Consider the following 115,343-nt stretch of genomic DNA (forward strand, 5'->3'; position numbering starts at 1 on the left):
ACAGGCTACCGCGCGTTTAGTGCTGAGATTTTTAAGAAAATTGATATTGAGGCCAACAGCGATGATTTTGTGTACGATAACCAAATGACGGCTCAGATTTTTATGGCCGGGTTTGATATTGCCGAGGTTACCTGCCCTACTAAGTATTTTGATGAAGCCTCTTCGATAAACTTCCGTCGCAGTTCTATTTACGGATTAGGAGTACTGCTTACCTCTATACAATACCGCTTGCAAAAAATGGGTATTGCTAAGTTTAAGTACCTAACGGTAAAATAAGCTCTTCTTTGTTCCTCTGAGTGATAACGAAGAACCTTATATTATTCCGTTATTAGTAAGCATTTCAGCGAAGATGTTTCGCTATGCTCAACATGATACGACCAACTGTCCTTCTGAACGATAGTGAAGAATCTTTGTTCGCTTTGTTCAGTTACAAATTGGGATAAGATGTTTCGCTACGCTCAACATGACAGCGAACTACTTCTTAGTAAACGTAAGGTATTCGAAGCCTTGTCCGTTTAAGCTGTTTTTAAGCTTCAATTCTTTATCGGTAAGAGTTACCACCTCATACACAGGCTTGTTAATTTCTTGCGGGCCTTGCATTTTAGTAAACTCAAGGGTGAGTTTTTTATCGTTGGCGTTATAGTACCATTTACCCGTGCTTTCATACGTAAACCGTATTTCGGTAAATGTGCTGTCGTCTTTAAAAATGTAACGGGTATTCTTGTTCATTTCCTTGCCGCCCTGTTCGTACATGGCAGGCACATCCTTTAAATCATGGCTGTAATCTGTACCTTGCCATATACCCACCAGTTTGCTTTGGGCAGGTTGCTTATCGCCGCAGGCATTTACCAAGATTATACATCCCGCTGCAAGCAGCAGAAACAGTTGCTTTACACTTGTCCTCATTCAATCGTTATCTTACTGTCGCTATCAATATTGGTTCGTTTGTCAAAAATAAAGTCGTAGTAACCCGCATCCCCTTTCTTTGCTTTCACGGCCAGCTTGCTGCGACCCATTTCAAGCCCTTTGGCATCCGTTATTTTTATCACTACTTCGCTTTCAAAATCCTTATCAAACGTCATATACACCGATAGTTTGTTATCGTGTCCTTGGTTAGCAGTGGCTGTGTCGCTGCTTAACAGTACTTTACCAATACCAAGTCCTTTTTCTTTTAGCTGTGCAGATGGCTGTACCACAATATCAAAAGCGGTTTCAGCACCTTTGCCCACACCTTCGGTAAATTCACCCAAGGTTTCGCCTACTTTTTGTCCAGCCTTATTACTGCAACTGTTGCAGGATGAAACCAACAACGAAACGATTACAAAAACGGTTGTTATATGCTTGTTCATAAAGGTAGTTTGTTATTCAACTCTTTCGTAAGCTCCTACATCGGGTGCTCCATCGTTGCGAAGATTACCTTCTAAATCATCCAAAATCCCAAGTGAAGGTGCTTTATCTTTTGCGGGTGATAGTGTATCAAGACTAAAATCAAGGTCGGCAATGTTCTTAAACTTAGGGTCTTTGTTCAATGTATTGCTTGCATCCCATCCCAACAACTCAGTTTTTATAAAGTTATCAAAGAAAGTGGCTGTTACATTGCCTTGCCCTTCTCGCACAAATAAAAACTCTTCACGCAAGCTGCCGTAAATAATACTGTTACGTATGTTTACCGTTAGCGGATTAATGCTGATAACATTACCTGCTTGGTTTTTATAATCAGCATTGCTGATGGCAAACGATTCTTCTTTACGGCTAAATGTCCCTCCGTAGTTGGCAAACGTACAGTGTAACATTTCGTAGTTTCCGCCCAAATCGCCTGCAAAAGTGTATTGACCGCAGTTAACTACGCAAGTGTTTACCATTTTTAACCTTGAAGTAAACGCAAGCACTCCAACGGCACTCATGTTTTTTATCAATGTATTTTCGATGGTTACCTTCGGGTTGGCATTGTTTGAAAGTGAATCGCTGCGCACCCCGACTGTTCCGTTAACAATGTCGGTGTACTTAATGGTGCTGTTTCTACTGGTAGTGATAAAATGTAACCCATACCATTGACCGGGAATATCCGTAAAGTCCTTACCCAAACGGGCACCCTGCATCACTACACGGTTTTGTTTGGTTCCGTTCACCTCAAGTGTCCCTTCGATAATAAAACCTGCCCCCACATCAGAGTATATCTTTACACCCGGCCCTATAGTGAGCTTGCGGTTTTGGGGTATCCAAAAATATCCGTAAATCACGTAGGGTTTGGTAGCATCCATCCAAGCGGTATCGTTGGTACTGGTTACTTTATTAAAGTAGTAGGCATCTACCCCAAAGGCACGTAGTTGGGTGTATTGGGTATTGCCGTTGGTAATAAATTCTATCGAGTCGCGTACAATAGGGTCGCCACCGTTGCGGGGGTCAATACTCGCTTCTACAAAAATGTAGATGCTATCCCCGCCCAAAATTTCATAATCGTTCAGTTGGGTAGTGCGTTCCCCATCAATATTAATACGGTAGGGCGATGCATTACCGCCTGCCAACCGTATGGTTGTTTTAATAGCGTTTTTACTGGGATTATAAACTATCAGTCGCTTGTTTACCGAACGGGGAAAAGGGCCGCCACCCAAAATGGTGAACACGGTATCAAACATTACCGTATCGGTAGAAAATTTGAGTTTGGTGGACGGGTTGTTATCAAACTGCTCGCGCTTACACGAAGGAGTAAGCACTCCCACGCCGAAAAACAGCAATACTAATATCCATCCGCTATGTTGTTTTAATAGTTGCAAAACAGGCCAAAATTATGCTTTATGAACTAATTTTTAAGGGTTTTTATTGCCTAACGATAAAATAGCCGAAGGGTTTAAAAGGGTTGTGCGTTGCCTGCATGCACTTCTTGTGCATTCAATACTTTGTATTTATGCAGTCTCATTGCGTCGCCTTGCCCGTGAATAAATGCCACTACCTTTAAATGTGGCTTGCGGTAGGCTGAAATATCAATGCTGAAAGTAGCGGAGTATTGGGTGTTTGCAAGTGTATTGCCTGCCGGAATTGCTTGCCCCCAAAACGGACTAATCGCTGCACGGTACACATCGTTATGTACATAGTTTTTTATGGGATGACCGCGACCAAACAGTTGGGGCACGGTAGCATCGGTGTTGTAATAGTTGGCTTGCCAGTAGCCTTCATCGCCTGTTACACTGTCTTCAAGCAGCAACACCGTAAGCGATAACGGCTCGATAATAGTTTGGCTAAACTTCACCCCTACTTTAACATCCATCATCGAGTTGTTGATGGTAGAAGCATCAACACTAATACCACAAGCGGGTTGCAATGCCACATTACCCGCAATGGGTGTGCCCCAGTTACCGCCTGCAAACAACAACTTTGTAGTATCACCGGGTAAATGGTTTCTGTTGATGGCTGCAAAAGGAGTACCCAGTAACCCAAACATCGCGGCTATGTTTTGCCCCTCCAGCGTAGCCATGCTATCCCCGCCAAACTGTCCTGTGGGCAGGTGGTAATGCACCGATATAACTTTGCCATTGTATTGCTTCTTAAATGCTTCAATGTCCAAATCGGCACGCCCGCAATTACCGCAACTGGTGGTGGTAAATTTTTCAACCAGCACCTTTTGGCTAAACCCTTCGGGCTTTTGTGCAGCCGCGGGAGGATTGTCTTTTTTGCACGAATAAAGCAATGCTGTAACAGCGCATAACAGTATAGCCCCTTTTTTAACCATATTTCCTTTATGAATAAATACCTCTGATATAATGACGACAAAAAAACCCGACGGGTTGTTGCGCAGGTATAAACGAACTATGTTTGGTTTATTGTGTAAATGCCATGGTAGCAATGCTGATGCTTTTGGGGTTTGCCTGCAACAGCATTTGGGCACAAGCCTCAAGAGTGGCACCTGTAGTAAGGGTATCATCTACCAGCAATACTTTTTTACCACTGATGTGTTGCGGATTTATTAGGGTGTATTTTTCGTCGGCATTTACCCAACGTTGCCAACGGCTCTTCTTGGTTTGACTTTCGGTAGCCGTGGTCTTTAGCAATACATCCGTCAAGGTTGGGGCTTCTGTAATAGATGAAAGTCCTTTGGCAAACCACTCGCTTTGGTTAAAACCCCGCTTGCGTTGTTTGGCTGCGTGCATGGGCACAGGTATTACCACCTCAATCCCGTTAAACCTGTTTGATGCTTGTAGCTCTTGCCCCATCAAGCGCCCCATATATTCGGCAAGCTCCTTTTCGCCCTTATATTTTATGCGGTGCATTATCTTTTGGGTAGCATTGCCTTTTCGAAAATATAAAAACGATGAGCCCGCTTCAATTTCCACTCGTCCCCAAAAGGCTTGTTCGGCAGGATTAGGCGTTTGCCTTGAAAACCCCGTATAGGGCAACGATAGCAAACAGTTGATGCAAACAAACTCCTCGCCTTGCAGCAATTCGCCGTTGCAACCCGCGCATACTTGGGGGTAAAACAAGGCCAAAAAATCTGCAAACAAGGGCATGGTGCAATATGTTGATTTGTTGTTGTTTTTGCAATTACTGTTCAATGGCACGGGGTTGAAACCCCATGCTGTTACGATTAGCTACGGACTTAAGTCCGTAGCTAATAGGTAATTTCATAAGCGGCAGGTTGAAACCTGCCGCACAACGTTAATTTTCAACGAACATTTCGACGGGTATAAAACCCGCCGTTGTTGAGAAAGCTCGTCCCGAATGGTTTAAAACCATTCGGGACGCTCGCAGATAAAAGACCCGAATTTTATATTCGGGTTAATGTAACGAAAATTTCCATACCACGAAGTCATCAAGATGCATAAACCGTTGTCTTCCAACATGGCGTCTTAGTGGCAAAAACATCTTATTGAATGGGAAACCGTTTTGGAAAGCGGACATAAAACCCGTCGTTTTTGAGGGCTAACTCATATCACAAACTTTTCAAAATCACTTCCATCAACTTATCAATTCCCTTCTCTTTGATAGATTGGCGTTCGCTATAATAATTGCAAGTAAGTTTAAGTAGTTTGGCCTCGTTGTCTTCATAAAATGTTTCAATCGTAACATTTCCATACAAACGGTCAAGTTTGCTTATGTCCGTTGTTTCAAAAATAGTAGCGGGCTTCAGGTAATGTCGGTCAATGGTTTGCTTTACCCCGCCGTCCAGCGTTTGTTGCTTTTGGTCGCTCATGTAATTAAAGTAACCCTCGGCAATCAACGTTTCCTGCATCAAATCCATTAAGTAAGTAAAGTCACCATCAAAAAAATCATCACCATAATGCAGTACCATCATGCTATACTGCGGTTGACGGATAATATCACACCGCGCATCTCCCTGGCCAAAAAACGACGATTCGTATATCTCTTTAAATACATTTAGCAATTGTTTGCGCCGGTCTCCGGCCTTCCATTCGGCATAAGCAGCTTTGTATTCTTCAGTACGCTTTAAAACAGAAGGTTGCATGTGTATTGTATAAATTTAATTGACAAAACAATGTTACAACTTTAAGATTAACAATTTTGGTATAAATATGGTTAATATAAGGGGTAAACTATGCACAGACAAAGGCCTGAACACTTTTTTACCCTTTAGCATCAACACTTAAGAGTGAAAAATTTTCCGAAAGCATGACATTCTGTCGCGATTATCTTAATTTTGAAATCTAACCTGAGTAATGGACATACAATCCGTAAAACAGCGGTTTGAAATCATAGGCAACTCGCCTATGCTTAATATCGCCTTAGAAACTGCCGTAAAAGTGTCTCCCACTGATATTACCGTGCTGATAAACGGTGAAAGCGGTGTGGGTAAAGAGGCTTTTTCGAAAATTATACACCACCTTAGCAACCGTAAACACGGGCCTTTTATTGCCGTAAACTGCGGTGCAATACCCGAAGGAACCATCGATAGTGAACTTTTCGGTCACGAAAAAGGAGCCTTTACAGGCGCGCACGATACCCGCAAGGGCTACTTTGAAACCGTAAACGGCGGCACTATATTTTTGGACGAGGTAGGAGAACTGCCTCTTGAAACCCAAGCCCGCTTGCTGCGCGTTTTAGAAAGCGGTGAGTTTATTAAAGTAGGCTCATCCAAAGTACAAAAAACCGACGTCCGTGTGGTGGCTGCAACCAACCGCGATTTGCAAGAAGGTACCCAACGCGGACGTTTCCGTGAAGATTTGTACTATCGTCTTTCTACGGTACCTATTAAGGTGCCCCCTTTGCGCGACCGCAAAGAAGATATTTACCTGTTGTTTTTAAAGTTTGCCGATGTATTTGCCGATAAATACCGCACCGAGCCCTTAAGGCTTGACGCAGAAGGTCGCCAAATGCTGATGAGTTACCGCTGGCCGGGCAATATCCGCCAAATGCGTAACCTTATAGAACAGCTTAGTGTGTTAGAAGCTGGTAATGTTATTGACGGAAACACGCTGATGCGCTACTTACCCCGCGAAAGCACAGTCCCTATGCTCTCGGGAAGTGAAAGCGGTAACAATAACTTTAGCGAACGCGATATTTTTTATAAAGTGCTGTTTGATTTGCGCAAGGACGTGATGGATTTGAAAAAAGTAGTGCTGGGTTTGGTTGAAAACGTGGGCAACGGCAATGATTTTGTGGCTACCAACAGCGAACTGATTAAAAACGTACTGGAGGTTGACGATATTAATGTACACCATCACAGCAGCCCTTCACAGCCTGTACTGATAAGCAACCCCGCCCCTGCATTGCACAACGAGGTGTTTATTGAAGCTACCGATGCAAGCCGCGATGATGAAAGCCTTTCATTGGAGCAGAAAGAGAAGGAAATGATTAGCAAAGCCCTTACAAAATATAAAGGTCGCCGTAAAAAAGCCGCCAACGAATTAGGCATTTCGGAACGAACATTGTACAGAAAGATAAAGCAATATGATATTGAGTAAATACCGCCGTTTGCGCATACCTGCTTTGTTTTTTGTGCTTCTTTTCACGCTTACTGCATTTCAATCGTGCGGAGTGTACACCTTTAGCGGTGCTAACATAGGCACCGCCAAAACCATCAGCATTGATTTTATACAAAACAAAGCGTCGCTGGTTTCGCCTTCACTTAGCCAAGTGTTTACAGAAAAACTGAAAGACAAGTTTTTACGTGAAACTACATTGAAACTGGTAGATGCCGGCGGCGATATGCACCTTAGCGGTACTATTATAGATTATGCCATTGCTCCTGTGGCCTTGCAGGGTACTACCCAAGCAGCACAAAACAGGCTGACGGTGAAATCAAACATAAAATTTACCAACAAAACCGAGGAAAAATTTAATTTTGAGCAGGTGTTTCAAAACTTCACCGATTTTGATGCATCCATCAACTTCTCGTCCCGCGAACGTACTTTGAACGAAACGGTAATTGATATGATGGTGCAAGATGTATTTAACAAAGCTGTAATAAATTGGTAAGCCCTCAAAAAATCTCCTCGTACCTGCGTAAGCCGTTTGAATTGGATGCAAATGCTGAAACCGAACTGCGCGGACTGATAAAAGAATATCCCTATTTCAACAACGCTTGGTTATTGTTGGCTCGTAGCCTGCACAACCAAAAAAGCGACCGCTTTGCCGAGGTATTGCCACAAGCTGCCATGCAAGCCGGCGACCGCAGCTTGTTGTATAAACTAGTGAATATTGACGAGGCCGATGCTGCTGATTTAATAAAACAAGTTGAACAAACAGCACCCCAACAACCACAAGTAGTTGAGACGGTTGCTGCAGTTGAATCATTACCCCAAACAGAACCTGTTGTGGTAGCAGAAGAGCCTATAGCGATGGCTGTTGAAGCTGAACCGGCTATTCAAGCTATTGAAATAGAACCCGAGCCACAAAACGAAGAGGCCGAAAAAATGGCATCAGCATACGATGAGTTTTTGGGTGCTGCTTCTGAAGAAAACAAGAATGCCGATTTTGAACACTTTGAAATAACACCCACTGTTGCTGCCGAACCTGTAAGCATAACAACATGGGGAGATGATACTGCCGAAGAAGAGTTTGAATTACAGGTAGCCGACCACTTGGATAATGACGGCGACGGTGTAATTGTTCCTTCGCCATCTGTAGATACCTCAGAAGAGAGTTTTGAACTTACTATGCTGGATACCATTGCTACCCAGCATGACGAGGTGGTAGCCGAGGCTGATTTATACAATACGGAAGAAGATTTTGTTTTAGACATTGCTGAAAAGGTAGCCGAGTTGGAAAGTGAAACCTACACAGCTGCTTTTGAGCCTGAAATAACCGCCCAACCGGAACCTGAAGAAGAACTACAAGCTCCTGTGGAAGAAATGCAACCCATTGCATTTAAACTATCACCCCCTATCAGCGAAACTCCCGCTCCGGTTGAAATCCCTGAAGCTGAAGAAACTCAAGAGGCCAGTGTGTTGATAACACAGGGTACTTTTTTTGAGTGGCTTGAACAACTTAAAAAACACACTCCTGAAAAGCAGGCGAAAGAAACAAGCGTCCCAGTTGTAAATGATGTAATACCTGCACCAACTGTACCTGTGGAGGCACCTGTTACCACACCACCGGTAATCCTTGCCGTTGAGACGCCTGCCCCTACTCCTGCTGAACCCGTAAAAAAATCTAACGTTGATGACATCATCAGCCGTTTTATAGCCATCAACCCAACAATATCCCGCCCAAAAACTGAGTTCTTCAACCCGCTTATCAAATCAAAAGAAAGCGATACCATGAACGATGATTTGGCAACTGAAACATTGGCAAAAATATACCGCAGCCAAAACCTTGTGGAGCGCGCTATGGATGTGTATGTGCGCCTAATGGCTAAATACCCCGAAAAGGCTGCCGAATATCAAAAGGCGATTGATGAAATGATTGACGAAGAAGGCTAAGCCTTATTTGTACAACCATTTTGCCATTAGCTTTTGCAGCAAGGGTATCGCCACAAAAACCATCAACGGTACTACTATAGCAGTTATCAGCAGTGTACGCAACGGCAACGGGTTAATTTGCATAAAAACAGGACCTAAAAAGGTAAACATCAGGGTGATGATAGGGTAAATGGCAATCCATATTAATATGGCCATTTTCCATTTCTTGGGAGGCTTCATCTATATCTCTTAAAATTTATGGGCAAATTGTCGCAATGCTTATGCCATAATAAGGCAGCGTGTTAGTTTATTCCTAATTTCACAATGTGTTAACATAAATTGCAATTATTTTGCACGCAGATTATGAGCCCCAAACCCACCGAAACCAATATACATCACGGTAAAAACCCGCTAAGTAAGTATCAAGGCTACTTGGGCGAGTTTGTTTATGGCGGTATCGACGGTTGTGTCACAACCTTTGCCGTTGTGGCAGGTGCTGCCGGTGCCGGTTTGGGCAGTGATGTGATTTTGATTTTGGGTTTTGCCAACCTGTTTGCCGACGGTTTTGCAATGAGTGTGGGTAGTTACCTAAGTGCGAAGGCCGAGCAGGATAACTACGAAAAGCACAAACGCCACGAGTATTGGGAAATTGAAAACTACCGCGAAAAGGAGATTGAAGAAATACGTGAGATATACATTGCCAAAGGATTTGAAGGCGAGTTGCTTGAAAAAGCTATTGAGGTAATTACTGCCGATAAAGACCGCTGGGTGGATGTGATGATGAAAGAGGAGCTGGAAATGTTTGAAAGCAGTAAAGCCCCTATTCAATCAGGGTTAATGACCTTTATTTCGTTTGTAATAGTGGGGTTTGTCCCCATTATGGTATATGTACTGGACTATTTGTTGATGCTTGATTTAGGCCAAAAAGCTTTCATTTGGTCGGCAGGGTTAACCGCTTTCGGGTTTATCAGTGTAGGGTACTTAAAGTCCATTGTAAACCATACCAGCAAAAAGAAAGGTATCATAGAAACCCTTGTGTTGGGCACTATCGCCGCCCTTGTAGCCTACTTCCTCGGCGATTTCTTAGAAGGCTTCCTAAAGTAAGATTTGCATTTATTGCAAATTTAAAAATACCTGTAAGCAGTAATTGCCATAACTACTCCTTATAACTGCCATAGGTTTGTGTTGTTAATCATCATAACCTATGGAAAAATTAAAATTCAGTAAAGACGAAGGTTCTTTATTTTACAGTGCTCTTACGCAACGGATAAATACTTATTTTGAAGCCAACGGTTTATCACACAGGGGTGGTTCATTAATGGCTTTCAAAATTTGTTTATATTTTGGATTAGTAGCACTGTTTTACATTCTAACCTTAGCATCCCCTTCGCTCGCAGCATTCTACATATTCTATTTATTAATGGGAGTATTTGTGCTGCTCACCGCATTTAATGTATCACACGACGCTGCACACGGGGTTGCCGTAAAAAATAAAAAACTAAACGATTTCTTATTTGAGCTTAGTTTTAACCTGCAAGGAAACAATGCTTATATCTGGAAAAAATACCACAATGAATCGCACCACCTATATACCAATATTGAAGGCAGCGACATAGATGTGCTCAATAATCCGCTTATAAGGATGACGGATACACAACCTTTAAAAGGGTATCATAAATACCAGCATTTATACGCTCCGTTCTTATATTTATTGTATTCGCTTAATTGGTTCTTATTCCGCGAAACCCTTATGGCTATTGGTTACAGTAGTCGCACAATTACCATCAAAATTCCCCGGAAAGAAATTATTAAGCTCTTCACCTTCAAACTTGTTTATTTATTTTTCATGATTGCCCTTCCGATATGGGTAGTGCCGTTTACATGGGTACATATTTTATGGGCGTTTTTGCTAAACCACCTTATCGTATCTGTAATCTTTACCTCGGTACTAGGTGTATCGCACCTGTCCGACCACGTTGAACACCCTCAACCCGATGAAAACGGACGTTTAAATATGAGTTGGCCTAAGTTGCAAATGATAACCAGTGCCGATTATAACTCATCAAGTGTTTTTCTTAATTGGACATTGGGAGGCTTTAATGCGCACGCCATACACCATCTATTGCCAAACATTTGCCATGTTCATTACCTTAAAATTGTTCCTATTTTCAGGGAAACAGCCAAGGAATTCGGTGTTGAATACATCGAAATGCCTTACTACAAAGCATTACAATCTCACTTCAGGTTTTTAAAGAAAATGGGAAATGGAACTACAAATAAATAAACCCCGTTTTGCCAAAAACCCGCATGAAGATAAAATCTTCAGGGCGATTACTGCAGAAGTTAGTTTGTTTATGGCTAACACAACTAAAAGTAATGCCCCGATAATGATTGTAAAAGCTCTTTTGTATGTCGGGCTGTTTATAATCGGTTATGCCGGGATTATAACCGCTGAAACCACCTCCACCCTATTTATCTCTTATGCAGTAACAGGAATTTCATTGGTTTTATTGGGCTTAAACTTTGCACACGATTGCGCCCACGGTGCACTATTAAAATCAAAAACAGCTAATAACGCTGTTTACGAATCTCTGTTTACGCTAGTGGGTATTAACGGATACTTATGGAAAAAACGCCACACACATTCTCATCATAATTACCCTAACACTGAGGGGTACGATGTTGATATTGAACTAGGTAGTATTGTGCACCTGTCGGTTGCAGAGTCACCAAAAAATCACCATTCGGTTCAACATATTTACGCTCCGTTATTGTATGGAATCTATACCCTGTACTGGGTATTTTATAAAGATTTTGTGTTGTTCTTCAAAAAGCACCATGCAAATCTTACTTTCAAAAAACACAGCACTAAAGAGTATGTAAAACTGTTCGGAGGTAAGCTACTATACCTGACTTATATTTTTATCATACCATTACTGGTTACACCCTTCACAGTAGGCCAAATTACACTTGCCTTCCTGTTATTCCACTTTGCCGCCTCTTGGTTATTGCTGTTTACGTTCCTTATCACCCACCATGTTGAAAATACCCAATACTTTTCTGAACACGAAAAAGTACTCACCAGTTCATCATGGTTAATGCACCAAGTTCAAAGCTCAAATGATTTTCACGCTTGTAATACGGTAGCAAATTTTGTTTTTGGCGGATTTAACTGCCATGTTGCCCATCACTTGTTTCCTAACGTATCACACGTTCATTACCCCGAAATAAGTAGGATAATATACAGGCACTTATACTCCAATGGCATTACCCCCAACAAAACCACTTTCTTGGGCGGAGTACTATCACATATAAAACTGTTGAAAAAACTTGGCCGCCAGCATAATGCTACCTCAATCAGCTACGTAAAAATCTGAGGTGAGGTATGTTTGAGGTACAGTTTGGGTGATTTTATCAAAAATCGGTTCGCTGTTATTTTTTACCAAAAAGCTGTAAAACTCATCGCGCAATTTGTCTTCAGGCTTGGCGGGAGTGGTTACGTAAAAATCAGTACCAAACAATATTTTATTGCCGATGGCGGGGTCGTTCAAATCAGCCAACAGCTTTTTGTACAAAGCAAAATCATCGTCGGTATTGTATAACGTGTACGAAATATCAGTGTACACATTGGGAAACTCAGCCATTAATTGTTTAATTTCAGGATACCAGCCGTTGTTCTTTTTAGACCTCCCCAGCATACTATCGGCACCGCCGTAGTGAGCCAAGTTTATCTTAAGGTTTCTGAATCCCAACGTATCCAATACATAGCGGTAATTACGAGGGTCGGTAAAATTGCGTTGAAAATCATCGTTATCCTTAGATTTCAAGTCCAGATAATCAGGCCTGAAACGAGGATTACGTTTATTATCCAAATTACCGCGATAATAAGTAGGTCCTTGGGTACAATGGGTTAAAATGGGAATTTGGTGCTGCTCGGCATAGCCGTACATTTTATCCAGTTTTTCATCAAACGGATAATAACCCACCGCAGGGTATAGCTTTATCCCCACAAAACCGTGCACTTCAATATAATCCCTCACAAAATTTAACACCGCATCACCGTTGCTAAATCTATTAGGGTCTACAAACAAAAAGGGTAGTAAAATATCAGCATACCCGCTGTTGTTTTTACGTATATCAATAATCTCCTTCAATTGGTCGCGGTATATTTTGTTGGGTAAGCCGGCTCCCATTTGCTCCATGTCCATTGGCAACACTACAAACTTTACCGTACCCCATTCTTTATATACGCTCAGCAAATCATCAAATACATTTTTTTGAGTGGCCGACAAACCAATCTCAGCAAAGGTGAGGTAACGTCCTAATGACCGCTTAGGAGAATTTGGAGTTACCCAATTTGCAAATTTTGCGATAGCTCTGCCCACTCGGTCGCCGCTAATCCAGTTGGCTAATGGCACACCCATAGCGCGGTTGGGTACACAAGCTAATGTAAAAATATGTGTATGACAGTTATATATGCCCATGATAGGTTAGTTATTGTTTATGGTATTATTTGCGGGATTCTTTAAGTGTTTTTTTGGTATCGATTAGTTTTTTAAGGGCGTTGTACCAGAAATCGGCCCCGAATGAAATTGCAAACCCTGTACAGAGCCAGCCTAAAAGCGCAAACAACCCAAATTTCAGATAACCCCAAAACGATTCGTTGGCCTTATTTTTAACTTCAAAAAACGATTCTTTGTAATCGTAAAAGCTTTCCCAGCCCAAGGGTAAATTTAACTCTTCAATTATTTTACCGGCTTCTTTTGCGGCCACTAAATGCTTTTTAACCAATGAATCCTGACTAATATTTGATGCTGTATCCAGTGCTTGTATTTTGTTGAGACTGTCTGTCGTCTCTACATAATTCATAGCTGTTTGCACAATTATCTCACGTTGTGCATCTTCCTTCCACAAATACTCCACTAAAATTATACTGTTCACATTAAACACCACCGATACCACTGTGCCTAATACTATCATACGGGTTCTAAGGTCTCTCTTAAACCATCCGCCTGTGCGCTCCATGTAGGTATTAAACCACCCCTCAATATTTGCAATTGCCTTTTCAATGGCCAAATTTTTATCCAGCCCTTCGCTAATATCAAATATCCATGTTTCGGCAATCCGCTTAAAAGGCCCATCATTCAGCGTTTCAATACCGTTTTTAAGCTTCTCAAAAGGTGAAAGGGTATCGTATATGGCATCCTCCAATACATCGTATTTCTTCGTTTCATGGTTGAACCGCAACGATTTATTTCGCGAACGGTATTGAAGGATATCGGTAATGGCCACAGCAAAGTGATTTGAGCTAAGACCTGAGGGAAACACTTTGCGGGTTTCTTTTACACTATCTACCAACGGGTGTCGGTATAGTTCATCTGCAAAGTTGTTGTTGTGCGGGTCGTTCAGTACATCGGTAAGTACCTTTTTTAAGAATCTTCCCCTGCGATTGTACAAAGATTGGTAAAGCTCATAAATACCTGAAACTGCTATGCTGAACAGCATGTAGATAAAGGCCAATGAAAGCAATACATCAATAGCTTTTGCTTGTAGCATTGTATAGTTATTGGTTAATAGGTTTTTTGTAAAACTCACCCAAAATTATTGTTTATCTGTTAAATTATAAACAAGTGTTTTTTGGTAATTTGTTCTACATGATAATTGGGCTTATTTGCCCATGGCCTTATAAATTTCGGCAACGCTGTTTTCCCACGTATGCGATAGCGCATAGGTTATCCGTTTTTGTTTCAGCAAGGTATCCGTTTCGTTTAGTGCCTGCTCAATCATGGTAAGATAATCGGCTTCGCTTTCTGCCAAATACACATAACCTTCAAAAATCTCCATTGCCTCTGTTTTGGTAGCCACCGTGGGTTTGCCCATTGCAAGGTATTCATCAATTTTGCGGGGATAGTTACCAATAGTTACTTCGTTAAGTATTTGCGGGTTCAAAGCCACATCAAAACTCGAAAGGTAGGCAGGCAGTTCGTCGGGCTTTTTAGGGCCTGTGAAAAATACGTTGGCTAATTGGTGTAATGCACTGTTTTTAAATGCATCATCCTCTGGCCCTACTAGCACCAGATTCCATTGCGGACGCTGGCGGGCAATGTTTTCAAGCAATTTTACATCCAGCCTAAGGCCGTACAATGCCCCTATATATCCAACGCGGGGACGGTTGATGTGTTGAATGTCTTGAGGCTCTGCGTGAGTTATCTCTGCGCTGAATTGTTCAGTCTCACACCCTTGTCCAACATAATAGCTTTTGGGGTTGTGCTTTTGTGCCACACGTGCCAAATACACGGAGTTTGCAGTTACCAAATCGGCTTTTTGCATTAAGGCGGGCTCAATGCGCAAACCGTGGCGTTTCCAATAATCTACGGCCAGCAAATTATCGCGCGTGTAGTAAATATATTGCGTGGGTTGTAGCAGTTCTTTGAGGTAAAAACTGCGAAACATATCGCTATCATTAAACAGTGCAAAGTCTTTAAAATCAAGCTCTGCTATGGCTTTCTTAATTTCACCGGCAAACCTGCGGTTATTGCGTTTGTTAAAAAAATCGAACAAAAAACCATCTGGCAAACGGTTAATAGATTCTAACCTGCAATTGGGAAAAAACTGCCAGATATTATCCCCCACCTTTTGCAGTTGCGGTTCATGCCCCGCCATCACAGCAAGTCGTTTTTTTACCTGAGGGTCGTCCTTTCTGTTCAGTAAAGTGTTTCTGTCAAGCGGTGAGTTCACATAAATAACCCTATTATTTTTACTCACCTCCAAGGCAATGTTTTTGCAATTGCTTCCAATCGGCAAATCCCACGGTTGTAAGCCTACAAACACAAAATCCCTGTCCTTTACATTATACGCACTCCCCATAGTACTAATAATTTGTTAATATGTTCAGCGACTAAATTAGTTATTTCGGGCTTCGCTACTACTTGTTAACAGGTTAATTTTTAAAAAAATGTCGCACGGCAACATTTCTAATCGCACACAAAACATTTATAAATCACTGCTAGCCTTAGCATTAGCAATAACAGTGATAATTAACCTAAAAGCACAGTCATCCCTTAACGAAACGGGGTTCTTGCTGAACGATCCCATCGATACGATAAAAAGAGACACGCTTATCTTCAATTTGGATGTTGATATTAGCCAGCAATTGTTGCCGTTAGATACTATATTGCAGATTGCTTACTCAAACTCGCCCAATATTAAGTATGAATCGTCGATGATAAAATCCAAAGTGCACGATTACAGGTATAACCGTATGCTGTTCTTTCAGGGTTTCAGCGGCTTCTACAACTATGCGGTGGGTAACCAAACCATGATAATCACGGGCTCTACTCCGGTAGATAACTCGCAGTTATCAAACGGTTACAGGGCGGGGATAAACATATCGTTGCCTTTTTCAACCTTGTTTGGGCAAAACCAAAAAAATAAAACGTTGCGCGCCCTTATTGAAGCCGCCACACACCGTAGAGACCAAATTGAGTTAGAACTTCGCAGGGAGATTTTGAGGGTGTATGTGAACATGATTGAAGCCCAACGTAAACTTACTGTTCGTAACGAGGATGCCCAATCATCGTTTTTATCAGCACAGGTAGCAGAGATTGAGTTGGCTGAAGGAAAAATAAACACCACGGAATATGCCCGTGTAAAGAATATTTATGCCATTGCGCAAAACAACGTTGAGCAGGAAAGAGCCAACTTTTTACGCGCATTTTTTGATTTTGAAACCTTGGTGGGAGTGGAAATGAAATACCTTAAAAAGAAACCTGCAACTACTACCCCTACCCCAACTACGCCCAACAAAAATTAGAAGATGACGCTGCTCGGATTTGTAAGATTAGTGATAAAGAGGCTCCCGTGGCTCATCATATTCCCGGGATTATTAGCAGGTTTGGTGTTTTACCTAACAAAAAACCTTAGCAAAGAATACATTTCATCCACCATACTTTATACGGGTATCGCTTCAGGTGTTAACATCACCGATGGTGGCGAAAACCGTATGGATTACTTTGCGGTAAATACGGCCTTTGATAACCTTATCACCACCATAAAATCAAGAGAAACTCTTGAAGAGGTGGGCATGAAAATGTTGGCGCTGCACTTGTTGCAAAACAAGCCTGATGTAACCATTATTAACGAAAAGAGTTTTAAAAAGCTGCAAGAGTTAGTATCGGATTCGCTTCGGAAGGTACTTGTAGTGCCTGGTAATATTGATTCTACGTTTGCACGCATTGAACGTATTCGCTCATCTGCCAGCCGTAACCCAATAGCTGATATCATCAACTCAGGTACTTCGCATTATTCGGTACACAGTATTCTTGGTCGTTTGACGGTAATGCGCAAAATGAACAGCGATATGCTTGAAATGGCCTTTAGGGCTGATGACCAAGCTGTGTGTATGTATACATTACGTTTTTTAACCATAGTTGCCAAGCACCGCTATCGCTCTGTAAAAGGTTCTGAAAACCAAAACGTAATACGCTATTTTGAAGAACAGTTGCGCCGCGCTTTGGTTGATTTGCGTGCTGCCGAAGACCGTTTGAAAAACTTCGGGGTGCAAAACCGTATTATCAACTACCACGAACAATCAAAATATATTGCTGAAAGTAAGGAGCACATGACTACTGATTACTACAAAGAAGTCATGCATTTTGGTGCATCAAAAGCGGCATTGGAGCGTTTAGAGAAAAAGCTTGACGACCGTGAGATTGTGGTAGGTAATTACAAAGACTTATTGACTAAACGGCAAGAATTGGCAATTGCCAACCGTAAACTGGCCAATGCTAAAGTATATGGCGAAGCTCCTGAACTTATTGAGGAGCTTGAGTACGAGGTAGAGACTCTACAAGAAGAGATGCGCCAGCTTGCCAAACAGTATTACAAACTGAACAATACAGTAGAAAGCGTACCTCAACAAGAGTTATTGGGCGAATGGCTGAACAAAGTAATCGAGTACGAAGAATCTTCGGCAAGGATTACGGTGTTTGAAAAACGCTTGAAAGAATACGACCAGATTTATGACGAGTTTGCACCTTTAGGCTCAGAAGTTACCCGTCTTGAGCGTAATGTGGATGTAACTGAAAAAGAATACCTGTCAATCCTGCACGGTTTAAACCTTGCCAACCTGCGCCAGCAAAACCTTGAAATGGCTAACTCGCTTACCATTATGGACGAGCCGTTTTATCCGCTTACTCCCCAAGCGTCTAAACGTATGATAATGATTATCGCATCGTTTATTGCGGGTGCGGTATTGTTATTGGCGTTGTTTGTGGCTCAGGAAATTTTAGACCAAGCTGTACGAACTCCTGAAAAAGCGGTTAAATCATCAGGGCTTACTCTTGCAGGGGCATTGCCTGCCTTGCGTAAGGTAAAGTCGAAAGTAATAGTAGAGCAGGTAGAGCAATCGCTTACCGAGCAACTGATTACCAGTATCACCATTGCTTTAAAAGAAGCCGAAAAGAAAAGTACCTATTACCAAATAAATACATTTAGTGCCCGCCAAGGCGATGGAAAAACATGGCTGAATCAGCGTATTGCCAACCGCTTTGCCCAAATAGGAAATAAGGTGTTGTATTTGTACCCTGAAACTTCTCCGTTAGGCTCGATAGAACTTGATGAACGCGTTGTGGCCATACCTTACGAGGTTAACGGCGGCTTTTTTGCAACCGATGGCATACAGGCATTACTTGCAGGAAAAGGCTATAACAGTTTTGAGTTTGGGTATGTGTTTTTAGAAATTCCCTTCCTCTCTCACAACACCGTACCGTATGATTTAGTGGCACAAGCCCACGTTTCATTATTGGTGATGAATGCCGAACGCTCATGGACAACTGCCCACGAACGCGTAGTAGGCTTATATGAAAAGGCTGCAAAAAATAAAGTGATGCTGGTGCTAAACCGCGTTACTCCTGAAATGCTTGAAAGTGTTTATGGCGAGATACCCAAACACCGCTCACCACTTAGACGCATTATTAAACGGATTTTAAGCAGAGGGGCTATATAATCCCAAACAAATACCCATGTGGCAACGGCTAAAACATATTATGCAAAGCAATGCATTTGCATCGCTGGCAGGCAATGGAATGGGTGCTGTATTGGGAATTGGTACACTTGCTATACAAGCCCGCACGCTTAGCAAGAATGACTTGGGAAGCTGGCTGGTTTTTATCACCACCTTTACTCTTTTTGATGTAATCCGTTCGGGACTAATTCTAAATCCCGTTATCCGTAACATGGCCGGTGCCAAAACACAAGGCGAGCAGCAAACCATAGCCGGTGCGGCTTGGCAATTGTGTGTATTGTTTACCGCAATTGCCGTTGCAGTGTTCACGTTACCGGGGGTTGCCTTTTACGGTTGGTTTGCAAGTCTTGATATGGGCTTTTTTGTACAGTGGTTCTGGCTATTGGCCGTTATCACCTTGCCCCACAACCTTGCTACCTGGTTTTTAAATGCTTCGCAGCAATTTAAAAAAGTACAATGGGTACGTATTCTTAACCAAGCTTTGTTTTTAGGTTTCAACATTGCCAATTTCAGCCTCAATTTGGGGATTGATTATATTTTTTGGGGCTTTGTCATCAGCCAGTTAGCTACATCGTTACTTACACTTATTCTTGGCTGGAGCCGCATTACTGATTTTAGTAAAGGAGATAAACCTACCCGCCAAAAACTATTCAGTTTTGGCAAGTATAGCATGCTTACCCTACTGGTTTCAAACCTGTTACGCAGCAGCGATACTTACATTTTAGGGCTGCTGCTGGGGCCTGTGGCGGTGAGTATTTATAATATTCCCCAGCGTTTGTTGCAAATTTTTGAAATGCCGATAAGTGCCATCAGTATTACGCGACTGCCCATACTGGCAGGATTGCACAGCCATGGCAAGGAAGAGGAACTGACCAATGAGTTTCACAAAAGTGCAGGCGTATTGTGGTTGGGCATAATACCCGTAGCATTGTTATGCTTTATTTTTGCTGAACCTTTAGTGATTTTGCTGGGTGGAGAAGGCTTTCGCGAGTCGTCCTCGGTACTGCGTTTTTTTGCTGTTTATGCTGCTTTCCTTCCGCTTGAAAGGTATAGCGGTATTGGTTTAGATGTGGTGAATCAACCCCGTTTAAATCTGATAAAAGTGATACTTATGCTTGCTGTAAACATAGCAGGCGATTTTGCCGCCATCTACCTGTTTCCTAATGCCCCTGTGGCTGCGGTAGCGGGCATTTCGGTAATTACATTTGGCAGCGGAGTATTGCTGGGTTACAGCTTTTTGGGTAAACACATGAAGTTTTCATTTTCAGGCATTATAAGCAGCGGGTGGCAACAAATCGCCTCGCTGGCAGGCAAATTAAAGAGATAAACACCGTGGGAGAAAAAAACAGCTTATTCCGTGTATTGTGGCTGGCCCTTATTTTGGGTTTAGCGGCAGCCGGTTTGGCTTTTCTCATCACATCGGGCGGATTGGAAACCGCGGGCATATTTATTGTGCTGCCCATTGCTATTGGATTTGCAGCTATATGTATTGCAAAGCCCAAAACCGGACTTTTAATTTACCTGCATACCAGTTTCTTCAACAACGGACTTTTCAGGTTCTTCCCGCCTTCTATCCCCTACGGGTTGATGATTGATGCCATACTGGGGGTATGCGTGCTGGGTACTTTCTTTAGTGTTGACAAAAAAGACTTAAAACGAGCCAACAATCCACTGGTTTGGATAGTTGTAGTTTGGTTTTTATATACCCTTTTTCAGCTTGTAAACCCCGAAGCACGAAGCAAAGAAGCATGGTTTTATGCTGTGCGGGGGGTATCAATGTACTGGGTACAAACCCTGCCCCTTTTATTTATATGGATGCACAAGCGCGAAGACATGGAGAAGTTCATCCGCATTTGGCTGGGCTGGTCGTTTGTGGCTGCTTTGTGGGGTTTTAAACAACAATACATCGGCCTTGCAGGGGGCGAAGTAAAATGGCTTGAAGAAGGCGCAAAAGACACCCACATACTGATGGGTAAACTCCGTAGTTTCTCCTTTTACTCCGATGCGGGACAGTTTGGTGCAGCAATGGCGCATTGTGCATTGTACTGCATCATATTAGGCATGGGTGTAAAAGATACCCGACGGCGACTTATATACGGCGGGTTGGGCTTTATTTACTTTTGGGGATTTGCAGTGGCAGGAAGTCGGGGACCGTTATTTGTTATCGCCGCAGGATTTTTGATGTACCTGTTTTTGGTGCGGAATTTCAGGGTACTTGCAGTTGGTTTGGTGGCAGGGGCTTGCGCCTTTATCGTGCTTAAATACACCACTGTAGGGCAAGGTAACTACCAAATACAACGGATGCGTACCGCGCTCGACCCTCAGGATGCTTCGTTTCAGGTGCGTCTTGAAAACCAAGCAAAACTTAGGGTATATTTAGCTTCACGACCTATAGGAGGGGGTATTGGTGCCGGTGGTAACTGGGGTAAACGATTCACCCCCGGAACATTCCTTGCTGAAACTGCATTGGATAGCTGGTATGTGAAAATTTGGGTTGAAACAGGCGTAATAGGCCTTTGGATGCACATTTTGCAAATAGTAATTATACTTTACTACGGTTTCCGAAAAGTCTTTTTCTTAAACGATAACGAGCTGCGGCTCAAAACCATTGCCCTGCTCTGCGGGTTCTTTGGGGTTGCGGTAGCCAGCTACGGAAACCAAGTATTCGGGCAATTACCTACTTCAACCGTTTTATATTTCAGCATGGTATTCTTTTATTTGTGTGACGAATGGGATATACCCGACGATGAAGTAAAAAAGCCCGAACCTGAACGCAATTTAATGTGGTAACCTCTACACCTTTAGTAAGCATCATTACCGTAAACTATAACGGGGCCGAACACACCCTTGCTTTGTTGGATAGTTTACAAAAAATATCCTATCCTGCTATTGAGGTATGGGTGGTGGATAATGGCAGCCACGAAAACCCTGACGTTATCACCCAAAAACACCCTTGGGTGCATTTGGTAAAAAGTACCCAAAACTTAGGTTTTGCGGGGGGTAATAACTTAGCATTAAAACAAGCCACGGGTAAATATTGCCTGCTGATAAACAACGATACCGAAGTACCTGCCGGATTTTTAGAACCGTTGGTAGAGAAACTTGAAACCGACGCAAAGTGCGGTTGTGTAAGCCCAAAACTGGTATACAGTTATGCCCCCGACACTATGCAATATGCAGGCAGTTTTGGGTTTAATGTATATACAGGACGTGCATTTGCAAGGGGCAGCAAAGAAAAAGACGAAGGCCAATACAACGGTACCGAGAAAACCGAGATTGCACACGGTGCAGCAATGATGTTTCCTACACGTTTGCTTAAAGAAATCGGTTTGATGGCTGAGTTGTACTTTTTGTACTACGAGGAGATTGATTACTGCGAACGTATAAAGCGCGCAGGGTATGAGATTTGGTATGTGGGCAGCTCTACCGTGTATCACAAAGAGAGCATGAGTACGGGCAAAAAAAGCCCCCTCAAAACTTATTACCTGACCCGAAACCGCCTGCTTTTTGTGCGCAGAAACTTTAGCGGTTTGGCTAAATTATCCAGCGTATTGTTTTTTTATTTCGCCGCTATTCCTAAAAATTTAGTAACATTGGTAGTAAGAAAGGAGTGGAAATTAATTGTTCCTTTGCTGAGAGCTGCGTTTTGGAACTTAACGCACCACAACATACATACAAACGAGATTCTTAAATGATTATATTACAAATACTTGCATTGATCTTATTGCTATATGTCGGCTTCAACGTAGTTTATATGCTGATATATGCCCTTGCAGGTTTGTTTTACCGAAGGCCCCATTTCCCCGAGCGCGAACCGCAAGTTACCTTTTGCGTGATGGTGCCTGCATACAAAGGCGACAATGTGATTATAAACACTGTAACCGAAAACCTAAAACAAAGCTACCCCAATCACTTATACGACATTTATGTAATTGCCGACAGTTTTAAGCCTGAAACACTGGAAGAGCTTAAAAAATACAATGTGCGGGTAATTGAAGTACAATTTGAAAACAGTACCAAAGCCAAAGCCATCAACAAGGCGTTTGAAATAATTGAAGAGAAATACGATTACGTGGTATTGCTTGACGTTGACAACATTATGGAGCCTGCATTTTTGCAAAAACTGAACGACCGTTTGGTAAACAACGTGCAAATATTGCAAGCCCACCGTACTGCGCTTAATACTAATACCTCGTACGCATTGTTGGATGCCATCAGCGAGGAAATAAGCAACCATATTTTCCGCAAAGGGCACGCTGCATTAGGGTTTTCTAGTGCATTAATCGGCTCAGGCAAGGCAGCCGGGTTCAGGTTTTTTAAAGACATTATGAGCACTATTGATGCTGTAGGTGGCTTTGATAAAGAACTGGAACTGAAAATATTAAAACAACGCATCAAAATGTATTACTTAGAAGATGCGTATGTATATGACGAGAAAGTAGAAAAGGCCGATGTGTTCCAAAACCAACGTCGCCGTTGGCTTTCGGCACAGGTGTACTACCTGCGTAAAAACTTCTTTTCAGGCATTACCCAACTGTTTTACGGCAATTTTGATTACGCCGATAAAATTATGCAGTACATGCTGTTTCCAAAACTGCTGTTGTTGGGTTCATTGTTCATCATCACCCCTGTAGTTTACTTTTCAGGTCTTCCCTTGTATAGCAGTGCGTGGATAGTGTTGTTGGTGTTAAACATCATTACCCTTGCCATATCTGTACCCTCTCGCTTTTATACTGCACAAACTGCACAAGCAGTGCTTACCCTGCCTAAGGCGTTTTTCTTGTTCTTTAGCAACTTGTTTAAACTAAAAGGGGCCAATAAAAAATTCATTCACACCCCGCACGGGCAGAAAGAGGCAAAACCATGAGGATAGGGATTGAAGCACAACGCCTTTTTCGGAAGAAAAAACACGGTATGGATATCGTGGCGCTTGAACTGATAAAAGCGTTGCAAAAGATAGATACCGGCCATGAGTTTGTTGTGTTTGTAAGACCCGATACGGATGATAAAGTAATAACCCCCGGTGCTAATTTTGAAATAGTTAGGGTAGAAGGTTCCCCCTACCCCGTTTGGGAACAGTTTAAACTACCTCCTGCTGTAAAAAAATACGGTATTGATGTGCTGCATTGCACCGCCAATACTGCACCGCTAAACAGTTCAGCCCCAATAATTACTACCCTGCACGATATCATCTACCTTGAAAAACTGAATCTTACACAAGGCAGTATGTATCAGCGTATTGGAAACTTATACCGCCGCTGGAATGTGCCCCGTACAGTAAAAAAGAGTAAAATTATCACCACTGTATCTAACTTTGAACGTAAACGCATTTTAGACCATTTCAACCTGCCCGAAGAAAAGGTAGTAACGGTGTACAATGCGGTTGGGTCTCACTTTAAAAAGATTACCGACCCAACTGAATTGGAACGGGTGAAAAAGAAGTATAACCTGCCCGACGAATACTTGTTTTTTTTAGGAAATACCGACCCAAAAAAGAATGTTCGCGGGGTGCTGGCTGCGCTGGCAATACTGAAACAACAAGGCAAGTTACGTTTGCCCGTTGTGATGCCCGACCTTGACAGTTTGTATCTAACCCAAATCTTAAACGACATAAAAGCCCCCGATTTGGCAAACGATATTGTACTGTGCGGCTACATACCCAATGTAGAAATACCTGCTGTGTATAGCCGTGCCGTATTGTTCTTATACCCTTCGCTGCGCGAAAGTTTCGGGATACCTTTGCTGGAAGCAATGGCTTGCGGAGTGCCCGTGGTTACCTCAAACTCATCGCCAATGACTGAGGTGGCCGGCAATGCAGCACTTTACGCCGAAGCCGCCGAACCCGAATCGATAGCCGATAATATTGATATGTTGTTGAACAACGAGCAATACAGGCAACAGTTAATTGAGTTTGGTATGGAGCGGATTAAGTTGTTTTCTTGGGAAAACACAGCACGCCAAATGTTAAGCCTCTACGAAAAAATAGTATAACAAGATAGTAAACTACCTATGAAGGATTATTACAAATACACCGGATACACTTACGTTGAAGAGTTTAAACGCCTAGATTTTATTGTAGGACAAGTGCAAAAAAACGTAACACCTCCTGCCAAAATATTAGATATCGGTTGCGGTAATGGTAACCTATCGATGGTACTTGGCAGTTTGGGATATGAAGTAAAAGGTATTGATGTGGATGATACCTCGATAGAAACTGCTAAAAAAAATAATACGTTTACTAACGTGAGTTTTGATGTAGCCGATGCAAACAAATTCACCATGAATGATGAGTTTGATTTGATTGTGTGTACTGAAGTTTTGGAACACTTAACCGTGCCCGATGAGTTGGTACAATCGGCATACAGGATATTAAAACCGGGCGGTACTATGATTGTTACCGTACCCAACGGTTTTGGCCCCCGCGAAGCCTTGATGACCAAACCCATGCAATGGATGATGCGCAACGGCCACACCGATACATTGCTTAAAATTAAACGCTTTTTTGGCTATAAACATGCTACCCACCAAAGCAGCAACCCCGATTTGACGCACATACAGTTTTTTACCCGCAAATCGTTGTATAAGATGATGCAAAATGCAGGGTTTAAATTTATGGCCTTTGGTAAATCTAATTTCTTAGACCAAGTATTCCCCTTTTCGTTGGTGGCTAAACGTGTAAAAGCCCTACAGAAAATTGACAGTAAAGTGGCCGACATTTTGCCTCCTGCCTGTACCAACGGTTTTTATACCTCGTGGAAAAAGTAGCTGCCCCTTATGACATTGATTGAACTACTGTTTTGGGTGTTTTTTGCCATTGTGTTCTATACCTTTTTCGGGTATGGCATTCTGGTGTTTCTTTTAGTGAAGGTGAAAAATGTACTGTGGCCTAAAAAGAAACAGTTTGATGATACTTTTTTACCCGAAATTACCCTGATAGTACCCAGCTACAACGAGGCCGACTTTATACTGCAAAAGGTTGAAAACAGCAAAAGCCTTGATTACCCTAAGGATAAACTGAAGATAATTTTTGTAACCGACGGCAGCGACGACGGCACTTACGAAAAGATAAAAGACATTGACGGTATTATGGCCATGCACGTGCCCGAACGGGGTGGAAAATCAGGGGCGATGAACCGTGCAATGGGCTTTGTAACTACTGAATATGTGGTATTTTGTGATGCCAATACGATACTGAATAAAGAATCGCTGCGCGAGATTGTGAAGCACTACCAAAACCCAAGAAACGGCGCGGTAGCTTGTGAAAAACGCATCATACAAAAGGATAAGGAAAACGCCAGCAGTGCCGGCGAGGGTTTGTACTGGAAGTACGAATCGTTTTTGAAGAAATACGACAGCGATTTATATACCACAGCAGGTGCAGCAGGTGAGTTGATGAGCTGCCGCACTGCCCTTTACCAACATTTAGAACCCGACACATTACTGGATGATTTTATGCTTACCATGCGCATTGCTGAAAAGGGCTACCGTATTGTGTACGAACCCAAAGCATACGCTATGGAAACGGCTTCAATGTCGGTAAAAGAAGAGTTGAAACGTAAGGTGCGTATTTGTGCAGGCGGTTGGCAAAGCATTATGCGTCTGGGCAATTTGCTCAACCCGTTCTATAATTTTCCCTTGTGGTTTATTTATGTGTCGCGTAAAGTGTTAAGATGGTCGCTTACCCCACTGTGCATGCTGCTATTATTACCGCTAAACATCCTTTTAGCTCTTGATGGTACTATATTTTATATCCTGCTGTTAATAGGCCAAATTGCGTTTTACAGTGCTGCTCTATTGGGCTGGTACTTTGAGAACCGCAAAATAAAGTTCAAAGCGTTTTTTGTGCCCTATTACTTCTTCATCATGAACTACTCAGTGTTTGCGGGTTTTGTTCGCTTTATCCGTAAACGCCAGTCGGTTAGGTGGGAACGTGCAAAAAGGGCTTAAGACACTCTCCTACTCAACGATTTTTAACTTCCCATTTCAATCAGTTTCACTACTGTTTTAAGGTTGCGCGTGGTGGCTGCCACTTTCAGCTTACCCTCAAAAAAGGTATTAGTCAGCTTAGTGTTTCCATACCCGTTTGGGCAATACACGTACACGGCCTTGCCCTCAATAATAAACTCATCGGGCAAATAAGAATATGTGTTGGCAGTAGCTATGTTTTGTGCCAACGGTTCATCACCCAAAAAGGTAATGTGCAGTTTTTCAGTATCTACATCTTCACGTTTAAAAAAGGGATTGGATTCATGCACCTGTTTCATGTAATCAACCGTGCGCACCAACACCGGAACATCGTACCCAAACGTGCTTTTTATCAAGGCGGTTAATTTAGCCGCCTGCTCATTTTCCGAAGTCCCTGAATGTTCAAATACCACATTACCGCTTTGTATGTAAGTAGCTACATTGCTAAAGCCCGCCTTTTCCATAGCTGCTTTCAGTTCCTTCATGGGCATTATATTGTGTCCGCTCACATTTACGCCGCGTAGTATTGCAATGTATTTTTTCATTCTATTGGGTTTGCTCCACAAGTTTATGCTTTCTATAACAAAAAATCCCCGCCTGTTTGGACGGGGATTAAAGCATCACAATAACTGTGTACTTAAATTATAGGTTAGGTTTTAGATACACTTTAAAGATCCTTTTGCTTGAAACTGTTGAATTAGGATCAGAGGTACTTTGAGAGGCCTTCGACTCGATACCGCCATACATGTAGCCCAACATAATACCTTTGCTATCGGTTGATTTTGGCAACTTGGCCATATCAATTGTTTTTTGCCTTCCTTGACTCAAAACAATGCTTACATGGGGTACAAAAATAGCTTCAGAACCCAAGTAGCCGGGCAAAGTAGGGCTTTGCTGAGGATACTCAACGGCTGTGCTGCTTCCGGTACGTACAATGGTAGTAGCATAGTTACTAAACGGCATAGGGTCTTGTGTGTTGTTGCTGTTCACCAAATTACCCTTGTCATCATAATAATACTGGGTGATACCGCCCAATATAGTAGTATAAGTGGTTTTGCTTGCCGCATCATAAAATGCAATATTTGGGGCAGCATATTGGTTAAACTGTTGCAAGAAATTGTTATCGGTAGTAATGGTTGTGGCACCGGTAGTAGCATCCGCCTGTGAAATGTAAATAGGCGTTTGATAATCAATATTTGCTTGCGGAGTAAACACACCACCGTACACAGTAATGTTAGGATTACCGTTTACATCGTAGCTTTCAAGTACCACAAGGTCGCGACGGTGGAACGATGAATCATCCCAAGTACAAGTATCGGCAGCATACCCTGTAATTTTTGGTGTAGTGCCGCTGTTATCAATTTGGAACCTGCGAACCTCATTAGTATAAATCCCTGTAGAATTTGGGTTATAGATTGTGTTAAAGTTTTGGCCGAACACCAAATAATACCAGTTGCCGATTTTGTGCAATTCGCCACCGGTTACCCTTAGCCTATCGTCAGCCGCACTTGAAGTAATGGCTGAAGCCAAAGCGGCTGAGTTTTGGTTTTGGATAGCAGTAATAGCTGCGGGCACATTTATAGCCGTTAAATAGGGGAAAGTTTGGTAGCACGATGCCGGAGGGCTGTCCACATCGCATCCTTTGCCCGAAACTCCATAACCGCCAATGCAATACAGCGTGTTACCTTCATGGTAATACTCCATATTGGTAGCACTCAACCTGTCAAGAAATGCGGCAGGAATTGATAGTGAATCGGTTTTAGACGAATCTAAGTCTACCACATAAAAGTAGGTGTTCCTTCTTTTTGGAGTAAACACAGATGAAGTACCTGAAAAGTTGTGGAAACCGTTGGTACGTCCACCTAAAATCAGTAGTTCGCCTCCGGCTTGTGCCCAAGCAAACGATTGCAAAGCAGGGGCAAAATCGCTGTTTACTTCTTCCAAAGTAACTGTGTAAGGTGCTTTAGTAGCCGTTGCTGCATCATCAACCTTTTGTTCAGCGGGTTTGTTTTTGCAACTGCTAATTGATACTACACCCGCAACAATTGCAAGTAAGTAGTACAAATAATGTTTTTTCATGGTAATTGTTTATAGTTAGTGTATGGTGATTGTGCTTAATGACAGTGATAATTATTGCTATCAGACAGTATTAATAACATGATTTTTAATAGGAACTTCAATCTCAAGCAGGTGCAATATACTTATAGTATGTAAAGTAACAAAAAAAACTTAACCCTATTTACCATTTTTAAATACAGGTTGTTATAACCCACTTATTTAGTAATTAAACGCTTTTTGAAAAAACTTGTAACCAAACGGTTACTTTTATAAATTTGTAACCTAACAGTTACAAATAATATGCGTAGAGACGTTTTCCAGGCAATTGCCGACCCGACAAGGCGACAAATTATCGGGCTGCTGGCAAAAAATCCGATGACCCTTAATACGGTTGCCGAGAAGTTTGAGATTAGCCGGCCGGCAATTTCTAAGCACGTGCGAATACTTACAGAATGTGGTTTGATAACTGTGAAAAAACAGGGCAGGGAACGATTTTGCAGTGCCCGACCTGAAAAGATAAAAGAAGTGGCCGACTGGACCGAACAGTACCGGATTTTTTGGACGGCTAAGCTGGATGCACTTGAAGACTTTTTAAAATCAGAATAGGACATTAATTACTTAATACACACAATGGATACAACACCTTTTGTTATTGAAAGAACATTTGACGCACCGATAAACAAAGTATGGCAAGCCCTTACCGATAGGGAAAAAATGGCTAAATGGTATTTTACCCTTGACAGTTTTGAGGCTGTTGTTGGGTTTGAGTTTAGCTTTAGCGGGGGCAGTGAACAGCAAACCTATTTGCACTTGTGCCAAGTAACTGCTGTTGAGTTTGAGAAAAAACTAAGCTACACATGGCGATACGATGGCTACCCGGGCAATTCGGAAGTGACATTTGAGTTATTTGCCGATGGAGATAAAACCCATTTAAAACTTACACACGAAGGGTTGCACACCTTTGCAGGTAACGGACCTGATTTTGTGAGAGCTTGCTTTGCAGAAGGCTGGACCGAAATTGTAGGCAACCTTTTAAAACGCTACGTTGAGGCAAATTAAGGGTATAAAATAAAAAAGCCTGTTAGCATCCCTGCTCACAGGCTGTGTGGAAATTTAAACTACCCTATTCCACTATTGTTTTGCCAATGAATTCTTTCTATTTAATATGGTGCTAAAATGGGCTTGCGCCGCATTGTAGCATTTAGTTGATAGACTGCTTTTTGTATAAAAACGTTGCCTGACACTAAAGGGTTGGAAAAGGAATTGCCTGTTTTTACATTACTATGACGAAACCTTAGTTAATTAGCCTCTTCCCTATTTATGCACAGATTATTTTACGATTGCAATTTTAACTGTAGTGTTATGAAAATTAACGAAATACAACCCTGCGGGCATCTCGCTTATATTTATTGGAGTCCTGCCACTATTTAGTGTTGCAGCCTCCATTGAATGAACAGTGCGGCCCTGAATATCTGTAATAGTTAACCGGCCACATGACTCACCGGTAAATATTACCTCAAAAATACCGTTGCTTGGGTTGGGATAAACACCCAAAGAGGTTTTTTGAACTTCAGCAACTCCGGTTGTTTGGGTACAGTCGACTACTGAAATAGTGCGCACTAAAACATTTGTGTTTCCCGATGCATCTGTTGCAGTGTATGTAATCGGATATTGACCCACTACAGTAATATCAAAACTACCGGTGCGTGTTAAGTTTACAGTAGGATAATAATTATCGGTGACTGATACTGTAGGTTCTGTAAAGCTAAAATCATTTAAGCAAACTACTATAGTTGCCGGGCCGTTTATAACAGGTGCTATCCTGTCACTTACCAAAACCATGCGGATAGCATTGGCAGTATTACCCAATCCGTCAGTTACAGAATACTTCACTTGATAAACACCGGGTATATCCACCCTCACTCCAATCTGTACCGTAATTAATGAGGTTATATCATTGTTGTTGCCGTCAACCGCTGTTGCTCCCAAATCTGTGTAAGTAGTATTTACATCGTGGGTTAGCGGATTATCCCCTATTATAGTAATTACGGGAGTTGCGAGTAGTGGCATTGATGCCACAAAAAAGAATAACAGACAGCTAAAAATAATTTTGCCCGAAAGGTTTAAAGGTTGTGATAGATTTTTCATACGCTTAACAGAATTTTTTACTTCTTAAATTGGAAAACAAAGTTCCAAAATAAGCTCTAAAAACGCTATTAATTATGGTAATATTAATGCCATAATAATCTGACTATCAAATTACAGGACTCCACCCAACCCTTTGATAAAACTATACGTATTAGGAATTAATTTTATATAAAATGTAATTAATATTGTTGCTGTTGATAATCAAGCACATCTTGAGGAATATCTTTGATATTATCACCGCGCAAGCGGCGGAAACGTTTACGGGCTTCAACGGTATGTAAGCTTCCGGGGTAATCAATCACCAGTTTTTCGTACAATTCTTTGGCCTTCTCTTTATCTCCCAATTGCCTTTCATACAACTCGGCTGCTTCAAAAAGAGCATTATCAGCTAAAATATCGTAGCTAAAGTTGGTGTACACATCGGTATAATAGGCGATAGCCTCTTTGTACATTTTCTTTTTGGCAAACACACGGGCTTTGCTCAACAGCACTTCATCGTTTAGCGAGTGGGTAGGATATTTAATTTTAATACTGTCTAATTTTAGCAAAGCCAAATCGGGGTCATTGCGCAGCAGCAGCAGGTTGGCTTCGGCATACAGCATTAATGCACTGTCATCACCGTCTTCAAACCCGTAATTATCCTGTATCACCATGCTTAATTCTATGGCGTTGTTAGAAATCAAATGGCTGGTTGCCGATTTCAGCACATCCAACTGCGCCTGTGCCCACTCAAACTCGCCTTTATAGAATGACAATCGAGCATTGCGAAATTTAGCTTCTTGCCCCAACGGTTCATCTTTAAAGTCTTTATCTACCTGCCCGTATAGCAACTGTGCTTCCCAAATATCGCCCCATACTAAGTATGCATCGCCAAGCTCCAGCTTGCATTCAGCCGTAAACGATTTATTCATGCGGGGTATTTCAATCGCCCGTTTTAATAACTCAATGGCTTCCTTCGGTCTGTCAAAATAATAATTATACAAGTGCGCCAGTTGACGCATCGCGGGTGCTGAGATATAATTCTCACCAACTTCGGCAATAAACTCTTTGTAGTTCTTTTCAGTTTCGGTGATAAAGGCAGCATCGTACTCCCCTGTTTCGGTTATCTTTTTGTAACTGACCGTAAGCAAGCCGTTGCGGGCATCCAAGTAAAAAATCTTGTCAATACCTAAACCAATAATGTATTTGTAGCAATCCACAGCCACGTCAAGCGCATCGTTGGTAATAGCCAACTCAGCCAGTTCAATCATACGCCTGCCGTCTTCTTTATTACGTTTATCCAACGCCCTGAACTGAAGAAAAGCCCCGTAAAAATCTTTTTGCTGCACCAGCAACCACAATAACATTTCGGTGTACACCCCATCAGGAGCTTTTTGTATGCGGGTGAGAATCTCCTTTTTCAGCAGTTTCCAATCTTCATCGTTGGTGAAACGGTCTAAGAAATTGTTTTGTACTGAGGTAATCTCTTCGGGAAATATTGACAGGTGATTCAGGTATTCAGTAATCATCCGTTCTTTGTTACCGGTCTTCAAATACAACGAGCCTAAATCCAAGGCCATAATGTTGTTGTCGTTATACAGCTTGCGGGCTTTCTCTATTGTTTTTATTGCCCAAGAATAAAGATCGCGTTTCACAAACGCATTAGTAAGTGCTGCTATCTCTTCTTGTGCGGGGGCTTTGCCCATTTTTTTCAAACAGTCTTCGTATTCTTCCTCGGCATCCTTTTGCTCCCCTTTCTTCTCATACACAAAACCTAAATCTACCCTGTAATACGTATTATCGGGAAAACGCTTTTTCTGCTTTTTTACCGTCTTTTCTGCTTTGTCAAACTCTTTCAGTTTAAAATAGCAGGTAAGTAAATTATCGTAATAGTAGGGCGATTGCGTGGTTTTATCCAACAGCTTCTCATACAAAACGGCGGCTTTGTCAAACTCACCGTTGGCAAAGTATTGGGCTGCCAATGCCTCATCGGCATTGTCTTGGGCATATAGGCCGGTACAGCCTAAGGCCAATAGCAGCAAAAAGGATATTTTTTTTAGCAAGTGCATGTATTGCTCAATACTTTTAGTAAACGCAAAGTAAAACCAAGATATTTTAAATTATCGGTTTGTAGTTTAACTGTGTGAAACTTTTGACGAACATTTATTCCAAACACTTCAAACTTTGGGACACAATTTGCAAGTAAGTGCAACGGTGCTTCATCCAAACCGTATAATATCACTATTTTCGCAGGCTAAAACTGTGCCCGTTTGAGCGTTTTAAAGAAATTAGCCGGAGAAACTGCCATCTATGGAATACCCACAATTGCGGGTAGACTGATTAGTTTTTTCTTGGTGCCAATGTACACTAATCTCTTTGGTCCTTCCGAGTACGGGGTTGTAACCAGCATGTTTGCCTATGCCAGTTTTTTTAATGTGTTGTTTACGTACGGTATGGAAACTACGTTTTTCCGCTTTGCCAATGCACACCCCGAAAACGATAAGGTATATTCAACTGCCTATAATTCTATAATTATCAGCACGCTCTTTTTTCTGTTTATTGCTATCCTGTTTAAACAGCCTATTGCCGATTGGATGGAGATAGGTGAACACCCCGAATATTTTTTGTGGTTTGCTATTATTTCAGGCATGGATGCTTTGGTGGCGCTACCGTTTGTGAAGTTGAGGCAAATGGGCAAAGCCAAACGATATGCGTTGGTAAAATCCATCAATATGTTTACCAACATTGGGCTAAACTTTTTCTTTTTGTTATTGTGTCCGTATTTGATAAAAGAAGGTTGGACGTGGATTGAGGTGATTTACAAACCCGAAGTTGGAATAGGGTACATATTTATTTCGAACCTGATTGCCAGCATTATTACTTGGCCGTTGGTGTATCCTGAAAATCTGCAATTTAATTTTGGGTTTGATACCGAGCTTTGGAAACGGATGATAATTTATGCCCTCCCCCTACTATTTGTAGGATTTGCAGGGATGATAAACGAAACACTTGACCGTATTTTGCTGACAAAATTGTTGCCTGAGGACAGAGCTGATTATGAATCAGGCATTTACGGAGCTTGTTATAAACTGAGCATTTTAATGACCATTTTTATACAAGCGTACCGCATGGCAGCAGAACCCTTTTTGTTTGCCCGCTCTAAAGGCGAGGGAGCTGAAACAATGTATGCCAAGCTGATGAATTATTTTGTGATTGTTTGTGCCTTAATCTTCCTGTTGGTATCATTCAATTTACAGCTTTTTGCTGATTTATTTCTTCGTAATAAAGAGTACCACGCGGGACTTCACATTGTGCCTATACTACTGTTGGCCAATATGTTTTTGGGCATTTATTTCAACCTTTCTATCTGGTATAAATTGGCCGATAAAACCCTTATCGGTTCCTACATCGCAGTGGCAGCTGCAGGGCTTACTATTCTACTGAATATCACCCTTATACCCACCATCGGTTACGAAGGTTCTGCGTGGGCTACGCTTATTGCCTATTTATTTATGATGGTGTTGTGCTACACAACGGGCAAAAAATACTTCCCCATCCCCTACCAGCTCACCAAAATATATGCGCTACTACTGTGTATGGCTGTGTTTTACATTTTTCACGAGATACTTAAATATCAATACCAACAAGTAAACATAGTGGTAGGTATTGTGCTAATGCTTGCCTATGCTGCGTTGGCGTTAGGCATTGAACGTTACGGCCTGCTTACTAAAATTGGGTTGAAGGAATAGTACTTCGGCAGGCTCAGGACACTTCGGCAAGCTCAGTATTTTTAGGCAGGCTCAATGTACTTCGATAAACTCAGTAATAACTTTTTTACATAAGTTTGCCTTGATGCTGCTGCAAATCAATAATCTTTCACTGTCGCTCACCACTGATAACGGTATTTTTGATGCCCTTAAAGGCATTAGTCTTGCTGTTGATGCCCAACAATGCACGGCAGTGGTAGGCGAAAGCGGTAGTGGTAAAACGCTTACTTCGCTGGCGGTGATGGGCTTATTGCCCAAGCAAGCAGTGCATACCATCAGCGGCGAATTACTTTTTTCATCGCCCACAAAAGGCACTATTGATTTGCTAAAACTGCAACCGCACGAATGGCGCGAATTGCGAGGCAAAGAAATTGCCATGATTTTTCAGGAGCCGATGACGGCTTTGAACCCTGTTTATACTTGCGGCAAACAACTGTTTGAAAACATAGCTGTAGGTAATAAGCTGGGTAAAAAGGCAATTAAACAAATTGCTTTTGATTTGCTGGACGAGGTAAAACTACACGAACGTGAACGCATATTATCATCGTACCCGCACCAGTTATCGGGCGGACAACGCCAACGGGTGATGATAGCCATGGCATTGGCGCAAAACCCAGCCTTGTTGATAGCCGATGAACCCACAACAGCGTTGGATGTTACGGTGCAAGCATCTATTATCCAACTGCTGAAAGAGCTACAACAAAAACGCGGGTTGGGTATTTTATTCATCTCCCACGATTTGGGATTGGTGAAATCCATTGCCCACCAAGTAACGGTAATGTACAAGGGCAAGGTGATGGAAAATAACTCGGCACAGGAGATTTTTGCCTCACCCCAAAATATTTATACCCAAGCACTGCTAAAATGCAGCCCCGCAGCCAATCCCAACGCAAGCGTACTGCCTGTTTTAAAAGACTTTTTTGATGATACCCCGCAAGGGTTGGTGAAAAAGGAGTTTATAGCTCCCGCACCCGTAACCAAAAAAATGCTATCCAAAGAGCCTGCCATCCGTATTAGTAATTTATGTGTGGAGTATGGTAACGATGGGGGCTTTAGTTTCTTTAAAAAGAAGACCGGCAAAAAGGTGCTGGATAACGTTTCGCTGGAAATATACAAAGGTGAAACGCTAGCCGTTGTGGGTGAAAGCGGTAGCGGAAAAACCACGCTGGGCATGAGCATTTTGCAAACTACCCGCATTACCGCAGGTACTATTGAGTACGATGGTTTAAGTGTATCGCTAAAGAACTATAAAGCCCGCAAAGCATTTAGAAAACATTTTCAGTTGGTGTTTCAAGACCCGTATTCGTCATTAAATCCGCGCATCAGCATTGGGAAACAGATTGAGGAAGCCGTACGGAATTTTAACCCCGATAAAAACAGCCGAACCCGCACTATTGAGTTACTGCAAATGGTGGGCATGGATGAGGCTGCGTATAACAAATATCCGCATGAGTTTTCAGGCGGGCAACGCCAGCGCATTTGCATAGCCCGCGCACTTGCTCCCCAACCGCAGTTTTTGGTGCTTGACGAAGCAGTATCAGCACTGGATGTATCGGTACAGGCGCAAGTTTTGAACCTTTTGAAAAAACTGCAACAAGAACTTGGTCTGACGTATTTTTTTATCACCCACGATTTAAATGTAGCCCGTTTTAGTGCCGACCGCATTGTGGTGGTGCAACACGGCAAACTGGTAGAATTACAAACCACCCAAGAGTTATTCAATTCTCCCCAATCGGATTATACCAAACAATTATTAGGAGCGATGCATTAATGCATACAAATCTTGATTAGTATGGTACTATTTTGATTTTTATTGCCCTTGGTCTGCATTTTGGACGCAAGCAAACATACCTTTACACAAATTTGTTTTACCATTATGGAATCTCACACTAAAACACCCATCACCCGCGCACACGTTAAAGACGGTTTTTCGTACGAAGAATACAGGCTGATGGGTAAGGATTTGTTAAGTCAGAATAAAACCACCGGCCCCGACCAAAGCGAAAAATTCTTAAACTACAGCAAGTTGAATGACCAACGCATGGACAGGCTGGATAAAACGGTGGTGATTAATGATGAATTGAAGGCGTTGATTAAAAACATAAAACGCCCGATGGTGTGGGTAGTACTTACTGAGTTGTGGTGCGGCGATGCGGCACAAAACTTACCTGCCTTTGCTAAAATGGCTGCGGTGAAAAACGGCAGAATATGGTTGTCGTTATCGCTAAGGGATGAAAACCCTGAGTTGATGGACGCCTACCTTACAAATGGCAGCAGGTCGATACCAAAACTAATAGCACTGGACTCAGAAACGATGGAAGAGTTGTTTGTGTGGGGACCACGCCCCAAAAGTGCACAGCAAATAATGCTGGATTACAAAGCAGCAGGCTCACCCGCTGATGTAGATTATAAAAAAGACATACAGGTATGGTACATTAAAAACCATACTGAGGAGCTGCAACAAGAGTTTGCCGCGCTGCTAAAACCTTATACCGAATAATTTGAAATACCCCCTAAGGTACAAAGCCATTTCTAATGCCTTTGCACCTTAAGGTTAACAGGTTTTTAAGAATTTACAGTAATTACTGTTTGCCCATCCATATCACCCCAGTTAACATTTACTATGGGGTGGGTGTAATCTACTTTTTTCATAATAAATACACCATTCAGATTCGCCGATGCCCTAAGCGCGGTAGTGTTTAACGGCCTGCTGATTCGGTAAGCAGCTTTGTGATTCTGAACAAGGTAATTCCAAATAGGGTCGGTTACGGCGTTCTCGGCATTATTACCAAAGTTTATTAAAATAGCTTGGGTGATGCGGGCCTTGTTGTCGCACAACCAATTTCCGGAAATATTCCATTGGTCTTTTAAATACTTTGAGGGTGTACTGTGAATAATGTACACCTCTGTAGGTGTTTTTACCACCATACCGCCGCAAGCAGTATAAGCCCCCCACTGTGTACCGCTGGCCCCATGCGTTTCGGTAGTGACGGGGTCGCTTCCCATTTGGGCGTTTAGTGCCGTGCTGTCGCCGGCCATTTTTTTGTCGTAGCCTGAGCGAAGAGTATCGTCGGCTTCATTAGTAAGCTGATTGGTGTTAGTTCCAATGTACCTGTTAGGCATAATAGTGCAATTAATAGGGATGCAATTTGTTAGCACATCAAAATAAGGCAATACAAATCGCAATATTTCAGGTACTTATACCTGATTTTAAAAACAAGAAAATTGAGACTGTTTAAAGAATACTCTACAGTCTCAATTTATAAATACGCGCTGCACTTACACGGTTTCAAGCACGGTGCGGAAAGCCATTAGCTTTTCGCCGTACTTCTGCATGGTTTTTAATTGCAAAGCCGGAGCATGGTCGCGTTGGTAGGTATTGTAATCCTCCATGTTTTTTGCAAAATATTGTATGCTGTACGTTACACCGCTTTCATCGGGTTGGCGGGTAAGTATCTTGTACATTTTCCAACCGGCAAATTTACCTGTAGCCATTACCTCGGGTATGTGTATTTGTTTCATCCACGAAAACCATTCGGCGTGTACGCTGTCTTCTACGTTTACTGTAACATTATATAGTATCATAACTCACTTATAAAAATTTTTTCAGGTTGTTCAATTTGTTTTCCGTTTCGGCAAGCTCCATTTCAGGCACAGAGTCTTTGGTAATACCGGCTCCGGCATAGGCCACCATACCTGCATTGGTAATTTGCATACAACGCAGGTTTACAAACAAGTTGGTTTCATCACCGCAATTTACCGGGCCTAAAAAGCCTGCATAGTAACTGCGTTGGTAGTTTTCGTTAGCCAATATATATTGCATGGCCTTTTGCTTGGGCAACCCGCACACGGCAGGTGTTGGGTGCAGTCGGGGTAATAAATGAGCCGCTAACGCAGCATTATTAACTCCCTCTTTTTTAAAACTGATTTCGGTATACAAATGCTCCAACGGTCCGTTTTGTATTTTGCGCCGTGCAGCAACATCAACTTGGGTAGCTTGGTATTCGTTAAGTATTTCTTCAATATAACGCACCACCCAAAGCTGCTCTTCACTCTCTTTCTCGCTCCATTGTGCTTGGTCTTTCAGTTGTGTACCAGCCAACGCCACTGTGGTTAGTTTATCAGGGGTAACTTTTAGCAACCGCTCAGGCGTTGCTCCTATCCAAGTACCAATACCTTTAATACTCACCAACGACACAAACGCTTCGGGGTATTGACTGCAAAGGGTATTGAAAAACTGCAAGGGGCAAAATCCTTGCGGTGTAGCAAGCATGGTATTGCGTCCCAACACCACTTTATCCATTGCTCCTTGGCGGATTGACGCTACCCCATTGGCAACGTTGGTTACATATCCGACCTCTGTTTCAAGCGGCAATTGCCCGTCGGCCAAGTAATAATCACTTATGCTTGTTTGGGTAGATGTATCCACATCACTTATCTCTTCACCCGAAAGAAAAACAGCTTCCCCAGTCTCAAACGGTACAAAGGCAAAACCCGTTTGTCCTTGCTCAACTTGGAGGTATGAAAACGTTGATGGTTGAGCACACACTATCCCTTGTACCACCGCTGATGCGGGTAGTTTATACAAGGCAAAACTGTGTCCCTGTTGTTTATATCCAGCAGGATTAAATTTCAACTTTGCGGGCATATTTAGCCTCTCCGTTAATCTTCACGTTTGACATGGTAAGTCTGCTGATACACGTTAAGTTGCCCTCCTCATCCTCTATACGTATTTCCCACACTTGGGTGCTTTTGCCCACGTGGTACGGGCGGGCGGTGCCATATACATATCCTGTCATTGCGGCCTTTAGATGGTTGGCATTAATATCCAATCCTAATGCCACGTACTCGTTGCGGTCAATCACAAGATTGGCGGCCATACTGCCCACTGTTTCAGCAAGGGCAAGGCTGGCTCCGCCGTTCAGCATCTTTAGGGGCTGCCAAGTGCGATGGTCAACCGGCATACGGGCTTTCAGGTAATCTTCGGTCAGTTCAACGTATTCAATCCCAATATGTTCAGCCATTGTACCCTTGTTCAAAGCGTTTAGTTGCTCAAGCGGTGTGGTGGCGTCTAGTTTATACTTTGTTGTCATCAGGTTTTATTTTCAATTAAAATTCAAGGTGTTATTTTTACCGCCGTAAGAGAAAAAGTAGGCAAAAATCACTAATGGCTGATAAAAAAACAATTTACATTACCCGACACGGAGAAACAGAGTTTAACAGGTTAGGAATTATACAAGGCAGCGGGGTTGACAGCGAGTTAAACGAAACAGGCCGCCTGCAAGCACAGTTGTTTTATAACCACTACAAAGATACTGCTTTTGATAAGGTGTACACCTCAGCATTGCAGCGCACGTATCAAAGTGTGCAACAGTTTATTGAGGAGTTGCGCATACCCTATGAACAACTGCCCGAGTTGAATGAGATACGCTGGGGAGATTATGAGGGCAAGGCTGGAAACCCGTATTGGAGGGAAGAATATTTGAAGATGATTGGTGAATGGGAACGCGGTAATCTTGAACACCGTGTACCCAACGGCGAAAACCCATTGGAGCTGCAACAAAGGCAACGCAAGGCTTTGAACCACATTATGCAATACGAAAGCGAACAAACGGTGTTGATTTGTATGCACGGACGTGCGCTGAAAAGTTTTTTGTGCCTGCTTACCGAAACACCGTTGGAACAAATGGAACGGTTTAGCCACAGAAACCTTGGTTTATACATACTTGAGTACGAAAACGGACGTTATACTATTGTGAAGGAAAATTGTGGTAATCACCTACAAAGTGCCTGATTTTTAAGTCTATTTAAGTATTCTTGTAGTACAAAGCGAATGAAATTTACTTACTTTATAAGTGCTGTTTTTTTGCTGGCTACTGCTCCTTTATTCGGGCAAATGTCGGCTGAGGCAGATACGTTTGCGGTAGTAAAAGACTCTACCGCCACTGAAGCAGATACCATTACCCGGTATTACTTTAAAGAAGAGGATTATAAAGACAGCTTGACTGTGTATATGGAATTGTTCGGTAAGAACAAGTTTATACCCGATACCTTGCGACTACCCTTTTTTGTAGCTCTTTCATACTACCCTGAGTTGTATGCCGACAAGATTGAGATTGAGGGCAGCATTATGTCGCATACTATGCAGGCAAGGCCCACAAAGGCCAGCGTTTTTAAACGCAAAAGCAAACGCACCTACAAAATCTTTATCAATAACCGTATGGGCGTGTATAAAGGAATACACCTTGCCAAGTTGAATTTTAATATGCGTGTGGGCTTTTTCGGGCATGAACTGGCACACCTGCTCAGCTATAAAATGCGCAATGGAATGCAGTTGATTGGCATGGGCTTTAAATACATTTTCTCAAAAAAATATAAACGCCAGCTTGAACGTGAAACGGATATGGAAACGGTAAAACGTGGTTTAGGTTATCCTTTGCACGAAACTAAAAAGCTGATTTTGCACAACGAGGATGTTGAAATACCGCTGGCCTACCGTCTCAATTCTAAAAAGAATTATATGACGGATGAAGAGGTATTGGATGCTATCCGCCACATGAGTTTTGAAAACACCGCCACTCACACTGAACTAAAGAAATATTAATTGGGTAAATCTCCCTTATTATACGCAGCACGGGTAATTGCCCGTGCTGTTTTTTTATACCCTTTTGGGGGCATTCCCCTCCCCTCGTCCGAAGATTATCACCAATTCGTACCCATTCACATAAAATAAGCCCCGCTGGTGTAAAACCACTTCGGCAACAGGGTGGGTACCCATACCTTCGTATTGGATTTAGGAACATTCCTGGGGGCCTTTACAAGGGCTAACTAACTATATTGGAATTTTGGCTATTTAGGAATATTACTGAGGAATTTGTTATTGATGGAACCGAAAGAGATTTTTGAAATACTGGCTGTTTTTTTAACAGTGATATACAGCATTCCGCAGGTGGCCAAGGTTTACTTGTCTAACTTTCCCAAAGCGGTTTCGGGTATTACCACTGTGCTAATGGTATTCAGCAGCCTTTCTATGTTGCTGTTTGGTTATTTTACTACCAACATTACCGTACAATCGGCTTATTTGTTCCTGTTTTTGTTCAACCTGATTGTTTTGTTGCTCATTTTGCAAAAAGCAGGTGTAAACAAACTACGTATAGCAATCACCTCAATAGTATTTGCAGTAGCCTTGGCTTGCACTGCCATCTTTTTACCAAAAGATACATTCGGATATTTCGGCGGATTAGTTTCGAGCTTTATGGTGATACCTCAAGGCTTTAAAATGATACGTCAACGTGAAGCCACGGGAGTATCGGGACTTAGTTACCTACTAATGGCCTTTGCAAGTTTAAGCTGGCTGGCATACGGCCACCTAACTGAAAATATGTTATTGGTACTGCCCAATTTGGTGGTGTTTCCTACCGCAGCACTGGTATACATCAACGTGCTTAAGTACCGTTCTGCCAATTACTTTTACCAAAGTGTAAAGGCAGCACGCTAATTATAAAAATTCCTATTTAACAGAGCATAATCTTAAAACCCGCATCATTGCGGGTTTTTTGTTTACTACCGGTCGTATTAAACCAAAATACCCTTTTGCCCTTTTAGTGCTACTTGATATACCTGTAAACAACGTTCACGTGCAGCCTTGTGGTCAACAATCGGGCGGGGATATAACGGTGTGCCGAATTCAGGCACCCAGCGACGCACATACACCCCTTGCGGGTCAAATCTTTGCAGTTGCAATTCAGGGTTAAACACACGGAAATACGGCGCAGCATCTACGCCGCAGCCTGCCGCCCACTGCCAGCCGCCGTTGTTACTTGCCAGTTCAAAATCAAGCAGCTTTTGTGCAAAGTAGGCCTCGCCCCAGCGCCAGTCTATCAATAAATGTTTGGTTAAAAAGCTGGCCACCACCATACGCACACGGTTGTGCATATATCCCGTTTCATTCAGCTCACGCATCCCTGCATCTACCAACGGATACCCTGTTTTCCCCTCGCACCAGCGTTTAAACAGCTCTTCATCATTGCTCCATTGTATCGCATCAAACTCACGCTTAAACGAGTTACCGATTACGTGTAGGTAATGGTGCAAAATGCTCATGTAAAACTCGCGCCATATAAGCTCGTTAAAGTACTTTTCGCTTAAAAGGTGTGCCTTGGCAGCCTTCTCTCTAATGCTTACTGTTCCGAACCTGTAATGCACACTTAGTCTTGAAGTGCCGTGAATGCCCGGTATATCGCGGGTGTTAGCATAGTTTTTAATCAACTCTTGAGAAACTACCGTTGGCGGAAACGAAGCGTCAGTTGGCAAAAACCCAAGCTCTTCTATCGGCATTAGCCGTGCAGGTGGTGTTTTTATAAAATTTTCGAAGTAACGTTCAGTTGGGTAGGCTTTCAGGTAAAAATCGTTCAGTTTATTTTTCCAAACCTTACTGTACGGGGTAAACACTGTATAGGGAGTGCCGTTGGGTTTTAGCACTTCATCCCTCTCAAAAATTACTTGGTCTTTGTAGGTATGAAACGAAACCCCTGTTGTTTCCAGAAAGTCGCCTACCTGCTTATCCCGCTCGTTGGCATAAGGCTCGTAATCGTGGTTGGTGAATACTTTTTTAATACTATAAGTGCGGGTCAAGTCCTTCCAAACATCTTGCGGAGTACCGTAAAACACTTGCAGGGTGCTGCCCATTTCTTCTAACTCCGCTTTTATATGCTGTAAGGCTTGATGAATAAACATCAACCGCTTATCCGCTTTGTCTTCCAGCTTGTCTAGTATATTTCTGTCGAAAATAAAAACAGGCAATACCGGCAACCCCGATTTTAAGGCATGATACAACCCTGCGTTATCTGCCAATCGTAAATCACGCCGAAACCAAAACACACTTATTTCTGTTCCCATATCAACTGTTGGTTAATGCTGCCTTTAGCGCCGTTTCAAAATCAGTATATATAAATTTATAACCCGCATCTGCTACTTTTTTTGCCGATACATTGTGATTTACCAGCAGTTCGTAACTCATGCCGCCTAAAATAATTTTTAGTGCAAATGCAGGTGCATTGGGTAGCCACAAAGGTTTGCCAAGCAACTTTGCAAATAGTTTGGTGGCTTGGGCATTGGTGGTAGGGTTGGGTGTTACACAGTTGTACGGCCCTGTAAATCCTTCTTCAGTAATGGCTTTTAACACAATACCACACAAATCGTCGATGTGTATCCAGCTTATTTGCTGTTTACCGTTACCCAACACAGTACCGAAACCCATTTTTATAGGCTTTGCCATTTCAGGTACAAATCCTCCGTTGGGCGACAATACAATCCCTATTCTCAAAATAGTAAGGGATGTGCCAAGACTTTCTATTTTTTGAGCTTCGTTTTCCCAATCAGCACACACTTGCGATAAAAAATCTTTTGACGGTGGGGTGCTTTCATCCACCAATGAAAGGCTATCACCATAATATCCCGTAGCCGATGCTGATATTACTTTTTTTACCGCCAACTTGTTGTTTTTTATGGTTTCATACAACAAACGGGTAGAGAGTACACGGCTGTCGTAAATCTCTTTTTTGTAGGCACTTGTCCACCTGCCGCCTGCCACACTGGCACCGGCAAGGTTTATAACAACATCTACCCCATCAAACGCTCTTACATCAATTTCATCTGTCTTATAATCCCAACGGTATGTTTTAACAGGCCCGTTCAGGTTTTCCCTGCGCCCTAAGTGTGATACGGTGTACCCTTTCTGAGTTAAAAAAGATGTAAGGGCACTGCCCACCAATCCTGAGCCGCCGGTTATAAGTATGTGTTTCATCAGGTGTTAATAAAATGTAAATTATATCTTTTCAAAAAACCTACGCCGTATGTGCGTTTGGCTGTAATTTGCCTTTGAACAAATGTAATTTTTTACAACAACTATAAACAAACATGCCCGTTAAGTGTTTGTGCTATATACATTAGCAACAGCTGCACAATGTCAAGGTTCGCAATTAAAGATATAGAATGCATAACAGGCATCAAAGCCCACACCCTGCGCATTTGGGAGCAGCGGTACAATCTTGTGGTGCCCAAACGTACGGATACCAACATACGGTACTACGATGATGATGATCTGCGCTTTATTCTAAATGTTTCTATACTTAACAACTACGGCATAAAGATTTCTGAAATCGCAAAAATGTCTCGCGATAAAATACGCGAGATGGTACTGTTGGTTTCAGAAAAAGATTCACCGCACTCCGCACAGATTAAATCCCTTATCTCAGCTATGTTCAGTTTGGATGAGCAAGGGTTTAATAACATACTGTCGTCAAACATTTTAAAGCTGGGACTAGAAGATACCATTACCCAAGTGGTGTTTCCGTTTCTGCACCAGATTGGTGTGTTGTGGATGACTGAGGCAGTGCACCCCGCCCACGAGCATTTTATTACCAACCTTATCCGTCAAAAATTGTACGTGGCCATTGATGCCCAAACGGGGAAGCAAAATCCCGACGGAAAGAAATTTCTTTTGTTTTTGCCTGAGGGTGAAACCCACGAGATAGGTTTGCTGTTTGCCAATTACTTTTTGCGCGCCAGAGGACACAAAGTGGTGTACTTAGGCCAAAATTTACCTTACGGTGATTTGGGCAGGTTGTTTGATTTTTACGGGCCGGATTACGTATTGTCGTCTATCACCTCTTCGTTGGCTGAGCAAGGAGTGCAGGAGTTTGTAAACAAACTTTCTAAGTGCTGGCCCGATACAACCATATTACTTACTGGCTATATGGTGCTTAACAACGATGACCTTTGTTTCCCCTCTAATGTGCAGGTGCTAAAAGACATTACCCACCTTGGTGAATTGGTGGATGCCATCCCTGTGCGCTAACCCCGTTTCTTATCCCGCATAATTCTTATATTTTTGGGCCTTGGCAAACGGTTGCCGCATTTGTTTGTGAAGGATACTAAAAAAATTCAATCGTGGCTCATTAATGGAGCGTTTGCAGTATTGGCTGCCGTATCGCTGTACTATGCCTTTGCAGGCAAAGACTTGCAAGCTTTAGGGGCTGAACTTAAAAACGCTGATTACATTTGGGTGATTCCTGTGCTATGCTCTAGCCTGTTGGGCAGTTCAGCACGTGCTTTGCGCTGGCAGTTGTTGCTTGAGCCTGTGGCGCACAAACCCTCGTTTGGTCAATCGTTTTTTGCACTTATGTACGGTTATTTTGTAAACATAGGCACCCCGCGTGTGGGCGAATTAAGCCGTTGTATATCGTTGCAAGAAACTGCCAAAATACCTTTTGCCAAGAGCTTTGGCACTGTGTTTACCGAACGTGCCGTTGATTTGGTGTGCTTATTACTTTGCGTAGCCCTTGCCTTCGGTCTTCAAGCTGCCTTTTTGGGTGATTTTTTTAATATCCACATTTTTACCCCCATAAATGATAAAACAGGCGGTAAAGCGGTTTATATCTTTACAGGATTGGTAGTAGCCGGTATCATAGGCTTAGTGACTTTGCTTTTTATTGCCCGCAGGCTTAAGAAGCTAAATGCTGCCAACAAATTAGTGCTGTTTATCAGGGGAATTATTGAGGGACTGGTGAGTATTTTCAGCCTTAAAAAGCCGTTGTTGTTTTTGCTTTATACAGCATTGATATGGTTCAGCTATTTCTTAACCAGTTATTTGTGGTTTTTTGCCTTTGATGCTACCCAAAACCTTACCGTTGCTGCTGCATTTACAGTAATGGCTGTGGGGGCTATTGCCAAATCATTGCCCATACAGGCAGGCGGTGCAGGCTTATATCACTTTTTGGTGGGGCAGTTATTGATAATGTACAGCATAAACGGGGTAAACACACTTGCCTACGCCACGCTTAACCACGGTACTCAATTAGTGTATAATACGGTATTGGGCATTATTGCCCTTATATGGTTGTTTACGTCTAAACGCAGCGGAATTAAAAGCTGATTATTTTCACATGCTCGTTGTAGGCGCCAAAGCAGCCTAAGCCTCCTTGCACGTTGCTAAATACCAGTGTTGGTTCAGAAAACGGGTCGCCACCGTTATTCACAGCTGTTTTGTGGTACTTGTAGTAGTTTTCGTCACACGATAGTAAATACACTCTTATACCTATCGGCCTGAATGAAAAACCCATAACCGTTCCGCCTATTTGTTCATACACCTCAGCCGATAAATCATTCATCGCTATTTTTTGCCCGTCTTTGTTTTTATCCGTTTGCAAATCGCTGTACGAAGGGCCATACATAGTTTGTAAGGTTTCTTCAGGTGTTCCGTTGGTTTCAACCATACGTACAAACGACCCTGCTCTGTAATAATTAACTCCTCCGGCTATATCATTCCAACTCATATTCAACTTCACTGTTCGTGTTATTTGCCCAACATTATCGTCCCTGTTTGCAGTGGTATCCCATTTATAAGTTAACGACGCAGTATCGGCAGGATAAGGCACAGTGCAGGTAGCTTTTGCACTGCGGCCGTCTTTTGTATTAACCATCAGGGTATAGGTTTTACCCGCCACAATAGACATTTGCGAGGTATGAAGCGTGTACTTGGTACCCGATAGCCCGTCAAACAAAAGTTGCTTGGTAGTTAAGCCGTCCGAAATTTTTACATCGGCGTCTGTAATCCAACCGTTGTTATTTATGTTGCCGTTATATACAGGCCTTGTAAGGCTAACAAATACTTTTATCAATGTATCTTGGGGTGATATAAAGCTTTGCACCACCAATTTAGGCTCAATTACGGGTATATCCACATTGGTTGCATCTTGTTCGCAGGCTGCAAAACTTAGGCAAACCAATAGTGCGGTAATATTAGCTACAACTACTTTTAATTTAATCATGGTGTTTAGAATTTATAGCTTAATGAAATTGAAGGAATGATGGGGAACAACGAAATCTGTTTCAGCTTTGTAACCCCGTTTTCAGTAGACGTGTAATAGAAGAATGGATTTTTGCGGTTATACACGTTATAAAAGCTAAACTCAATGGTACGGGTGTATTTTTCGCGCACTTTATCTGCTCGTATACCTAAATCCATGCGGTGGTAGGGAGCCATGCGGAAGTTGTTCTTCTCACCATAATCTACCAAATCAATGGATGAAACTACATTGCTGGCTCCGTAAGTTGGGTCGTGCATTACACCTGTATAGTTTGCACGGGGCAATGTAATCGCCTGCCCTGTTCCGTACACCCAAGTAGCTGATAGTGATACGTTTTTGGTGATTTTATAGATACCCACTACTGATATATCGTGGCGACGGTCATAACGTGCCCAGAACTTTCTGCCGAAATTCAGTTCATCAAACTGCAATTGTGTCCAGCTAAGCGTGTAGCCTATCCAACCGCTAAATCTTCCCTTTTTCTTTTGAATCAAGAACTCAGCACCGTAACTCCAGCCCTGTCCTGTTGTAACGTTTTCTTCCCACGAATAACTATCGGCACTGGTAGGGTCGTCAAACACCAAAAAGGTAGCTCCCTCTTTATACCCCAATATGTTATTCATTTTCTTATAGTAACCTTCAACAGTTATGGCAAAGTTTTGCTTGGTAAAGTCTTTTACAAAACCCGCTGCGGCTTGCATACTGCGCTGCGGAGGGATGTTTGATGTTGCAGGCACCCACAAATCGGTTGGCAACCCTATCCCAGTATTACTCACCAAGTGCATGTATTGATTCATCACAGCAAACGATGCCTTTATGGCCATATCTTTACCAACTTGGTAAGCTGTGGCAATACGCGGTTCAGGGTTAAAGTAGTGTTTGTTGCGATTGCTAAAGTGGCTCAAACGCATACCGGCGTTTACCTTAAAGCGTTTGCCCAACCTCATATCATCTTCTATATACAAACCGTTTTCAAATCCGTTGATGCTCTTTTTAGAGTTTAGGCTTTCGTTTGCAAAAGTGTTTTTATATACCACCGCACTTGGGGTAAACGTGTGCAGGGTTGAAGTAACCCCCATTTTTACATGGTGGCCGTTAACGGGGTAATAATCAAAATCGTACTTAATGCCGTAATCACGGATTTGCGAATAAAAGCGCAACTCAAATTGGTTGTTGCTTGATTTTTCAACTGTTGTAGCTCCTACTAAAAACCTGTAATTACTAAAGATGGCCGATGCATTACCAAATAGTTTGTTTGAAAACTCGTGGTTCCATCTGGCTGTAGCAGTGGCATTTCCCCACTCAAACCTAAAGGTATTTCTGGTTGAGGTGTTATTGGTGCTGGCGTAAAATTTATCCTTACCAAAATAACCGCTTAGGTACACTTTGTCTTTTTTGCCTAAGTCGTAGTTTATTTTAGCGTTCAAATCGTAAAAGTAGTACCCGCCTTTCTCGTTACCGGTCATAAACGGCTGCATAAGCGCATCAATGTATGTTCTGCGGCCTGATACAATAAACGATGATTTGTTTTTCTTTAACGGGCCTTCAATAGTAAACCTTGATGATATAAGGCCAATACCTACTTCGCCGCTGTATTTTTCTTTGTGTCCTTCTTTCATGTGCAAATCAAGCACTGATGAAAGCCTTCCGCCGTAACGGGCAGGAAATCCCCCCTTTATCAATTCAACACTTTTCAAGGCATCGCCGTTAAACAACGAAAAGAACCCGAAAAGGTGAAAGGCATTGTACACGGGAGCACCATCAAGTATAATAAGGTTTTGGTCGGGACCGCCACCGCGTACATAAAAGCCGCTTTGTCCTTCGCTGCCCTTTTGTACACCGGGCATTAGTTGTATTACTTTAAGCACATCTTTTTCTCCCAGCAATGCAGGTATTTCTTTTATCTGCTCCACCGGAATATCAATGCTGCTCATTTGTGTTTTGCTGCTCTCCTTCACCACACTTTCAGCCACAACTTCTACAGCAGTTACTTCTTTTATCCCGTCTAGGGCAACGTTTATTTCTTTGTCCGAGGTAAGTTCAACATCTATCAGTTGGGTTTCGTAGCTGATGTATGAATAGGCCAGTTTGTAGGTTCCTTTGGGTAACGACAGCGAATAGAAACCATAGGCATTGGTAGTGGTTCCCAGCGAGGTACCGGGTATGTATATATTTACACCTAACAGCAATTCGCCGCTGCCTTTTTCAGTCACATAACCACTGATGGTAAGCGTGGGCTTGCCCGCATTTTTCTTGCGCATCAACACCACTTGCCCGTTCAGTTCTTTGTAGGTAACTGTGTTGTGCAGTATGGCATCCAGTACTTGCGAAAGAGGCTTGTTTTGCACGTTAATGCTCACAAGATTACTTACGGGCACCATGCTTTCGCTGTATGAGAATTTTATGTCGTGTTTAGCCCCAATTTCTGCAAGGGCTTTCTTCAGGGAAATTTGTTTGGCCTTGTAGGTTATTTGTTTGTTTAGCAAAACTATCTCAGTAGCCTTGCTGCTTACTGTTACCAGTAATAAAATAACAAGCGGAAGAAGGCGCAGCAGTGTTGTTTTGTTTGTTTTCACTTGTTTGTAGGGGAATTGGGCCGCTATTCGCAAGTTTCTCCCTTAATGTGGTATGCGCCATCCTTCTCTTCTATCTCAATAGGTAATACTGATGATAGAATTTCAATCACTTCTCCAAGGGTTGGGTTATTAAAACTGGCTGTAATACGGCAGGTTTCTAATTTTTTATCGTCGATAACCACATTGGCATTAAACCAGCGGTTAACGGTTGCTGTAGCTTGTGAAAGTGTGATGTTGTTAAAATCCATCACGTTTTTGCGCCACTCGTTATGCTTATCGGGCATAGGCATTGATTGCAAGCGATGCGATGTTTTGCCGTAAATGGCCATATTACCGGGCAACAGCTCTACAAGGTTACTATCGCTGTACACAGCTACTTTACCCTCATCCAAAGCAACGGCTATTTCATCATTATCAGGGTAGGCCATCACGTTAAACGATGTACCCAGTACTTTGGTAACTAACTCACCTGTATGTACCATAAATGGTTTGGTTTCGTCACGCTTCACTTCAAAGTAAGCTTCACCGTCAACGTAAACTTCGCGGGTACTGCCGCTAAAATCCTCGGGATACTTAATGGTACTTTCAGCATTCAGCCACACGGTGCTTCCGTCAGCAAGCGCTAATTGACGTTTTTCGCCCTTTTTGGTTGAAATTTCAACCATCTTCACTACGGTTTCGCTACCGCTGTTGTAGTTAAGTACATAAAATGATACCACGCCTAAAATAATTACTGCAGCTGCGGCTGCACGGGTTAATATGTATGAAAGTGATTTACGTTTGGGTTGGGTTGTTGTTGCTTGTTGCAACCTGCCCTTAACTTTTTGCCATGCGGCTTCGGTTTCCTGTACTTCGGCTAAAGGGCGTACCTGTCCGGTTTCGTCCCACATATTTTTAAGCCTCACAAAAAGGCCTTTGTTCTCGGTACTCTCGCCAATCCACGACTCTATCATCCTTGCTTCTTCGGGAGTGCACTGGTGCGAAAGGTATTTGCCAATTAGTACAGGTGTTATCATATCGTCAAAATTAATATGGGGAAAGGTACATTGCACCTTTCCCCTAAGTTTTTATTTCACAGTTATAAAAGTCATGTTCGCAGTTTCGCGTTTACCCTCATCAGTCTCAAACTTGGTTTCAACTCGCAATGTATCCGCAGTTAGTTTAAGGATTTTTAAAGTATCGGTTGATTCTGACACTATCGCTGTTTCATTGTTAATGAATGACCATGCTGAAGTTTCGACTTGTGGGTCTGAGGGGTCACATTTTGTAGCACCTTCATCATCAATTACGGTGAAGTTGGTTTTAAAGGTCATAAAATCGTCTTTTTGGCAAGCTGGCAAAAAGCCAATGTAATCCATAGTACCTACTTTCATCGAGGTCATTCTCCAACTTTTTGCAGTTAAAAGTTGTGTTTTTGTGGGAGCCGGAGCCGGTGAAGGGGTTGGGTTTTCATCGGCATCTTTCTTACATGATGTTGCTGTTAAGGCAAGGGCAGCTACGGCTACCAACATTAGTTTGATTTGATTTTTCATAGTTTTAGTTTGTAAGCAGATTAATTGTTGTTTTCTAATAGTTTGTTTGGTGTTTGAAATTAGTTGTTTGTTCCTTGTTCGGTTGGTTGAACTTCGTCGCAGTCGCCACCGGTGCATGAGCTAAACATTGTGATTGCAAATGCGGCAATTAGAGCGGCTAACATAACTTTGGTTTTCATAGTTTTCATTTGTTTATTGTTTTTATAGTTTGTGTTTACATAAGCATATACACAAACACCCCCACCTACCCCCAAGGCTGGTAAGAAAAAAATTTAAGAAATTTTATAATTAATTGATTATCAATTAAAAAAGATAAGAAACAAAGGAAAGTATTCTTTCAATTCCACTTTTAGCACTTTAAGGGCACGACCAATTTGATTCTCTACAGTTTTTGGTGCAATATCCAGTGCTTCGGCAATTTCTTTATAGCTCAACCCCTCGTGGCGGCTAAGCTGAAAGATAATTCGGCATTGCTCCGGCAATTTATCAATGGCTTGTTCAATAGCGCGGTGCATCTCTTTAAAGTTAACCGCAGCCTCGGTGCGGCTATCAGCAACTAATTGCTCCTGCCAAATCTCATCATCGTCGATAGAGTGGGTTTTCTTTTTGGCCTTGATATGATTAAGGCATCGGTTGCGTACCGCCGTTATCAGATAGTTTTTAAAAGACGCATCGGGATTAACATTGCTACGCTTTTCCCAAATGTTTACAAAGGCATCCTGAACCAGCTCTTCGGCTTGTTCCAAGTCATCCAACATGTATTGGGCTACCTTGCGCAGCATTTGGTAATACCGCTTAAAAAGGGTTTCAAAGGCCTTCTCGTTGCCATTTATAAACTGCTCTACTAAAGCCTTATCGTTTACTTGCGCGGTTAATGTTGATGCACTTGCCTCTTGCATGAAATGCAAATATCACTTATTTGTTACTGACTACAAAGTATTTGAAAACGCTGCTGTATGCACATTTATTATTTTTTGGCTTTGTCTTTTCCTTCCTTGGTCATGGCAAAACTGCGTGTCATGGTTTTAATGTGTTGCACTTTACGAAACCTGAGTGCCGACCAATCTTCATCTACAGCCACCATCCTAACCCCTTCAAAGCCTTGTTTCCCAACCAACTGCCAACCGTTATCGCGGTTAAACTCACACTTATACCGTTTTGAAGTACCCTTGGGGTACACAAACCACACTACCCCATCACCTTCTATTTTGGGTAATATCGTTTGGGCAACTTCGTCTACTTCACTCTGTTTGGTACAAAAGGCCATCAAAAACTGCACTGACTTTGCCTTAGCTGCATCAGTAATTACGTCGGCTGTAATCCCGAAATCGGTAATCAGGTATTGCAAATCTTCGGGCAGGCTTATTATTACTACCTCGCTTTGAGCCTTATAATTCAGCTTTTTCAGTAAGGGTGTCATAGGTTGTAATTTTGTAACATTACAAAGCTAATTAGTCAGGTTTCTTTTCCCGCATTGGGCGCCAAAAAATACCACCTACATTGCGCGCCCACATTTCCAAGATCTTATTCATTTTTACACATTCGCTAAATTGAGGAAGAGCTGAAGGAGAATGATAATAGTAAAACCTGTACTTGCTAGGGGTAGCATATTCAACTGAGTATATTGTTCCGTCTGATATGCCCACATTTTCCATGCCTTTAATCTCGTCATTAGAAGGGAGGGTCAGTAAGCCTTCTTTATTCATACTATCCAGCAACATATTCCAATCACATTTAGGTTTCACCGAGTATAGCTGTACACTGTCAACTATATACCGGTAAAATTTAAAATTATTTAATGACTCATCATGCCCCCAGATATTGTACTGCATACACTGCCAGTTATTCTCCGCTTTTTTTAAGGTATATAATATGGCTGGCTGAGCAATTGTAATTTCACTCCACAACCTCAACTCAAAACTATCAACCCCGTCCTCCAACCTTGTAAGGGATAATTGTTCGCTTACCATATTTTTATAGCGGTAGTAAAAATGGAGACTGTCCGCGCCTCTTGGTTTGGGAAGTTCATAGATAAATGTTTTTTCTTCTTTAGATTTTGCTGGATCACAAGCCCAAAAACTAAGGAGTAGAGTGAAAAGTACAAGATGTACATTTTTGTTCATCAGATAAAACGGCTTTTATCTAATACGTATCGGCTATGGTAAAAAGTACTACGATAATGAATATTAAAAAGATATTGAACAGCGTAAGTACGAAGAAAAACAACTTATTGTGGGTTTCCTTCAGCATAATGCACAGTACTAGGGGAGCAATTGTAAATATCAGTGTTACCAACCCTATTTGGTACAGAAAGGCTACTTCGGGCTCATACATGTTATCGCTTTCGCTAAATGCATTAAACCCCAAGTGTGAAAACAATATCCATGTGGTAATAAGTAGAACGCACAAAACAAGGTTCACCAGTTTCAGAAACACGTATAAACTTTTACCCATATAATGAAGCGAATTTATTGCACCCGACGCATGCCACCAAATAAAAACATTACGCACATTGTGTAATTGAATGCACGATGCTAAGTATTTGAAACAGTTGTTTAAGCATTATGGGTAGGTGAGAATGTCTTATACTTCTTTGGCCGGAACTCCTATTAGTGTTACATTATCGCCACAATTTTTTACAACCAATGCCATTGCGCCAATCTTTACATTACTTCCAATTGTTATTGGCCCCAAAACCACTGCATTGGCTCCCATTGAGCAATTATCTCCCAAAACTATTTGCCGGGGTTTAACTTCAGTTTTTGCACCAATTACATTTCCACCAGTGAGAGTAAGGTTTTTACCAATTAGCGATTTGCCTGATACAACTACCCCCATCGAGCAGTGAAGAATATTAATACCGGGGCCTATTTCTGCCTCATAATGTATATCAATATTTGAGTAAGCCTGCCAAATATTGAACAATGGTATCAGAGGTATACGGATTATACGGTACGTTTTCCCAAAAAACAAAAATAGACTTCTATCCAACCGATATGAGAAGATACCACAAAAACTACGGTTAAGCCATATAAAAGCAACGCGTAATTTTTTTTTACCTGCCATTCTTTTAACATCACCTGCAAAAAAACGTAGTTGAGTTAACATATAAAATTTGACTTTACCAGAGTTAGAGGACGAAAATAGTCACAAAAGAACCATAATAAAAACACCCCCTTTACTGATAAACAACAAAGAGGGTGCGTGTATAGTTTGCTAAAAGTAATTAGGCAGTTTGTGAGCCTAATACTTCATCAACATTATTCATAGGAAGGTTAAAGGCGTCAGCCACACCTTGGTAAACCACTTTACCGTTTACCACGTTCAAACCAAGTTTCAATTCTTCGTTATCACGGCAGGCAGCAACCCATCCTTTGTTTGCCAACTGTATTGCGTATGGCAAGGTAGCGTTGGTAAGTGCAAGTGTGCTGGTATAAGGCACAGCACCGGGCATATTTGCTACACAGTAGTGTACGATATCATCAATGATATAAGTAGGATCTTCGTGTGTAGTTGGCTTACAAGTTTCGATACAACCACCTTGGTCTACAGCAACGTCAACCAACACAGTACCCGGCTTCATCATTTTCAACATATCACGGGTGATAAGGTGTGGAGCTTTAGCACCGGGTATCAATACAGCACCGATGATAAGGTCGGCACGTTGAATCATAGCACGGATGTTATACTCGTTGCTCATCATGGTATCCACGTTAGCAGGCATAATATCATCCAACTGACGAAGGCGTGGCAACGATACATCCATAATGGTTACGTGTGCGCCCAAACCGGCAGCCATTTTAGCAGCTTGTGTACCTACAATACCACCGCCAAGTACAAGTACTTCAGCAGGTTTAACACCGGGAACACCGCCCAACAAAATACCACGACCTTTCAAAGGTTTTTCAAGGTATTTAGCTCCTTCTTGGATTGACATACGACCGGCTACTTCGCTCATAGGAACTAGCAAAGGCAAGCTACGGTCTTTTTTCTCAACTGTTTCATACGCCAAACAAACCGCACCGCTTTCAATCATTGCGTGGGTTAGAGGCTCGTATGAAGCAAAGTGGAAGTATGTGAATACCAGTTGGTTTTTCTTTATAAGTTTATATTCTGATTGGATAGGTTCTTTTACCTTGATAATCATTTCAGCAATGCCGTACACTTCTTCAATAGTAGGAAGCATTTTAGCACCGGCACTTGAGTAATCCTCATCAGCAAAGCCGCTGCCAACACCGGCAGTTGATTGCACATACACGGTGTGGCCGTGTTTCATAAGTTCTTTAACGCCCGCGGGGGTAACTGCCACACGGTTTTCGTTGTTTTTTATCTCTTTAGGAACTCCTATTATCATGATATGAATTTTTGGTGCGCAAAAATAGGCTTTTATTTGAGTTGAAAAGCTAAAGTTTTACGCTAAAATTTTTGGTATAAGCAGGTTGACTTCTAACAATCCTTAACGCAATCCAACAGCGTGTTTATCATTAAGAACTATATAATTGTAACTTCGGTTTTGAACCTTCTACTTTTTGGTGTGTACAGCCTTTTGAAATGAAATTTTTTGCAATACTTATTCTGGCGCTTTTGGCAACAACGCAAGTGCTTTGGGGCCAAAGCGGGGGTCGTGAATCGCTTGAGCAAACCTACAATGCCCAACGTGCCGCAACCTTGATGGCTACCCATTACAATGCTGCTACGTTGCAAACCCTGCAAAAACAGGTGGATGTTTGGGCTAAATTATGTCTGTTAGAAAGCCACAATGCGGAAAACTGGTTTAACTACTACATGATTGTACGCCAATACCAACTGCAAAGCAATAAAGGCATTATTAGCAACGAAGGAGATAAATCACTTACCACCATTGCTGCTAAAATGGATAGTGCCATCACGCAGAAGAGTTTTGAAACTTACATGGTAAACTATTTTGAAGCCCCTACCTATGAAAAAGCCACTCAGTATCTTACCGATGCTGAAAAGATAAGCCCTCAACACCCCATTATTTTACCTGAATTGGTAAAATATTACCACCACACGGGCAATTACACCCAACGCAACTTACTGCTGCAAAAACTACCGCAAATAGCCCCAAAAACAGGTTTGTATGCTTTGAGCAAAGCAATGGCTGACAACTTGCCTGACAGCAGTTGTGTAATAACGAACGGGGAATACGACACGTATGCTTTGTGGTTGGCTGCCTTAAATGCAGGCAAGCACATCACTGTGTATAGCTTGAAGTTTGAAGGCACTGAAAAAGGTCATTCAAACAACACAACTCCCAACGCCTCGGCATTACAAAAAGTTCTTACCACGATACCCAAAAATAAGAGCGTGTATATTTCCCTCACTGTTAATCCAGATTATTACAGCACAATACTGCCCCAACTGTACAACATGGGTGTGTGTTATCAATATTCAGCATCAGCGGTGGATAATATCCCGTTCTTAAACAATACTCTCGTTGAAAAACAACCCGTAAGCCCCTACCCTTCAACGGGTACAGAAGTACTTAAAAACCTGATGCCGGGTTACATTGTTTTGTACCGCCATTATAAAACTACTGATACCACCAAAGCAGCGCAAACAAAACAAGCAGCAAAGGATTTTGCCCAACAACTGGGCTTTTGGAACAACTATCAATCTTACTTTAACTAAACGGATGCAGTTGTTCAAAGCTTCGCTTGCAAAAAATACCGATGAAGAACTGATGCAAAAAGCAACGGCGGGCAACTCGCGTGCTTTTGAAGAATTGTATAACCGCTATGCAACAAAACTGCTGGGCTATTTTACCCGAATGCTTTGGAAGGATAAGGAACTGGCAGAGGATTGCCTGCACAAACTGTTTTTAAACATTATTGAAAAACCTGAACTGTTTAACCCCTCGCGAAGCTTTAAAACGTGGTTGTACAGTTCGGCACACAACCTATGCAAAAATGAATACCGGCGTATGAAACACCAATCGCCCGATGATGGCATTATACAGCAACCTGCGGCAAACGAGCCTGCTTTACCCGCAATACAGGAACATTTATTTGATAACAAGCAGTTTTTAGTCGCCCTTGAAACGGAACTAGAACAACTGGGCGAAAACCACCGCCAAACCTTTCAACTAAGGTATTTTGACCATTTAAGTTTGAAAGAAATAGCAGTGGTAATGGAATGCTCGGAAGGAACGGTGAAATCAAGACTGTTTTATGCCCTAAAAGCTTTGTCGCAAAAATTAACCCCTTTTAAAAACCTCTTACAGCAATGAAATATCCTGACTTTATAGAGCAATTAATCCTTGAAAAAAGCTATGCCCAACTATCGGCTGAGGAGAAGGCACAAGTGGCTGAATGGATAGCTACGGAGGCTGAGTACACCAACATTCGCAGCTTGTTAACTACCCTTGAAGGAGCGGTGGAATCAGCGATGGAAAACCCTGTGCCCAACCGTGTGAAACAGCAATTAACTCAGGCATTTGAACAAAAGCACAACAAGCAGTCCCAGAAGGGGTTGATTATATTTAAAAAGTATGCCGTGCCTTTATCCATCGCTGCCTCGTTACTAATCATAGCAACGGTAGCAGGCGTGTTGCTCACCTCTGCCCCGCCTACTGTAGTGGCTGAAAATAAGACTACTCCAACACCATCGACTGAAACACCTGTTACGCCCCCAACGGTTAACGAGAATCCTATTCAGAAAATAGAAGAAGTAACGCCAACAAACATTATCCCTGATAATACTGAAACACCACATACTATTGAGCATACTCCTGAACCCCAATCTCAAACGGTAACAGCAGCCAACAACCCTGATTTGGTGAATATGACAGTGATTGTTTTTTAATCCCTGATTGAACCAAAGTGCTTTGTCGGTGTACAGCCATAAAAACAAAGCACCATGAAAAAAGTAATTTCGGTTTTTACATTTATCATTCTTGCGCTGTCAGGCCAAGCCCAACACGCGGGTAACTCATTGTACAACGGCAGTAATAGTTCGCCGCAACTTATCCCCTATAATCACCCTACAGGCGTTAACTTAAACATAAGCAATCACGGCCAAAGCTATGGCAACATGGTTTCGTTAAAGGCCGATGTGATGGTAAACGTACTTCCTTCGGCTTACATTATTATTTTGAGTGCTGAGCAAGTAAACGAGTCGTTTGAAATGGCTGACTCTATGCTAAATACCCGTTTTAGAAAACTCAAACAAGGCTTACGTCGTTTGGGAGTTACCGAAGAGGATGTTCATATTGATTTCATCTCGTTAGTACCCCAATACGAAATTGAATTTTCTAAAAAAAAGCACAGCATTACAGGCAATGAAATTGCTACAGGATATGAATTGAGAAAGAACATCCACGTACGTGTGGAAAATACCGCACTGGTTGACGGTATCATTGTTGCAGCGGCTGAAGCCGAGATATACGACCTTGTGAAGGTGGATTACGTGATTGAGAACATGGAGCAGATATACCAACAGTTACGGTTAAAGGCCATAGAGATAGTGAAAATGAAAATGCAGCCTTATGCCGAAACGGGTATAAAACTAAAACAACTGGATTTGGGCGAAACCCGCGGCAGTGTTTATCCTGCTGAACGCTATGCAAGCTATACCGCCTATAAATCAGGTACGCCCGCACACTTTACCCGCACGGATAAAAAAGATGTGGTGCAGGTGAATTACGCGGATAAAAAGAGTACGGTATATTATGAAAAAGTACCCTTTGGGCAATTTGACCATGTGATAAACCCCACCACCAATGAGCCTGCCGTTCAGTTTTATTTTAGCTTGCAGGTAAACTATAAAATAGTTGACGAGGAGGCTGAGCAACGCCAGAAAGAAGACCGTGATTTTGAACTACGCCGCCGCGAAATTGATTTGATTAATCTCAAAAATCCGCCTTGCGAAGACAAAACTCCGATAAAAAAGAAGTAAGACCTATCATTTTGCTACGACAGGTATAAAACCTGTCGCATTTGAAAACAACGTCCCGAATGGTTTAAAACCATTCGGGACGAGCCATTGCACAAGCGGCGGGCTTTATGCCCGTCGGCAAAATGGAACAACACTCATAAACCCCAACGATTTCGGTACAAATCCTCAAAAAACACGAGCCGCAAGGGAACTCAAATCCCTTGCGGCTCGTAATTGTATAAACAGGTTTACCCTGCAAAGAGGTTATTTAATCTCTTTTGAGGTAATAGTAATCAAACCTTTCATTTTCATTGGTATTTCCATACCCATTGCATTGGTAGTGGTATTAATATCTTGGGTAATGTTGCTTTGTAAAGGAAAACCGGTTTCGGTATCAACGGTGATAGTGCCGGTTTGTGTACCGTTCATTTTCATTTCACCGCCCTGCAATTCAGCCCCCGATTTTACTACATCAAACGCAGAAGAAAGAGTAACCACTGCATTTTTCCCGTTCATCTCTTTAAGGGTATAAGTGCTTTTGGTTTTAATACCCATATTCATCATGTTCTTTTCAGTTTCAATGTCCCAGCTTTCGCCTATGTTTATTGATTTACCGGGCAATATCCTTAACATTTCGTCAAATGTTTTCTTAAACTGGTCGTCAGAAAACTGCGGCTTTAATTGCGCAAGTATTTTATCGGCTTCAGGAAGTGAATCAAGTCCCATGCTCTTAATCATATCGGCAAAAATCGCTTCCATACCGCTAAGGGCTACTACCTCGCCTTTATCGTTCACCATCAGCGTGATGCTTTTGTTCACTAAAGAACCAAATGCTTTTGCCATTATCCCCATCATTGGGTTGTTATTTGTATCAATATTATCAGAGTCGTATGCCATATTACCCATCGGACTTTCGCTTGTAAATGCAATTCTCTTAAAGGTGGTGACCACAGTAGTATTGTTATCCTTGTCCTTCTCCCCTACTGCCATCAAATAGGTAAACCCGATATTGGTTTTACTGTTGATTTTTTGCCCCATCTGCTCCATTTCAACATCTTGTACGGTATTCATCACATACTCATACTTTTTCCCTTTTTTGGGAGCAAACGACAACATGGCTTTTTGCTCTGATTTACAACCTGATAAAACGATAGCTACTACTGCAATAGCAGCTACAACCGAAACAGTTAAGCGATTAAATTTCATTTGATAATTGTTTATGCTACGAAGGTAGCCTGATTTTTTAAGCCACAGAACCGCATCGGGAAAAGAAGATGGGAGAAACGACGGGGAATTCCTAAAATCGGACGAAGGTTTACGCCAAGCGGTGTTTCAACATAGTATCTACCGAATCGTACAGCTGGTAAGGCGAAAACTTACGCCAGTTCATGTCGTCCATTTCACCTCCAAAATTTACGTAATAATCAATGTTGGCCGATTTAAATTCATCCAGCACGTGCTCGCGGAAATTGATAAAAGCCACCCAGCCGTTTTCTACATCACTAAACCATTCCTCGTAATACGAGTCGTCGCTTGAGTGAAAGTTCAATACGTTTTCGCCAATCATAATAAACTTGTCAATGCCTTCCTGCATCAGCAACTCCAGCACTTCGCGTTTCAAAAACATAATGTCGTTATTAATGGCATCGTTCCACTCGCCAATCATTTCAATAACGGCAAAACCGGTTTCGTAATCCGCATAAATAATTTTAATGTATAACGTGGGCGAGCCAAACTCGTCCCATTGCGGGTGTATCAGGTGGTTGTATATCTGGTGGGTAAACTCAAACTCGCTGTACTCGCGTTCATAAAACGGAGAGCGGTTATCGTCCTCAGCCCTGTACAATTCGCGCCATAAAAAAAATGGCTCCAGTGTGTGCATCAGTTGTCCTTACTTCTTAAATTTTATTACAAAGTTAGGGCTTAGATTTCATTAAAAAATTACCCCCAAAGGCTAAAATAGCATTAGGTTTGCAGGCTGCATTTAGTATGTTACAGATAGATTTAAGAAACAAACGCGCCGTAGTTTGCGGCAGCACACAGGGCATAGGCAAAGCCACCGCTATGCTGATGGCTGAGGCCGGAGCCACTGTGATATTAATAGCCCGCAACCCTGAGAAATTGGCCGCGGTTAAAGCCGCTTTGCCAACTCCTTACGGGCAACCCCACGAATCGATTGTGGCTGATTTTGCCAACCCCAATATTTTGAAAGTGAAGCTGGATAATTACCTGCAAAAAACCAGCCCCGTACATATTTTGGTAAACAACACCGGAGGCCCTCCGGCAGGTAAAGCCATTGATGCGGGTGTTGAGCAATTTTTGGCGGCCTTCCAAGCCCATTTGGTGTGCAACCACATATTGGTGCAAACCGTAGCTGATGGCATGAAACGCGAAGGCTACGGCCGGATAATCAATATTATTTCTACCTCGGTAAAGCAACCTATACCCGGTTTGGGCGTATCAAACACCATACGCGGCGCGGTGGGCAACTGGGCAAAAACTCTTGCAGGTGAACTGGCCCCGTTTGGCATTACCGTTAATAATATTTTGCCCGGTGCCACCAGTACCGAGCGTTTGAGTGCCATTATTGAAAATAAATCAGAGAAAACAAATAAAGACAAAGGCACGGTTGAAGGTGAAATGCTGCACGAAATTCCCGCAGGGCGTTTTGCCGACCCAAAAGAAATTGGCTATGCAGCTACGTTTCTTGCTTCGCCAATGGCAGCCTATATCAACGGAACCAATGTGGTGGTTGACGGCGGGCGTACGGCCAGCTTATAAACCGTAATACTATTTACCCAAAAGCGTTTTATCGGATGAAACCGTATGAAACGCTTTTTTTGTTGCCTTCTTATCAGTGTAGCCGTTATGAGTGCTGCTTCTGCCCAGCGTACTTTTGATAGTGCCAAAGCAGATTCAGCCGAACTGGCAAAGGGACTAATACCTCTTGAGTTTAAGATGCTGCTGCCCCGTAAACGCTTTTGTTTTAACGTGCCTTGGCTGATTGATAACGACAGTACATTGCTGTTATTAAAAGAGAAGTGCCCGCCTGCGGGTATCGACAGCTTTAATCTCAGTACCCATATTTTATTGAATGAGTATTTTGGCGGCGATTGCCACGTGCGTTTCGTTCATCGTTTATATTTGGATACCACGCACAAAGCAATGATTTGGAGGGTATATAATATTTGGGGAGGGTGTCGTGCGGGTGGAGGGGAACGCTTTGTTCTAATGGCTCCTAAACCGCCTGCAGGGTACACTGTAAAGATAGATGAGGTGATGGTGGATGATTACAGTACCGATTAAATGAGAATGATTGAATCAAAGTAAAATTTGATTGAAAAAATCAGGTTTTATTTTTTACCTTTGCCGTCCTTTAAAATTTTTACGCCATGGCAGTTACACGTTTAAAAAGAAAAGAAAGAAAAAACAAAGTGGTTTCAGTGCTTAAAAAACAAAACCGTAAGCTGCAAACCAAATTAACCACCATTGCTTCTCCAAACAAAGAGCAATCGGGCATCATCATCGAAGAATAATATTTTTACTGAATATCAGTAAAATACATCTTCTCCACTATTAAAACATGTGGTTTGGTGTAATATTTGCTGCATATACGGTAGAGCAATACTTTCTTTCATTTTACCTTATAGATAAAATGAAATTACCGCAGGCCATCCCTGCGGTTTTTTTGTTTATAGCTGTTACAGTGTTTATTCTACACTTGCTTATGCAACAAATCATAGCACCCGGCAAGCATCTGAAGTTCTTTACTTCGCCACAAAGAAGATTTTAAGTCATAATACACGTCGATACAAACGGATATCAAACTCGTTGCTTTAAAATAAAACGGGGGTTCGGGCTTTAAACCCGACCCCCCGTTCTACTTAACGAAAGTTTTTATTTCACCACCTTTACCGCATACTTTTCGGTACCGGCCTCAATCACCACCTGATAGAATCCTTGTGGTAATTGCTCGGTGTTTGCAGTGGTTGTAAATGTATCTATCGGCATCTTATCGTTGTAAATATCCAACACTTTACGTCCCAATACATCGGTTATATAAACGCTAACCGCCTGCTTTGAACTCAACACAAACGATACGTCAATACTATTGCTAAACGGGTTGGGCAGTACTTGTACCCCTTTTATGTTTTGGGGCAAATTAATCCCTACACCTATAATGTTTACCGTATCAGAGTTAGTGTTTCGGCATCCTTGGTTGTCTTCTACCTCCAACAATACAGTGTATGTGCCGCCGTTTGCATATTGATGCGTAGGCGAAAATCCTGTTTGGGTACCGGTGTTATCTCCAAAATTCCAACGGTAAGTAGGATAGCCCGAAATGTTTGGGGTAAAGGTTACTTTTTTATCTGCCAAATAGGTTTTGTTAAACGTGGCCGTTGGTTTATCAAGCACCATAATGGTTTTGGCAGTATCGTCCTTACAACCTTTATTGGTAGTGACTGTTAGTTTTATTGCATAAAGTCCGCCTGTTGCAAAGGTTTTTGAAAGTTGTGCTTTGGTAGAAGTATCCCCTTGCCCTAACTCCCATAGATAGCTTAATGTACCGCCCGAAACAGAACTGCTGTTGTTCAGTTGTATTTGCATGGGAGCACATCCCGCGAGAAAAGGGTTCATGCTGAAATCGGCCACAGGTTGCGGATGCACTTGAACTGATTTTAGCACACTATCCGAGCATCCTGCTGTGCTTGCGGCTTTCAGTTTTACAATATAAGTTCCTTCGGTTTTATAGCTGTGCTGTACGCTTCCGGTCGGAACGGTTGTGGCACCATCGCCCCAATTTAGTTCATACGTAACCAATGTACCCGATGATGGCGACGAAGTATTAGTAACTGTAAACGCATTACCCTTTAAGCACAACGAAGGCGTATCAATGGTAAATGCAGTGTTTAATGAACTGTTAGAAGGATTAACCACTTTTGAAGCGGAGTCCGTACAACCCAAAGCAGTTTTGGCAATCAGCCACACCGTATAATTTCCCGCAGTAGCGTATGTTTTATAGGGGTGTATTGTGGTGGCGGTGGTATTATCACCAAACTTCCACGTGTAGGTTAGCGGACTTGCACCGATGGAGTTGTTGGTGAAGTTAAACGCCCTGCTCACCGAACACGAAAGCGTATCTCGAACCACAAAACCTGCTACGGGTTTGGCTGCGATCCATACCAGCGAGTCTTTTTGATAGGCGGTGCTGCCATTAATGGCGGCGGTAACTTTTTTAAACCCTGCATTGCTGTACACTACTTTATAAGTACCGTTTCCGTTGGCGGTTTGGGGGGTAGCACCCACCCCGAAATCCCACAAAAGGGTATTTATTTTTCCGGTAGATGATGTAGTAAACACCACCGTATCACCAAAACAAAGGGTGTCGTTAGCTACAGTCAGGCTTGCTGTGGGTGCATCAAAATACACGTTATAATCTTCGGATTGACCGTAGCCCAACGTGGGGCAATCGGGTGAGCCTATAGTACCGTAATCAGATATTACCCGCATACGCAACAGTTTATTGGCTACTGCTGTTTTGGGTGTAGTAAAGTTGGTGCTGTGGTTGGTGCGTTGCGAAGGGCCTGCAAATATTTGCTCGCCAAAATCTTTAAAGTCCCCGTCGTTGTTATAATCTATAAATACTTTTACCGACTCGTCGTTGTATGAACCTGTAGTAACATTCAGTGTGTAGGTGCTATCGTGCTTCAGTTGGATGATTTGCTGGCAAGTGTAGTCTTCATAACTGCCGTTTTGGTCAAATCCGTTGCTGCTGTTATCAACGTTGGCAAGTTTCACTTTGTGTACCCCAATACCAAACCCGGTAGTGCCCGTGGTATTGGTAATACAAGTACGTTTGGCCGTATCGTACACATAAATATAATTTTGGCGGATGGCGGTATCGCTGCCGTTCGCGTTTTGGGCAATTAATGTAACTGATATATTACCGCTTACATTTAAACGCACTGTGATGTTTTCAGAAGTATCGGTAGTGCCGTTTAGATAAGTTACGTTGGCAGGCGAAAATTGCCACTTTAATTTGGTGGGTATATAGCCTGTGTTGTCTTCTAAAGTAACTACTGAGTTCACGCACATTTCCGTGCGGTTGATACTAAAATCGGCCACCGGTTTTTTAGTACCGTCGGTATACAAATCGGTTTCCCACATCCCGCGTCCGTAGGTAGATGCACGTAGTTTTGCGTTGGTTGGGTTGGGTATGTTGTAGTATATCTCAAGTTCGGTTACGTTGGTTGATAGGGGGAGTCCTTTAAAAAAGTACAACCAGTTAGCCATCGTGGTAAAGTTTCGGTAGTAAACCCCTGCATCGGTACCTACATACACTTCTTCCTGATTTTTTGAGGTATCTACCACAATAGTGTTGATGGTAAGATTGGGAATGTTACCTGTAACATCTGTCCATGTATCGCCTTTATTGTCTGAGCGGTAAATTACTTTGCCCATCCCTATGTACACCCTGTTGTTGCTGTATTTTCCGGTTTCAATGCAGCGAGGGGTGAGTCCGCCCACCGGCAATTTTGAGGTTAGGTTTGTCCAAGTTGGGGTAGTAGCATTGGGGTTATCACACCTGAAAAATTTATTATCGCTGCGCGACATATACAAAATATCGGGATTGGTGCTGTGTTGCTCTAATGCGGTGATGTTTTCGGTATTGCTACCGGCAAGGTTGTCCGAAATTTTAGTCCATGTAATATTGGCTACATCATCCTTACCGTTGGTGGTGTGCCACACGTTTTTGTATCCTGCAAAAAAGGTAGCAGGGGTTGTGTTGTGCTGTATCAGTGGGGTTACCCATCCACCCTCTTCGGTAATTCCCAGTTTATCTTTGGCGGCAAATGTGCCTTCTGATTTTCCGTCATTATAACGCACAAAATCACCGTAATACAACGAGCCTATCATAATATCCTCGTCAGAATAATCCACTACGCAATCCATACCGTCACCGCCGCGTATAGTGTGCCATTGGCCGTCAAAATAAGCGGTTCCGTTATCCTGATACCCATGAATATATTTTTTGCGGCTTTGAGTGCTTTGACCGTGGCGATATATTTGGGCTATCGCCATCCCGCTTGAGATGTCGCGCCAGTCTTTAGCTCCGTTGCGATTGTAATACAAACCGCCGTCGTTGCCTACATACAAGCGACCGTTTACAGGAGAATATTCAAACACGTGTTGGTCGGCGTGAACATCATCACCACCGCCGCTGCCCGTCCAATGGGCGTTTATGACCCAGTTGGCACCTCCATCGGTTGATTTAAATACATTCACACCCCCCGCATACACAATGTCTTTGTTGTTAGGTTCAACAGCAATGCACAGGTCATACCATCCCTGCCCTGTAGTTCCGCTGCCATCGGCAGCATAGCCCATAATATTAGGTGTAGTAGAACGGGTACTGAAATTTACCCCGCTATTGGTAGAACGGTATAATCCTTTAAATACACTGTTTTCCGTCAATAAGAAGTACACGTAACTCGGGTCGTTATCACTTACACCAATTACCCCGCGATGCCCTGTTGGCAACCCGCTGGTAATTTTTGTCCATGAATCGCCCCCATCGGCAGAGCGGTAAAAGTTTCCTGCTTCGGTAGCATACACTATTGTGTAATCACCGGGTTTAAAGGCGGCATCTTTAAAATTTGCCGTTAATGAGGTTTTAGTCCACGTATTGCCGCCGTTGGTGGTTTTATACATCCCGTTATTGGTGGCAGCTATCAACGTATTGGGCGAGCTTGGGTAAATCAGTAGTTTACCCACCGTACGACTCCCCATTCCTGTATTAGCAAGAAACCAGCTTTCGCCTCCGTCGTTGCTTTTCAATACACCGTATCCATAAGAGTCTCCGCCGTCCCTATCGCCCGTGCCAATATAGATTGTGTTTGGATTTGAGGGGTTTACCGCAATGGCCGATACCCCCAACGAGGGTAAACTATCGGTTGTAGTACGCCATGTTTGCCCGTAGTTTCTGGTAATCCAAAAGCCTCCGGCAGGTGCACCTGCGTAAATAATGTTGCTGTCAGTAGGGTGAAAAGCAATGGCGTTTACCCTGCCCAATCCGTTGGGTTGACCGCTTACGTTGTTGGGTAGTAAAATAGGGCCAAGGGGTTTCCAGTTGCCCTCGTTGCCTTTGTATTGTATATCGCTTTCGCCTTTTTGCTCAAAAGGGTTGGTATTAATCTCTTCTTTTAGTCCGTAAAAGCTATTCCACACATCGTTTGCAGCAGGAATATTTCCGTTGCTGTCCAATCGGTATTGCCAATAATACTCCCAGCGTTTAAAAGGTTTCCAGCCGCTGCCTTTGGTTACTTTCCGATGTTGCCAGTATAAATTAAACGCACGTTGGGTAGCGGCAAAATTTACACCGGGACGTTGCATCATTTCCACCCAATAAGGGTAGTTGGCAGTGTCGTTAGTGATGTTTTGGGCCCTTAAGCCAAGGCACAAACCGGTTAAGAACAGTGTGAGTGCTAAAAATAAATAACGCATAGGTAAGATGATACCGCAAGGTACTCAGAAAATCTGAGTTTTGTTGCTCCGATACGGAGCTTACAGCCCATCCATCCCTAAGTTTACAAACGGATATTGCTGTTTAAATGCTTGTATTTTTGATTGACGGGCGGCCACAAATTTTTGATACTGCGTAGTATCTGTATGAAACGGGCGATGGGAGGCATCGGCCAATAATTGTTTCACCTGCGGGTAAATCAACTGCGCCTCACTATCAAAAGCAGCTTTTACAAAAGCATCCCATACGTATTCAATAGCTTGGGCATTGGGATGCACCATGTCAGCCTCAAAAAAACGGTAATCGCGCAAATCGTCCATTACCAATTCATAAGCAGGGAAATAATGAACGTTCCCATAGTTTTCACAAAGTGTATGAACGGCCTCAATCAGGCGGGCCTTACTGCGGTTGTTCTCTACCAAACCATCACGCACATAACGCACGGGGCTAACGGTAAGCAGAATGTTTAACCGGGGATTAACTGTTTGCAATAATTCAATAAACTTCCTCCATTCGGTAATAATTTCAGCGGTGCTTAGCAGTTCCTTGTCAAACTCTTTGTTGGGGTATTTGTGGCAGTTGGCTACTAATTGGCCGCTGCTTTTTAGGCGGTAGGCAAACGCTGAACCAAAGGTTACTACCAACCAGTGTCCGCTTTGTAAAAATCCCTTAGCGGCTTGCTGTTGCTCATTTATCCCTTTAATACAAGTGTCTTTATCGGGATGTGAAAACCGTCCGTGGTGTTGCCAGCTTGCCCATAAATCGTTGTGATAAAAAAGCTCTTCGGGCTCATACATCTTGCCTTCTAACGCTCTTTGCAAGGTTTGGGCAATACTTACGGGATTGTATAAAATGCCGTTGGGGTTTTGCAACACATTGAGGCGATAGTGGTGCAGCAGGTTGCCTATGTTCTCAGCAAAGCAACTGCCCGCCAGCAACACTTGTTGCCGGTAGTTTATTTTTTGGGGCAGCCCTTCGGGCTGAAATGCAAGCCTGAAATCCACGCGGCAAAGGTAGTGTACTTTTAATTTTTTACAGGCCGCCAAGCATTATCTTAGTAGTATGAAACTTTTTTACGCCTTATTGCTTGTTGTTTTTACCTCGCCCCTATTTGCCCAAAACACTCAAAATACGGATACGATACAATGTCCTGCGGGAGTTGAAAATGTATATAGCCGTCCGTTGTACAGTGACAGTTTGTGCAGCAGCTTTGTAATTTTTATTAAAAAGGAAGTGAAACTACACAAGCACCTGCACCATACTGAACACGTTACGGTGCTTGATGGTGAAGCAATTATGACGCTGGGCGACAAAGTTTTTACAGTAAAAAAGGGTGATTTTATTTTTATCCCGAAAAATACGCCGCACAGGGTGGTTACTACCTCAAAAACACCGTTGAAGGTGGTATCGCTGCAAGCACCTTATTTTGATGGCACTGACCGTGTTTTGCTGGAGTAGCTACAAACGCATCCCTATTTTGGCATCTACCGACAAGGACGGGAACCCCGTGTAAGGACGCTTTTGTGATACTTTGATATTGTTATAATTGGTTAAACCCATGCTAAGTACCGCACCTCTTTTTGTATACGTAAATTCTACGCCAAGCAACACATAATGTTCGGTGTGACTTTGGGTTGATGTTAATTTTCTATTGAACGCCTGATTGATTTGATACTCATATTTTACTTCACTACTCAGGTGTAGATATGGCATATATCCAAGTTTGCCATACAAGCCAAACGGTTGGTTTTTATGCTCGTGCAGGGCATTGAAAGCAAAGTGAACGGGCATTGCAAAATACTTTGAGTTTCCGCTATAGGTAATGAAGCCCTGCGTATCAGGAAGATTTGTATAGGTATGACTAAAGGTACTGTAGCAATAGTTCATCTCTACTCCCAACCGGACACCGTTTGCAAAATTCCGCTCAAAAAAAACACCCGTCATTGGGCCTCTATTATCCATTACCTTGCAGGCTTACTGGTAACGGGTAAAATATAGGCCAACTTAACCCCTGCAACATTATCCACCGATTGGCTTTTGCACATAACCGATGCTGCCATTGCTATTAATATTACAACTAAATATCTCACCCGATAAAAATACACCCCTGAGTTTAAATTTTATACGTTCAGGTAAATAAAAAACCCCGATAGCAATCGCCACCGGGGTTCATTGGTTTATAGGTAGGTTAGGTTTATTCAAATACTACTTTACCGTAGGCAGTACCGTTTTCAAGCACGGCACGTACCATGTAAACACCGGCAGGCAAATCATTGCGACCAATAGTTACGCGGCTATCGTTAAAGTTGGTTTCGGTGGCTACCAATTGTCCGCTTAGGTTATACACCTCAACAGTTTTAATAGTACCAGCACCAAAGAATAATGTAACTGATGATGAAGCAGGGTTAGGATATACCTCAACTTTTTTGCTAACATCAACACCTTTTACGCTGTTGGTTTTTTTAGCAGGGCAGCCCGGTAAACCCAAAGCACACACCATACGTGGGTTGATAAATCCTATTACGGTATCCATATAAGCTTTGCCTTTGGCATAGCTCATATCAGGGTTGGTAAGCATTGAGTTTTTGTGAGCATTAACACCCATAGGACCGAACATCTTAATGGTTGTGCTATCCCACCATTCCCAAGGTGAACCTTGGTTCAAGAATTGTTGTGATGCTTGAGGCAAAACCAAAGGATACAAAGCTTGGAAGCCTTCGTTCATTGATTCTGCACGGGTGGTAAATACGTCGTTGTATTGACGGTCGTTGATGATATCGTTATTGCCCAATTTTTGGCTGATACGAATTGTTTCGCGGCTACCGCAAGCATTGTTTATAACAGTTGCACCGGTTGTAGGTACAATTACGTTGCTAAATCCGTAAGGAGCATAAGGATCTAACTTACAGTGTACTGAAGCGATGGGTACTTCACCTGCTTCAATCCAAGATGAATCGCCCATTGCACCACCGTAGTTAAATACAAAGTCAACATCGGTTGATACGTTTGCATCGCCGGGGATGTTTAGCTGCGGAATACCGCCCAAACCTAACCAATCGCCCATCATGGCTGTATTAACCATTGGAGAAGTGTTAGGCCAGCTGAATTTTTCTAATTCAACTTCGCTTTGTTTAGTAAGTGCTGCGTATGCAAGAGATACATATCCGCCTGTTCCTTGTCCGCCAATTGCTATACGGTCAGTATCAATTTTATAAGTAGACGCGTTTGAGCGGAAGAAACGTACTGCATTACGGGTATCTTGTATGGCACGGTAAGTAGCTTGCAACAATAACGATGTAGCAGTATCGCTGTTTGTGGTGGTTGGGTTCCAACCTAAGCGGTAGCTAACAGCCACTGCTACATAACCACGTTGTGCAAGACGGGTACAATAATGTACTATAGCGCTATCAGAGCGTCCGCCTGTGGTTTGCTGGTTGATTAGTGCAGGTAAAAAACTACCTGTGTGCAACAATATAACCAAAGGACGTGCAGTAGCGGTATCGCCTGTGGGTTCATAAATATCACATTGCAACCCGATTTTCACCAACGGTGGAGGAACTGCAGGAAGTGAAGGCCAAGACATGTTTGAATCGTACACCACATTTTTGGTTACGGTTACGTTGGCATACACTTCTGAAAGGTAGCGCTGTGCATTGGCCGAAATGGCGCTGCAAAGGCAAATACAAAGTGTGAGAACAGGGAGTAAAATTTTCTTCATAGCAAGCTAAATGTTTACAGTATAATGTATCTGCAAAATACAAAAAGGTATCTGTAAAAAAAGCTATTTTTTTACATTACCGTTTTATTATCAACGCGCTTGATAGTATTGCCCAACTCCGTTTAAACACAAAAGCACAAAAGCGCAATTGTTCGTTGCGCTTTTGTGCTTTTGCTATCAATCAAAAGAACTTAAAAACAGTTCTCTTAATGGTTATTAATTCTACTGAATTAATAGGTAAGGCGGTTCATGCTGTATTCTTTCGCTGCTTTAACAAAGCGGATGAAAAGCGGGTGTGGGTTGGCTACCGTACTCTTTAACTCAGGGTGAAACTGCACTCCGATAAAGTGCGGGTGGTCTTTCAATTCAAAAATTTCAACCAAATCACCATCAGGGTTTCTGCCGCTTGCCATCATTCCGTGCGCTTCATACTCAGTCAAAAACTTGTTATTAAACTCGTAGCGGTGACGGTGGCGTTCAGAAATTTTTGTTTTTCCGTATGCTAATGATGCCAGCGAACCTTTTTGTAACTCACAGTTATAAGAGCCTAAACGCATAGTACCTCCTTTTTGAGTTACTTTTTTCTGCTCATTCATTAAGCTGATAACCGGATATTTTGTTTTAGCATTCATCTCGGTAGAGTCGGCACCGCTCCAGTTAAGCACGTTGCGGGCAAACTCAACCACTGCACATTGCATACCCAAGCATATACCAAAGAATGGTATTTTGTTTTCGCGGGCAAAACGAATGGCTTCAATCTTTCCTGCAAAACCACGCTCACCAAAGCCGGGAGCTACCAAAACACCGTCTAAGTGTCCTAGTTTTTGTTTAATGGTTTCTTCGTGCAAGGTTTCAGAGTGTATGTACTCCAAATGAACTTTGCACTCTTTTTCTGCACCTGCGTGAATAAAAGCTTCGGCTATTGATTTGTATGCATCGGGCAACTCGATGTATTTACCCACCAACCCGATTTTAACTTCGGTTTTAGGGTGTTTAAGCTTAAACAAAAAGTTTTTCCAGCTTTCTAAATCGGGCTCGTTTTTAGCAGGTAGTTTCAGTTTGGCAAGGGTCACCTTATCTAACTTTTCTTTTTGCATCATCAAAGGCACTTCGTAAATAGTTTCAACATCTATTGACTCTATCACCGCGTTGGCCTTTACGTTGCAAAACAATGCCATTTTCTTCCTGATTTCAGCATTTAGCGGATGCTCGGTGCGGCACACCAATATATCAGGCTGTATACCATACTCAAGCAGCATTTTCACGCTGTGTTGGGTAGGTTTTGTTTTAAGTTCTTTTGAAGCTGAAAGATAAGGAACCAGTGTTAGGTGTATCACCACACAATCGTCTTCGGGCAGTTCCCAATTCATTTGACGTACTGCCTCAATGTATGGCAACGATTCAATATCGCCCACAGTACCGCCTATTTCAGTAATTATAATATCGTAATCGCCCGTTTCTCCTAGTAATTTAAAACGGTTTTTTATTTCATCAGTAATGTGCGGGATTACCTGCACGGTTTTGCCTAAATAATCGCCGTTACGCTCTTTTTGAATAACGTTTTGGTAGATTTTTCCGGTGGTAACGTTGTTGGCCTGCGAGGTAGGTATATTTAAAAAACGCTCGTAGTGACCCAAATCCAAATCGGTTTCAGCACCGTCATCAGTCACATAGCATTCGCCATGCTCGTAGGGGTTCATGGTTCCGGGATCCACATTTATATAGGGATCAAATTTTTGGATGGTTACTGAATAGCCTCTGGCCTGCAATAATTTAGCAAGTGATGCTGATACAATGCCCTTTCCTAAGGACGAAGTTACCCCGCCCGTTACAAAAACGTATTTAACTTTTTTCATGACAAAACTCTGTGTGGAAGCTGCTTATAGTTTTACGAACGAACCCGAAAACTATCTCCCTGAACGGGATGCAAAGGTATCACATTTTAACGGAACGTTAACTAAACTGTGGAAACTGTTGTAAAAAATTTTCAGCCCTGTGCAAATCTTCGGGTACATCAACCGCTACACTGTGGAAGTCTGTAAGGCTTACCGATATTGTATAACCGTTCTCCAACCACCTAAGTTGCTCTAGCATTTCAAGGCTTTCTAATGTGGATAACGGAAGTTTTACAATTTCACCCAACACTTCTTTTCGGTAACCATAAACACCCACGTGCAAATAATGAATGCGGCGGGCAGCCCATTCATCGTGGGGCACTCCGCGCAAGTGCGGTATGGGTTGACGGCTAAAATAAAGGGCTTTAAAATCTTCGTTATAAACCACCTTTGCAGTGTTAGGGCTAAACAATGCTTCGGTATTATCGGTTTGTTTTATCAGCGTAGCTATATCGGTGGCCTCATCTTCAAAGCATTTGGCCAATAAGTCAACCTGTTCAGGCAATATAAAAGGCTCGTCGCCTTGTATGTTCAATACCACATCAAACTCGTTGTACAGTTTTTCAATCACCTCGGCGCAGCGCTCAGTACCGTTTTGGTGTTGCTCGGCAGTCATCATCACATTACCGCCAAAATCCTGCACGTGGTCGTATATCCTGCCATCATCAGTAGCCACCACCACTTTATCAATGCGGGTAGCTTTTTCTACCTGAGTGTAAACACGCTGTATCATGCTTTTACCACCAATTTGTGCCAACGGCTTGCCGGGAAAACGGGTTGATGCATAACGTGAGGGAATTACTGCCAGTACTTTCATAACTCTTTGGTTTGTGGGTGTGCAAATATACTATCAATTGTACCAACGGGTTTTATTGTGTAAAAGATGCAGCCTATAAACAAAAAAGGTAGCCGTTTTGCGGCTACCGGTGCATTGTTTCAATTATTGTTACTTATTTAATTAATAATAAAATATTGTTTGACAGGTTGGTGCCTGTAACTTTTACCGTGTACATACCTGCTGCCATGTTTGTGGCGCTGATATCCAAGGGTAAGCTATTGCTGCCTTTTACCAGTTCAAAACTGCTGTTGTAATAGCAGCGGCCCAGCATATCGTATATGGCTACTTGTGCGGTAACCGGTGCATCGGTTTTAACCTCTACAGCAATTGCTTGTGTGCCTTGCTGCATTGGGTTGGGTACAACCAATGCCTCTTTATCGCCTTTAGGTTCATCAGGCTGCATACGAGCGTTGCTGCCTCCGGGTATCCACCATGCAAAACAGGTATTTTTATCATTAATTGGAGCATTTGCAACCCATAGTGTATTAAAATTAAACCACGAAGGCATATTTACTGAAACATTGCCCATTTGTCCAGGAGCCGACATGGTTGGAGAGACACTAAGTGCCTGATTACACGCCGACTCTCCATTGAAATATACTTTGCGGATGTACATTTCTGAGCCTACGCCGGGCATTGCTGAAAAATCACCCATACCAAAAATACTAAGCCCGTCATTGCCCGTACCGTCCAGTTGGTCTATTTTGAAACATAGCTGAAAATTCGCATCACCGTAACTAAACTCCCCAACAGAGGCACCGGCGTCATCCGTTTTAACAATCAATGCATCTGATGAACCCATAACCCCGTTATAGGCAGTGCCCCCATATAATATTCATATTTTCCCGATGTATTGAACCTTTCTATCACATCGTAACAACGTTCATCACCGCCGGGATTAAAACTATAATCGTACTGGTTTGCCCAAATACTGTTACCGGCAGCATCAACCAGATTCAACCAAAAATCGAACGGAGGCGATACTGAAGAAGAAATATACCCCCCTATCACAAAGCCGCCTACTTGGTTTGCTACACTTATAGAAGAAAAATAGTCCCAAGTACTTGATGTGCCATAAGTAACCGCCGTACCCGCAGCTCCTGAATTAGCATCTACGGGAAGGAAGAATGCATCTTGGGTAAGTCCGGGGCTATATACCGTACCTACTACCATCACTTCAGGAGAAAACGGGCTTTCGATTATGTCTTCAGCCAACGCAAACGCCGGTGCTGATGGGGTTACAAAATCATACAAATTGCCCCATATTATGCCACCTGAAGCAATATCAATTTTCAGCACAAAGACATAAGCATCAGTCCATGCATTTTGGGCACTGCCTGTAATATACGCTTCATTACCCGAGGCAGACAATGCTACTGATGTAACAGTGTACACTTCCCAAGTCATCCCTCCAATAGGTTGTATCCTGTATTCGTAGGCATTAATGGGGTTTCCGGCAGCATCAACCGTAAAATAATAAATACCTGAGTAAGGTGCACCCATACTTGGGTCGTAAAACCTGCCTACCACCCCAAACGCTGCACTGCTGTTGGGATACTCAAACACTTTTGTTCCACCCGGAGAAACAGTAACACCGGTAGAGCTGTATAGCTCATACTCATGATTAAAATACGGCACTCCAGTTATGTCGGTATGGGTTAGCGTGATAATACTTAGTGGCATGGCAACTGCCCCTCCTTCGCCTGCTATTACAAAGCCGGGAGTGTTAACGGTGTTTTTACCGTCAGAAAGGGCGTCATCAAACTGACGGCCGTAAAGGTGTTCAAAATACTGCGCCTGAACAGAAGAGAAACCACATAGCGCAATGGCAATAATAAATAGTTTTTTCATGTGTTAATGACCTTTATTGGTTTGATAGAAAACAATGCATCAGCAAGTTCATCAAAAAAAACCAGTTACACATAAATATTATAGCAAGTGGGTGACCGTAAAAAAACAAAGCCGTACACTAGTGCACGGCTTGTTATACCTAACCTATCTATACCTTATTATTAATGATTAACCGGCGGTGTTGGTTTTGGCACAGGCTTCACCTCAGCAGGTCGGGGAGCGGGAGTATTGGGAGTTAAATTAATTCTGTTATTGTTTGGGGTGTAATGTGTGCTTTGGCTGCGTTGCACATTATCCAGTTTTATTAATATACCTATGCGGTACGTAAGCATATCCGATACGGGAGTACGCACAGTGCGGTATGTGATGCCGCTGGCAAGATCGGGATCTTTAGCCGGTGATTTTAAATCAACAAAGTTTATAGCACTGCCTGTTGAGTAACTCACCCTTGCATCAAAAGCTATTCGGCTGCCCAAGTTATAAATAAGCCCTACAGAACCACCGTAATGGGCGGCAGCGTTTTGTACCACCGGCTTATTGCTGGTACGCTCATACCCTTGTACTTCTTTATTAAAACGGTTTACCTGATAACTGTTAAATATGCGGGCGTTTGCAAACACATCAACATAAGGACTGAAACGGCCTACGTTGAATATGAATTTAGGAGCTACAAAAAAACCGAACATTTGGTTTTGCAATTTGCTGCTGCCCAAATCGTTGTTGGGAGTGTTAAACACTAAATCTTCTACTTTTTTGCTGCTGCCGTGATGAAAAAACTCGATGCCGGCTCCTACCCTTACTTCAAACGGGCTGCGGGTATTGGGTGCAAATAATGAAGGGCTAAGGTACTCTGCCGAAAAGCCGATACCGTTGCGATATCCTGAATCGTTTAATTGATTAAACGGTGTAGCTCCGTTCAGGTAAAAACCTATATGATGCTGGGCACCTGCAAAGGATACAATGCCCAACATCAAAAAGGCAAGCATGTATAATTTTTTCATAGTGTGTTGTTTTGTTTTCATAGTTTCAATCTTAATGCCAATATTCTCTATACAATAAAAGTTACCCCTACCCCCAAAGTAATTTTAAAATTTTACCCCTAAATCCCCTGTAAGGGGACTTTCACCCAACGACAAACTAATATTGATTTAAGGTATGACTTTGTGTTACTCCCCCGCCTTTAGGAGAGGGCAAAGTATGGAAAATCAATGAGCGGTGAAAAGTCGGGTGAGGTTGACCCCTAAATCCCCTAAAGGGGACTTTCACCCAACGACTAACTAATTTTGATTATAAGGTATGACTTTGTGTTACTCCCCCGCCTTTAGGAAAGGGCAAGAGCGGTATAATCAATGCTCTGTGGGAAGTCGGGTGAGGTTCGTTTGATAATTCAGCAAACAAACTTTAGGTTTGCCCGTTTTATACACCGTAATGCAGGAAGCCATTAACCACATAGCCGCCGCGTGCGCAGCCGCCGATGTACGTTATGCAATAATTTGTCCCGGCAGCCGCAATGCACCGCTTACCATGGCTTTTGCCCGCCACCCAGGTATTAAATGCCAAAGTGTAATTGATGAGCGGAGTGCGGGGTTTATTGCATTGGGCATGGCACAACGGTGCTCACTTCCGATAGTTGTAATTTGTACATCGGGCAGTGCTGTGGTAAATCTGTATCCTGCCGTTGTTGAGGCATATTACCAACGCTTACAGCTTATAGTAATAACGGCAGACAGGCCTCCTGAGATGATAGACCAATGGGACGGCCAAACCATGCACCAACACGAGGTGTTTGGTAAGCACGTAAAAGCAAGTTATACCCTACCCGACCGTTACGATAATCCTGAAGAATTTAGTGCTACAGTTTTTGAGGCTGTGAAGCTATCATTAACGGGGAATAGAGGTCCGGTGCATATTAATGTGCCTTTGCGCGAACCATTATATACTGCAATAAACGACACGTTTGAATACCCTCAGCTGGCTCAGCTAACTAGTGATTTTTATTTTGGTAATAAGGGTGAGGCATCAGATATTTCTGAGTTAAAAAATGCCATTAATCAATATCAAAAAATATTGGTAGTTATAGGAACACAAAAACATACTGAAATGGGGCTTTTGATTGCTTATCAAAAAGTTAAAGACAAAATACCGTTTGTTTGCGATGTTTTAAGTAACCAACTTAACTCGAGCCGAGCCCTTTACCACAGTGATATGCTGCTCTCTATACCCAACCCGCAACTGAAAGCACAACTACAACCCGAAGTATTATTAACTTTTGGCACCAGCGTAGTATCAAAAAACCTGAAACAATTTTTACGCCAATACAAACCCAAAAAGCATTTTCATATTTCAAGGTTTGGAGAAACTGCCGACCCGTTTGATACCTCGCCCATACAGATTATAGGAAGTGACAGAGATGTTTTTGAACAATTGGATTTTAGCCATTTAACCACTGATTATAACAATCTTTGGCAAAAACACGACGACCAAATTGCCTCCTTCACAGAAGAATTTCTCTCTCAGCCAACATTTCATGAACTGGCCGTTGCAGACAGAATATTAAAACACTTGCCTGATAAAAGCCAATTGCAATTAGCCAACAGTATGGCGGTGCGGTGGGTAAATATATTAGGCGGAAATAAATACAGTAACATAGCAATATGCGGCAATCGTGGAGTATCAGGCATTGATGGGTGCACATCAACCGCAGTAGGTATGGCCTACATGGATGATGAAGCAATGAACCATTGGGGTGTGGTGTTAGGTGCAAATACTGTAACTCTGCTAACAGGCGATGTGGCATTTTTTTATGATAGTAACGCCCTTTGGAATAAATTTGCGCCCGCAAACTTGCGCATTATTATACTGAACAATGGCGGTGGGGCTATTTTCAGGTTGATTGACGGGCCGGGGCAAATGCCCGAACGCGAGGAGTTTTTAGAAACCCGCCACCAACGTACCGCAAAGCTTTTGTGCGAGGATATGAAGGTGGGCTATGCGCAGGCAAGCAATTTTGAGGAACTGGAAAGGGAACTTGAGCTTTTATACCAAGCTTCTGACCGCCCGAAGGTGCTGGAGGTGTTTACCGATGCTGAAACCAATACTAAATTTTTTAACGAGTATAAACAATTGATACATGGACTGGAATAGATATGACTGGCAACCGATAAAAGAATACGAAGAGATTCTTTTTCATCAATACAACGGCATAGCCCGTATAAGCATTAACCGCCCGAAGGTACACAATGCTTTTACCCCGCTTACGGTAAAAGAAATGATTGACGCAATGAACATTTGCCGCGAACGCGAAGACATTGGCGTGATTGTTTTGACAGGAGAAGGCGGTAAGGCTTTTTGCAGCGGCGGCGACCAAACCGTGCGCGGTGATGGCGGCTATGTAGGTAATGACGGTGTACCCCGCCTAAACGTGTTGGATTTGCAAATGCAAATACGCCGCATACCCAAGCCTGTAATTGCTGCGGTAGCCGGCTGGGCAATTGGTGGCGGACACGTGTTGCACGTGATTTGCGACCTTAGTATTGCTGCAGAAAACGCCCGTTTTGGCCAAACTGGTCCTAAGGTGGGTAGTTTTGACGGTGGTTTTGGTGCTTCGTACCTTGCCCGCATTGTAGGCCAGAAAAAAGCCCGCGAAATTTGGTATTTGTGCGACCAATACGATGCCAACGACGCGCTGCAAATGGGATTGGTGAACAAGGTGGTGCCTTTGGAAATGTTGGAGCAAACCACTGTAGAGTGGTGCAATAAAATCCTTGAAAAATCGCCGATAGCGTTGCGTATGCTGAAAAGCTCTTTCAACGCTGAATTGGACGGACAAGCCGGTATACAGGAGTTGGCAGGTAACGCTACCTTGCTTTATTACCTGAGCGAGGAAGGCAAAGAAGGTAAAAACGCTTTTGTTGAGAAACGTAAACCCGACTTTAGCAAATTCCCTAAATTTCCGTAAGGAGAGTTTTTGATTTGTTAACTTGTTGATTTAGAGATTTTCAGCACTCCGTCATTCCGAACTTGTTTCGGAATCTCATTGGTGTTCATCCTGAAATGGTAATGTGATGCTGAAACAAGTTCAGCATGACGGGTAATTATTCCCCCATACCGAAATACTCTACCACTACTTTGGCTTTGGCCTTGCCAATAATGGCTTCAATGCTTTCTAAGGAAGCCTCTTTTAGTTTCTTTACCGATTTAAAGTGCGATAGCAATTGATTGGCCGTTTCATCACCAATGCCTTTAATCTCGGTCAGTTCTGTTACCAAAGTGCCTTTATCACGGCGTTTGCGGTGATGGGTAATCCCAAAACGATGCGCCTCATCGCGCATTTGCTGTATAATCCGCAACGTTTCTGATTTTTTATCTATGTGCAGGGGCAGCGGGTCTTCGGGGTAATAAATTTCTTCTAACCGCTTCGCAATACCAATCACGGGGAGTTTGCCATAAATACCCATTTCTTTTAACGCCTCTACCGCACTGCTCAACTGGCCTTTACCACCATCAACTATCAGCAGTTGGGGCAAAGGTTGGTTTTCTTCCTGCAAGCGTTTGTAACGGCGGGTAATTACCTCCTTCATCGTGGCAAAATCGTTCGGACCTTCTACCGTTTGCACGTTAAAATGGCGGTAATCTTTCTTGCTGGGCTTGCCGTTTTTAAAGCACACCATTGCTGATACGGGGTATTTTCCCTGAAAGTTTGAGTTATCAAAACACTCAATATGATAAGGCAATTCGGTAAGGTGCAAATCGTTTTTCATTTGCGTCATCACCCTTTCTACACGTAAATCGGGATTTAGCTTTTCGCTTTGGGTTACCTTATCGTTTTTATAGAAAATAGCATTCTTTAGTGAAAGGTCAAGCAGTTTCTTTTTATCCCCCGTTTTAGGCACCGTAAACCTGATATTCGGGTCGTCGATATCCAACTCAAAGGGGACTAATATCTCTTCGGCTTTGCTGTTGTATCGGTTACGCATTTCGGCAATGGCCATTTCAAGCATTTCCTGCGGCGTTTCCTCCAATCGTTTTTTATACTCTAATGTCTGGGTTTGGATGATAATCCCGTGGTTTACTTTCAGGTAGTTAATAAAGGTGCTCTTACCTTCATCGGCTAAGTTAAACACATCTACATCGTGGCGTACCTGTGTAACCACCGTTGATTTGCCTTGATAATTCTCTAAAATATCCAGCTTGGTTTTAGCCACAGCCGCCACCTCAAACTTCAATTGCGAGGCAGCTTCCTGCATATCCTTTTTAAGGTATTGAATTACCTCACCCACATTACCGCGCAATATCTTGCGTACCTGCTCAATGCTATTCATGTAATCCGCCTCGCTTTGTAATCCTTCACAGGGGCCTTTACAATTCCCTATCTGATACTCAAGGCAGGTTTTAAACTTCCCTGCTTTAATATTGGCATCGCTAAGGTTTAGATTACAGTTACGCAAAGGATATACATTGCGCACCAACTCCAATATGGTGTGCATCATCCTTACTGAGCCGTATGGACCAAAATACTCGGAGCCATCTTTAACAGGGTTTCGGGTTGGGAAAACTTTTGGGAACCGTTCTTTGGTAAGCCGTATGAAAGGATAGGTTTTATCGTCCTTCCAATCAATATTAAAGCGGGGCTTAAACTCCTTAATCAGGTTGTTTTCCAGCAGTAGCGCATCAAACTCGGTATCTACCACCGTGTACTGTATATCGTCAATACGACTTACCAGCACGGCCGTTTTCTTGTTCTCGTACTGGTTTTTATTAAAGTAAGAGGATACGCGCTTTTTGAGGCTTTTAGCCTTGCCAATGTATATCAACTCCCCTTCGGAACTGTAGTACTTATACACTCCGGGAGAATCGGGCAGTATCGAAATAATCTTTTTGAGTTTATCCTCGGCAGCAGGCATAGCGCAAAGTTAGGAAATAGCGGGCTGAGTTGATTTGAAATAAAACCTGTGTGCGTTATTAAACCAACGCTGAAAATCAATTTCACTGTTTTTACGGCACTTACTCTGTCATTCCTTGCGCTCAATCATTGGTGCTTTACGGCGATTATTAAACGTGGTAAATTTGATATTAATCAAGCGCGTATACCGAAAAGCGGGAAACAGAGTAGGTAATTATTAAACAAAATTCAAACAATGAACACTAATCCAATTGTAGGGAAACGTCTTTCCCATCTCATTCTATTAATTGTAGTCATGGTTTTCTCAGGAGTACTTATGACAGGCTGTAAAAAAGACAACCCTGTATCTAACCCATCCATTACTGAACCGTTACCGCAAGCCAATTTGGTGCCCGACGAAAATGAAACCGACTATTCAATGGCCAATTACCAAGATGCTTTGGATAATGTTGAATTTAACGGAGACAGGCTGATATTTCAAAACCTGAGTCATTTTTTTACTACTGCTATGGCATTGGATAGTTTGGGTGACAGTACGGCACACATCTGGTTTCAGAATATCGGGTTTACTAACTCATTGTATGATCAATACAAGAGTGCCGTAGAAAATATGCCCGAGGACCTTGAAGATGCTGATATGGATGCTTATTACACCGCAAACAGCAACTCATTAGTGTACGACGGTGATTTGGATGCCTGGCATGTGAACGCCCAAGCTCCCTTTTGTGCCAAGTTACTAAACGGTGCACACAAAGCCCAAATAGGGGGGAATATTTACTACTCTAATTATGATGTTGATGTAATGGTAGGTCAAGCGGATGAAAGCTTAATCCCCACCTATGCTGCACAAAGTGCTGAGCAGGAAGATGAGTATGCCATTGTGAAATTTAACCGTACCGCATTAAAAACAACAGGAACACTTTGTGTATCCTGCGGCCAAAACTATTATCTCGGTGAAATTACTTGTGGCTCACCTGCACAAAAAAGGGCTAAAATGTGGATGAAGACATATTGCCAGTACGGATTACAGGGCGAAAAATACACTGCCACCCACATTATTGTACAACAGCATAAGCGCGGTTTTTTGGGCCGTTGGTATAAAGAATCGAGGGGCTCACAAGTTGGCGGTAATTTTAACGGCCAGTATTTCAATATGGCCTTCATTTACAATCAATCAAGCTGGGAAAGTGTGTACCCCGTTTATGGAAATATGAACTGGATGTCGGTATGTGCGTCGGATTTACAGATATGCGTAGCACCTATGTGCAGCGGAAATACGATTTGCCGAAACTGGTAAACATCACCCGAATACAAAACAAAAAAGCCCTCGCATTGCAAGGGCTTTTTTGTTTTTTGCGGTCTGGACGGGACTCGAACCCGCGACCCCGTGCGTGACAGGCACGTATTCTAACCAGCTGAACTACCAGACCGTGGTTTCGAAAAGGGAGTGCAAATATAGCTATATGCTGTGTTTTGTCAATATTTTTTTTAAAAATTTACTGATTTAGCTAATTTTCAACATCTTATTTATTTAGGCAATGGGCATAGTGTACCTAATTTGAAAATTGGTTTACTTTGCGGGTTCAAAAAAATGAAGTAAGTATGGCACAACTGATGGATTTTGAAAAACCTATTGCCGAACTGGAAGAACAGTTGGAGAAAATGCAACAAGTGCAGGCAAAGGGTAAAGTGGACGTTACTGACAGCATAAAGAAGCTGGAAGCCGAAATACTTGAAACCAAAAAGAAATTATACAGCAACCTTTCAGGCTGGCAAAAGGTGCAGATATCACGTCACCCCGACAGGCCTTATACGCTGGATTATATTGAGAATATTTGTGATGAATTTATAGAGTTGCACGGCGATCGCAATGTGAAGGACGATAAAGCCATGATTGGCGGCTTGGCCAGCATTGATGGTAAAAGTGTGATGATTATCGGTCACCAGAAAGGACGTAATACCAAGCAACGCCAGTTGCGCAACTTTGGTATGGCCAACCCTGAGGGCTACCGCAAAGCATTACGCCTAATGAAGCTGGCCGAAAAATTCAATAAGCCCATTATCACGCTGATTGACACTCCCGGTGCTTCACCCGGTTTGGAGGCAGAAGAACGCGGCCAAGGCGAAGCAATTGCCCGCAACCTGCTTGAAATGAGCGTGCTTAAAGTACCCGTGATTTGTATAGTGATTGGTGAAGGTGCCTCGGGCGGTGCGTTGGGTATTGGTATCGGAGATAAAGTGATGATGCTTGAATACACTTGGTATTCAGTGATTTCGCCTGAGTCTTGCTCGTCTATCTTATGGCGTAGCTGGGATTATAAAGAAAGGGCTGCTGAAGCGTTGAAACTAACCGCTACGGATATGTTGGAGCAAGGCCTTATTGACGGTATTATTAAAGAACCGATTGGTGGTGCCCACAACGACCCACAAGCGATGTACAAAACGCTTAAAACAGAAATTAAACGCTTGCTGAAAGAGCTTAGCGGCTACTCAACCGAAGATTTGATAAACTTTAGGGTAGAGAAGTTTTCTAAAATGGGCGTATATCAAGAGGCGTAAAAGCTTCTTGCCCCTTGCAAATCGTTACATATCCAATCTAAAATACTTAGGTTGGATATAAAACCTTGCTTTTCTTCAAACACCTGCGTGTAGTGCGGGTGAACAAATTCCGTTTCTATTTTCGGGCTGATGGTATTGCGTAAATCGTTTACCCCCTCCCCTGCTTGCACAGTGTATTCCGTAGTGAATGAATGATTGATGGTAGCTTTGAGTGTTTTTACCACCCACTCCAGCCACATCAGGTTGTAATCCAGCAAATACTTGTGTTGGGTGAAAAATAACCGATGGATGTCGTTTTCAAAGTAATCATAATACGGCGACGAGCGATAGGCTGAATGCACGGCCATAAAATGGGTATGCTGCCACTTTTCGGCATACATTATTTCCAATTCTTTTACGGGTACTTTGGCCGATTTTTTCTTTACAGGCACTATCAAATCCAGCACTCCGTTAGCTCCTGCAATGCGGCAACGATTGCGGTAGGTTTGCTTGATAAAATGCTCGTGGGCTTCAAAAAGCACAGCATTGCCCGCTATGGCATTTACATACGCTATGCTTGGCAAATAGTGCAATTCTATTAAAACAGATGTACCCATAGGCTATATAACAGGGCGGGAAATGCCCTCGGCAAATTCAGTAGTAAACAAAACGTCTTTCAAACGTTCATAATCATCGGCATCGTTCACAAAATCAAGATTTTTAGCGTCTATCACCACCACTTTTTGCTTGGGCATCTGCTTAAAAAACTCAAAGTAGCCGGCCTCAATCTTTTCGAGGTACGAGGGACGAATGTCTTGCTCGTAACTGCGCCCCCGCTTGCTGATATTGGCAATCAGTTGCCCTACAGGGCGGTGTATGTACACAATCAAGTCAGGGCGGGGCAGTTGGGGCTGTATAATCTCATACAGTTTATAAAACAGCTGAAACTCGTCGTCTTCAAGGGTAACCCTTGCAAACACCAAGTTCTTAAAAAAGCTGTAATCGGATATAATGGAAGGATTACTGAAAATCTCGCTTTGGTTGGTAATAATATCTTTAAGCTGTGTGAAGCGTGCAGCCAAAAAACTTAACTCTAACGGGAAGGCAAACCTGCGTGAATCGTTATAAAATTTGGGCAGAAATGAGTTGTCTTCAAACTGCTCCAGCATCAGGCGACAATCAAACTCAGCCGCAAGTTTTTTGCTGAGACTGGTTTTTCCTGCACCAATATTCCCTTCAACAATCAGGTATGGATACTTGTGTTGCATCAGGTTTGTATCACACCGGGGTTAAATTGCTTGGTAATAGGACTGTGGTTAGCCGCCTCAATACTCATTGAGATGTGCTGGCGTGTTTCCAACGGGTTGATGATATTATCCACCCACAACCTCGATGCTGCATAATACGGCGTAGTTTGGGCTTCGTAGCGGTCGGTAATTTTATCCAGCAACGCTTTTTCGGCTTCGGGGGTAATCTCCTCCCCTTTCCCTTTTAGCGTGGCAGTTTGTATTTGCAACAAGGTTTTGGCGGCTTGCTCGCCTCCCATTACTGCAATTTTAGCCGTAGGCCATGCAAAAATAAAGCGGGGGTCGTATGCCTTGCCGCACATGGCATAATTACCTGCACCGTAGGAGTTACCTGTGATAATGGTAATTTTAGGAACAATACTGTTGGCAACAGCATTTACCATCTTGGCTCCGTCTTTTATAATACCGCCCATTTCACTGCGCGAGCCAACCATAAAGCCCGTTACATCCTGCAAAAACACAAGAGGTATTTTCTTTTGGTTACAGTTTAATATAAAGCGGGCCGCCTTGTCAGCACTGTCTGAATAGATTACCCCGCCAAACTGCATTTCGCCTTTTTTGCTTTTTACCAGTTTGCGGTTGTTGGCCACAATGCCCACAGCCCAACCATCTATACGGGCGTAACCGCACAAAATGGTTTTACCGTAAAGCTCTTTGTATTGGTCAAACTCGCTGTTATCTACCAAACGCTCAATCAACTCAAGGGTATCGTACTGCTTGGTGCGGTCGGCAGGCATAATGCCTAAAATTTCATGGGGGTCTTTGGCAGGCTTCACAGGTTTAATACGGTCGAACCCTGCGGTTTCAAAATGACCGATTTTACCCATAATCCCTCTGATGCGGTCTAAGCAACTCTTATCATCGGGGAATTTATAATCCGTAACGCCTGATATTTCGCAATGGGTAGTAGCGCCGCCCAATGTTTCGTTGTCAATATCTTCGCCAATGGCTGCTTTTACAAGGTATGAACCTGCTAAGAATATCGAGCCTGTTTTGTCAACAATCATGGCTTCGTCGCTCATAATAGGCAGGTAAGCACCGCCCGCAACGCAACTACCCATAATGGCTGATATTTGGGTAATTCCCATGCTGCTCATAATGGCATTGTTACGGAAAATACGCCCGAAATGCTCTTTATCAGGGAAAATCTCGTCTTGCATAGGTAAGAAAACGCCCGCGCTATCTACCAAGTAAATAATGGGCAAGCGGTTTTCCATGGCAATTTCTTGGGCACGCAAATTCTTTTTGCCTGCCATAGGAAACCATGCCCCGGCTTTCACAGTGGCATCGTTAGCCACCACCATGCACTGGCGTCCTTGTATATACCCCACACCGCACACAACGCCTGCACTGGGGCAACCACCGTATTCTTCGTACATATCATAGGCAGCAAAAGCCCCTATTTCCATAAACGGGCTGTCTTTATCCAGCAAATAGGCAATACGCTCGCGAGCCAGCATTTTGCCTTTTTCTTTTTGCTTGGCCGCAGCTTTATCGCCGCCGCCTTTGCTTATTTTGCCAAATTCGTACTTTAGTTTATCCACCAAAAGACGCATCGCGTCTTCGTTCTTGTTAAATTCTAAGTCAGACATATCAATGGGCAAAATAAGCTAACATGGCTTAATTGACAAAGGGAAATATCGTTTGTATTTAATAGTCAAATAAGCGTAAACAAAACCTACTCCATCTGTATCAAAAATAACCTAATGATTAGCCTTTCCAGCACGATTTCAAGGGCCTATGTCATTACAATATCCTACTTGTTGAAATTTAATCCCATACAAATCCAAAACAAGGCATTGCGGGTGAGTAATTTAGTACGTTGCTTTGTACTCCCTGATGAACAATCTATACGTTGAACAACAACAGCAGGCTTTCTTGCGCTGCAAAACTGAGTTTGAAGATGCCCGCTACCGACCCGAAACTCCGCTGGGATGTTTTACGCTGATATGGCAACGAAAGCATTCGGCTAAACTAATGGTGGACGGATTGCCAATGAAACTGCAAGAAGGGCAGGTATTGGCGTTGGGCTTTGAAAACCGTATTGACTTTGCACCAACCGAGGGGACGGTGATTGTTGAATTTAACCGCGATTTTTATTGTGTGATTGACCACGACAAGGTGGTTTCTTGCTCGGGTATATTGTTTTGGGGGGCGAAAGGTGCTGAGGCATTAACGCTTGGCGATGTAGAAACCGAACAATTGGAAGGTTTGCTTTTACTTTTTGCCGAAGAATTTAAAAGCGAGGACAATTTGCAAGGTGAGATGCTGCGTATATTATTAAAACGTATGATTATCATTCTTACCCGTTTGGCAAAAAAACAGTTGTATGGCAGACTAAACTACGCAGAAACGGATTTAGATGCGGTGAGAACTTATAGCCGCTTGGTTGATGTAAATTACAGGCAACTGCACACCGTTACCGAATATGCTGCGATGATGAATAAATCGCCAAAAACGTTATCAAATTTGTTTCATCTGTTTTATAGTAAAACTCCGTTGCAGATAATACACGAACGGATTACGCTGGCGGCAAAACGGATGCTCATGTTCACCGATAAATCAACTAAAGAGATAGGCTTTGAACTGGGGTTTGATGATGCTTCAAAATTCAGCAGGTTTTTCAAAACACAAACCGGCTACAGCCCCACAAGTTTTAAAGACGGGTTGCTAAAAACCGAACCAAGGGAAGAATTGGTATCTTAACGGGAAGCACTGCTATTCTTTGGCTGCACAGCCACCATGACCTTTGTGCTGTAACATTTAAACAAATATTTACAGTCATGAAATTCACCATCCCAACAAAAGAAACTGCCCCTGCCGGCTCAAAAGCAATTTTTGAAAACCTTGAAAAACAAATTGGTTTTCTTCCCAATTTATTTGCTTACATAGGTCATTCACCCAACGCACTGCAAAGCAGTTTAGCCTACCAACAAGGGAATGCTAAAGGTGCTTTTAACATTAAACAACGTGAGGTTGTGAACCTTGCTGTTTCGCAAGTAAATAATTGTCAGTACTGTCTAAGTGCCCATACTGTCCTTGGAAAAATGAACGGCTTTAGCGAAGAAGAGATTTTGCAACTACGTGCAGGTACCCACCCCGATGAAAAGCTAAACACTATTGCACTCCTTTCGGCTGAAATTCAACGCACGCATGGACACCCTGAGCAAACATTGCTTGACAAGTTTTTCGCGTTAGGATATAACGAAGCTGCACTAGTTGATTTGGTAGCCCTTGTGGCCGATAAAGTGTTTGCCAACTACATTAACAATATTGTGCAGACTCCGATAGATTTTCCGGCAGTGCCTGAATTAACCCCCGCTCAACAAGCAGTTTAACTAAGCCCCGCACATTTAATGCGGCGCATAGCTTATTAGTTATGCGCCGTTTCTATTTTTGCCCTCATGGAAGACTTATTGCGGTTTTACGGGATTGATTGGGTAGCAATGGCTCTTAGCTTGTATGCGGTGTATTTATTGGGCAACCGCAACAAATGGGGCTTTGTGTCATTTATCATCTCCAATGCGTTGTGGGTGTATGTGGGGTATCTAACGGGTAGCTATGCTATTGCCATCGGTAATTTTGTATTTTTACTGATGAACTCTCGCGGGTATTTGAAATGGGTGCGTGAGGCACGGGTATCACAAAATTAAGCGGCTTAAACTTCACGGGCAAAAAGTTCGTTTCAACAATATGCGTTATCACATACCTACCCCCTGCCACGAAAACTGGGATAAAATGTCTCCTACTGTGCAAGGCCGTTTTTGCAGTTTATGTAGCAAAACAGTGGTCGATTTTACCCGAATGAGCGATGAGGAGGTACTTAATTACTTCGCAAACCATAAAAATGAGAATATCTGCGGACGCATAAAAAAACAACCCCAACTGCCTGAAATAACTATCCACATCCCTGCCTCAACAATACACCGACGGTATAACTATTTCCAAACGTTCTTGCTGGCATTATTGCTTTCGTTCGGGCTGCTTTTAACAGGTTTTACGGGTGAGAAAACACACGCTGAGTTTGCCCTCGAAAACACTAACAGTATAGCCGCTGTTGATAGCCCGCCTCCGGCAATTGAATTACCCTACCCCGACCCAACTGAGGAAATTATCTTAGGTAAAATGATGATACTTCCAGCTTATCCGGGCGGGGAAGAGGCAAGGATAAAATTTGTTGACGAAAAGCTAACATCGCTTGACCTCTCGTCGTATGCAGATAGTCTCCCTCGAAAAGTTTTGACACATTTTTATTTAGACAGCACAGGCAAAGCAACTAATGCTAAAATTATTAACGGTGGATTAGATAGTGCTTTCAATCACCAAATAATCAACATAATATACGCTATGCCATTGTGGGATATGGCCGACATACATAGTAGCCGCATACCGATAAAACTAAGTATGCCCATCAAAATTCTACGCAAAGAGTAATATAAATTTTGTGTTAAGCCAATCGGCGTATTATATTTGCCGTGGGTCTGTACTACCAGCTCCCACTAATCCCCCAGGTCAGGAATGGAGCAAGGGCATGTGGTTGTAGCGGTGAGATACAGGCCTTTTTTATTGGTCTAAACCCAAAATACGTATATCCATCGGGTTAAAACCCGATGCTACCAAAATTACAACGCGAAGCGGGACTTAAGTCCCGCTTCGCGTTGTAATTTTTACAGGGCAGGATTTCAATCCTGCTAAAACAACATCGGGATGTTTACTTATCTTTGCAACCGTTTCATAATTACCCAATAACAAATAACTGATAACCACACAAAATGAAGTTTTTTATTGATACCGCCAATCTTGACCAAATACGCGAAGCAAACGATTTAGGCGTATTAGACGGGGTTACTACCAACCCTTCACTAATGGCTAAAGAAGGCATTAAAGGGCAAGATGCTGTAATGGCACATTACAAAGCCATTTGTAACATTGTTGACGGTGATATAAGTGCCGAAGTAATCAGCACTGATTTTGAAGGTATTGTTCGCGAAGGTGAAATACTGGCTGCTATTGATGAAAAAATAGTAGTAAAAGTACCGATGATTAAAGATGGTGTAAAAGCGTTGAACTACTTTGCAAACAAAGGTATCAAAACTAACTGCACACTTGTGTTTTCACCCGGACAGGCATTGTTGGCGGCTAAAGCCGGTGCAACGTATGTATCTCCATTTTTGGGTCGTTTGGATGATATTTCATTCAACGGTTTGGAACTGATTGCCCAAATGAGCAGCATGTATGCCGTGCAAGGATATGCTACCCAAATTTTGGCAGCTTCTATCCGTAACCCTGTGCACATTGTTAAATGTGCCGAATTAGGAGCACACGTTATCACCAGCCCGCTTGACAGCATTATGGCGTTGTTGAACCATCCTTTGACTGATATCGGCTTGAAGAAGTTTTTGGCCGACCATGCTAAACTAAACAGCTAATTACTGTTTTAGCAGAATATTTGAACGCTTGCCCCAAAGGCAGGCGTTTTTTGTTTAACCTTATAGCGTCTGTAAACCCATGTTACGGTGTTATGCAGTTACGCGGTTATTGTGTTATTTTAGTTACTACTTGCACAATGGTTTGCAATGATTAAAGCAAAAACCATTATCAGGAAACCAAAGAACTGTTTTAATAAACAGTAGTTGGAAACTCAAAACAATGTGATGCTATTATTCCAATGAGAATAAAAGACAGTAACCAAAACAGTAATGGCTAAATGAAAAATGGTAAATGAAGAATGGTAACTGTTAAACGCTTACGCGACCGCCAAATAAAAATTCAGCAGGACCTTCCAAACGGATATTCTCAAACTTGTCAGGGCCTATTTTGTCAAACACAATTTGCAAATTGCCGCCCGGTGTGCTGATAGGTTGCACAATATCCTTGCCGTTGGGTGTGTTTGCAGCAGCAGCCAGCGCAACCGCCGTAACCCCTGTACCGCATGAGAAAGTTTCACCCTCTACACCGCGTTCATAGGTACGTACTTTTAGCACGCTACCTTCGGGTTTCACTATATTAACGTTAGTGCCTTGTGCAGCAAAGCGTTCGTTATAACGCACTTTATGCGCTTCGGTAATCAAATCAAAAGCATCAATATCCCCCTCAATAAACCTCACATAATGCGGAGAGCCTGTATTGAGGAACAAATCATTGCCAATTCTTTCAACCTCGTCCACATTTTTCATGTATAAGCTCACACGGCCATCGTCAAAAATTTCGGCATCGTGCGGCCCGTCAACTGCTAAAAAGTGGGCTTTCGTATTTATAATACCCAATTGCTTGGCAAACATGGTTATACAGCGTCCGCCATTGCCGCACATACTGCTCTCATTGCCGTCGCTGTTAAAGTAAACCATCTCAAAATCATACCCCTCTTTGTTTTGTACCATTATAAAACCATCGCCGCCAATGCCAAAACGACGGTCGCAAAGCCTGCGGTACAATTCAGTATTCTTTTGGGGTAAGGCAAGGTTGCGGTTGTCAACCATTATAAAATCATTCCCTGTGCCTTGGTATTTAAAAAATTCTATCTCCACTACTAATCCGTTCTTTATTTAATCGGAGGCAATCCTTTCAACGCCTCTGCATCTGTAACTTTGGTTAAATCGTTGGGCTTACCGTCTTTTTTCAACGAGTAATACCCCTTATTCCATACCAAATATGATGCCTTTTCTATCTCATACACCATCACTTTATCTTCAAACGGTACTTTATACAAAGTCAGCTTATTCGGCTCGTATTGATACTTAAGAGCATCGGCAGATTTATAATATACCAACAGTTTGCCTGAGCTTTTACCGCTGGCAATACGGGTTATATTTTCTTGTTTGTTTTTAGTGAGCGCATACAAATCCACCTCTTTTTTAATTTCAGGGGTTGCATCATCCCCATTGGTTTGTTGGGGAGTAGAATTTTCAACATACGCAGGCGATTCTTGGGTCTTACCTTTATCCTCGTTCTCAACGGCTATTCCGCCTTCATTAACACCCTTTGAATCCGTTTTGTTGCTGTCATTAGATTTCTGCTCGGCAGTAGGTTCATTATTACTTGAGTTCATAAAGTATTCAACCGCCACATACGATGCAAACATAATCACCAAAATAGCCGCCGAAGTCATTACCCAACTGCGCCCCCAAATATTGCCTATATATTTAATGTTGGCATTCTTCTTAATATAATCCTTTAGTTCCTCACGTCGTGCCTCACGTATGCCGGCCACCATATTCCGGTGCCATTCGTATGCCTCCCTAAAGGCTGGGTCAGAGTCAAGTTGCTGCAAAAACTCTTTAGTTTCCGCCTCATCCATTTGTCCCGTAAGGTAACGGTCAAAAACCTCTTGTATGTTATCGTCAAAATTCATCACAGGTAAAGGGTAAATGTGTTACATCAGTTAAATGTTAAAATCACCTTTGGTAAAATCTTGCTTAATCAACTGTTCCAGCTTTTTAAAACACTGGTACTTTTTTGATTTAGCAGTATCTGCGTTGGCAAAATCCATTCGTTCAGCTATCGAGGTCATATCCAACCCGTCAAAATAAAACAACTGCAACAGCTCGCGGCAGGTATCGCCCAGTTTCTCAAGGTACTCTACCACAATATCCAAGTCCATCTTATGGTTTTTAGGCTCATCGGCCGGATGGGTATTGCTGTGAAAATCCTCAAGCGGGTCAAGGCGTTTATCCTTATTCAATTGTTTCAGCCATAAATTTTTGGCTATGGCATATATATATGTATTCAGTTTAGAGGTGAGGTTAAAACTGCGCTGACTGACATTTTGCCAGACTGCAATCACCGCATCTTGTAAAATATCGTCAACGTCTTCTAGCGTGCCGTTATTTTTTAAAATGTAATTCCTCACCGAACTAAAATTATTCTGATACAAATACACCAGCGCCTGCTGGTTCCCTCCTCGTATTTCTTCTACTATTTCCTCGTCGCTGAATTTTTTGCGTCCAAACATTGGTTAATTCTGTATGGGGGTTAAAAAGTAAATGGCAAGATAAGTTTTTTTATCCATCGACTAACGGCTGCAAAAATACTATGTATGCACGGCACTTTGGTATATGAATTGATACTATTTTACTCCTGAAACCCGTTTTAGGGTGGTAAACCGTTAATTACATTAAATTGCTTACAATATGAATTATAAGAAAATTTTAGGAACCTTTTTAGTAGCCTGCCTCGGCGGGGCCGTGGCGTTGGGCGTTTTTAAAATCGTAGAAAAGAAAAACCCGAAAAGTATTGAAGAAATGCAGGGTAAAGTAGCCTTTGCTAACTTAAGAAACCCTGACGGTACTCCTGCTTTTGATTTTACACAACCTTCAGCAGTAGCTACCCCTGCAGTGGTGCATATTAAAACCACAGCCGAAGCAGTGAGCGGTGGTGAAGGCTTTGATTTTCACCAATTTTTCGGTGAGGGGTTTGAAATGCCCGAATTGCAACCGGGCGGCGGTTCAGGTTCAGGTGTAATTATGACTCCTGACGGATATATAGCCACCAATAATCACGTAATTGAAGGTGCCAACACTATTGAAGTAGTATTGAATGATAAACGCAGTTTTCAAGCTGAGTTGGTAGGTCGCGACCCAAGTACTGACCTTGCCCTTTTAAAAATAGAAGCGACTGACTTGTCGTTCTTGCGTTTTGGTAACAGCGATAATGTAAAAGTAGGAGAATGGGTAATGGCAGTGGGCAATCCCTTTAACCTTACCAGCACGGTTACCGCAGGGATTGTGAGTGCCAAAGGCCGTAACATCAACCTGTTGCGCGATGCCAATAACCAATACGCTATTGAGAACTTTATACAAACCGATGCGGCTGTAAACCCCGGAAACAGTGGCGGTGCCTTGGTAAACATGGACGGTGAGTTGATTGGTATCAACACCGCCATTGCCACCCGTACAGGTTCGTATGCGGGTTATTCTTTTGCCGTTCCCGTGAATATTGTGAAAAAGGTAATGGACGATATCCTAAAATACGGCGAAGTACAACGCGGCTTTTTGGGTATTGAAATTGCCGATGTAACAGCTGCTCTTGCGCAAGAAAAAGGCATCAAGGATATTAAAGGTGTGTATGTGAACCGTGTGAACGAGAGCAGTGCTGCCGAAAAAGCCGGTATTAAAGACGGTGATGTGATTATAAAGATTAATGATGTAGCTGTTAACTCATCGTCTGAATTGCAAGAGCAGGTGAGCCGTTACCACCCCGGTGATAAACTGAATGTTACCGTGAAACGTAAGGACAAAGAAATGGTGCTGAACCCTGTGCTTAAAAACCGAGAGGGAACTACTGAAATAGTAAAAAAATCAGACAAGAAAGAGAGCGTTACAGCTATGAAGGGTGTTGAGTTGGAAGGCATTGACGCAGCTGATAAAAAGAAATTCAGTATCAAAAACGGCGTGAAATTGAAAAAAGTGAGCAATGGTCCGTTTAAAAATGCCCGTGTTCCCGAAGGTTTTATCATCACCCACATTGATAAAAAACCTGTATATACTACAACTGAAGCCAAACGTCTTTTAGAAACCAAAAAAGGCGGCATATTGGTTGAAGGATACAACCCCGATGGCAGCGAAGGGGTGTATGGTTTGAAACTTGAATAAAAAATTACAATCGCTACATAATAGAAAGGCCGCCATACTTCTGTATGGCGGCCTTTTCATTGACTAAAAAGCACTTGCATTGTATCGTATTATTTTTATACCTTCGATTGTAGGTACATATTTCCAGACTCCGTCAAACCAGCTCACTCCTTTTTGAAACTCCTATTGACCAATAACTTGGTGGCTTAATTATATAAATTGAGATGCTCGTGATGTTTTATCGTCACGGGCTTTTTTATTTTTATCAGCTACAATAAGGAATTTGATTGTAAAAGAATGGGCATAAAGCGTCTTGTTTACCCCTTTTGCTCTGTAGCGCTCACTATGTTCATCAAATCTTCAACCTCGTTCACCAACTCAATAAAGCGTTTTTCGCGTTTACTTTCACGAGTACGGTTAAATGGTAAATCAACACTCACCCTATGAGCAATATGTCCCGGATTTGCCGCCATGATGTAAACCTCGTCTCCCAAATAAACAGCCTCTGTTATATCATGAGTAACGAAAATGATGGTTGAGTGGAACTTTAGCCAAATATCCTCAAGCATATCCTGCATTTGCAAGCGAGTGTTAATGTCCAATGCCCCAAAAGGCTCGTCCATTACTATAATTTCCGGGTTTGCAATCAGGCTTCGTGCAATTGCTACACGCTGTAGCTGCCCACCTGAAAGAGCCGGCATTTTTGCATACTTTTTCTCGTGCCCGTCAAGCCCTACCAACTGTATCATTGCCATTGCCTTTTCTTCCCGCTCCTTTTTATCAACTCCTTTGAACTTTAAGGGCAAGGCAACATTATCCAGCACACTAAACCAAGGAAGCGAGGAGTAGTTTTGAAACACCATGCTTACCCTTGTTTTTTCATCTAAAGGCTTACCATTTACCAAAACTGTTCCTTCGGTGGGTTGTTGCAAATTGCATATGTAGCGAAGCAACGTAGATTTTCCGCAACCTGACGCTCCCATCAAAGCAATAAATTGACCTTGATCGGGTTTATCGGGTACTACAAAATCAAGTCCGTCAAGCACATACTTCTTCCCGTCGTACGTTTGGCGTATCCCCCGCAACTCAATAACGTTGGGCAATGAACTATCAAAAAAAGTATCGCTCATACAGTATTATTGATATTTATGCTTAAACAATAGCCTATCAGCCAGTTTAAATAATTTATCTTGTAAAAAACCTATCAGTATTATCACCAGCAGTATGGCAAACAACTTATCAATACGGCTCTGTCTTTGAGCTTGCCATGCAAGTCCCCCTAACCCACCTGTATTATTTATAAGTTCAGCCACTATTATGTAAGTCCAACTCATTGCCACCAGCACCCTGATATCATCACTTAGCTTGGCCATTACATTAGGTATAAAAACAGAAGTAACTGTTTGCCACTTATTGGCACCCAACGTATAAACCGTTTGCAAGTAAATACTTTCTACCTCATCTATTCTCTGCACAACTACTGGCAATAGATACACCACAATACCAAACGCAAGGAAATACACCTTCATATCGGTACCAATGCCAAACCACGCAATAAATATCCCTGTAACGGCTGTTAAAGGCAAAAATCGTATTGCATCAATGGGTCTATTGAACAATGAGCGGAAAATAGGAAACATCCCAATCATAAATCCCAATGGTATAGCAATAAGTGAGGCTACTACATATCCTAAAAAATTGATTTTTATGGAGAAGAAAGAGTTACGCACCAGCGCATCCTTAAAGTGTAATTCCTCAAACGAAGAAATTACCTTACCCGGAGCAGGTAAGAGCGAAGAAGGTATTAATTGAAGGTTGGTTACAATGTACCAAACCAACAATAGTAAAACTATACCTGTTATTTCTATAATGGTAAAAACAGGTTTTGGTAGTGTCCCTCTTAGCTTAAAAAATTCTCCAAAAAGTTTTTTCATAATTATTCTTCTGCTAGAAGCTGGAACTCAGTACGGCGATTCTTCGATTTGCCTTTATCTGTACTGTTATCCGCAACGGGTTTTTTGCTACCGTTACCCACAATAACAAATTTATTTCGAGGCATTCCGTGTTCAGACGCTAAGTAATCAGCTACTGCTTGCGCCCTACGTTCCGAAAGAACTTGATTTGTTGCCTCTGAGCCCACATTATCAGTATTTCCTTCTATACGCACACGCACATTACCAAAAGCCTTGGCAATTTCGGTAAACTCCATATCTATAATATACTTTGCGTTTTCATCCAGCGTTGCGCTTCCGGTAGCAAAGGTGATGGTAATGGCTTTTGCTGAAAAAGCCGGGGCAGTTTTAAGCTCTTTTGTAACGGGTGAAAACTCTGTTTGCTCCTCTGCATTGTGTTCATTACCGTTAAGCTTAATATCCTTTATCAAAGATGGATTAGCAATTAACCTAAACGCGGGCACTGTAGCAGGAGCATACCCCCATTTATTGTATGATTTGCTCATACGGTTATACAGGTCTTCACCTTTAACACCGGTATAATTACCTTCAATGTTAAAGAAGTTAACATTATCACCATATGTACACAAACGGGCATTGTTTATAGCATTGTAGCAAAACTCTTCGGGTAGGTTTAACCCTCCGGCAAGTATTTTAGCAGCTTTTTGCTTATTGCTTTCTGATGAGTTTATTTCTGCTGCACCGCGCAACCAGCCTTCAACTAACTTCTTTAAGTCTTCTTTGTTCTTTTCTAAGTAGGCTTTTTTAACAAAAAACACATCCGCAATAATGTTTGAAGCTGACTTTGTGTTACGCAAAACTTTAGCACCTTTCACGTTTTTCACACAATCCTCATCATCCGGGCTCCAAACTACGGCAGCATCTACTTTACCTGCTTTAAAATAAGCAGCGGCATCAACAGCATTAGGTGCTTCAACAATTTCAATATCTTCTTTCTTAAGTCCCCCTGCATCCAACAACCAAATCAAAAACGTGTTTGATGGGGTCATAGGAGCCACGGCAACTTTTTTGCCCTTCAAATCTGCAACATTATCAATGCCCCTGCGCACTACGATGGCATCACCACCACGCGACCAGTCAGCTTGAAATATTACCTGAGGGTCTAGATCTTTAAAACCATCTACCTCTGTCGGAAACGCATCAATCGTTGTCCATAACACATCTATCTCGCCTGCTTTCCAAGCTTCGCGTGATGAGTTAAAATCGTCATTAAGTACAAACTCTACATTAATGCCGTATTCTTTTGTAAAACGTGATTCTTTTGAGGGTTTAAAACCTTCGTTAAAATATTCACCTCCGGCATATCCGCCCCAAGTCACAACGCCCACACGAATAAGTTTATCCCTATCAACATCACTGGCATTTTCTGACCCGCCTTTGGGCAGCAGTTTTTCAGTAATGTTTTTGTTATTCGCCAATGAATATATCAAATAACCCAAACCACCTGCAATTACAACAGCAATAAGGAATTTTGAAAGGGGTGTCAATTTGTTCATTTTACTATAATTCTTATAAAGTGCTAACTATATTATTTAATCAAATAAATGATTGTATGGATTAATATCCGATTTATTTCCTTTAGGCAAGGGGCGTTCTATATCAAGCGGGGGTTTACCGTCGTTACCTTGTGAGATAAGTATGGTTTTATCCTCGCCTAACAATAACGACATTCCTTCTTTCTCCCACTGTTCAAGCATCTCAAGTCCACGTTCTTCATACACTCCGTTTTGCAAATCAATACTATCCATGAAGTTTGCTGATAGTTCCATAAAACGTTCCATCTCCCCTACTTTACGGCTCACATCATCAGCAATAGCTTCCATTGCCTGATCAAACATCATGCGTTTATCTTTATCGCCTGAAATAATATTCATTGCTGAACGCATTGCAGAATGACTTGTGCGTATTGCTTCACGTTCCATCTTTTTTACCGCTACTTGGTCTTTCACGTCTTCTAACAGCACTTCGCTGTTTTCATACATTTTACTAAGTACGCGGTACAAGATTTCCATTTTGCGGTATAAATCGCCCAACTTTAAGTTCGACTCTTCTAACCTGCCTGCTTTGCGGGTTTTTAAAATTAAGATGTTTTGCTTGCCTGCATCACGTGCTTGCTTGGCCATTGCAAGACTGTCATCCTTCTCCTTCTCGTTATTGTCTAAAATATCCTTTAGCTTACGCATCTGGCCACGCAATTTGGCTACTTGGTCGCCCATTTTAACCAAATTATCCTGCAAGCTGCCAATGTATGTTTGTAGAATTCCTATCGGGTCTATTTGCACAAACAATCCGGTTACAAAACGCATAACGCTTTTGTACATAAACCAGATTAAATTACGAAAACGTGAGTCGAGTAATATATATATTATGGCTCCCAATGCCATAAAAAGCAATACTGCATATAATGTGTTTTGCAATAATGTAATTAAAAAGGGCAATATGGTATAAAGTAAAAAACCACCGCCCACTACTATCATTGCTAACGTAATAAAGCCGGTTACGCCCTCGGGACGCTGCCAAAAACTTTTGGGTTTCATTCCTTCCATTGGATACTGATATTATTTAGGGGAAATTAAATACTGCTTGATTTTTGTAACGTCGTCTGTCATTTGAGTAACTACCGCAGTATAGGTACTGTTAAAGTTCGCCTCAGCCTGCTCAATACGGGTTTTTGCAAGCGTTATTTCTTCACGTGTTTTTTGAACATCTGCTTGATGCTTCTGAATTTCTTCGGTAAGCTGTTTTATTTGTTCGGATTTATCCTGAACCATTTTGTTCAGTCGGTCTATTTCCTGTTCCCGTCCATTAATATTTGATTCCTTTTGTTGGGATACGACATCACTAAAAGTAACGTGCTCTTTACCAAGAATTTTAAGGTAATGATCGGCAGTTTGTAGCAGCTTATCTACCGTTAGTCCCATTGTAGAGGCAGTAGCAAACGCCGAGCGGAAGCGCGTAGCCTCATCTAAGGGCATTTGTGATAATGCTTTCAATGAGTTTTTAAACTCAAAATAATCAAAACCCTCCAGGTTATTTTTTTCAAGAGCTTCAAAAAGAGATTCGGCGATACGGTCTTCGTAAATCCCTCCTCCGGAGGTGTTTGGAGCCACAGTTCTTGTAGCAGGCGGAGTAGTATTTGATACTGGGGCTGAATTTTCTTCGGTTTTGGAAGCTTCAGGGTTTTCTTCCTCAGTAACTATAAATAACGATTTAAGGTTTTTTAGGTTTATCATGCTACCGTACAGGTATCTTGTTTCACAAACATACATATTTTTAGCATGTTTTTATGTTGGCATTGCTATCTTTACGATAAAATAAACCCCTCATTTACCAATGGAAAAACAGTCATTAATACTCCTTGCCGAAATTGCAAAAATCACAACTTCTCCGTTTAATGGATTTGACGATGGTCTATATGCCGTAAAAAATTTAGCCAAAAGTAATTGTAAAGCCCTTTACCCTGAGACTAACCCTGTGGTTGAGTTATTAGATGGTTTTGACAGCCTACAGACTGAGTTTGTGATTAAGGAGTATTCTGCGTTTTCTTATGCTGCAATTCATATGTTGTTGGATGCTGCTTTGAGAAATCATGATTGGAAGCTATTGCAAAACGAAATTATCAGAAATATTAACGAGGAAAAAGGTGAAGAAACAAAAGACATCCCACACCTAGAGATGATGCGCCAAGGCTATAAAAATGACTTAGGTATTGAAACAGATAATTACAATGCCTCAGGAATAACAATGAGTTTTTTAGATAAAATGAAACGCATTTTTAAGGAAGTAGATAATGCCTTTGTTGCTGGTGCTCTTATGGCTTTTGAAGGTAGCGCAATACCTGAATTTGTGATTTTGGATAAAATTGTAACTGCTTACAGGCATAAAAAAAACCTGCCTGCAATAAGTAAAAGGGATTTAACACAACTGTATATTGATGGCCATAAAGATTTTGAAATTGGCCACGAACAAGGGCTAATTGATGCGGTGAAACCATTTATAAATAGTAAAAACACCGGCAATATGATTAAAGGATATGTGTCTGTTTGTATTGCATTATCTACATGGTGGGAACAACTTGCAGTTGAAGCCGTGTATGTTGGAGTTGCTACCAAAACTCAATTAAACACACGCGAAGATTTTGATGTTACGGGTGCTTTTTTGAACTAGTTTCATACATATTTAAACAAAAATGCACGAAGCTTTTGCTTCGTGCATTTTTTGTTTAAAGGGATACTTCTATCGGTTCTCAGGCATCAACACAAAACGGGCATAATTTTCCATAGTCAGGTACTTGTTTGCCAGCTTTTTGATGGTTTCGGCTGTAATAGCATCCACCAGTTTATCGTATTGAGCAAAGTCAGTCCATTTCTCGTTGTTTTGTGAGTATTGTGATAGAACACTTTGCCAGAAATTGTTTTCCTTCAAACTGGTTTCGCGTTCACGCCTTAGGGTTTCCTTCACTTTAATAAGGTCTTTTTCCTCTGGGCCGTTTGTTTTTAGCTTTTCTATCTCAAGCAAAACGTTGTTTATTAATGTATCTACGTTTTCAGGGGCACAACCAAACTGTACTGTAATATTGTACGAAGGTTGAGGTATGCGAGATGGGTAGCCGTTGGCTCCGACACCGTATACTCCGCCTTTATCTTCGCGCAGGTTTTCACGCAGTTTTATACGTAATACGCTCATCAAAGCATTAAACTCAAGACGGTTTTGCATGGTCCACTCAAACTTGCCGTGGCTGTGCAACTCAACATAGCTCTTGGGTTCAACGCCTTTTTTAACCACCTTAGAAATTTTACCCTTTGGTGCTTTAATGCCTATATCCTTCCACTCTTTTGGTTTAGCGGCCGAGGGTAGTGCGCCCAAATATTGTTCGGCAAGGGCTTTAAAAGACGCAACATCAACATTACCCACAAACACAAACGTGTGACCGTTAAAGTTTGAATAGGTTTGTTTGTAAATATCAAACGCCCTGTCAAGATTTATTTTACCAAGTTCAGTAATAGTAAGTGGTTTTACGCGTGGATGGTGGTTTGCCATGGTAACGCTTACCGTATCGCTGAAAACCTCTTCAGGGTCGTTACCCCTGTTCAATACATAGGGCTTCATTTGCTCCATAAGAGCGGCAAAAATATCAGCGTCTTTGCGGGGAGCGGTAGCACGCAGGTAAATCAATTGTAAAGCAGTTTCCAAGTCAGCAGGAGAACAGCTTCCGTTAAATCCTTGCGAGTAATTACCGATAGTGGGCGATACCCTTACAATCTTACCCTTTAGCATTTTTTCTAACTGGATGTTGTTAATTTCTCCAACTCCGCCTTGGGCAATTACATAGCTGGCATAATCTGCCGATTGGTTATCCTCATCGCCAAACAACGACACACCGCCCCATCCTGATGAGGTAAACAGAATTTCGTCGTTTTTAAAGTCGGTAGTTTTAAGCAATACTTTAACCCCGTTGCTAAGTGTAAACTCAGTTGCCCCTACTTCTTTAATTTCTTTTTGGGCAGTTACTTTACCCGCAACAGGCTTTTGCGCCATCAGAGGCATATCGGTTACATCATCTACAAAAGCTGTTACCTCCAATGCCTGTGCATTATTTATCATTGCTAATACTTCATCGCTAGTAGGCACTTTCACCCCGTCTTTTTCGGGTAGCATTACCATAGCCACCATGTTTTTGCCGTTGGTAATCCATTGTGCGGGCAATGCATTTACTTCGGCCAACGTAATGCCGGGCACATACCGTTTGTACAATTCATACTCAAAGGCGATACCGGGTATCACTTCCCCTTCAAGGAAATGACGTACGTATTCGCCCACATAAGATGCTGACGGGGTTTTATCTCGCTCGCTAAATGTCTTTTCAATACCGCGAAGCATTTCTTGTTTGGCACGCTCCAACTCAGTTCCGGTAAAACCAAATTTGCGAACACGGTTGTTTTCTTGTATCAAGGTTTCAATACCGCGCTGTATGCCGTCTTCAGATACTATTGCAATGGCATAGTACACGTCCTTAGGTCTCAAAAAATCTTCGTAACCACAAGCACCGTAAATAAACGGAGGGTTGGGCTTTTGGGTTAGTTCTTCCAAACGGGCATTAAGCATGCTGCCGTACAAGTTGTTTATCAACTGCTGCCTGTAGTCGGCAACGGTTTTAACCTCTTTATCAGTATGTTTATAAAACATTTGTATCTGAGTGTAGGTGTTTTCTTTATCAGATACTACTGATACCAACGGTTGGTCGTTATCAGGAATGTCCCATTTTTGCACGGGCAATCCATTAGTACGGGCAGGTATTTTAGAGAACTGTGCAATGATTTTTTTCTCCATTTCGGCAGGGTCAAAATCACCTACAGCCATCACCGCCATTAATTCAGGACGGTACCAATCGTAGTAAAAACGTTTAAGGGTATCGTAAGGTGCATTTTTTAATATCTCTGGCTTACCGATAGGAAGGCGAACCGCATAACGGCTGTCTTTCAAAATCACAGGGAAGTATTTTTCGCGCATACGTTCTTGTGCACCCAAGCCCAATCGCCATTCTTCGGTAACAACGCCGCGTTCTTTGTCAATCTCTTCGTTTTCAAAGCTCACATTGTGCGCCCAATCTTCTAATATCTGAAGGCCTTTTGTTACATACTCTTCTTTATCGGTAGGCACTTGCAGCATATATACTGTTTCATCAAAGCTGGTGTACGCATTTAAGTGCGGGCCGAATTTTGTTCCAATCGACTCTAAATAATCCACCAACTCGCTTTTCTTAAAGTTTTTGGTGCCGTTAAAGCACATGTGTTCTACAAAGTGTGCAAGCCCTTGCTGGCCTTCGGTTTCCATAGTAGATCCCACATTCACGGCCAACCTAAGTTCCATGCGGTTTTCAGGTTTCACGTTGCGGCGCACAAAATATTTCATGCCATTGGGTAAAACACCGGTACGGATGGAAGAATCGACCGGAAAGCCTGCCGAAAGGGCAAAGCGGTCTTGGGCCTGCAAGCCCGAAAGCATTACTAAAAAGGCTAAACAGCCAAGTAGTTTCAAACGCATAATAGAGGATTGTTGGTTTAAGTGGGTAAAGTTATAAAAGATGGCGGGATTGGCAAAACAGTGCTGCATTGAGCATTTACCATTTGGATAGGTATTAATTCAGGCGGGTATAGAACCTGTAGCTATTTCAACGTCCGAGACGGAAAATCAGACAGGTATAAAACCTGTCTCTATGGCAATGCCTAAAACGGAGGGTTTAAAATCCTCCGTTTCGATATCTACAAAAGAACAGGATTTCACATCCTGCTCACTCATACAATAGTTTCAAGTAATTACTGCTACAGGTTAAAACCCGTAACTTTGCCCGCCCCACAACACACAACTGAAAACCAAAAACTGAAAACTTCCCCTACCCCTCAAGCCTTGTGAACGGTACAGCATCCTGTCCGCAAAAAATACCTTCTTGGTATTTAAAATGGCCTGCAATAGCTATCATAGCCGCATTATCGGTACAATACTCAAACTTGGGAATGTAGGTATTCCAGCCCTTGGCCTTGCCTGTGCTCTCAAGCGCTGCTCGTAAACCGCTGTTTGCACTCACGCCACCCGCAATAGCAACTTCAGTAATACCTGTTTGTTCGGCTGCTTTGCTTAATTTTTTCATCAAAGTGCTGATGATGGTATGCTGCACGCTTGCGCATATATCCGCAAGGTTTTCTTGTACAAAATCAGGATTCAGTGCCACATTATCGCGCACAAAGTATAGTACCGACGTTTTAAACCCGCTGAAACTAAAGTCAAGCCCATCAACCTTTCCTTCCGGAAACTTAAAACGTAACGGATTGCCTTCCTTAGCATACTTATCAATCAGTGGACCTCCCGGGTAGGGCAAGCCCAATATTTTAGCAGCTTTGTCAAATGCTTCGCCCGCGGCATCGTCTTGGGTTTGTCCCAGCAATTCCATCTCCAGCGGGCTGCTTACTTTCAAAATTTGGGTATGTCCGCCCGATACCGTAAGGCACAAAAACGGAAACGAAGGCTTAGGATTGTCTATAAAATGCGCCAGTACGTGCGCATCCATGTGGTTCACCTCAATCAAAGGAATATCCAGTGCTAAGGCAAGGCTTTTGGCAAACGTAACCCCCACCAGCAAACTGCCCAGCAAACCCGGTCCGCGTGTAAACGCAACAGCAGTAAGTTGTTCACGGCTCACACCCGCCTCTTTCAACGCCACATCCACCACCGGAACAATATTTTGCTGGTGGGCACGGCTGGCCAATTCGGGTACAACGCCGCCGTACTTCTCGTGCACGGTTTGCCCCGCAATAATATTGGCAAGAATGTTGCCGTTGTTTAGTATAGCGGCCGATGTCTCGTCGCACGACGATTCTATGGCTAATATGTAAGCTTCTGTTTGGGGCACTTTTATTACTTTTGAGAAATTTTGCGGGCAAAAATATTCAAAATACTCTTCTGGCTTTTATTGTGGTTCGTTACCGGCGCTACCATGGTAGGTGCCGTTATCCGCAGCAAAACCTTTCAAAGCTGGGCCACAGACAAAGTAGCCCAATATTTTTCAGCAGAATTAAATACAAAGGTAAGCATTGCAGGCTTTAGGATTGACAACTTTACCTTTTTACACCTCGACAGTATTTATATCGAAGACCGCCAGCAAGACACTGTTTTTTATGTGCAGGAATTTACGGTTGACCTTGACCGACTAAGCTGGACGTTTGATAAAGTACAGAAACGCATTAATGTTAATTATGCTGAGGTGGAAGGAGCGAAAGTTTGTTTCAGGCAATACTCGGATACGGCAGACTGGAATTATGAATTTGTGATTGATTACTTTGACCCTCCGAGAGACAGCACTGATACAATACCCGGACGGCCTTTTATCTTAAAAGTAAAACAACTGGATGTAATAAACTCCAGCTTTGCCTATAAAAACCCTACTTACGACAGTACTTGGGAAGCTAAATTCCACCCCGATGATTTCAGGTTTAATGAGCTAAACGGTACATTAGAGAAATTCTCGATTGTTGACGACTCGTTGGCATTTACCACTGAAAATCTTAGTGCCCGAGAAAAGAACGGGTTTTATGCCAAAAAAATGGCTGCCGATGTGCGCATACACTCACGGGGGCTTGAGTTTTACGATATGCTTATCGAAACTGAAAAAAGTAGTTTAGGTGATGAGTTGAAAATGAATTACAACAATTGGGATGAGCTCAGCGACTTTATTCCCAATGTGATGTTTAATGCCCGCGTAAAAAACAGCACCGTAAGCATGGAGGATGTTGCCTATTGGGGGCCTAACATGGAGAACCTGAAACAGGTAGCAAAAATTAACGGGCTGGTGCGGGGTACGATTGATAACCTTAAAGGTCGTTCGATAAAACTTGAAGCGGGTAAAGAAAGTTTACTTGCCGGTGAGTTTAATATTAAAGGCTTGCCCGATTTTTATGCTTCATACATTGATATGAAGCTGGATAAATCACAAACCAGTGCTGCCGATATTAAACAGCTTTTTGATATTGACAGTTTGCCTCCAAGCATTACTACACTGGGTAAAGTTGATTTTACAGGGAAGTTTACCGGTTTCCCTAAATCGTTTGTGGCGTATGGTAAGTTTAACACCGGTTTGGGTGGTTTAACCTCGGATATAAAACTCGATTTTACTGAAGGTATTTCTACGGCCACTTATTCGGGTTTCTTAAAAAGCGACAAGTTTGATTTGGGTAAGCTTATCGACGAAAGTGCTACCGTAGGTAAAATATCTTTTGAGGCTAACGTTCAAGGTACCGGGCTTTCTTTGGCCACCATAGATGTTGAGGTAAAGGGTAATGTGGGTGCCATTGAGGTGCAACACTACAACTACACCAACATTGAAGTTGACGGTAATTATGTAGACAAATTTTTTGAGGGGTATGCCCGCATACGTGATGAAAACCTTGATTTAGATTTTAACGGCGGGGTTGATTTTAGTGCCGATTTGCCCAAAATGAATTTCATTTCAACTATTCGCAAAGCCAACTTGCAAAAATTGGGGCTTGATTCTGTGCAATCGTTGGTAATGGGCAAGGTGTACCTTGATTTTTCGGGCGATGAGATTGATAACTTAGACGGGGTAGTAAGCGTTGCTAACGTATCAGTGATGCGTGACGGACGCTTGTTAAAACTTGATACGGCATCACTATTGGCTGAGTATAGCCAAAACCTGCGCAGGCTTAAATTAAACAGTAGTATTGTTGATGCCGAAATTGCAGGCCAATACAACCTTAGTCAACTTAGCGGGGCAGTGTACCACTATGCTTCTACGCTTTTGCCGCACATTATCAAAGAGGACAGCAATATACAGGTCAACGAAAATTTCAGTTTCAAAACCCGTTTTAAAAACCCGGGGCCTTTAGCCCGTTTTCTGTGGGACGATGTAAGCATCGAACCTTTTGAAGCATCGGGTAGTATCAACACCGCTGCAAACGATGTGCAGCTGAACATTAATGTGCAGCAAGTACGTATTGGCGAGGTAAATCTTCGCAACGTAGGTATACACACCCAACCCGCTGTTGACGGCAAAAAACTGTTAGAACTAAAGTGCGGCAGCTATTACCAAAACGATAGCTTGTATGTACAAAATGCCACCGCGTTGCTCACCTTTGATAACAGCGATGTTTTGTTTGATATACAAGCCCCGCAAACCATCACCCGCCTGAGTGCCTCACTAAAAGGCAAACTAATGTTTAGTGATACCTTGTACCGTTTAGTGTTTTCCCAATCAAAAATCACTAGTAAAATACGCCCTTGGGATATAAGTAACGATGCTTATTTGGCCTATCAGCCAAAAGAAAAACGGCTAATGATTGAAGGTTTTAAATTATCCAGCAACAACGAGTGGCTGATGCTGAACGGTGCCGTGGGAGAAGACCCTTCCGACACGTTGCGGATTGATTTTAACCGTTTTGGGGTAGGAAATGTAAACTACTTTACCCGCCCACCCAAGGGGCAAGAAGTGGGCGGCGTTTTAAACGGACACGTGGTACTGTTTAACCTGTTTGATGTACCCATGTTTACCAGTAACTTAAGTGCTGACAGCCTTTCGTTTGGTAAAGATACCTTGGGCGATTTGCGATTAAGTTCTTCCATCAACAACCTATTCAAAATAATTACCGTGCGGGGCGGTTTTGAAAACGGCAGGCTGCAAGGTTCTAAAATAAACGGCTTTGTAAGCTTTGATAAGCAAGCACGTCGCAACCTAAACCTTACGTTTAGCCTAAACAATGCTACCACCCGATTTTTTGCCCCCTTTTTAGAGGGAATAGCATCTGAGTTTGAGGGTACATTTACTACCATGCTTAATTTAAGGGGAACATTTGAAAACCCTGAATTAAGCGGCGAAGCGTCCCTCGGTCGTGCCTCGTTTAAGATAGATTACTTAGGTACCCGCTACTTTGTTGATACAGCCATTGTGCACATCAGCCAAAATAAATTTAGTATCAGCAACACCACATTAAGAGATGAAAGAGGCACACCTGCCTACGCTTGGGGCTTTATTAGTCACGATGCCTTTTCTGATTTCAGGATACACCTTGAGGTGAACGATATGCGCCGCTTTTTGGCACTGAACACCACCACCAACGATAACGATTTATACTTTGGTACTGCATATATGACGGGGAGTTATAAGCTCACCGGTCCTTTTGATGACTTGTACATGGATGTGAAGGGAAAATCGGAAAAGGGCACTACGTTTAACCTTAAACTGGCCGATGAGACCACAGTAGGTAATTATGATTTTATAACCTTTATTGATAACAATAACCCTGCACCCGAGCCCGTACCCGTAAACCTTGAAGGGATTAGGCTAAACCTTGATTTGCAAGTAACCCCTGATGCGGATATAAAAATCATTTTCGACTCACAACTGGGTGATGTGATACAAGGCACGGGTAATGCCGACCTGCGTATGGAAATCAACACGCTGGGAGATTTTAGGATGTACGGCACGTTTGTGATTGAAAAGGGTAGCTACTTATTCACCGCCCTCGATTTCATCAACCGTCCTTTTATTTTAAGTAAAGGCGGAACTATTACATGGACGGGCGACCCGCTAAATGCCAATATCAACCTAAGGGCACTTTATTCTAAACAAGCTACTGTACAACCGCTTGTGCTGGGATTAGTGCCTGATTCAGAGTTACCCAACTACAAAACTCCGGTAGCAGTAAATGCAGTAATGGATTTGAAGGGACAACTGATGAAACCCGATATTCGTTTTGGTATTGAAATACCGGATTTAACAGGGTTGAGGGGAAATAATGCCAACACTAATGTATTGCTAAACTCAATACGACGAATTGAGCGCGATCAAGAAGAAATGTCGAGGCAGGTATTTAGCCTTTTATCCGTAGGTACTTTAGCCACCCCTACCGATAACGGCTATGTGGCAACGGGAGCTACTGCAACTAATCCCGGATTAGACGCAGCTTACAACACCGTAGGAAACCTACTTAGCAGCCAAATAACCAACTGGTTATCAAAATACGACCCTAAATGGGACATTGGTATCCGTGTGGGACAAGGCGGCTCACAAGCCCGTACAGAGTTTATCGTATCGGCCAGCCGCCGTTGGCTGGATGACCGCCTGCGTTTTGATTTTTCGGCGGATAATACCTCACAAGGAAACATCAGCGTAAACTATAAGATTAAACCCGATGGCAACATACAAGCCCGTGTGTTTGGCCGAAACAGCAACAACCCTATTTATAACCAAAACATTTTGAGCTTTGGCGGCGGTTTCTTTATCCGCTCAGAGTTTGAAAACTTTGGCGAGTTTAAACGTAATTTCCAAACCAACTTCGGCAAAAAACCTGTACTAATATCACCCCCACCGCCCGCGCCCCTGCCTGAACCTGAAGGCGGAGATACCTTATCAGCTGTGCCCCGGCCTAATTACAGGCGTTAAGAATATTTGCAGAAGATTTCTGTACCTTGGTGGAAAATATGCCTAGGGGTAATTCGATACATAGTTACTTCGCAGCGTCATAAATTTAAAACAATGGACAACAAAAAACTTACTGAACACGGCATAAAATGGGGGATTATTTTAGGCCTTGTAGTTTCTCTGATTCGCATTGCACCTTGGTTTATCAGCCCGGAAGCAGCTCTTGATACCGGCGGAAAATCAAGCATCACCTGGTGGATAGGCTTGGCTACTTTTATCGGCTTATTATCTTTTATAGCTATTAAAGCCCGTGGCTTTAGCGGTTACATCACCTCTAAACAAGCATTCCGTACGTTGTTTGCAGCTGTTTTAGTTCACGGTATTATCTGCTTTGTGGCCGATACAGCGGTATTTGTGATAAATAAAGAGAAGATTGACCTTAAAATGGCTGAGGTTCGTGAAGAAACCTATACCAAAATGGAAGATAAAGGCATGACCGATGAACAGATTGAACAATCGATGAGGTGGTTTGATATGTTTAAACCCGGTATGACTTTGATGGTGGTTGGTTTTATCTTGCGTTTGGGAGTTAATGTTTTGATTGCCCTTATCATAGCCCAGATTGTGAAACGCAATCCGCCTGTGCAGCCTGTGATGCAACAAGAAGAATAAAACTCATTTTCACTCAATAGAAAATTAACTACTTCCGTATTGCTTATGCAGTGCGGAAGTAGTTTTGTTTACACAGCGTGCCAAACACTTATTTTTGGGTGTAATTATCTGTAAAAACAACCTTACAGTGCAGCATTTCATCTTATAGTGAAGCAGGCAAAGGTATTTTGCATTATTTTGCGGCTGTTTTAAAAATCACGATGGACATTTCGGTTGTTATCCCTTTACTAAACGAAGAAGAATCGTTGCCCGAACTTTCGGAATGGATTGCTCGTGTGATGAACGAACACAAGTACAGCTACGAGGTATTGTTTATTGACGACGGCAGTACCGATAGCAGCTGGAAAGTGATTGAGCAACTGTCAAAAGCAAACCCATCTATAAAAGGGATTAAGTTTCGCAGAAACTATGGTAAATCTGCTGCGCTAAATGTGGGTTTTCACAATGCGCAAGGGGATGTGATAATTACCATGGATGCAGATTTGCAAGACAGTCCCGACGAAATACCCGATTTATATCGCCGCATAAAAGACGAAGGTTACGACCTTATCTCAGGTTGGAAGAAGAAACGCTACGACCCTATTACCAAAACACTTCCCACCAAACTGTTTAATGCAGCTACCCGCAGCATGAGCGGTATACAATTGAATGACTTTAACTGCGGCCTTAAATCGTACCGCAACGAGGTGGTAAAAGCCATTGAAGTGTACGGCGAAATGCACCGCTATATTCCTGTGATTGCCAAAAACGCAGGGTTTAAAAAAATTGGTGAACAAGTAGTGCAGCACCGTGCCCGCAAATACGGTACGTCAAAATTCGGGTTGAACCGTTTTGTGAACGGCTTCCTCGATTTGCTGTCTATCACCTACATGGCAAAATTCAGCAAACGTCCTATGCACTTTTTCGGCAGCATAGGCATTGTTTCCTTCTTTATTGGTTTTGCCATCACCATCTATTTGCTGGGCAACAAAGCCTACCACTCATGGATTACCCATGAACCCGTGCGCGATGCGGTTGACAATCCTTGGTTTTATCTTGCCCTTACTGCCCTTATTGCAGGTGTGCAGTTATTTTTAGCAGGCTTTTTGGGCGAAATGATTAGCCGCGGCAGCCACGACCGTAACAATTACTTGGTGGCCGACAAGCTAAACCTTGATTAATTCTCCCCATACTTCATTACAATTTATTTTCGGCAGGTGACAAAAATCATATTTGTTGCTGACGTATCTCATACACCAACAAGCTCTTAAGCCCCAACTTTGTATTGTTGATTGATGCTAACCACAGGTGCAGAAAGAAATTGCGACGGATAAGAAGGGACGCTCATTGAGAGTATACTTACAACTCATTTAACAACTCGTTGCAGTACTGGTGGCACTAGCACAGTATGTAAATGGTATGCGTATGATTGAGTTGGCTACTTTTTAAACCTAAGGAAAAGGTTAATGATAGAAAAAGTAATGTTTAAGCCATTTAGTTTTTTCAGGGATTATTAATAGGAAACCCACTGCGTCGGGAGATAGTAGTGGGTTTATTTTTTGTATCACTGTACAAGTATCATCGTACCAAAAACTTACCCGTTGCTACTTTCCCGGCATTCTCAAACACATACGTATAAAGTCCTTCTGCTAAACCTACAACAGATAACGTGTAATTATACAACCCTGCTTCTTGTTGTTGCTGCCAATGCGAAACGACCTTCCCCTCAACAGTATATACAGTAATTTTTACCGCTCCGTTTTTAATTACGCCGTATTGAAGCGTGAATGTATTGCTTGTAGGATTGGGGTAGGCATAAAACACCACTGCATTTTCAACCCCTTGCACAGCAACGGGCAACGGCAGCTTGGCCGGAGCAGGTATTTCTTGTTTTGCTTTGGGTAATGGAGCATTGGCCGATACTTGCACCCTGCCCGTGTTGGTAATGGTATAGGCCGTTTTACCAAAATTTTCTACTGTAGTAGGCGCGTTAATCTTATCAGCATAATAATAGCCGGCTTGCGCAGTATCGTCTTTCAGGTCTAAAATAAAATAGCCGTGGCGGTCAACATCGGCGTATTTCAAATGAGGGTTGTAGTGACTGTTGTTTAAAAAAGAGATGGGATTACTCACCCACTGCTCAAATTGGGCGGCCACAGGCACCCCAACACGTTCATCCATATTGGCCGATGAAATGGAAGGGACACAAAACTCTACCGCTACCGAGCCTTGCCCGGTGCTTGCAGTATAAGTAGGCGAAGGGCTTGCATAATTATTTGCCTGCGGATTAGGATAAATAGCAGGCTGCTTGGTAACATCAAACGCCCAACTCATGTGCGAATCGCCTGTTAAAATCACCACGTTTTTTATCCCACCTTGTTCAATCGTATCAATAATTGCATCCCGCTCTGTGGGGTAACTTTCCCATGTATTAATAAAAACCCTCTCAACCTCGCGGATGGCGTTTATATCGCTTGGTGATGGAAACCCTTGTGAATTGCGTGCTGAAAAGCCCACATTTAAATCAGAAAACAATACTTGGTTACCCACCACTTTCCACTTAGCCGATGAGGTTTTCAGTTCATTAATAAACCACTGGTATTGGGCAGTGCCTAACATAGCACGTTGGGGTATATCGGGGTCGTCAAAATTTGCAGGGGGTTTGGTGCGGCCTTCTAAGCGGGCATCCAGCAAAATCAAATCGGCCATATCGCCGTACTTAATAGTTCGGTATACCTTATTGTCAACATCGTTGCGTATGGGCATCCACTCAAAATACACCTTACGGCTGATAGCCCTGCGGGTTTGCCAATTACCCTCCCCTGTCTGGTGGTTTTGTGCCCCGTCTTTGTATGAGTCGTTGGCGCTCTCGTGGTCGTCCCAAATACTAATAAAAGTATGTTGTTGGTGGGCGCGTTGCAAATCAGCGTCCAATCGATACATCGAGTAACGGGTACGGTAATCTGCTTCGGTTACGGCCTCGTTTTCAGGTTGTACAAAACGGCTTGTGGTACTGTCACCGTATTGCTTGGCAGCATACTCATAAATATAATCTCCCAAATGAATAACAGCATCTATGTCGTTGCGTACACTTAAGCTATTAAACGAGTTAAAAAAACCTGCTTCGTAATTATTGCACGATACCACCCCAAAACGCAGGTGGCTTGCATTGCCCATAGGTGCAGTGCGGGCACGGCCAATGGTTGAGTAGATGCCTTTTGCCTTAAACACATAATAGTAGGTAGTGGCGGGTGATAATCCGCTCACATCCACTTTTACGGTAAAATCTTTGGTTGAATCTGTTGTAATGGTACCCGATTTCACCACAGCAGTAATGCCTGTATCGGTTGCCATTTGCCACTCTACGGTGATGGTTTCATTGGGTGCATCGGGGGTTACTCTTGTCCAAATAATTACCCCGTCGGGCAAAGGGTCGCCGGATGCAACCCCGTGATAAAAGGGTTTTAATAAGGGATTATACGGCAACCCGCCGCTTTTACGCCCGAACCCGATAACGTTATCCGACTGAGCGTTGGTAATAACACACGCTCCAATAAAAATGATAATGAAAAATAGTTTCTTCATTCTTTACAATGCCTCTTTTTCAGCAAGTTGAACAATAGTAAAGAAAAAAGATGAATTGCTGTTTGTGTTACACCAGCATAAATCTTGTGTTCACTGCCACTTTAAAAGTAGTCCCTACACCTTCAGTACTATGAATGTCGATGCCACCCAAATGCTTTTCAGCAAATTCTTTACACATCAATAAGCCAAGTCCTGAGCCGGCTTCGTTATTTGTTCCGTTGGTTGTAAAGCGGTTTTCCCAGTTAAACAGTTTCTTTTGTCGCTCCTCACTCATACCCACACCTGTGTCTTTCACACTAAGCACCCAACCGTGCGCGGTATCATCCAAAGAAATTGAAACACTTCCTTGTGCCGTAAACTTAACAGCGTTGGTTATCAAATTGCGGATAATGAACTTC

At 42.5% G+C, this 115,343-nt stretch carries 103 protein-coding genes, 1 tRNA gene and 1 pseudogene (2 of these 105 cut by a window edge); 47 read left to right on the plus strand and 58 right to left on the minus strand.

Annotated features, from left to right (window positions below; translation table 11 throughout):
- Positions 1–276 carry the 3' portion of a glycosyltransferase family 2 protein gene (locus F9K23_04420; protein ID KAB2917632.1) on the plus strand. 471 nt of this gene lie to the left of the window's left edge, so the window shows 276 of its 747 coding nt (coding positions 472–747); its start codon lies beyond the left edge, outside the window; the stop codon is at positions 274–276.
- A 198-nt stretch (positions 277–474) separates the two neighbouring features.
- Here F9K23_04420 and F9K23_04425 read toward each other — a convergent pair whose 3' ends face one another.
- From F9K23_04425 to F9K23_04450, 6 genes are all read right to left on the minus strand, one after another.
- Positions 475–906, minus strand: coding sequence for a hypothetical protein (locus tag F9K23_04425; GenBank protein KAB2917633.1), 432 nt, complete (start codon positions 904–906; stop codon positions 475–477).
- The gene (locus tag F9K23_04430) at positions 903–1,349 is read right to left on the minus strand and encodes a hypothetical protein (GenBank protein KAB2917634.1); all 447 of its coding nucleotides are present in this window, start codon (positions 1,347–1,349) and stop codon (positions 903–905) included. Before F9K23_04430 ends, F9K23_04425 begins: the two co-directional genes overlap by 4 nt.
- Positions 1,350–1,361: 12 nt before the next feature.
- On the minus strand, positions 1,362–2,774 hold the full coding sequence (locus F9K23_04435) for a hypothetical protein (GenBank protein KAB2917635.1): 1,413 nt from the start codon (positions 2,772–2,774) through the stop codon (positions 1,362–1,364).
- A 74-nt stretch (positions 2,775–2,848) separates the two neighbouring features.
- Complete coding sequence (locus F9K23_04440) at positions 2,849–3,919, minus strand: Omp28-related outer membrane protein (protein KAB2917636.1); 1,071 nt, start codon at positions 3,917–3,919, stop codon at positions 2,849–2,851.
- On the minus strand, positions 3,816–4,502 hold the full coding sequence (locus F9K23_04445) for a ComF family protein (protein ID KAB2917637.1): 687 nt from the start codon (positions 4,500–4,502) through the stop codon (positions 3,816–3,818). The genes F9K23_04440 and F9K23_04445 overlap by 104 nt, the downstream gene beginning before the upstream one ends.
- A 422-nt stretch (positions 4,503–4,924) precedes the next feature.
- On the minus strand, positions 4,925–5,458 hold the full coding sequence (locus F9K23_04450; GenBank protein KAB2917638.1) for a hypothetical protein: 534 nt from the start codon (positions 5,456–5,458) through the stop codon (positions 4,925–4,927).
- A gap of 211 nt (positions 5,459–5,669) precedes the next feature.
- Between F9K23_04450 and F9K23_04455 the strand changes: the two genes are divergently transcribed.
- Genes F9K23_04455 through F9K23_04465 form a run of 3 tightly spaced genes read left to right on the plus strand, consistent with a single transcriptional unit; the run spans position 5,670 to position 8,873 of the window.
- Positions 5,670–6,914, plus strand: a complete 1,245-nt coding sequence (locus tag F9K23_04455; GenBank protein ID KAB2917639.1) for an AAA domain-containing protein — start codon at positions 5,670–5,672, stop codon at positions 6,912–6,914.
- Entirely contained in the window at positions 6,901–7,428 is a 528-nt protein-coding gene (locus F9K23_04460) for a hypothetical protein (protein ID KAB2917640.1), read from the plus strand. Before F9K23_04455 ends, F9K23_04460 begins: the two co-directional genes overlap by 14 nt.
- Positions 7,422–8,873 (plus strand): hypothetical protein, encoded by a 1,452-nt coding sequence (locus F9K23_04465; GenBank protein KAB2917641.1) that lies wholly within the window; start codon positions 7,422–7,424, stop codon positions 8,871–8,873. The genes F9K23_04460 and F9K23_04465 overlap by 7 nt, the downstream gene beginning before the upstream one ends.
- Positions 8,874–8,876: 3 nt before the next feature.
- Here F9K23_04465 and F9K23_04470 read toward each other — a convergent pair whose 3' ends face one another.
- Positions 8,877–9,092, minus strand: coding sequence for a hypothetical protein (locus F9K23_04470; GenBank protein KAB2917642.1), 216 nt, complete (start codon positions 9,090–9,092; stop codon positions 8,877–8,879).
- A 123-nt stretch (positions 9,093–9,215) separates the two neighbouring features.
- On the opposite strand from F9K23_04470, the gene F9K23_04475 reads away from it, so the two are divergent.
- From F9K23_04475 to F9K23_04485, 3 genes are all read left to right on the plus strand, one after another.
- Positions 9,216–9,956: a hypothetical protein gene (locus tag F9K23_04475; GenBank protein ID KAB2917643.1), complete on the plus strand. Its 741-nt coding sequence runs from the start codon at positions 9,216–9,218 to the stop codon at positions 9,954–9,956.
- 100 nt (positions 9,957–10,056) lie between these two features.
- Positions 10,057–11,136, plus strand: a complete 1,080-nt coding sequence (locus F9K23_04480; protein KAB2917644.1) for an acyl-CoA desaturase — start codon at positions 10,057–10,059, stop codon at positions 11,134–11,136.
- Positions 11,117–12,229 carry a hypothetical protein gene (locus F9K23_04485; GenBank protein ID KAB2917645.1) on the plus strand — a complete coding sequence of 371 codons (1,113 nt, stop codon included), beginning with the start codon at positions 11,117–11,119 and terminating at the stop codon, positions 12,227–12,229. The genes F9K23_04480 and F9K23_04485 overlap by 20 nt, the downstream gene beginning before the upstream one ends.
- Here F9K23_04485 and F9K23_04490 read toward each other — a convergent pair.
- The 3 genes from F9K23_04490 to F9K23_04500 form a co-directional block, all read right to left on the minus strand.
- Complete coding sequence (locus F9K23_04490) at positions 12,206–13,336, minus strand: amidohydrolase family protein (protein ID KAB2917646.1); 1,131 nt, start codon at positions 13,334–13,336, stop codon at positions 12,206–12,208. The genes F9K23_04485 and F9K23_04490 overlap by 24 nt on opposite strands.
- Positions 13,337–13,361: 25 nt before the next feature.
- Positions 13,362–14,408: a hypothetical protein gene (locus F9K23_04495; GenBank protein ID KAB2917647.1), complete on the minus strand. Its 1,047-nt coding sequence runs from the start codon at positions 14,406–14,408 to the stop codon at positions 13,362–13,364.
- Positions 14,409–14,519: 111 nt separating this feature from the next.
- Positions 14,520–15,719 carry a glycosyltransferase family 1 protein gene (locus F9K23_04500; GenBank protein ID KAB2917648.1) on the minus strand — a complete coding sequence of 400 codons (1,200 nt, stop codon included), beginning with the start codon at positions 15,717–15,719 and terminating at the stop codon, positions 14,520–14,522.
- 88 nt (positions 15,720–15,807) lie between these two features.
- On the opposite strand from F9K23_04500, the gene F9K23_04505 reads away from it, so the two are divergent.
- The 9 genes from F9K23_04505 to F9K23_04545 are packed head-to-tail and all read left to right on the plus strand — an operon-like array spanning position 15,808 to position 26,823.
- Positions 15,808–16,665: a TolC family protein gene (locus F9K23_04505; GenBank protein ID KAB2917649.1), complete on the plus strand. Its 858-nt coding sequence runs from the start codon at positions 15,808–15,810 to the stop codon at positions 16,663–16,665.
- Between the two features lie 30 nt (positions 16,666–16,695).
- Positions 16,696–18,858, plus strand: coding sequence for a hypothetical protein (locus tag F9K23_04510; GenBank protein KAB2917650.1), 2,163 nt, complete (start codon positions 16,696–16,698; stop codon positions 18,856–18,858).
- Positions 18,859–18,874: 16 nt separating this feature from the next.
- Positions 18,875–20,203 carry an oligosaccharide flippase family protein gene (locus tag F9K23_04515; GenBank protein KAB2917651.1) on the plus strand — a complete coding sequence of 443 codons (1,329 nt, stop codon included), beginning with the start codon at positions 18,875–18,877 and terminating at the stop codon, positions 20,201–20,203.
- Positions 20,204–20,208: 5 nt separating this feature from the next.
- Positions 20,209–21,666, plus strand: a complete 1,458-nt coding sequence (locus F9K23_04520) for an O-antigen ligase family protein (GenBank protein KAB2917652.1) — start codon at positions 20,209–20,211, stop codon at positions 21,664–21,666.
- Entirely contained in the window at positions 21,660–22,571 is a 912-nt protein-coding gene (locus F9K23_04525) for a glycosyltransferase family 2 protein (protein KAB2917653.1), read from the plus strand. The genes F9K23_04520 and F9K23_04525 overlap by 7 nt, the downstream gene beginning before the upstream one ends.
- Positions 22,568–23,743, plus strand: coding sequence for a glycosyltransferase family 2 protein (locus F9K23_04530; protein KAB2917654.1), 1,176 nt, complete (start codon positions 22,568–22,570; stop codon positions 23,741–23,743). Before F9K23_04525 ends, F9K23_04530 begins: the two co-directional genes overlap by 4 nt.
- Positions 23,740–24,867 carry a glycosyltransferase family 4 protein gene (locus tag F9K23_04535; protein KAB2917655.1) on the plus strand — a complete coding sequence of 376 codons (1,128 nt, stop codon included), beginning with the start codon at positions 23,740–23,742 and terminating at the stop codon, positions 24,865–24,867. Before F9K23_04530 ends, F9K23_04535 begins: the two co-directional genes overlap by 4 nt.
- Positions 24,868–24,885: 18 nt before the next feature.
- Positions 24,886–25,641: a class I SAM-dependent methyltransferase gene (locus F9K23_04540; protein KAB2917656.1), complete on the plus strand. Its 756-nt coding sequence runs from the start codon at positions 24,886–24,888 to the stop codon at positions 25,639–25,641.
- Positions 25,642–25,659: 18 nt separating this feature from the next.
- Positions 25,660–26,823, plus strand: coding sequence for a glycosyltransferase family 2 protein (locus tag F9K23_04545; GenBank protein ID KAB2917768.1), 1,164 nt, complete (start codon positions 25,660–25,662; stop codon positions 26,821–26,823).
- Positions 26,824–26,846: 23 nt separating this feature from the next.
- Here F9K23_04545 and F9K23_04550 read toward each other — a convergent pair whose 3' ends face one another.
- Both F9K23_04550 and F9K23_04555 read right to left on the minus strand, forming a co-directional pair.
- Positions 26,847–27,386: a DUF1697 domain-containing protein gene (locus F9K23_04550; GenBank protein ID KAB2917657.1), complete on the minus strand. Its 540-nt coding sequence runs from the start codon at positions 27,384–27,386 to the stop codon at positions 26,847–26,849.
- A gap of 97 nt (positions 27,387–27,483) precedes the next feature.
- Complete coding sequence (locus tag F9K23_04555) at positions 27,484–28,920, minus strand: hypothetical protein (GenBank protein KAB2917658.1); 1,437 nt, start codon at positions 28,918–28,920, stop codon at positions 27,484–27,486.
- A 279-nt stretch (positions 28,921–29,199) separates the two neighbouring features.
- On the opposite strand from F9K23_04555, the gene F9K23_04560 reads away from it, so the two are divergent.
- Both F9K23_04560 and F9K23_04565 read left to right on the plus strand, forming a co-directional pair.
- Positions 29,200–29,505: a winged helix-turn-helix transcriptional regulator gene (locus tag F9K23_04560; protein KAB2917659.1), complete on the plus strand. Its 306-nt coding sequence runs from the start codon at positions 29,200–29,202 to the stop codon at positions 29,503–29,505.
- A gap of 24 nt (positions 29,506–29,529) precedes the next feature.
- Positions 29,530–29,958 carry an SRPBCC domain-containing protein gene (locus F9K23_04565; protein ID KAB2917660.1) on the plus strand — a complete coding sequence of 143 codons (429 nt, stop codon included), beginning with the start codon at positions 29,530–29,532 and terminating at the stop codon, positions 29,956–29,958.
- A gap of 270 nt (positions 29,959–30,228) precedes the next feature.
- Here F9K23_04565 and F9K23_04570 read toward each other — a convergent pair whose 3' ends face one another.
- Together F9K23_04570 and F9K23_04575 are read right to left on the minus strand one after the other, a co-directional pair.
- A complete protein-coding gene (locus F9K23_04570) occupies positions 30,229–31,047 on the minus strand; it encodes a DUF5011 domain-containing protein (GenBank protein ID KAB2917661.1) in 819 nt (272 codons plus the stop codon).
- A 179-nt stretch (positions 31,048–31,226) separates the two neighbouring features.
- Positions 31,227–33,095, minus strand: a complete 1,869-nt coding sequence (locus tag F9K23_04575; protein ID KAB2917662.1) for a tetratricopeptide repeat protein — start codon at positions 33,093–33,095, stop codon at positions 31,227–31,229.
- Positions 33,096–33,296: 201 nt separating this feature from the next.
- On the opposite strand from F9K23_04575, the gene F9K23_04580 reads away from it, so the two are divergent.
- The 3 genes from F9K23_04580 to F9K23_04590 all read left to right on the plus strand — a co-directional run bounded on the left by F9K23_04580 (position 33,297) and on the right by F9K23_04590 (position 37,293).
- Positions 33,297–34,775 carry an oligosaccharide flippase family protein gene (locus tag F9K23_04580; protein KAB2917663.1) on the plus strand — a complete coding sequence of 493 codons (1,479 nt, stop codon included), beginning with the start codon at positions 33,297–33,299 and terminating at the stop codon, positions 34,773–34,775.
- Positions 34,776–34,878: 103 nt separating this feature from the next.
- Complete coding sequence (locus F9K23_04585; GenBank protein KAB2917664.1) at positions 34,879–36,564, plus strand: ABC transporter ATP-binding protein; 1,686 nt, start codon at positions 34,879–34,881, stop codon at positions 36,562–36,564.
- A 105-nt stretch (positions 36,565–36,669) separates the two neighbouring features.
- Entirely contained in the window at positions 36,670–37,293 is a 624-nt protein-coding gene (locus F9K23_04590; GenBank protein ID KAB2917665.1) for a thioredoxin family protein, read from the plus strand.
- 65 nt (positions 37,294–37,358) lie between these two features.
- Here the strand turns inward: F9K23_04590 and F9K23_04595 are convergent, their stop codons facing one another.
- The 4 genes from F9K23_04595 to F9K23_04610 form a co-directional block, all read right to left on the minus strand.
- On the minus strand, positions 37,359–37,916 hold the full coding sequence (locus F9K23_04595) for a hypothetical protein (protein ID KAB2917666.1): 558 nt from the start codon (positions 37,914–37,916) through the stop codon (positions 37,359–37,361).
- Between the two features lie 156 nt (positions 37,917–38,072).
- On the minus strand, positions 38,073–38,378 hold the full coding sequence (locus tag F9K23_04600) for a DUF4286 family protein (GenBank protein ID KAB2917667.1): 306 nt from the start codon (positions 38,376–38,378) through the stop codon (positions 38,073–38,075).
- Between the two features lie 7 nt (positions 38,379–38,385).
- Positions 38,386–39,441 (minus strand): isochorismate synthase, encoded by a 1,056-nt coding sequence (locus tag F9K23_04605; protein KAB2917668.1) that lies wholly within the window; start codon positions 39,439–39,441, stop codon positions 38,386–38,388.
- Positions 39,419–39,886: a hotdog fold thioesterase gene (locus F9K23_04610; protein KAB2917669.1), complete on the minus strand. Its 468-nt coding sequence runs from the start codon at positions 39,884–39,886 to the stop codon at positions 39,419–39,421. Before F9K23_04610 ends, F9K23_04605 begins: the two co-directional genes overlap by 23 nt.
- A 74-nt stretch (positions 39,887–39,960) precedes the next feature.
- Here F9K23_04610 and F9K23_04615 point away from each other — a divergent pair, with 74 nt between their 5' ends.
- The 3 genes from F9K23_04615 (at position 39,961) to F9K23_04625 (ending at position 42,291) form a co-directional block, all read left to right on the plus strand.
- On the plus strand, positions 39,961–40,587 hold the full coding sequence (locus tag F9K23_04615) for a histidine phosphatase family protein (protein ID KAB2917670.1): 627 nt from the start codon (positions 39,961–39,963) through the stop codon (positions 40,585–40,587).
- 39 nt (positions 40,588–40,626) lie between these two features.
- Positions 40,627–41,397, plus strand: coding sequence for a hypothetical protein (locus tag F9K23_04620; protein KAB2917671.1), 771 nt, complete (start codon positions 40,627–40,629; stop codon positions 41,395–41,397).
- 279 nt (positions 41,398–41,676) lie between these two features.
- Positions 41,677–42,291, plus strand: a complete 615-nt coding sequence (locus F9K23_04625; protein KAB2917672.1) for a hypothetical protein — start codon at positions 41,677–41,679, stop codon at positions 42,289–42,291.
- Between the two features lie 77 nt (positions 42,292–42,368).
- On the opposite strand, the gene F9K23_04630 is transcribed toward F9K23_04625, so the two are convergent.
- Positions 42,369–43,691 carry a deoxyribodipyrimidine photo-lyase gene (locus F9K23_04630; GenBank protein ID KAB2917673.1) on the minus strand — a complete coding sequence of 441 codons (1,323 nt, stop codon included), beginning with the start codon at positions 43,689–43,691 and terminating at the stop codon, positions 42,369–42,371.
- 1 nt (position 43,692) lies between these two features.
- Positions 43,693–44,598: a TIGR01777 family protein gene (locus F9K23_04635; protein KAB2917674.1), complete on the minus strand. Its 906-nt coding sequence runs from the start codon at positions 44,596–44,598 to the stop codon at positions 43,693–43,695.
- Positions 44,599–44,757: 159 nt separating this feature from the next.
- Between F9K23_04635 and F9K23_04640 the strand changes: the two genes are divergently transcribed.
- Positions 44,758–45,651 carry a MerR family transcriptional regulator gene (locus F9K23_04640; protein ID KAB2917675.1) on the plus strand — a complete coding sequence of 298 codons (894 nt, stop codon included), beginning with the start codon at positions 44,758–44,760 and terminating at the stop codon, positions 45,649–45,651.
- 18 nt (positions 45,652–45,669) lie between these two features.
- Positions 45,670–46,728, plus strand: a complete 1,059-nt coding sequence (locus F9K23_04645; GenBank protein ID KAB2917676.1) for a flippase-like domain-containing protein — start codon at positions 45,670–45,672, stop codon at positions 46,726–46,728.
- On the opposite strand, the gene F9K23_04650 is transcribed toward F9K23_04645, so the two are convergent.
- The 10 genes from F9K23_04650 to ald all read right to left on the minus strand — a co-directional run bounded on the left by F9K23_04650 (position 46,718) and on the right by ald (position 56,124).
- Positions 46,718–47,623, minus strand: a complete 906-nt coding sequence (locus tag F9K23_04650; GenBank protein KAB2917677.1) for a DUF4249 domain-containing protein — start codon at positions 47,621–47,623, stop codon at positions 46,718–46,720. The two genes, F9K23_04645 and F9K23_04650, sit on opposite strands and share 11 nt — an antisense overlap.
- Positions 47,624–47,628: 5 nt before the next feature.
- Positions 47,629–49,923 carry a TonB-dependent receptor gene (locus F9K23_04655; GenBank protein ID KAB2917769.1) on the minus strand — a complete coding sequence of 765 codons (2,295 nt, stop codon included), beginning with the start codon at positions 49,921–49,923 and terminating at the stop codon, positions 47,629–47,631.
- A gap of 338 nt (positions 49,924–50,261) precedes the next feature.
- The gene (locus F9K23_04660; protein KAB2917678.1) at positions 50,262–51,254 is read right to left on the minus strand and encodes a DUF4974 domain-containing protein; all 993 of its coding nucleotides are present in this window, start codon (positions 51,252–51,254) and stop codon (positions 50,262–50,264) included.
- Positions 51,255–51,305: 51 nt separating this feature from the next.
- Positions 51,306–51,770, minus strand: coding sequence for a hypothetical protein (locus F9K23_04665; GenBank protein ID KAB2917679.1), 465 nt, complete (start codon positions 51,768–51,770; stop codon positions 51,306–51,308).
- A 299-nt stretch (positions 51,771–52,069) separates the two neighbouring features.
- Positions 52,070–52,669, minus strand: a complete 600-nt coding sequence (locus tag F9K23_04670) for an RNA polymerase sigma-70 factor (GenBank protein KAB2917680.1) — start codon at positions 52,667–52,669, stop codon at positions 52,070–52,072.
- 68 nt (positions 52,670–52,737) lie between these two features.
- Positions 52,738–53,190, minus strand: a complete 453-nt coding sequence (locus tag F9K23_04675; GenBank protein KAB2917681.1) for a hypothetical protein — start codon at positions 53,188–53,190, stop codon at positions 52,738–52,740.
- 31 nt (positions 53,191–53,221) lie between these two features.
- Positions 53,222–53,740, minus strand: a complete 519-nt coding sequence (locus F9K23_04680) for a hypothetical protein (GenBank protein ID KAB2917682.1) — start codon at positions 53,738–53,740, stop codon at positions 53,222–53,224.
- Positions 53,741–53,912: 172 nt separating this feature from the next.
- Positions 53,913–54,224 (minus strand): hypothetical protein, encoded by a 312-nt coding sequence (locus tag F9K23_04685; protein KAB2917683.1) that lies wholly within the window; start codon positions 54,222–54,224, stop codon positions 53,913–53,915.
- A 129-nt stretch (positions 54,225–54,353) separates the two neighbouring features.
- Positions 54,354–54,878, minus strand: coding sequence for a serine acetyltransferase (locus tag F9K23_04690; protein ID KAB2917684.1), 525 nt, complete (start codon positions 54,876–54,878; stop codon positions 54,354–54,356).
- A 118-nt stretch (positions 54,879–54,996) separates the two neighbouring features.
- Positions 54,997–56,124, minus strand: a complete 1,128-nt coding sequence (gene ald, locus F9K23_04695) for an alanine dehydrogenase (GenBank protein ID KAB2917685.1) — start codon at positions 56,122–56,124, stop codon at positions 54,997–54,999.
- Positions 56,125–56,321: 197 nt separating this feature from the next.
- Here ald and F9K23_04700 point away from each other — a divergent pair, with 197 nt between their 5' ends.
- From F9K23_04700 to F9K23_04715, 4 genes are read left to right on the plus strand one after another with little or no spacing between them, the layout of a single operon-like run.
- Positions 56,322–57,422, plus strand: a complete 1,101-nt coding sequence (locus F9K23_04700) for a hypothetical protein (protein KAB2917686.1) — start codon at positions 56,322–56,324, stop codon at positions 57,420–57,422.
- Between the two features lie 4 nt (positions 57,423–57,426).
- On the plus strand, positions 57,427–58,020 hold the full coding sequence (locus tag F9K23_04705; protein KAB2917687.1) for an RNA polymerase sigma factor: 594 nt from the start codon (positions 57,427–57,429) through the stop codon (positions 58,018–58,020).
- Entirely contained in the window at positions 58,017–58,595 is a 579-nt protein-coding gene (locus tag F9K23_04710) for a hypothetical protein (GenBank protein ID KAB2917688.1), read from the plus strand. Before F9K23_04705 ends, F9K23_04710 begins: the two co-directional genes overlap by 4 nt.
- Positions 58,596–58,649: 54 nt before the next feature.
- On the plus strand, positions 58,650–59,687 hold the full coding sequence (locus F9K23_04715) for a DUF541 domain-containing protein (GenBank protein KAB2917689.1): 1,038 nt from the start codon (positions 58,650–58,652) through the stop codon (positions 59,685–59,687).
- A 243-nt stretch (positions 59,688–59,930) separates the two neighbouring features.
- Here the strand turns inward: F9K23_04715 and F9K23_04720 are convergent, their stop codons facing one another.
- Both F9K23_04720 and F9K23_04725 read right to left on the minus strand, forming a co-directional pair.
- Positions 59,931–60,872, minus strand: coding sequence for a hypothetical protein (locus tag F9K23_04720; protein ID KAB2917690.1), 942 nt, complete (start codon positions 60,870–60,872; stop codon positions 59,931–59,933).
- Positions 60,873–60,981: 109 nt separating this feature from the next.
- Entirely contained in the window at positions 60,982–61,548 is a 567-nt protein-coding gene (locus tag F9K23_04725) for a hypothetical protein (protein KAB2917691.1), read from the minus strand.
- A 107-nt stretch (positions 61,549–61,655) separates the two neighbouring features.
- Here F9K23_04725 and F9K23_04730 point away from each other — a divergent pair, with 107 nt between their 5' ends.
- Complete coding sequence (locus F9K23_04730) at positions 61,656–62,447, plus strand: SDR family oxidoreductase (GenBank protein KAB2917692.1); 792 nt, start codon at positions 61,656–61,658, stop codon at positions 62,445–62,447.
- A gap of 45 nt (positions 62,448–62,492) precedes the next feature.
- Positions 62,493–62,972, plus strand: coding sequence for a hypothetical protein (locus F9K23_04735; protein ID KAB2917693.1), 480 nt, complete (start codon positions 62,493–62,495; stop codon positions 62,970–62,972).
- A gap of 591 nt (positions 62,973–63,563) precedes the next feature.
- Here F9K23_04735 and F9K23_04740 read toward each other — a convergent pair.
- Positions 63,564–68,171, minus strand: a complete 4,608-nt coding sequence (locus tag F9K23_04740) for a PKD domain-containing protein (GenBank protein ID KAB2917694.1) — start codon at positions 68,169–68,171, stop codon at positions 63,564–63,566.
- Between the two features lie 60 nt (positions 68,172–68,231).
- The gene (locus F9K23_04745; GenBank protein ID KAB2917695.1) at positions 68,232–69,236 is read right to left on the minus strand and encodes a GSCFA domain-containing protein; all 1,005 of its coding nucleotides are present in this window, start codon (positions 69,234–69,236) and stop codon (positions 68,232–68,234) included.
- A 16-nt stretch (positions 69,237–69,252) separates the two neighbouring features.
- Here F9K23_04745 and F9K23_04750 point away from each other — a divergent pair, with 16 nt between their 5' ends.
- On the plus strand, positions 69,253–69,648 hold the full coding sequence (locus tag F9K23_04750; GenBank protein ID KAB2917696.1) for a cupin domain-containing protein: 396 nt from the start codon (positions 69,253–69,255) through the stop codon (positions 69,646–69,648).
- Here F9K23_04750 and F9K23_04755 read toward each other — a convergent pair whose 3' ends face one another.
- The 7 genes from F9K23_04755 to F9K23_04785 form a co-directional block, all read right to left on the minus strand.
- The gene (locus tag F9K23_04755; GenBank protein ID KAB2917697.1) at positions 69,649–70,152 is read right to left on the minus strand and encodes a hypothetical protein; all 504 of its coding nucleotides are present in this window, start codon (positions 70,150–70,152) and stop codon (positions 69,649–69,651) included.
- A gap of 232 nt (positions 70,153–70,384) precedes the next feature.
- Positions 70,385–71,908 carry a T9SS type A sorting domain-containing protein gene (locus F9K23_04760; protein ID KAB2917698.1) on the minus strand — a complete coding sequence of 508 codons (1,524 nt, stop codon included), beginning with the start codon at positions 71,906–71,908 and terminating at the stop codon, positions 70,385–70,387.
- Between the two features lie 230 nt (positions 71,909–72,138).
- Entirely contained in the window at positions 72,139–73,764 is a 1,626-nt protein-coding gene (locus F9K23_04765; protein ID KAB2917699.1) for a CTP synthase, read from the minus strand.
- A gap of 97 nt (positions 73,765–73,861) precedes the next feature.
- On the minus strand, positions 73,862–74,620 hold the full coding sequence (gene kdsB / locus F9K23_04770) for a 3-deoxy-manno-octulosonate cytidylyltransferase (protein KAB2917700.1): 759 nt from the start codon (positions 74,618–74,620) through the stop codon (positions 73,862–73,864).
- A 133-nt stretch (positions 74,621–74,753) separates the two neighbouring features.
- The gene (locus tag F9K23_04775; protein ID KAB2917701.1) at positions 74,754–75,443 is read right to left on the minus strand and encodes a T9SS type A sorting domain-containing protein; all 690 of its coding nucleotides are present in this window, start codon (positions 75,441–75,443) and stop codon (positions 74,754–74,756) included.
- A complete protein-coding gene (locus tag F9K23_04780) occupies positions 75,422–76,492 on the minus strand; it encodes a hypothetical protein (protein KAB2917702.1) in 1,071 nt (356 codons plus the stop codon). Before F9K23_04780 ends, F9K23_04775 begins: the two co-directional genes overlap by 22 nt.
- A 161-nt stretch (positions 76,493–76,653) precedes the next feature.
- Positions 76,654–77,493, minus strand: coding sequence for a hypothetical protein (locus F9K23_04785; protein ID KAB2917703.1), 840 nt, complete (start codon positions 77,491–77,493; stop codon positions 76,654–76,656).
- A gap of 427 nt (positions 77,494–77,920) precedes the next feature.
- Here F9K23_04785 and menD point away from each other — a divergent pair, with 427 nt between their 5' ends.
- Both menD and menB read left to right on the plus strand, forming a co-directional pair.
- A complete protein-coding gene (gene menD / locus F9K23_04790) occupies positions 77,921–79,636 on the plus strand; it encodes a 2-succinyl-5-enolpyruvyl-6-hydroxy-3-cyclohexene-1-carboxylic-acid synthase (protein KAB2917704.1) in 1,716 nt (571 codons plus the stop codon).
- Complete coding sequence (gene menB, locus F9K23_04795) at positions 79,623–80,450, plus strand: 1,4-dihydroxy-2-naphthoyl-CoA synthase (protein ID KAB2917705.1); 828 nt, start codon at positions 79,623–79,625, stop codon at positions 80,448–80,450. Before menD ends, menB begins: the two co-directional genes overlap by 14 nt.
- 136 nt (positions 80,451–80,586) lie before the next feature.
- On the opposite strand, the gene F9K23_04800 is transcribed toward menB, so the two are convergent.
- Positions 80,587–82,395, minus strand: a complete 1,809-nt coding sequence (locus tag F9K23_04800; GenBank protein KAB2917706.1) for an excinuclease ABC subunit C — start codon at positions 82,393–82,395, stop codon at positions 80,587–80,589.
- Positions 82,396–82,629: 234 nt separating this feature from the next.
- Here F9K23_04800 and F9K23_04805 point away from each other — a divergent pair, with 234 nt between their 5' ends.
- Positions 82,630–83,691, plus strand: coding sequence for a hypothetical protein (locus F9K23_04805; protein KAB2917707.1), 1,062 nt, complete (start codon positions 82,630–82,632; stop codon positions 83,689–83,691).
- A gap of 59 nt (positions 83,692–83,750) precedes the next feature.
- On the opposite strand, the gene F9K23_04810 is transcribed toward F9K23_04805, so the two are convergent.
- Positions 83,751–83,824 (minus strand) — tRNA-Asp (locus F9K23_04810).
- A 172-nt stretch (positions 83,825–83,996) separates the two neighbouring features.
- Between F9K23_04810 and F9K23_04815 the strand changes: the two genes are divergently transcribed.
- Positions 83,997–84,953, plus strand: coding sequence for an acetyl-CoA carboxylase carboxyltransferase subunit alpha (locus F9K23_04815; protein ID KAB2917708.1), 957 nt, complete (start codon positions 83,997–83,999; stop codon positions 84,951–84,953).
- Here F9K23_04815 and F9K23_04820 read toward each other — a convergent pair.
- Genes F9K23_04820 through F9K23_04830 form a run of 3 tightly spaced genes read right to left on the minus strand, consistent with a single transcriptional unit; the run spans position 84,941 to position 87,831 of the window.
- Positions 84,941–85,549 carry a WbqC family protein gene (locus F9K23_04820; protein ID KAB2917709.1) on the minus strand — a complete coding sequence of 203 codons (609 nt, stop codon included), beginning with the start codon at positions 85,547–85,549 and terminating at the stop codon, positions 84,941–84,943. The two genes, F9K23_04815 and F9K23_04820, sit on opposite strands and share 13 nt — an antisense overlap.
- Positions 85,550–85,552: 3 nt before the next feature.
- The gene (locus tag F9K23_04825; GenBank protein ID KAB2917710.1) at positions 85,553–86,200 is read right to left on the minus strand and encodes a deoxynucleoside kinase; all 648 of its coding nucleotides are present in this window, start codon (positions 86,198–86,200) and stop codon (positions 85,553–85,555) included.
- Positions 86,200–87,831 (minus strand): acyl-CoA carboxylase subunit beta, encoded by a 1,632-nt coding sequence (locus F9K23_04830; protein ID KAB2917711.1) that lies wholly within the window; start codon positions 87,829–87,831, stop codon positions 86,200–86,202. The genes F9K23_04825 and F9K23_04830 overlap by 1 nt, the downstream gene beginning before the upstream one ends.
- A 247-nt stretch (positions 87,832–88,078) precedes the next feature.
- Between F9K23_04830 and F9K23_04835 the strand changes: the two genes are divergently transcribed.
- The 5 genes from F9K23_04835 (at position 88,079) to fsa (ending at position 91,668) form a co-directional block, all read left to right on the plus strand.
- Entirely contained in the window at positions 88,079–88,945 is an 867-nt protein-coding gene (locus F9K23_04835; protein KAB2917712.1) for a helix-turn-helix domain-containing protein, read from the plus strand.
- A gap of 77 nt (positions 88,946–89,022) precedes the next feature.
- Entirely contained in the window at positions 89,023–89,577 is a 555-nt protein-coding gene (locus F9K23_04840) for a carboxymuconolactone decarboxylase family protein (protein KAB2917713.1), read from the plus strand.
- A 66-nt stretch (positions 89,578–89,643) separates the two neighbouring features.
- Positions 89,644–89,892 carry a nicotinamide mononucleotide transporter gene (locus tag F9K23_04845; protein KAB2917714.1) on the plus strand — a complete coding sequence of 83 codons (249 nt, stop codon included), beginning with the start codon at positions 89,644–89,646 and terminating at the stop codon, positions 89,890–89,892.
- A gap of 40 nt (positions 89,893–89,932) precedes the next feature.
- Positions 89,933–90,673, plus strand: coding sequence for a hypothetical protein (locus tag F9K23_04850; GenBank protein ID KAB2917715.1), 741 nt, complete (start codon positions 89,933–89,935; stop codon positions 90,671–90,673).
- Between the two features lie 338 nt (positions 90,674–91,011).
- A complete protein-coding gene (fsa, locus tag F9K23_04855; GenBank protein ID KAB2917716.1) occupies positions 91,012–91,668 on the plus strand; it encodes a fructose-6-phosphate aldolase in 657 nt (218 codons plus the stop codon).
- A 309-nt stretch (positions 91,669–91,977) separates the two neighbouring features.
- Here fsa and F9K23_04860 read toward each other — a convergent pair whose 3' ends face one another.
- Genes F9K23_04860 through F9K23_04870 form a run of 3 tightly spaced genes read right to left on the minus strand, consistent with a single transcriptional unit; the run spans position 91,978 to position 94,190 of the window.
- The gene (locus F9K23_04860) at positions 91,978–92,766 is read right to left on the minus strand and encodes a diaminopimelate epimerase (protein ID KAB2917717.1); all 789 of its coding nucleotides are present in this window, start codon (positions 92,764–92,766) and stop codon (positions 91,978–91,980) included.
- A gap of 14 nt (positions 92,767–92,780) precedes the next feature.
- Positions 92,781–93,590: a hypothetical protein gene (locus F9K23_04865; GenBank protein KAB2917718.1), complete on the minus strand. Its 810-nt coding sequence runs from the start codon at positions 93,588–93,590 to the stop codon at positions 92,781–92,783.
- Between the two features lie 30 nt (positions 93,591–93,620).
- Positions 93,621–94,190, minus strand: coding sequence for a sigma-70 family RNA polymerase sigma factor (locus F9K23_04870; protein KAB2917719.1), 570 nt, complete (start codon positions 94,188–94,190; stop codon positions 93,621–93,623).
- A gap of 178 nt (positions 94,191–94,368) precedes the next feature.
- Between F9K23_04870 and F9K23_04875 the strand changes: the two genes are divergently transcribed.
- Entirely contained in the window at positions 94,369–95,829 is a 1,461-nt protein-coding gene (locus F9K23_04875; GenBank protein ID KAB2917720.1) for a Do family serine endopeptidase, read from the plus strand.
- A 296-nt stretch (positions 95,830–96,125) separates the two neighbouring features.
- Here F9K23_04875 and F9K23_04880 read toward each other — a convergent pair whose 3' ends face one another.
- From F9K23_04880 to F9K23_04900, 5 genes and pseudogenes are all read right to left on the minus strand, one after another.
- Positions 96,126–96,938: an ABC transporter ATP-binding protein gene (locus tag F9K23_04880; protein KAB2917721.1), complete on the minus strand. Its 813-nt coding sequence runs from the start codon at positions 96,936–96,938 to the stop codon at positions 96,126–96,128.
- A 6-nt stretch (positions 96,939–96,944) separates the two neighbouring features.
- Positions 96,945–97,742 carry an ABC transporter permease subunit gene (locus F9K23_04885; GenBank protein ID KAB2917722.1) on the minus strand — a complete coding sequence of 266 codons (798 nt, stop codon included), beginning with the start codon at positions 97,740–97,742 and terminating at the stop codon, positions 96,945–96,947.
- Positions 97,743–97,744: 2 nt separating this feature from the next.
- Positions 97,745–99,277, minus strand: a complete 1,533-nt coding sequence (locus F9K23_04890; GenBank protein KAB2917723.1) for an OmpA family protein — start codon at positions 99,275–99,277, stop codon at positions 97,745–97,747.
- Between the two features lie 123 nt (positions 99,278–99,400).
- Positions 99,401–100,327: pseudogene (locus F9K23_04895) on the minus strand (hypothetical protein).
- 12 nt (positions 100,328–100,339) lie between these two features.
- On the minus strand, positions 100,340–101,014 hold the full coding sequence (locus F9K23_04900; protein ID KAB2917724.1) for a hypothetical protein: 675 nt from the start codon (positions 101,012–101,014) through the stop codon (positions 100,340–100,342).
- A gap of 100 nt (positions 101,015–101,114) precedes the next feature.
- Here F9K23_04900 and F9K23_04905 point away from each other — a divergent pair, with 100 nt between their 5' ends.
- Positions 101,115–101,948, plus strand: coding sequence for a DUF3865 domain-containing protein (locus F9K23_04905; protein ID KAB2917725.1), 834 nt, complete (start codon positions 101,115–101,117; stop codon positions 101,946–101,948).
- Between the two features lie 69 nt (positions 101,949–102,017).
- On the opposite strand, the gene F9K23_04910 is transcribed toward F9K23_04905, so the two are convergent.
- Together F9K23_04910 and tsaD are read right to left on the minus strand one after the other, a co-directional pair.
- Complete coding sequence (locus F9K23_04910; GenBank protein ID KAB2917726.1) at positions 102,018–104,894, minus strand: insulinase family protein; 2,877 nt, start codon at positions 104,892–104,894, stop codon at positions 102,018–102,020.
- Positions 104,895–105,174: 280 nt separating this feature from the next.
- Positions 105,175–106,167: a tRNA (adenosine(37)-N6)-threonylcarbamoyltransferase complex transferase subunit TsaD gene (gene tsaD / locus F9K23_04915; GenBank protein KAB2917770.1), complete on the minus strand. Its 993-nt coding sequence runs from the start codon at positions 106,165–106,167 to the stop codon at positions 105,175–105,177.
- 81 nt (positions 106,168–106,248) lie between these two features.
- On the opposite strand from tsaD, the gene F9K23_04920 reads away from it, so the two are divergent.
- From F9K23_04920 to F9K23_04930, 3 genes are all read left to right on the plus strand, one after another.
- Entirely contained in the window at positions 106,249–110,730 is a 4,482-nt protein-coding gene (locus F9K23_04920) for a hypothetical protein (protein KAB2917727.1), read from the plus strand.
- Positions 110,731–110,823: 93 nt separating this feature from the next.
- Positions 110,824–111,381, plus strand: coding sequence for a DUF4199 domain-containing protein (locus F9K23_04925; GenBank protein KAB2917728.1), 558 nt, complete (start codon positions 110,824–110,826; stop codon positions 111,379–111,381).
- A 200-nt stretch (positions 111,382–111,581) separates the two neighbouring features.
- Positions 111,582–112,541 (plus strand): glycosyltransferase family 2 protein, encoded by a 960-nt coding sequence (locus F9K23_04930; GenBank protein KAB2917729.1) that lies wholly within the window; start codon positions 111,582–111,584, stop codon positions 112,539–112,541.
- A gap of 397 nt (positions 112,542–112,938) precedes the next feature.
- On the opposite strand, the gene F9K23_04935 is transcribed toward F9K23_04930, so the two are convergent.
- A complete protein-coding gene (locus tag F9K23_04935; GenBank protein ID KAB2917730.1) occupies positions 112,939–114,945 on the minus strand; it encodes a T9SS type A sorting domain-containing protein in 2,007 nt (668 codons plus the stop codon).
- 67 nt (positions 114,946–115,012) lie between these two features.
- Positions 115,013–115,343, minus strand: the 3' portion of a protein-coding gene (locus F9K23_04940; GenBank protein ID KAB2917731.1) for a GAF domain-containing sensor histidine kinase. It continues 872 nt past the right edge of the window; only the last 331 of its 1,203 coding nucleotides appear in the window; its start codon lies beyond the right edge, outside the window; it ends in the stop codon at positions 115,013–115,015.

Source organism: Bacteroidota bacterium (assembly GCA_008933805.1).
Lineage (GTDB): Bacteria > Bacteroidota > Bacteroidia > UBA8524 > UBA8524 > SB11.

Bases quoted from the DNA above. Each gene is read 5' to 3' on its own strand.
- F9K23_04690 (KAB2917684.1), bottom strand. From the start codon at position 54,878: ATGTTAACTCAACTACGTTTTTTTGCAGGTGATGTTAAAAGAATGGCA.
- F9K23_04675 (KAB2917681.1), bottom strand. From the start codon at position 53,190: ATGACACCCTTACTGAAAAAGCTGAATTATAAGGCTCAAAGCGAGGTA.
- F9K23_04540 (KAB2917656.1), top strand. From the start codon at position 24,886: ATGAAGGATTATTACAAATACACCGGATACACTTACGTTGAAGAGTTT.
- F9K23_04930 (KAB2917729.1), top strand. From the start codon at position 111,582: ATGGACATTTCGGTTGTTATCCCTTTACTAAACGAAGAAGAATCGTTG.
- menB (KAB2917705.1), top strand. From the start codon at position 79,623: ATGGACTGGAATAGATATGACTGGCAACCGATAAAAGAATACGAAGAG.
- F9K23_04710 (KAB2917688.1), top strand. From the start codon at position 58,017: ATGAAATATCCTGACTTTATAGAGCAATTAATCCTTGAAAAAAGCTAT.
- F9K23_04560 (KAB2917659.1), top strand. From the start codon at position 29,200: ATGCGTAGAGACGTTTTCCAGGCAATTGCCGACCCGACAAGGCGACAA.
- F9K23_04490 (KAB2917646.1), bottom strand. From the start codon at position 13,336: ATGGGCATATATAACTGTCATACACATATTTTTACATTAGCTTGTGTA.
- F9K23_04655 (KAB2917769.1), bottom strand. From the start codon at position 49,923: ATGCGCAAGAAAAATGCGGGCAAGCCCACGCTTACCATCAGTGGTTAT.
- F9K23_04835 (KAB2917712.1), top strand. From the start codon at position 88,079: ATGAACAATCTATACGTTGAACAACAACAGCAGGCTTTCTTGCGCTGC.
- F9K23_04650 (KAB2917677.1), bottom strand. From the start codon at position 47,623: ATGATTAAATTAAAAGTAGTTGTAGCTAATATTACCGCACTATTGGTT.
- F9K23_04685 (KAB2917683.1), bottom strand. From the start codon at position 54,224: ATGGGTAAAAGTTTATACGTGTTTCTGAAACTGGTGAACCTTGTTTTG.
- F9K23_04430 (KAB2917634.1), bottom strand. From the start codon at position 1,349: ATGAACAAGCATATAACAACCGTTTTTGTAATCGTTTCGTTGTTGGTT.
- F9K23_04530 (KAB2917654.1), top strand. From the start codon at position 22,568: ATGATTATATTACAAATACTTGCATTGATCTTATTGCTATATGTCGGC.
- menD (KAB2917704.1), top strand. From the start codon at position 77,921: ATGCAGGAAGCCATTAACCACATAGCCGCCGCGTGCGCAGCCGCCGAT.
- F9K23_04700 (KAB2917686.1), top strand. From the start codon at position 56,322: ATGAAATTTTTTGCAATACTTATTCTGGCGCTTTTGGCAACAACGCAA.
- F9K23_04585 (KAB2917664.1), top strand. From the start codon at position 34,879: ATGCTGCTGCAAATCAATAATCTTTCACTGTCGCTCACCACTGATAAC.
- F9K23_04455 (KAB2917639.1), top strand. From the start codon at position 5,670: ATGGACATACAATCCGTAAAACAGCGGTTTGAAATCATAGGCAACTCG.
- F9K23_04885 (KAB2917722.1), bottom strand. From the start codon at position 97,742: ATGAAAAAACTTTTTGGAGAATTTTTTAAGCTAAGAGGGACACTACCA.
- F9K23_04815 (KAB2917708.1), top strand. From the start codon at position 83,997: ATGGCACAACTGATGGATTTTGAAAAACCTATTGCCGAACTGGAAGAA.
- F9K23_04720 (KAB2917690.1), bottom strand. From the start codon at position 60,872: ATGAAATTTAATCGCTTAACTGTTTCGGTTGTAGCTGCTATTGCAGTA.
- F9K23_04755 (KAB2917697.1), bottom strand. From the start codon at position 70,152: ATGGATAATAGAGGCCCAATGACGGGTGTTTTTTTTGAGCGGAATTTT.
- F9K23_04735 (KAB2917693.1), top strand. From the start codon at position 62,493: ATGAAACGCTTTTTTTGTTGCCTTCTTATCAGTGTAGCCGTTATGAGT.
- F9K23_04730 (KAB2917692.1), top strand. From the start codon at position 61,656: ATGTTACAGATAGATTTAAGAAACAAACGCGCCGTAGTTTGCGGCAGC.
- F9K23_04765 (KAB2917699.1), bottom strand. From the start codon at position 73,764: ATGAAAAAAGTTAAATACGTTTTTGTAACGGGCGGGGTAACTTCGTCC.
- F9K23_04750 (KAB2917696.1), top strand. From the start codon at position 69,253: ATGAAACTTTTTTACGCCTTATTGCTTGTTGTTTTTACCTCGCCCCTA.
- F9K23_04610 (KAB2917669.1), bottom strand. From the start codon at position 39,886: ATGACAACAAAGTATAAACTAGACGCCACCACACCGCTTGAGCAACTA.
- F9K23_04575 (KAB2917662.1), bottom strand. From the start codon at position 33,095: ATGCACTTGCTAAAAAAAATATCCTTTTTGCTGCTATTGGCCTTAGGC.
- F9K23_04870 (KAB2917719.1), bottom strand. From the start codon at position 94,190: ATGTTTGGACGCAAAAAATTCAGCGACGAGGAAATAGTAGAAGAAATA.
- F9K23_04845 (KAB2917714.1), top strand. From the start codon at position 89,644: ATGGAAGACTTATTGCGGTTTTACGGGATTGATTGGGTAGCAATGGCT.
- F9K23_04905 (KAB2917725.1), top strand. From the start codon at position 101,115: ATGGAAAAACAGTCATTAATACTCCTTGCCGAAATTGCAAAAATCACA.
- F9K23_04615 (KAB2917670.1), top strand. From the start codon at position 39,961: ATGGCTGATAAAAAAACAATTTACATTACCCGACACGGAGAAACAGAG.
- F9K23_04640 (KAB2917675.1), top strand. From the start codon at position 44,758: ATGTCAAGGTTCGCAATTAAAGATATAGAATGCATAACAGGCATCAAA.
- F9K23_04630 (KAB2917673.1), bottom strand. From the start codon at position 43,691: ATGGGAACAGAAATAAGTGTGTTTTGGTTTCGGCGTGATTTACGATTG.
- F9K23_04890 (KAB2917723.1), bottom strand. From the start codon at position 99,277: ATGAACAAATTGACACCCCTTTCAAAATTCCTTATTGCTGTTGTAATT.
- F9K23_04625 (KAB2917672.1), top strand. From the start codon at position 41,677: ATGGAACCGAAAGAGATTTTTGAAATACTGGCTGTTTTTTTAACAGTG.
- F9K23_04600 (KAB2917667.1), bottom strand. From the start codon at position 38,378: ATGATACTATATAATGTTACAGTAAACGTAGAAGACAGCGTACACGCC.
- F9K23_04820 (KAB2917709.1), bottom strand. From the start codon at position 85,549: ATGGGTACATCTGTTTTAATAGAATTGCACTATTTGCCAAGCATAGCG.
- F9K23_04850 (KAB2917715.1), top strand. From the start codon at position 89,933: ATGCGTTATCACATACCTACCCCCTGCCACGAAAACTGGGATAAAATG.
- F9K23_04450 (KAB2917638.1), bottom strand. From the start codon at position 5,458: ATGCAACCTTCTGTTTTAAAGCGTACTGAAGAATACAAAGCTGCTTAT.
- fsa (KAB2917716.1), top strand. From the start codon at position 91,012: ATGAAGTTTTTTATTGATACCGCCAATCTTGACCAAATACGCGAAGCA.
- F9K23_04875 (KAB2917720.1), top strand. From the start codon at position 94,369: ATGAATTATAAGAAAATTTTAGGAACCTTTTTAGTAGCCTGCCTCGGC.
- F9K23_04825 (KAB2917710.1), bottom strand. From the start codon at position 86,200: ATGCAACACAAGTATCCATACCTGATTGTTGAAGGGAATATTGGTGCA.
- F9K23_04900 (KAB2917724.1), bottom strand. From the start codon at position 101,014: ATGATAAACCTAAAAAACCTTAAATCGTTATTTATAGTTACTGAGGAA.
- F9K23_04925 (KAB2917728.1), top strand. From the start codon at position 110,824: ATGGACAACAAAAAACTTACTGAACACGGCATAAAATGGGGGATTATT.
- F9K23_04665 (KAB2917679.1), bottom strand. From the start codon at position 51,770: ATGAAAAATCAAATCAAACTAATGTTGGTAGCCGTAGCTGCCCTTGCC.
- F9K23_04910 (KAB2917726.1), bottom strand. From the start codon at position 104,894: ATGCAGCACTGTTTTGCCAATCCCGCCATCTTTTATAACTTTACCCAC.
- F9K23_04740 (KAB2917694.1), bottom strand. From the start codon at position 68,171: ATGCGTTATTTATTTTTAGCACTCACACTGTTCTTAACCGGTTTGTGC.
- F9K23_04865 (KAB2917718.1), bottom strand. From the start codon at position 93,590: ATGAATTTTGACGATAACATACAAGAGGTTTTTGACCGTTACCTTACG.
- F9K23_04780 (KAB2917702.1), bottom strand. From the start codon at position 76,492: ATGAAAAAACTATTTATTATTGCCATTGCGCTATGTGGTTTCTCTTCT.
- F9K23_04480 (KAB2917644.1), top strand. From the start codon at position 10,057: ATGGAAAAATTAAAATTCAGTAAAGACGAAGGTTCTTTATTTTACAGT.
- F9K23_04660 (KAB2917678.1), bottom strand. From the start codon at position 51,254: ATGATAACACCTGTACTAATTGGCAAATACCTTTCGCACCAGTGCACT.
- F9K23_04555 (KAB2917658.1), bottom strand. From the start codon at position 28,920: ATGAAAAAACATTATTTGTACTACTTACTTGCAATTGTTGCGGGTGTA.
- F9K23_04485 (KAB2917645.1), top strand. From the start codon at position 11,117: ATGGAACTACAAATAAATAAACCCCGTTTTGCCAAAAACCCGCATGAA.
- F9K23_04705 (KAB2917687.1), top strand. From the start codon at position 57,427: ATGCAGTTGTTCAAAGCTTCGCTTGCAAAAAATACCGATGAAGAACTG.
- kdsB (KAB2917700.1), bottom strand. From the start codon at position 74,620: ATGAAAGTACTGGCAGTAATTCCCTCACGTTATGCATCAACCCGTTTT.
- F9K23_04775 (KAB2917701.1), bottom strand. From the start codon at position 75,443: ATGGGTTCATCAGATGCATTGATTGTTAAAACGGATGACGCCGGTGCC.
- F9K23_04935 (KAB2917730.1), bottom strand. From the start codon at position 114,945: ATGAAGAAACTATTTTTCATTATCATTTTTATTGGAGCGTGTGTTATT.
- F9K23_04715 (KAB2917689.1), top strand. From the start codon at position 58,650: ATGAAAAAAGTAATTTCGGTTTTTACATTTATCATTCTTGCGCTGTCA.
- F9K23_04805 (KAB2917707.1), top strand. From the start codon at position 82,630: ATGAACACTAATCCAATTGTAGGGAAACGTCTTTCCCATCTCATTCTA.
- F9K23_04670 (KAB2917680.1), bottom strand. From the start codon at position 52,669: ATGCAAGAGGCAAGTGCATCAACATTAACCGCGCAAGTAAACGATAAG.
- ald (KAB2917685.1), bottom strand. From the start codon at position 56,124: ATGATAATAGGAGTTCCTAAAGAGATAAAAAACAACGAAAACCGTGTG.
- F9K23_04680 (KAB2917682.1), bottom strand. From the start codon at position 53,740: ATGGTAAGCGAACAATTATCCCTTACAAGGTTGGAGGACGGGGTTGAT.
- F9K23_04840 (KAB2917713.1), top strand. From the start codon at position 89,023: ATGAAATTCACCATCCCAACAAAAGAAACTGCCCCTGCCGGCTCAAAA.
- F9K23_04515 (KAB2917651.1), top strand. From the start codon at position 18,875: ATGTGGCAACGGCTAAAACATATTATGCAAAGCAATGCATTTGCATCG.
- F9K23_04830 (KAB2917711.1), bottom strand. From the start codon at position 87,831: ATGTCTGACTTAGAATTTAACAAGAACGAAGACGCGATGCGTCTTTTG.
- F9K23_04500 (KAB2917648.1), bottom strand. From the start codon at position 15,719: ATGGGGAGTGCGTATAATGTAAAGGACAGGGATTTTGTGTTTGTAGGC.
- F9K23_04725 (KAB2917691.1), bottom strand. From the start codon at position 61,548: ATGCACACACTGGAGCCATTTTTTTTATGGCGCGAATTGTACAGGGCT.
- F9K23_04880 (KAB2917721.1), bottom strand. From the start codon at position 96,938: ATGAGCGATACTTTTTTTGATAGTTCATTGCCCAACGTTATTGAGTTG.
- F9K23_04425 (KAB2917633.1), bottom strand. From the start codon at position 906: ATGAGGACAAGTGTAAAGCAACTGTTTCTGCTGCTTGCAGCGGGATGT.
- F9K23_04760 (KAB2917698.1), bottom strand. From the start codon at position 71,908: ATGAAGAAAATTTTACTCCCTGTTCTCACACTTTGTATTTGCCTTTGC.
- F9K23_04460 (KAB2917640.1), top strand. From the start codon at position 6,901: ATGATATTGAGTAAATACCGCCGTTTGCGCATACCTGCTTTGTTTTTT.
- F9K23_04595 (KAB2917666.1), bottom strand. From the start codon at position 37,916: ATGCCTAACAGGTACATTGGAACTAACACCAATCAGCTTACTAATGAA.
- F9K23_04800 (KAB2917706.1), bottom strand. From the start codon at position 82,395: ATGCCTGCTGCCGAGGATAAACTCAAAAAGATTATTTCGATACTGCCC.
- F9K23_04495 (KAB2917647.1), bottom strand. From the start codon at position 14,408: ATGCTACAAGCAAAAGCTATTGATGTATTGCTTTCATTGGCCTTTATC.
- F9K23_04590 (KAB2917665.1), top strand. From the start codon at position 36,670: ATGGAATCTCACACTAAAACACCCATCACCCGCGCACACGTTAAAGAC.
- F9K23_04445 (KAB2917637.1), bottom strand. From the start codon at position 4,502: ATGCCCTTGTTTGCAGATTTTTTGGCCTTGTTTTACCCCCAAGTATGC.
- F9K23_04475 (KAB2917643.1), top strand. From the start codon at position 9,216: ATGAGCCCCAAACCCACCGAAACCAATATACATCACGGTAAAAACCCG.
- F9K23_04550 (KAB2917657.1), bottom strand. From the start codon at position 27,386: ATGAAAAAATACATTGCAATACTACGCGGCGTAAATGTGAGCGGACAC.
- F9K23_04565 (KAB2917660.1), top strand. From the start codon at position 29,530: ATGGATACAACACCTTTTGTTATTGAAAGAACATTTGACGCACCGATA.
- F9K23_04785 (KAB2917703.1), bottom strand. From the start codon at position 77,493: ATGAAAAAATTATACATGCTTGCCTTTTTGATGTTGGGCATTGTATCC.
- F9K23_04620 (KAB2917671.1), top strand. From the start codon at position 40,627: ATGAAATTTACTTACTTTATAAGTGCTGTTTTTTTGCTGGCTACTGCT.
- F9K23_04635 (KAB2917674.1), bottom strand. From the start codon at position 44,598: ATGAAACACATACTTATAACCGGCGGCTCAGGATTGGTGGGCAGTGCC.
- F9K23_04505 (KAB2917649.1), top strand. From the start codon at position 15,808: ATGTCGCACGGCAACATTTCTAATCGCACACAAAACATTTATAAATCA.
- F9K23_04440 (KAB2917636.1), bottom strand. From the start codon at position 3,919: ATGATACCCTTACTACAGGTGCCACTCTTGAGGCTTGTGCCCAAATGC.
- F9K23_04605 (KAB2917668.1), bottom strand. From the start codon at position 39,441: ATGCCCGCAAAGTTGAAATTTAATCCTGCTGGATATAAACAACAGGGA.
- F9K23_04570 (KAB2917661.1), bottom strand. From the start codon at position 31,047: ATGAAAAATCTATCACAACCTTTAAACCTTTCGGGCAAAATTATTTTT.
- F9K23_04470 (KAB2917642.1), bottom strand. From the start codon at position 9,092: ATGAAGCCTCCCAAGAAATGGAAAATGGCCATATTAATATGGATTGCC.
- F9K23_04535 (KAB2917655.1), top strand. From the start codon at position 23,740: ATGAGGATAGGGATTGAAGCACAACGCCTTTTTCGGAAGAAAAAACAC.